The organism is Bizionia hallyeonensis (assembly GCF_042657385.1).
In the GTDB taxonomy this organism is placed as follows: domain Bacteria; phylum Bacteroidota; class Bacteroidia; order Flavobacteriales; family Flavobacteriaceae; genus Algorimicrobium; species Algorimicrobium hallyeonense.
Genome location: NZ_JBHSLA010000003.1, coordinates 57672 through 173014, shown reverse-complemented (window position 1 = coordinate 173014; position 115343 = coordinate 57672). Strand labels below are relative to the sequence as shown.

General features: G+C 34.9%; 109 protein-coding genes and 6 tRNA genes (1 of these 115 only partly in view). 56 read left to right on the top strand and 59 right to left on the bottom strand.

The window, feature by feature from the left end:
- Nucleotides 1-24: 24 nt before the first annotated feature.
- From ACFPH8_RS08880 to ACFPH8_RS08865, 4 genes are all read left to right on the top strand, one after another.
- A complete protein-coding gene (locus ACFPH8_RS08880) occupies nt 25-246 on the top strand; it encodes a DUF2795 domain-containing protein (protein ID WP_008637498.1) in 222 nt (73 codons plus the stop codon).
- 152 nt (nt 247-398) lie between these two features.
- Nucleotides 399-3755 carry a preprotein translocase subunit SecA gene (secA, locus tag ACFPH8_RS08875; RefSeq protein ID WP_376860256.1) on the top strand — a complete coding sequence of 1119 codons (3357 nt, stop codon included), beginning with the start codon at nt 399-401 and terminating at the stop codon, nt 3753-3755.
- Nucleotides 3756-3958: 203 nt separating this feature from the next.
- Nucleotides 3959-8839, top strand: coding sequence for a malectin domain-containing carbohydrate-binding protein (locus tag ACFPH8_RS08870; RefSeq protein ID WP_376860254.1), 4881 nt, complete (start codon nt 3959-3961; stop codon nt 8837-8839).
- A 16-nt stretch (nt 8840-8855) separates the two neighbouring features.
- A complete protein-coding gene (locus ACFPH8_RS08865; protein WP_376860252.1) occupies nt 8856-9635 on the top strand; it encodes a T9SS type A sorting domain-containing protein in 780 nt (259 codons plus the stop codon).
- Here the strand turns inward: ACFPH8_RS08865 and ACFPH8_RS08860 are convergent, their stop codons facing one another.
- The 4 genes from ACFPH8_RS08860 to ACFPH8_RS08845 all read right to left on the bottom strand — a co-directional run bounded on the left by ACFPH8_RS08860 (nt 9636) and on the right by ACFPH8_RS08845 (nt 12941).
- Nucleotides 9636-10250 (bottom strand): peptidoglycan DD-metalloendopeptidase family protein, encoded by a 615-nt coding sequence (locus ACFPH8_RS08860; protein WP_376860250.1) that lies wholly within the window; start codon nt 10248-10250, stop codon nt 9636-9638.
- Between the two features lie 104 nt (nt 10251-10354).
- Nucleotides 10355-11821, bottom strand: coding sequence for a DUF4097 family beta strand repeat-containing protein (locus ACFPH8_RS08855; RefSeq protein ID WP_376860248.1), 1467 nt, complete (start codon nt 11819-11821; stop codon nt 10355-10357).
- A 12-nt stretch (nt 11822-11833) separates the two neighbouring features.
- A complete protein-coding gene (locus ACFPH8_RS08850) occupies nt 11834-12409 on the bottom strand; it encodes a hypothetical protein (protein WP_376860246.1) in 576 nt (191 codons plus the stop codon).
- Complete coding sequence (locus ACFPH8_RS08845; RefSeq protein ID WP_376860244.1) at nt 12393-12941, bottom strand: RNA polymerase sigma factor; 549 nt, start codon at nt 12939-12941, stop codon at nt 12393-12395. Before ACFPH8_RS08845 ends, ACFPH8_RS08850 begins: the two co-directional genes overlap by 17 nt.
- A gap of 174 nt (nt 12942-13115) precedes the next feature.
- On the opposite strand from ACFPH8_RS08845, the gene ACFPH8_RS08840 reads away from it, so the two are divergent.
- Nucleotides 13116-13682 (top strand): DUF2911 domain-containing protein, encoded by a 567-nt coding sequence (locus ACFPH8_RS08840; protein WP_376860242.1) that lies wholly within the window; start codon nt 13116-13118, stop codon nt 13680-13682.
- Nucleotides 13675-14763: a methylmalonyl Co-A mutase-associated GTPase MeaB gene (meaB, locus tag ACFPH8_RS08835; RefSeq protein ID WP_376860240.1), complete on the top strand. Its 1089-nt coding sequence runs from the start codon at nt 13675-13677 to the stop codon at nt 14761-14763. The genes ACFPH8_RS08840 and meaB overlap by 8 nt, the downstream gene beginning before the upstream one ends.
- Here the strand turns inward: meaB and ACFPH8_RS08830 are convergent.
- A complete protein-coding gene (locus tag ACFPH8_RS08830) occupies nt 14758-15699 on the bottom strand; it encodes an NAD-dependent epimerase/dehydratase family protein (RefSeq protein WP_376860238.1) in 942 nt (313 codons plus the stop codon). The two genes, meaB and ACFPH8_RS08830, sit on opposite strands and share 6 nt — an antisense overlap.
- A 90-nt stretch (nt 15700-15789) precedes the next feature.
- Between ACFPH8_RS08830 and ACFPH8_RS08825 the strand changes: the two genes are divergently transcribed.
- From ACFPH8_RS08825 to ACFPH8_RS08815, 3 genes are read left to right on the top strand one after another with little or no spacing between them, the layout of a single operon-like run.
- Entirely contained in the window at nt 15790-16503 is a 714-nt protein-coding gene (locus tag ACFPH8_RS08825; RefSeq protein ID WP_376860236.1) for a glycosyltransferase family 2 protein, read from the top strand.
- Nucleotides 16503-17132, top strand: a complete 630-nt coding sequence (locus tag ACFPH8_RS08820) for a lipid-A-disaccharide synthase N-terminal domain-containing protein (RefSeq protein WP_248395144.1) — start codon at nt 16503-16505, stop codon at nt 17130-17132. Before ACFPH8_RS08825 ends, ACFPH8_RS08820 begins: the two co-directional genes overlap by 1 nt.
- Nucleotides 17116-18738, top strand: coding sequence for an ArnT family glycosyltransferase (locus ACFPH8_RS08815; protein ID WP_376860234.1), 1623 nt, complete (start codon nt 17116-17118; stop codon nt 18736-18738). Before ACFPH8_RS08820 ends, ACFPH8_RS08815 begins: the two co-directional genes overlap by 17 nt.
- On the opposite strand, the gene ACFPH8_RS08810 is transcribed toward ACFPH8_RS08815, so the two are convergent.
- Genes ACFPH8_RS08810 through ACFPH8_RS08800 form a run of 3 tightly spaced genes read right to left on the bottom strand, consistent with a single transcriptional unit; the run spans nt 18739 to nt 20930 of the window.
- Entirely contained in the window at nt 18739-19314 is a 576-nt protein-coding gene (locus tag ACFPH8_RS08810; RefSeq protein ID WP_376860232.1) for a phosphatase PAP2 family protein, read from the bottom strand. It abuts the gene before it with no gap.
- A gap of 2 nt (nt 19315-19316) precedes the next feature.
- The gene (locus ACFPH8_RS08805) at nt 19317-19544 is read right to left on the bottom strand and encodes a hypothetical protein (protein ID WP_248395147.1); all 228 of its coding nucleotides are present in this window, start codon (nt 19542-19544) and stop codon (nt 19317-19319) included.
- Between the two features lie 9 nt (nt 19545-19553).
- Nucleotides 19554-20930, bottom strand: a complete 1377-nt coding sequence (locus tag ACFPH8_RS08800; RefSeq protein ID WP_248395148.1) for an MATE family efflux transporter — start codon at nt 20928-20930, stop codon at nt 19554-19556.
- 136 nt (nt 20931-21066) lie between these two features.
- Between ACFPH8_RS08800 and ACFPH8_RS08795 the strand changes: the two genes are divergently transcribed.
- Entirely contained in the window at nt 21067-21999 is a 933-nt protein-coding gene (locus ACFPH8_RS08795) for a TolB family protein (protein WP_376860229.1), read from the top strand.
- On the opposite strand, the gene ACFPH8_RS08790 is transcribed toward ACFPH8_RS08795, so the two are convergent.
- Complete coding sequence (locus tag ACFPH8_RS08790) at nt 21996-22937, bottom strand: NAD(P)H-dependent flavin oxidoreductase (protein WP_376860227.1); 942 nt, start codon at nt 22935-22937, stop codon at nt 21996-21998. The genes ACFPH8_RS08795 and ACFPH8_RS08790 overlap by 4 nt on opposite strands.
- Before the next feature lie 73 nt (nt 22938-23010).
- Nucleotides 23011-24207, bottom strand: coding sequence for a tRNA 2-thiouridine(34) synthase MnmA (gene mnmA / locus ACFPH8_RS08785; protein ID WP_376860225.1), 1197 nt, complete (start codon nt 24205-24207; stop codon nt 23011-23013).
- Between the two features lie 171 nt (nt 24208-24378).
- Here mnmA and ACFPH8_RS08780 point away from each other — a divergent pair, with 171 nt between their 5' ends.
- Nucleotides 24379-25809 (top strand): fasciclin domain-containing protein, encoded by a 1431-nt coding sequence (locus ACFPH8_RS08780; protein WP_376860223.1) that lies wholly within the window; start codon nt 24379-24381, stop codon nt 25807-25809.
- Between the two features lie 311 nt (nt 25810-26120).
- On the opposite strand, the gene ACFPH8_RS08775 is transcribed toward ACFPH8_RS08780, so the two are convergent.
- From ACFPH8_RS08775 to bshC, 9 genes are all read right to left on the bottom strand, one after another.
- On the bottom strand, nt 26121-26825 hold the full coding sequence (locus ACFPH8_RS08775) for a toxin-antitoxin system YwqK family antitoxin (RefSeq protein WP_376860221.1): 705 nt from the start codon (nt 26823-26825) through the stop codon (nt 26121-26123).
- A gap of 89 nt (nt 26826-26914) precedes the next feature.
- The gene (gene yidC / locus ACFPH8_RS08770) at nt 26915-28819 is read right to left on the bottom strand and encodes a membrane protein insertase YidC (protein WP_248395154.1); all 1905 of its coding nucleotides are present in this window, start codon (nt 28817-28819) and stop codon (nt 26915-26917) included.
- A gap of 132 nt (nt 28820-28951) precedes the next feature.
- Nucleotides 28952-30592 carry a CTP synthase gene (locus ACFPH8_RS08765; protein WP_376860218.1) on the bottom strand — a complete coding sequence of 547 codons (1641 nt, stop codon included), beginning with the start codon at nt 30590-30592 and terminating at the stop codon, nt 28952-28954.
- A gap of 250 nt (nt 30593-30842) precedes the next feature.
- A complete protein-coding gene (locus ACFPH8_RS08760; RefSeq protein ID WP_248395156.1) occupies nt 30843-31073 on the bottom strand; it encodes a DUF3820 family protein in 231 nt (76 codons plus the stop codon).
- A 12-nt stretch (nt 31074-31085) separates the two neighbouring features.
- Nucleotides 31086-31487, bottom strand: a complete 402-nt coding sequence (locus ACFPH8_RS08755) for an OsmC family protein (RefSeq protein ID WP_376860216.1) — start codon at nt 31485-31487, stop codon at nt 31086-31088.
- Between the two features lie 5 nt (nt 31488-31492).
- On the bottom strand, nt 31493-33412 hold the full coding sequence (locus ACFPH8_RS08750; protein WP_376860214.1) for a PBP1 and LysM peptidoglycan-binding domain-containing protein: 1920 nt from the start codon (nt 33410-33412) through the stop codon (nt 31493-31495).
- A gap of 174 nt (nt 33413-33586) precedes the next feature.
- A complete protein-coding gene (guaA, locus tag ACFPH8_RS08745; protein WP_376860212.1) occupies nt 33587-35122 on the bottom strand; it encodes a glutamine-hydrolyzing GMP synthase in 1536 nt (511 codons plus the stop codon).
- A gap of 59 nt (nt 35123-35181) precedes the next feature.
- Nucleotides 35182-36552, bottom strand: a complete 1371-nt coding sequence (locus tag ACFPH8_RS08740) for a pyridoxal phosphate-dependent decarboxylase family protein (RefSeq protein ID WP_376860210.1) — start codon at nt 36550-36552, stop codon at nt 35182-35184.
- A gap of 3 nt (nt 36553-36555) precedes the next feature.
- Nucleotides 36556-38160, bottom strand: a complete 1605-nt coding sequence (gene bshC, locus ACFPH8_RS08735; RefSeq protein ID WP_376860208.1) for a bacillithiol biosynthesis cysteine-adding enzyme BshC — start codon at nt 38158-38160, stop codon at nt 36556-36558.
- A 116-nt stretch (nt 38161-38276) separates the two neighbouring features.
- Between bshC and ACFPH8_RS08730 the strand changes: the two genes are divergently transcribed.
- The 4 genes from ACFPH8_RS08730 (at nt 38277) to ACFPH8_RS08715 (ending at nt 41684) form a co-directional block, all read left to right on the top strand.
- Nucleotides 38277-38858, top strand: coding sequence for a MiaE family protein (locus ACFPH8_RS08730; RefSeq protein ID WP_066250111.1), 582 nt, complete (start codon nt 38277-38279; stop codon nt 38856-38858).
- Nucleotides 38859-38965: 107 nt separating this feature from the next.
- A complete protein-coding gene (locus ACFPH8_RS08725; RefSeq protein ID WP_376860205.1) occupies nt 38966-40234 on the top strand; it encodes a carboxypeptidase-like regulatory domain-containing protein in 1269 nt (422 codons plus the stop codon).
- Between the two features lie 178 nt (nt 40235-40412).
- Nucleotides 40413-41057, top strand: a complete 645-nt coding sequence (locus tag ACFPH8_RS08720; protein WP_376860203.1) for a magnesium transporter MgtE N-terminal domain-containing protein — start codon at nt 40413-40415, stop codon at nt 41055-41057.
- A gap of 24 nt (nt 41058-41081) precedes the next feature.
- Nucleotides 41082-41684: a magnesium transporter gene (locus ACFPH8_RS08715; protein WP_376860201.1), complete on the top strand. Its 603-nt coding sequence runs from the start codon at nt 41082-41084 to the stop codon at nt 41682-41684.
- Between the two features lie 13 nt (nt 41685-41697).
- Here the strand turns inward: ACFPH8_RS08715 and rimO are convergent, their stop codons facing one another.
- From rimO to ACFPH8_RS08670, 9 genes are all read right to left on the bottom strand, one after another.
- Complete coding sequence (gene rimO, locus ACFPH8_RS08710) at nt 41698-43005, bottom strand: 30S ribosomal protein S12 methylthiotransferase RimO (RefSeq protein ID WP_376860199.1); 1308 nt, start codon at nt 43003-43005, stop codon at nt 41698-41700.
- Between the two features lie 131 nt (nt 43006-43136).
- Complete coding sequence (ftsY, locus tag ACFPH8_RS08705) at nt 43137-44090, bottom strand: signal recognition particle-docking protein FtsY (protein ID WP_248395167.1); 954 nt, start codon at nt 44088-44090, stop codon at nt 43137-43139.
- 145 nt (nt 44091-44235) lie between these two features.
- Nucleotides 44236-44388 carry a DUF4295 domain-containing protein gene (locus ACFPH8_RS08700; RefSeq protein ID WP_248395168.1) on the bottom strand — a complete coding sequence of 51 codons (153 nt, stop codon included), beginning with the start codon at nt 44386-44388 and terminating at the stop codon, nt 44236-44238.
- Nucleotides 44389-44511: 123 nt separating this feature from the next.
- Nucleotides 44512-44694, bottom strand: coding sequence for a 50S ribosomal protein L33 (gene rpmG / locus ACFPH8_RS08695; RefSeq protein ID WP_129016606.1), 183 nt, complete (start codon nt 44692-44694; stop codon nt 44512-44514).
- A 26-nt stretch (nt 44695-44720) separates the two neighbouring features.
- Complete coding sequence (rpmB, locus tag ACFPH8_RS08690; protein WP_066250092.1) at nt 44721-44957, bottom strand: 50S ribosomal protein L28; 237 nt, start codon at nt 44955-44957, stop codon at nt 44721-44723.
- Between the two features lie 101 nt (nt 44958-45058).
- Nucleotides 45059-46306 carry a competence/damage-inducible protein A gene (locus tag ACFPH8_RS08685; RefSeq protein ID WP_376860195.1) on the bottom strand — a complete coding sequence of 416 codons (1248 nt, stop codon included), beginning with the start codon at nt 46304-46306 and terminating at the stop codon, nt 45059-45061.
- Entirely contained in the window at nt 46306-46647 is a 342-nt protein-coding gene (locus ACFPH8_RS08680; protein ID WP_248395170.1) for an Hpt domain-containing protein, read from the bottom strand. The genes ACFPH8_RS08685 and ACFPH8_RS08680 overlap by 1 nt, the downstream gene beginning before the upstream one ends.
- Entirely contained in the window at nt 46648-47259 is a 612-nt protein-coding gene (locus ACFPH8_RS08675) for a fumarylacetoacetate hydrolase family protein (protein WP_376860193.1), read from the bottom strand.
- Nucleotides 47260-47303: 44 nt separating this feature from the next.
- A complete protein-coding gene (locus tag ACFPH8_RS08670) occupies nt 47304-48080 on the bottom strand; it encodes an exonuclease domain-containing protein (RefSeq protein ID WP_376860191.1) in 777 nt (258 codons plus the stop codon).
- Nucleotides 48081-48289: 209 nt separating this feature from the next.
- On the opposite strand from ACFPH8_RS08670, the gene ACFPH8_RS08665 reads away from it, so the two are divergent.
- From ACFPH8_RS08665 to ACFPH8_RS08655, 3 genes are all read left to right on the top strand, one after another.
- Nucleotides 48290-48949, top strand: a complete 660-nt coding sequence (locus ACFPH8_RS08665) for a hypothetical protein (RefSeq protein ID WP_376860188.1) — start codon at nt 48290-48292, stop codon at nt 48947-48949.
- A gap of 100 nt (nt 48950-49049) precedes the next feature.
- Nucleotides 49050-49580, top strand: coding sequence for a DUF421 domain-containing protein (locus ACFPH8_RS08660; RefSeq protein ID WP_376860186.1), 531 nt, complete (start codon nt 49050-49052; stop codon nt 49578-49580).
- Nucleotides 49581-49835: 255 nt separating this feature from the next.
- A complete protein-coding gene (locus tag ACFPH8_RS08655) occupies nt 49836-50447 on the top strand; it encodes an alpha/beta hydrolase (protein WP_376860184.1) in 612 nt (203 codons plus the stop codon).
- A gap of 96 nt (nt 50448-50543) precedes the next feature.
- On the opposite strand, the gene ACFPH8_RS08650 is transcribed toward ACFPH8_RS08655, so the two are convergent.
- From ACFPH8_RS08650 to recR, 3 genes are all read right to left on the bottom strand, one after another.
- Nucleotides 50544-51842, bottom strand: coding sequence for a dihydrolipoamide acetyltransferase family protein (locus ACFPH8_RS08650; RefSeq protein ID WP_376860182.1), 1299 nt, complete (start codon nt 51840-51842; stop codon nt 50544-50546).
- Between the two features lie 80 nt (nt 51843-51922).
- On the bottom strand, nt 51923-53029 hold the full coding sequence (locus ACFPH8_RS08645; protein ID WP_376860180.1) for a glycosyltransferase family 2 protein: 1107 nt from the start codon (nt 53027-53029) through the stop codon (nt 51923-51925).
- 4 nt (nt 53030-53033) lie between these two features.
- Entirely contained in the window at nt 53034-53651 is a 618-nt protein-coding gene (recR, locus tag ACFPH8_RS08640) for a recombination mediator RecR (RefSeq protein WP_376860178.1), read from the bottom strand.
- Nucleotides 53652-53731: 80 nt separating this feature from the next.
- Here recR and ACFPH8_RS08635 point away from each other — a divergent pair, with 80 nt between their 5' ends.
- Nucleotides 53732-55174, top strand: a complete 1443-nt coding sequence (locus ACFPH8_RS08635; protein WP_248395179.1) for a sodium:solute symporter — start codon at nt 53732-53734, stop codon at nt 55172-55174.
- On the opposite strand, the gene ACFPH8_RS08630 is transcribed toward ACFPH8_RS08635, so the two are convergent.
- Nucleotides 55151-55513, bottom strand: coding sequence for a CoA-binding protein (locus tag ACFPH8_RS08630; RefSeq protein ID WP_376860176.1), 363 nt, complete (start codon nt 55511-55513; stop codon nt 55151-55153). The genes ACFPH8_RS08635 and ACFPH8_RS08630 overlap by 24 nt on opposite strands.
- 464 nt (nt 55514-55977) lie before the next feature.
- Nucleotides 55978-56988 (bottom strand): 3-oxoacyl-ACP synthase III family protein, encoded by a 1011-nt coding sequence (locus tag ACFPH8_RS08625; RefSeq protein ID WP_248395181.1) that lies wholly within the window; start codon nt 56986-56988, stop codon nt 55978-55980.
- Nucleotides 56989-57203: 215 nt separating this feature from the next.
- Here ACFPH8_RS08625 and ACFPH8_RS08620 point away from each other — a divergent pair, with 215 nt between their 5' ends.
- From ACFPH8_RS08620 to ACFPH8_RS08515, 22 genes are all read left to right on the top strand, one after another.
- Nucleotides 57204-59648 carry an alpha/beta hydrolase family protein gene (locus tag ACFPH8_RS08620; protein ID WP_376860173.1) on the top strand — a complete coding sequence of 815 codons (2445 nt, stop codon included), beginning with the start codon at nt 57204-57206 and terminating at the stop codon, nt 59646-59648.
- Nucleotides 59649-59910: 262 nt separating this feature from the next.
- Nucleotides 59911-60405 (top strand): hypothetical protein, encoded by a 495-nt coding sequence (locus ACFPH8_RS08615; protein ID WP_376860171.1) that lies wholly within the window; start codon nt 59911-59913, stop codon nt 60403-60405.
- Nucleotides 60406-60567: 162 nt separating this feature from the next.
- A complete protein-coding gene (gene htpG, locus ACFPH8_RS08610) occupies nt 60568-62478 on the top strand; it encodes a molecular chaperone HtpG (RefSeq protein ID WP_376860169.1) in 1911 nt (636 codons plus the stop codon).
- Between the two features lie 320 nt (nt 62479-62798).
- Nucleotides 62799-63443 carry a hypothetical protein gene (locus ACFPH8_RS08605; RefSeq protein WP_376860167.1) on the top strand — a complete coding sequence of 215 codons (645 nt, stop codon included), beginning with the start codon at nt 62799-62801 and terminating at the stop codon, nt 63441-63443.
- Nucleotides 63433-64158 carry a hypothetical protein gene (locus ACFPH8_RS08600; protein WP_376860165.1) on the top strand — a complete coding sequence of 242 codons (726 nt, stop codon included), beginning with the start codon at nt 63433-63435 and terminating at the stop codon, nt 64156-64158. Before ACFPH8_RS08605 ends, ACFPH8_RS08600 begins: the two co-directional genes overlap by 11 nt.
- Nucleotides 64159-64169: 11 nt before the next feature.
- Entirely contained in the window at nt 64170-64385 is a 216-nt protein-coding gene (locus tag ACFPH8_RS08595) for a hypothetical protein (RefSeq protein ID WP_376860163.1), read from the top strand.
- A 181-nt stretch (nt 64386-64566) separates the two neighbouring features.
- Nucleotides 64567-65244: a carboxypeptidase-like regulatory domain-containing protein gene (locus ACFPH8_RS08590; protein ID WP_376860161.1), complete on the top strand. Its 678-nt coding sequence runs from the start codon at nt 64567-64569 to the stop codon at nt 65242-65244.
- A gap of 2 nt (nt 65245-65246) precedes the next feature.
- Nucleotides 65247-66245, top strand: a complete 999-nt coding sequence (locus tag ACFPH8_RS08585; RefSeq protein WP_376860159.1) for a transglutaminase domain-containing protein — start codon at nt 65247-65249, stop codon at nt 66243-66245.
- Between the two features lie 200 nt (nt 66246-66445).
- Complete coding sequence (locus ACFPH8_RS08580; protein WP_376860157.1) at nt 66446-67366, top strand: GTP pyrophosphokinase; 921 nt, start codon at nt 66446-66448, stop codon at nt 67364-67366.
- A 367-nt stretch (nt 67367-67733) separates the two neighbouring features.
- Nucleotides 67734-68720 carry a hypothetical protein gene (locus tag ACFPH8_RS08575; RefSeq protein WP_376860155.1) on the top strand — a complete coding sequence of 329 codons (987 nt, stop codon included), beginning with the start codon at nt 67734-67736 and terminating at the stop codon, nt 68718-68720.
- Between the two features lie 381 nt (nt 68721-69101).
- On the top strand, nt 69102-69800 hold the full coding sequence (locus ACFPH8_RS08570) for an amidohydrolase family protein (protein WP_376860153.1): 699 nt from the start codon (nt 69102-69104) through the stop codon (nt 69798-69800).
- Nucleotides 69727-70848 carry an amidohydrolase family protein gene (locus ACFPH8_RS08565; protein WP_376860151.1) on the top strand — a complete coding sequence of 374 codons (1122 nt, stop codon included), beginning with the start codon at nt 69727-69729 and terminating at the stop codon, nt 70846-70848. The genes ACFPH8_RS08570 and ACFPH8_RS08565 overlap by 74 nt, the downstream gene beginning before the upstream one ends.
- Nucleotides 70849-70881: 33 nt before the next feature.
- Entirely contained in the window at nt 70882-71757 is an 876-nt protein-coding gene (locus ACFPH8_RS08560) for an AraC family transcriptional regulator (RefSeq protein ID WP_376860149.1), read from the top strand.
- A 288-nt stretch (nt 71758-72045) separates the two neighbouring features.
- A complete protein-coding gene (locus tag ACFPH8_RS08555; RefSeq protein WP_109308133.1) occupies nt 72046-72759 on the top strand; it encodes a pirin family protein in 714 nt (237 codons plus the stop codon).
- Between the two features lie 42 nt (nt 72760-72801).
- Nucleotides 72802-73086: a GNAT family N-acetyltransferase gene (locus tag ACFPH8_RS08550; protein WP_376860147.1), complete on the top strand. Its 285-nt coding sequence runs from the start codon at nt 72802-72804 to the stop codon at nt 73084-73086.
- Between the two features lie 25 nt (nt 73087-73111).
- The gene (locus ACFPH8_RS08545; RefSeq protein WP_376860145.1) at nt 73112-73633 is read left to right on the top strand and encodes a YceI family protein; all 522 of its coding nucleotides are present in this window, start codon (nt 73112-73114) and stop codon (nt 73631-73633) included.
- A 267-nt stretch (nt 73634-73900) separates the two neighbouring features.
- A complete protein-coding gene (locus tag ACFPH8_RS08540) occupies nt 73901-75016 on the top strand; it encodes a serine hydrolase domain-containing protein (RefSeq protein WP_376860143.1) in 1116 nt (371 codons plus the stop codon).
- Nucleotides 75017-75058: 42 nt separating this feature from the next.
- Nucleotides 75059-76207 carry a serine hydrolase domain-containing protein gene (locus ACFPH8_RS08535; protein ID WP_376860141.1) on the top strand — a complete coding sequence of 383 codons (1149 nt, stop codon included), beginning with the start codon at nt 75059-75061 and terminating at the stop codon, nt 76205-76207.
- A gap of 183 nt (nt 76208-76390) precedes the next feature.
- Nucleotides 76391-77023 (top strand): outer membrane beta-barrel protein, encoded by a 633-nt coding sequence (locus tag ACFPH8_RS08530; RefSeq protein ID WP_376860139.1) that lies wholly within the window; start codon nt 76391-76393, stop codon nt 77021-77023.
- Between the two features lie 243 nt (nt 77024-77266).
- A complete protein-coding gene (locus ACFPH8_RS08525; protein WP_248395198.1) occupies nt 77267-77668 on the top strand; it encodes a hypothetical protein in 402 nt (133 codons plus the stop codon).
- Between the two features lie 200 nt (nt 77669-77868).
- Nucleotides 77869-78228 carry a c-type cytochrome gene (locus ACFPH8_RS08520; RefSeq protein ID WP_376860137.1) on the top strand — a complete coding sequence of 120 codons (360 nt, stop codon included), beginning with the start codon at nt 77869-77871 and terminating at the stop codon, nt 78226-78228.
- A gap of 123 nt (nt 78229-78351) precedes the next feature.
- Nucleotides 78352-78723, top strand: coding sequence for a DUF2200 domain-containing protein (locus ACFPH8_RS08515; protein ID WP_376860135.1), 372 nt, complete (start codon nt 78352-78354; stop codon nt 78721-78723).
- A 118-nt stretch (nt 78724-78841) separates the two neighbouring features.
- Here the strand turns inward: ACFPH8_RS08515 and ACFPH8_RS08510 are convergent, their stop codons facing one another.
- Nucleotides 78842-83089 (bottom strand): beta strand repeat-containing protein, encoded by a 4248-nt coding sequence (locus ACFPH8_RS08510; protein ID WP_376860133.1) that lies wholly within the window; start codon nt 83087-83089, stop codon nt 78842-78844.
- 252 nt (nt 83090-83341) lie between these two features.
- Here ACFPH8_RS08510 and ACFPH8_RS08505 point away from each other — a divergent pair, with 252 nt between their 5' ends.
- The 3 genes from ACFPH8_RS08505 to ACFPH8_RS08495 all read left to right on the top strand — a co-directional run bounded on the left by ACFPH8_RS08505 (nt 83342) and on the right by ACFPH8_RS08495 (nt 85993).
- Nucleotides 83342-84583 (top strand): DEAD/DEAH box helicase, encoded by a 1242-nt coding sequence (locus ACFPH8_RS08505; protein ID WP_376860131.1) that lies wholly within the window; start codon nt 83342-83344, stop codon nt 84581-84583.
- A 140-nt stretch (nt 84584-84723) separates the two neighbouring features.
- Nucleotides 84724-85647, top strand: coding sequence for a hypothetical protein (locus tag ACFPH8_RS08500; RefSeq protein WP_376860129.1), 924 nt, complete (start codon nt 84724-84726; stop codon nt 85645-85647).
- Nucleotides 85640-85993, top strand: coding sequence for a DoxX family protein (locus tag ACFPH8_RS08495; protein WP_376860127.1), 354 nt, complete (start codon nt 85640-85642; stop codon nt 85991-85993). The genes ACFPH8_RS08500 and ACFPH8_RS08495 overlap by 8 nt, the downstream gene beginning before the upstream one ends.
- Before the next feature lie 24 nt (nt 85994-86017).
- Here the strand turns inward: ACFPH8_RS08495 and ACFPH8_RS08490 are convergent, their stop codons facing one another.
- A complete protein-coding gene (locus ACFPH8_RS08490) occupies nt 86018-86692 on the bottom strand; it encodes a M15 family metallopeptidase (protein WP_376860125.1) in 675 nt (224 codons plus the stop codon).
- 32 nt (nt 86693-86724) lie between these two features.
- Here ACFPH8_RS08490 and ACFPH8_RS08485 point away from each other — a divergent pair, with 32 nt between their 5' ends.
- The 10 genes from ACFPH8_RS08485 to ACFPH8_RS08440 all read left to right on the top strand — a co-directional run bounded on the left by ACFPH8_RS08485 (nt 86725) and on the right by ACFPH8_RS08440 (nt 94440).
- Nucleotides 86725-87324, top strand: a complete 600-nt coding sequence (locus ACFPH8_RS08485) for an alpha-ketoglutarate-dependent dioxygenase AlkB family protein (RefSeq protein ID WP_376860123.1) — start codon at nt 86725-86727, stop codon at nt 87322-87324.
- Between the two features lie 373 nt (nt 87325-87697).
- The gene (locus ACFPH8_RS08480; protein WP_376860121.1) at nt 87698-88621 is read left to right on the top strand and encodes an alpha/beta hydrolase; all 924 of its coding nucleotides are present in this window, start codon (nt 87698-87700) and stop codon (nt 88619-88621) included.
- A 235-nt stretch (nt 88622-88856) separates the two neighbouring features.
- Nucleotides 88857-89717, top strand: a complete 861-nt coding sequence (locus ACFPH8_RS08475; RefSeq protein WP_248395208.1) for an SPFH domain-containing protein — start codon at nt 88857-88859, stop codon at nt 89715-89717.
- 67 nt (nt 89718-89784) lie between these two features.
- The gene (locus ACFPH8_RS08470) at nt 89785-89943 is read left to right on the top strand and encodes a DUF4177 domain-containing protein (RefSeq protein WP_148367401.1); all 159 of its coding nucleotides are present in this window, start codon (nt 89785-89787) and stop codon (nt 89941-89943) included.
- Between the two features lie 2 nt (nt 89944-89945).
- Entirely contained in the window at nt 89946-90878 is a 933-nt protein-coding gene (locus ACFPH8_RS08465) for an alpha/beta hydrolase family protein (protein ID WP_376860118.1), read from the top strand.
- Between the two features lies 1 nt (nt 90879).
- Nucleotides 90880-91065: a type II toxin-antitoxin system antitoxin gene (locus ACFPH8_RS08460; protein WP_376860116.1), complete on the top strand. Its 186-nt coding sequence runs from the start codon at nt 90880-90882 to the stop codon at nt 91063-91065.
- Between the two features lie 58 nt (nt 91066-91123).
- Nucleotides 91124-92431, top strand: coding sequence for a DUF819 family protein (locus ACFPH8_RS08455; RefSeq protein ID WP_376860114.1), 1308 nt, complete (start codon nt 91124-91126; stop codon nt 92429-92431).
- 51 nt (nt 92432-92482) lie between these two features.
- Nucleotides 92483-93178 (top strand): DUF4369 domain-containing protein, encoded by a 696-nt coding sequence (locus tag ACFPH8_RS08450; RefSeq protein WP_376860112.1) that lies wholly within the window; start codon nt 92483-92485, stop codon nt 93176-93178.
- Between the two features lie 35 nt (nt 93179-93213).
- On the top strand, nt 93214-93783 hold the full coding sequence (locus tag ACFPH8_RS08445) for an outer membrane beta-barrel protein (RefSeq protein WP_376860110.1): 570 nt from the start codon (nt 93214-93216) through the stop codon (nt 93781-93783).
- A gap of 15 nt (nt 93784-93798) precedes the next feature.
- Nucleotides 93799-94440, top strand: a complete 642-nt coding sequence (locus tag ACFPH8_RS08440) for a porin family protein (RefSeq protein ID WP_376860108.1) — start codon at nt 93799-93801, stop codon at nt 94438-94440.
- 224 nt (nt 94441-94664) lie between these two features.
- Here the strand turns inward: ACFPH8_RS08440 and ACFPH8_RS08435 are convergent.
- From ACFPH8_RS08435 to idi, 5 genes are all read right to left on the bottom strand, one after another.
- A tRNA-Thr gene (locus ACFPH8_RS08435) sits at nt 94665-94738 on the bottom strand.
- Nucleotides 94739-94797: 59 nt separating this feature from the next.
- Complete coding sequence (locus tag ACFPH8_RS08430) at nt 94798-95067, bottom strand: hypothetical protein (RefSeq protein WP_376860106.1); 270 nt, start codon at nt 95065-95067, stop codon at nt 94798-94800.
- Between the two features lie 94 nt (nt 95068-95161).
- Nucleotides 95162-96133 carry a type I phosphomannose isomerase catalytic subunit gene (locus tag ACFPH8_RS08425; RefSeq protein ID WP_376860104.1) on the bottom strand — a complete coding sequence of 324 codons (972 nt, stop codon included), beginning with the start codon at nt 96131-96133 and terminating at the stop codon, nt 95162-95164.
- Nucleotides 96133-96543, bottom strand: a complete 411-nt coding sequence (locus ACFPH8_RS08420) for a 6-pyruvoyl trahydropterin synthase family protein (protein WP_376860102.1) — start codon at nt 96541-96543, stop codon at nt 96133-96135. The genes ACFPH8_RS08425 and ACFPH8_RS08420 overlap by 1 nt, the downstream gene beginning before the upstream one ends.
- Nucleotides 96540-97067, bottom strand: a complete 528-nt coding sequence (idi, locus tag ACFPH8_RS08415) for an isopentenyl-diphosphate Delta-isomerase (RefSeq protein ID WP_248395216.1) — start codon at nt 97065-97067, stop codon at nt 96540-96542. The genes ACFPH8_RS08420 and idi overlap by 4 nt, the downstream gene beginning before the upstream one ends.
- Nucleotides 97068-97192: 125 nt before the next feature.
- On the opposite strand from idi, the gene ACFPH8_RS08410 reads away from it, so the two are divergent.
- A complete protein-coding gene (locus ACFPH8_RS08410) occupies nt 97193-98779 on the top strand; it encodes a peptide chain release factor 3 (protein ID WP_376860098.1) in 1587 nt (528 codons plus the stop codon).
- Nucleotides 98780-98926: 147 nt separating this feature from the next.
- Nucleotides 98927-99157, top strand: coding sequence for a (4Fe-4S)-binding protein (locus ACFPH8_RS08405; protein WP_248395218.1), 231 nt, complete (start codon nt 98927-98929; stop codon nt 99155-99157).
- A gap of 50 nt (nt 99158-99207) precedes the next feature.
- Here the strand turns inward: ACFPH8_RS08405 and ACFPH8_RS08400 are convergent, their stop codons facing one another.
- The 19 genes from ACFPH8_RS08400 to ACFPH8_RS08310 all read right to left on the bottom strand — a co-directional run.
- A complete protein-coding gene (locus ACFPH8_RS08400) occupies nt 99208-99525 on the bottom strand; it encodes a DUF3467 domain-containing protein (RefSeq protein ID WP_248395219.1) in 318 nt (105 codons plus the stop codon).
- A 57-nt stretch (nt 99526-99582) separates the two neighbouring features.
- Nucleotides 99583-103884 carry a DNA-directed RNA polymerase subunit beta' gene (rpoC, locus tag ACFPH8_RS08395; protein ID WP_248395220.1) on the bottom strand — a complete coding sequence of 1434 codons (4302 nt, stop codon included), beginning with the start codon at nt 103882-103884 and terminating at the stop codon, nt 99583-99585.
- Nucleotides 103885-103975: 91 nt separating this feature from the next.
- Nucleotides 103976-107788: a DNA-directed RNA polymerase subunit beta gene (gene rpoB, locus ACFPH8_RS08390; RefSeq protein ID WP_248395221.1), complete on the bottom strand. Its 3813-nt coding sequence runs from the start codon at nt 107786-107788 to the stop codon at nt 103976-103978.
- A 122-nt stretch (nt 107789-107910) separates the two neighbouring features.
- Nucleotides 107911-108285 (bottom strand): 50S ribosomal protein L7/L12, encoded by a 375-nt coding sequence (rplL, locus tag ACFPH8_RS08385; protein WP_248395222.1) that lies wholly within the window; start codon nt 108283-108285, stop codon nt 107911-107913.
- Between the two features lie 64 nt (nt 108286-108349).
- Complete coding sequence (rplJ, locus tag ACFPH8_RS08380) at nt 108350-108871, bottom strand: 50S ribosomal protein L10 (RefSeq protein WP_248395223.1); 522 nt, start codon at nt 108869-108871, stop codon at nt 108350-108352.
- Between the two features lie 19 nt (nt 108872-108890).
- Entirely contained in the window at nt 108891-109580 is a 690-nt protein-coding gene (gene rplA, locus ACFPH8_RS08375) for a 50S ribosomal protein L1 (RefSeq protein ID WP_248395224.1), read from the bottom strand.
- A gap of 17 nt (nt 109581-109597) precedes the next feature.
- A complete protein-coding gene (rplK, locus tag ACFPH8_RS08370) occupies nt 109598-110038 on the bottom strand; it encodes a 50S ribosomal protein L11 (protein ID WP_248395225.1) in 441 nt (146 codons plus the stop codon).
- Nucleotides 110039-110110: 72 nt separating this feature from the next.
- Complete coding sequence (gene nusG, locus ACFPH8_RS08365) at nt 110111-110665, bottom strand: transcription termination/antitermination protein NusG (protein ID WP_092209600.1); 555 nt, start codon at nt 110663-110665, stop codon at nt 110111-110113.
- Nucleotides 110666-110676: 11 nt separating this feature from the next.
- The gene (gene secE / locus ACFPH8_RS08360; protein ID WP_248395226.1) at nt 110677-110874 is read right to left on the bottom strand and encodes a preprotein translocase subunit SecE; all 198 of its coding nucleotides are present in this window, start codon (nt 110872-110874) and stop codon (nt 110677-110679) included.
- A gap of 58 nt (nt 110875-110932) precedes the next feature.
- Nucleotides 110933-111005, bottom strand: a tRNA-Trp gene (locus ACFPH8_RS08355).
- Nucleotides 111006-111066: 61 nt separating this feature from the next.
- Nucleotides 111067-112254 (bottom strand): elongation factor Tu, encoded by a 1188-nt coding sequence (gene tuf / locus ACFPH8_RS08350; protein ID WP_248395227.1) that lies wholly within the window; start codon nt 112252-112254, stop codon nt 111067-111069.
- 55 nt (nt 112255-112309) lie between these two features.
- Nucleotides 112310-112381 (bottom strand) — tRNA-Thr (locus tag ACFPH8_RS08345).
- An 81-nt stretch (nt 112382-112462) separates the two neighbouring features.
- A tRNA-Gly gene (locus tag ACFPH8_RS08340) sits at nt 112463-112535 on the bottom strand.
- 310 nt (nt 112536-112845) lie between these two features.
- A tRNA-Tyr gene (locus tag ACFPH8_RS08335) sits at nt 112846-112927 on the bottom strand.
- Between the two features lie 40 nt (nt 112928-112967).
- Nucleotides 112968-113041: transfer RNA gene (locus tag ACFPH8_RS08330), tRNA-Thr, on the bottom strand.
- A 103-nt stretch (nt 113042-113144) separates the two neighbouring features.
- Nucleotides 113145-113447 (bottom strand): ribosome hibernation-promoting factor, HPF/YfiA family, encoded by a 303-nt coding sequence (gene hpf / locus ACFPH8_RS08325; RefSeq protein ID WP_248395228.1) that lies wholly within the window; start codon nt 113445-113447, stop codon nt 113145-113147.
- A gap of 39 nt (nt 113448-113486) precedes the next feature.
- On the bottom strand, nt 113487-114380 hold the full coding sequence (locus ACFPH8_RS08320) for a tyrosine-type recombinase/integrase (RefSeq protein ID WP_376860092.1): 894 nt from the start codon (nt 114378-114380) through the stop codon (nt 113487-113489).
- 134 nt (nt 114381-114514) lie between these two features.
- Nucleotides 114515-114709: a 30S ribosomal protein S21 gene (rpsU, locus tag ACFPH8_RS08315; RefSeq protein WP_376860090.1), complete on the bottom strand. Its 195-nt coding sequence runs from the start codon at nt 114707-114709 to the stop codon at nt 114515-114517.
- A gap of 212 nt (nt 114710-114921) precedes the next feature.
- Nucleotides 114922-115343, bottom strand: partial view of a carboxypeptidase-like regulatory domain-containing protein gene (locus tag ACFPH8_RS08310; RefSeq protein WP_376860088.1) — the end only. Its footprint extends 1006 nt past the window's final position; only the last 422 of its 1428 coding nucleotides appear in the window; its start codon lies beyond the right edge, outside the window; its stop codon occupies nt 114922-114924.

The window sequence follows — 115343 nt, the reverse complement described above, 5'->3', positions numbered from 1 at the left end:
TGCAAAAATTAAAACACATTACAAATGTATTGGACATTAGAATTAGCATCCTATTTAAGTGATGCGCCTTGGCCAGCGACGAAAGACGAACTTATTGACTATTCAATTAGAACGGGAGCGCCATTAGAAGTTGTTGAAAACTTACAATCTATTGAAGATGAAGGGGACTCCTATGAGTCTATTCAAGAAATCTGGCCGGATTATCCAACAGACGAAGATTACCTCTGGAATGAGGATGAATATTAATACTATTAAAATTTAAAAAGTCTCGCCTAGAGGCTTTTTTTATGTTTTAATACGTAAATAACCGAACAAAAAAACGTTTTTTTGTATTTCAAAAAAGCAAACACATATTTAATATTAGTATGCAGTACTAATACAACCTAAACACCTAACAAATGAGTTTTTTAGATTCAGTCCTTAAGGTATTTGTTGGCGATAAGTCGAAACAAGACGTTAAAGCCATCATGCCTATAGTTGAAAAAATTAAAACATACGAAGCGGCTCTAGAGCAATTATCTCACGATGATTTACGGGCTAAAACAGCTTACTTTAAAGAAAAAATAGCCGAAGCTAGAAAGCCGCTGAATTCAGAAATTGAAGACCTTCTTAAAAAAGCCAACGAAACAGAGGATATTGATCAACGGGAAGATATCTATTTAGAAATTGACAAAATTAAAGACACCATTTATACGGTTACGGAAGATGTATTAAACGAGATCCTTCCAGAAGCCTTTGCTGTAGTTAAAGAAACAGCAAAACGTTTTGTTCATAATACAACCATTCCGGTTACTGCCAATACCTTCGATCGTGAAATTTCCGGTGAAAAGGATTATGTAACACTAGAAGATAATCAAGCCGTTTGGGCAAATTCTTGGGATGCTGCCGGGAAACCAATTACTTGGGACATGATTCATTATGATGTCCAATTAATAGGTGGTATTGCTATGCACCAAGGAAAAATTGCCGAAATGCATACAGGTGAAGGTAAAACATTAGTAGCTACACTGCCGGTGTATTTAAATGCACTTGCTGGCAGAGGTGTGCATTTAGTAACAGTAAATGATTACCTAGCCAAACGTGATAGCGCGTGGATGGCACCAATATTTGAATTCCACGGCATGCGTGTGGACTGTATTGATTACCACCAACCCAATTCTGCGGCTCGTAAAAAAGCCTATTTAGCAGATATTACCTACGGAACAAATAACGAATTTGGTTTCGATTATTTACGGGATAATATGGCGCACGCACCAGACGATTTAGTGCAACGCCCACACCATTACGCCATTGTAGATGAGGTGGATTCAGTTTTAATTGACGATGCTAGAACACCATTAATTATTTCAGGACCTATTCCACAAGGTGATCGTCATGAATTTACAGAATTAAAGCCAAAAGTAGATAGCATCGTTTCGGTACAACGTAAGTACCTAGTTGGTGTTTTAGCAGAAGCTAAAAAATTAATTGCAGAAGGTGATACCAAAGAAGGTGGTTTTCAATTGTTACGTGCCTACAGAGGTATTCCTAAAAACAAAGCATTAATTAAGTTTTTAAGTGAAGAAGGGATCAAACAATTACTTCAAAAAACAGAAAACTATTACATGCAAGACAATAACCGCGAAATGCCAAAAATTGACGCGGAATTGTACTACGTTATTGAAGAAAAAAACAATCAAATTGAATTAACCGACAAGGGAATTGAATTCCTATCGGGTGAAGATGACCCGAATTTCTTCGTCATGCCGGAAATAGGTATTGAAATTTCTAAAATTGAAAATCAAAACTTATCATCGGAAGAGGAAGCCAATTTAAAAGAAGATTTATTTAGAGATTACGGCATTAAGTCAGAACGTATTCACACCTTAAACCAATTACTAAAAGCATATGCCTTGTTTGAAAAAGACAACCAATATGTGGTAATGGACAATAAGGTGATGATTGTAGATGAGCAAACGGGTCGTATCATGGATGGGCGTCGTTATTCTGACGGTTTACACCAAGCCATTGAAGCTAAAGAAAATGTAAAAATTGAAGATGCTACCCAAACATTTGCAACAGTAACCCTTCAAAATTATTTCAGAATGTATCGTAAACTGTCCGGTATGACGGGTACCGCTGTTACCGAAGCAGGTGAATTCTGGGAAATATATAAATTAGATGTGGTTGAAATTCCAACCAACAGACCAATTGCTCGTGATGACCGTGAGGATTTAGTGTATAAAACCAAACGTGAAAAATACAACGCGGTTATTGATGAAGTTACCAAGCTCTCGCAAGCGGGTCGTCCAGTGCTTATTGGTACAACCAATGTAGAAATTAGTGAGTTGTTAGGTAAAATGCTTTCTATTAGAAAAGTACCTCACAATGTATTAAACGCGAAACTTCATAAAAAAGAAGCCGATATTGTTGCCGAAGCTGGTCAACCAGGTCAAGTTACAATTGCAACCAACATGGCTGGTCGTGGTACGGATATTAAATTGTCTGATGCGGTTAAAAAAGCAGGTGGTTTAGCCATTGTAGGTACGGAACGTCACGATTCACGTCGTGTGGACCGCCAGTTACGTGGTCGTGCAGGTCGTCAAGGAGATCCAGGAAGCTCGCAATTTTATGTGTCATTAGAAGATAACTTAATGCGTCTTTTTGGTAGTGAACGTATTGCTAAAATGATGGATAGAATGGGATTGGAAGAAGGCGAAGTGATTCAGCACTCTATGATTTCAAAATCCATTGAGCGTGCACAGAAAAAAGTAGAGGAAAATAACTTCGGTGTTCGTAAGCGTTTATTAGAATATGATGATGTGATGAACTCTCAACGTGAAGTAGTTTACAAACGTCGTCACCACGCCTTACATGGTGAGCGTTTGCGCGTGGATTTAGCCAACATGATTTATGATACCTCTGAAAGTATTGCAGAAACGAATAAAGCAGCTAACGACTATAAGAATCTGGAGTTTGAACTGATTAGGTACTTCTCCATGAGTTCGCCTGTTACGGAAGCAGAATTTGGAAAATTAAGCGTCCAAGATTTAGCGGGTAAAATTTATAAAGCGGCTTTTGAACATTACCGTTCTAAAATGGAACGCAATGCTGAATTAGCATTCCCGGTTATTAAAAATGTATACGAAACACAACGCGATAAATTTAAGCGCATTGTGGTGCCATTTACCGATGGTGTTAAAACGATTCAAGTAGTTACCGATCTTGAAAAAGCATACGAAACCAATGGTAAGCAATTAATCAATGACTTTGAGAAAAACATCACATTAGCCATTGTTGACGATTCGTGGAAAACGCATTTACGTAAAATGGATGAGTTAAAACAATCCGTTCAATTAGCGGTACATGAGCAAAAAGATCCGTTGCTAATTTACAAGTTTGAAGCATTTGAGTTATTCAAAGGCATGATTGACAAAGTAAATAAAGATGTTATTTCATTTTTATTTAAAGGTGAATTACCACAAGAAACTACCGATGCTATTCAAGAAGCACGTCAATCTGCTAAAAAAGAAAATCTTCAAACTCAAAAAGAAGAAATTCAAAATTTAGATGAACGTTCTGCTCAAAATAGATCGGCAGGAAACACACAGCGTCAACCGGAAGTGGTAGAAACAATTGTTCGCGATAGTCCAAAAATTGGACGTAATGACAAGGTCACTATCAAACACGTAATGAGTGGTGAAAATAAAACAGTAAAATTCAAACAAGCTGAACCACTTATTGCCAAAGGCGATTGGGTATTAGTGAATGATTAAGAACTGATTACATCATATTTATAAGAAAAATCCGAAGGAACCCTTCGGATTTTTTTGTTTCAGGTACTTATAACGAAGATTTAAATAGGTTCAACGAAAAATAAAGCATTATAGCTAAAAACTAAAGCCTTATAACTATTTTTACAGTGGTATCTCCTGATTAATTTTTTTTCGATTAATAGCACGTAAACGAAAAAAATATTATGATGTCTCTTATTTATTTAAACAAAACAGTTCGATTTGTTGCACTAACAATCGTAGTTAGCATAACGTTTTGCTGTTTTAATGGCTATTCTCAAACTATCAGTTTCGGCTCCACGGGCTTAATCAATGAAGGTGTTTTAAACCCAACTTCATTAGATTTTGGCCCGGATAATCGCTTATATGTCTCCCAACAAAACGGACTTATCTGGGCTTATACCATAGAGCGCGATAATGCCAGCGCAGGAAATGGACAATACACTGTAATTGCTAGCGAAGAAATTACTAAAATCCGTACAGGCATCCCAAACCATAACGATTTAGGTGTTTTTAATCCAAGTCAACAACGTTTAGTCACTGGTATTCTTGCTTCGGGGACAGCTCAAAATCCAATCTTATATGTAACCTCATCAGATTATTTATTAGGTGGTGGTTCAGGTGGAAATGATAGCAATTTAGATACCAATTCTAGTATGATTTCCAAGCTTGAGAAAATTAATGGTGTTTGGGAAAAAACCGATTTGGTAAGAGGTTTACCGCGCTGTGAAGAAAATCATGCTATAAATGGTTTAGACATGTTTGAAAAAGATGGCGAGACCTTCTTATTAGTGGCTCAAGGTGGTCAGACCAATAAAGGTGCACCTAGTAATAATTTTGCAGGAACCCCAGAGTTTTTCTTATCAGCTTCTATCCTTATCGTAAATCTAACACAATTGGAAGGCATGACGGTTTATACAGACCCAAGAACCAATACCGAATACGTGTATGATTTACCAACCTTAAACGATCCCACCCGAATAGATATAGACAACACGCATCCGGATTTCCCCTATCCCGCTGGACACCCCATGCATGATGCTTTTATTGATTTAGGTGATCCATTTGGAGGCAACAACAGTTTAAATCAGGCCTTCCCAGAAGTGGGAGGCCCGGTTCAAATATTCTCACCTGGCTATAGAAATGCATACGATATTCTCGTTACAGAAAATAATAGAATTTACACCTCAGACAATGGGCCTAATGCCCTTTGGGGAGGCGTTCCAAGAATTTATGATATAGCTACAGATACCTATTTAGGTGATGAAAGTACCATTACCTATGACTCCAACATTCATTATATAACAAACGAAATGAATGAGAGTGGTAGTGAGTTTTCAAAAGACCCCCTACATTTTATTGGAACTATAAATGATCCGAATGGCACATATTACGGGGGACACCCAAATCCTATTCGCGCATTTCCATCCCGTGCGAATGTAATTGCCTATGAAAAAATAAGTGGCTCATGGGTAGCAACCAACACCTATTTGGTTGGCGATTTATTAGTGGGTGCAGAAGGCTATTTTAACTCGTCCTTTTCAATTGCAAATTTCCCAGATTACCCCGAACAGGGCGAATACCTCATGGATGAACCCGTAAGCAGCCCTAAAAATAATATTTTAGATTTTAAAGCGGCTTCCACCAATGGAATTGTAGAATATACAGCTTCTAATTTTGGCGGTGCCATGCAAGGAAATATTTTAACAGCCTCCTTTAATGGCGATATTAATCGGTATATATTAAACGCGGCTGGCGATATGGTTTTAGAACAAGAAGTGCCTTTTAATGGTTTTGGAAGTATTCCTTTAGATGTTATTGCTTTAGGTGATAATTCCATTTTCCCGGGTACGGTTTGGGCCGTAACCTATGGTGCCAACAGCATAACCGTTTTTGAACCTTCTGATTTAATTTGCCTGCAACCTGGCGATGTAGGTTATGATCCCTTAGCGGATAATGATGGTGATGGTTATACCAATCAAGATGAAATAGATAATGGCACTAATATTTGTTCGCAAAGTAGTAAGCCGAAAGATAATGACAACGATAGTATTTCCGATTTAAATGATCCAGATGATGATAATGATGGCATTCTAGATGTCAATGACGCCTTTGCTTTAGATGCCAATAATGGAACCACCACAAACCTACCTGTAGATTATCCCTTTTGGAATAACGATCCGGGAACAGGTTTATTTGGCTTGGGTTTTACAGGTCTCATGTTAGACCCTTCTGGCACGACAGACTATCTCGATCAATTTAATGAACAAGAAATGTCCTTTGGTGGTGCTGCCGGAAAAGCAACTGTTGATGCCGTTACTGGAGGGGATGCGTTGGAAGGTGTAAACAATCAAGATTACGGCTTTCAGTTTGGAATAAACGTGGATAGTAATTCCAACCCCTTTACGGTTCACGCCAAAGTAGAATCGCCTTATTTTGGTTCCAATGGGAGCCAGAATGACCCTGTTGACTTTCAATCCTACGGTATGCAAATAGGTACAGGTGATCAAGATAACTATCTGAAATTTGTGTTTATGAATGGATCGCTAAATAATGATGCGCTTCATGGGTTACAACTCCTGATAGAATCCAATGGGGTAGTTACATTAAATACGACTTATGATATACCTGATATTATAAATTCAGGATCAGTAGATTTATATATTTCTGTAGATCCTGCAACGGGATTAGCACAGCCCTTCTACTCCACTAATAATGGGGAAACTTTAAGTTTATTAGGATCAGCTATTTTGTTACCAAGTGATTTTTTAGACCCGTTAGATGCTAAAGGAATGGCGGTTGGTATTATTTCTACCTCCCGATCGACTACAACCCCAAACCCATTTACAGCAACTTGGGATTTTATTGAAGCTTACGAAAACCAAAATGGGGTCGTGTCTATAAACCCAACGAATTTAGATTTTGGATTAACACCGGTTAACAACTCCCAACGCAGCAAATACATTGTTTTAAATAATGAAGGTGGACCAACCGATGATGTGATTAGCGTAACAGCTCTAAATTTTGTTGGAACCAATGCAGCTTCGTTTTCTTCAGATATAGCCCTACCTTTTAATATCAATCCTGGTTCTTCCGTAAAAATTCCAATCGATTTTATTTCCGATAATATCGTGGGGGTTAAAACCGCCAATATGGAAGTGATTCATTCCGGTGTTAACACGGCTGTTTCTATGACTTTAACAGGAGAATTAACAGACATTTACACGCCTTTAGTACGTATTAATGCTGGCGGCCCGCTGGTTTTAGCAACTGATGGCGGTCCAGATTGGGAGGATAATACGACTTCAACTGGCGATTCGTATACGGTTTCTTCTGGCTCCCCTTATTCTTCAACCGAAGTATTTTACGAAAATCGTGACGCATCCATTCCGAGTTATATAGACGCTAGTACCTATTACGATGTTATGCATATTCAACGAAGTATTAGCGATCCGGCCTATCCTATGATTTTTTCCATTGCCGTACCTAATGGGGATTATATAGTAAACCTGTATTTTGCAAACCTATACAATGGTACTTCCAATCCTGGCGAACGTGTTTTTAGTGTGAATATAGAAGATGAACGGCTTTTAGATGATTTCGATATTTCTGCGGAATTTGGTCATCGCCAAGCTGGACTTGTTCAAAATAATATAACGGTCACCGATGGCGTTTTAGAAATTCGTTTTTTCGAAAATATAGAAAACCCCCTAATTAATGGAATAGAAATTTTAGGTATTGCCTATCCGGAATTAGAATTGCAACCCATAGCAGATAGAACCAGCTGTGAACTAGAAATATCTGATTTTCAAGCCGAAGGTTCCGGCGGGAATCCATTAGACAACTTAACATATGCCATCTCCGGACATCCTGCAGGCACGGACATTGAACCTACCAACGGTTTAATTTTTGGTGTCATTGATGAAACCGCTGTATCCGGTGGACCCAACAATGATGGTGTGTATAACGTAACGGTTACCTTAAGTAAACCCGGTAGTCTAGATGTTGAGCAAAATTTTACTTGGACTATTTTAGATGATACAGAACCCCCAATCATTATATGCCCAGATAATCTTGTAGAAATTCTAGCTAGTGGTATAACCGAAGCTACCGTATTGATTGCAGAACCTACCGCAACTGATAATTGTGCCAATACCATCACCTACACCGGTGTTCGGTCTGATGCGCTGTTATTAACCGATCCGTATCCTTTAGGAGATACCGTTATTTCGTGGACAGCAACGGATGCGTCTAATAATGTATCCTTAAGTTGTGACCAAACAATATCCATTTTGGAACCTATTTTAATTTCTGCAAAAGCCTATTTACAAGGTGCTGCATTAACGCCTAATTTTGGTGAAGAAACCCTCATGCGTGACGATTTGAGAGTTGCTAATCTCATTCCAACAACGAGTCCGTATGCTGATGGATTAGTTTGTGAACCTTCCGTATTTTTAATAACAGGTAATAATGCTATTGTTGATTGGATGTGGATTGAAATTCGAGATGCTAATACAAACACTTTAATTGTTGATGCCAAATCTGGACTCCTACAACGTGATGGGGATATTGTAGATGTTGATGGTATTTCACCCATAAATTTCCAACAAATATCAGCTGATTATTTTATTTCTGTAAACCATAGGAATCATTTAGGGATTATGAGTGCAACCGCAATAACGCTTTCCAATGTAACCTCTGTCGTCAATTTTACCGATGGCAGCATTACTACTTTTGGAGTAGAAGCTCAAACAAGTTTCGGAATGCCTACAGGTATTTTAGGCATGTATGGAGGCGATATTAATGGAAATAATCAAACGCGTTATTTAGGCCCTAGTAATGATTCGGCTAGTTTAAAAACAATTGTTTCAAATGCCGCTGGCAACGCGACCAATAGCAACTATTTCCCGTATACAGCATATAACACAGGTGATATTAACTTGGATGGTATTGTACGCTATTCAGGACCTGGGAATGATAAAGGTCTATTAAAAAATATTATTACAAATCACATAAATAATCCGGCATCAAATTATTATCCAATTTTAGAACAAATGCCAAATTAATTAAATACAAAACGTCATGAAAAAACTATATATAACGGCATTCCTATTAGTAATAAGTATTGCTATCCATGCACAAGCAACCTATGAGTTTAGTCTGTCATTTGTTGGAATTAATGCAAATACAGGTAATTACCAAATGGCCTTACTAGCCACACCTAGTGAACCAGTTACCAACCATAGTACCGACGATATGGGCGCAGGTTTTTATGTCCCCACAGGTTTAACCATCGGGAATTTTGTAACAGGCAACTCCAATCTTCCAGCCTCCGAATGGGCATCTATGTCCATGGGACCGGGCGTATTTGGTGATGCCTATTTTTTAGGCCGTGATGAAGCGGGTCAGTACTCCGTCATACTAAATGGTGCAGGCCCTTTTGAACTGTTATTATTTGATGTCATTGCCAATCCAAATCCATCAAGTGGTGAAATTCGTTTTGTGGAAAATGGTGACCCTGTCTTTGATACTATCTATATAGAAAATTACATCAATATTGCGACTCAAAATCTGTATTCTCAAAATAATCCTTTGGCCAACGCTATTAGCTTTCAAACATTAGATTTAGATGCCGTTAATTTGAAGGAAACTATCAACATTTATCCCAATCCCGTATCTGAAATTTTATTTATCAAAACAACAAATTCTATTAATAATATAGAAATATTTACACTATTAGGAAGTCAAGTACTTAAAACAACGAGTGCTGAAATTGATGTAACTAATTTCCAATCCGGAACCTACATCCTTAAAGTACAAACCGATTTAGGCCAAACAATAAAAAAATTGATAATTAACTAATTAATATAGTTTTAATAGGAGATTAGGATCTGGGCAATTTTGTAAAAAATGGTCCAGATTTTTTTTGTTGCAAACACCAGGATAATCTCCTTCAAACCCTTGCAAATCACGAATTATCTGAAAATGTAAATGTGGCGCATAATCACCATTTACTTCAGCGGTACCAAGGGTTGCTATTTGTTCGCCTTGTTTAACGGCAGCTCCCACTTTTTTGTCGGTTAATGAATCCAAACTTAAATGACCATACAAGGTGTAAAAAACAAAACCATTAATTTGATGTTCCAAAATTAGTGTCGGACCATAATCACCATAGTTAGCATTATTGGCAAAGCTGTGAATAACACCTTCAAGTGGCGATAAAACAGCTGATCCTGCTGCAATCCACAAATCTAATCCTAAATGAATATTACGTTCGGTATCGGCATTTTGCTGATTGAAATAAGTACTGCGTTTATAAATATTTCGTTTTTCATTATAACCGCCATAAGCAACTTCTGCCCGTTTTTGATGGCAATAATCGTTTATAAAAACAGCCCAAGCTTGAGAGGAGGACACATCAAAAGTGTGTAGTGATAAATTCTGCTCCGATAAATCTATGGATATATATTTGGACAAGGGTATGTTTTTATCTAAAACAAAAAGAGGCATGGAGTTAATGCCATGTATAAAAGAAGAAAAGGGAGTTGAGTTCATAGTATGTAAAATTCAAAAATAGGAAACTAATCCATAACTATATGACTATATTTTGCATTAACAACAATCGTTTTGTTGTTGGAAATACTACCAGAATTAAAAGAAGAAACAGCTTGCCCCTTTGTGTTTTTAGGATGCTTGAATTGCGAATACTTACCGTGATACTGTAATTTATAATCGGCTTGAGGCAGTTTTAAATTTGCATTGCTATTATCTAATGTAATATTAATAGTCTTAAAGTCATCCGTTATTTCACTAATGGCTAGGTCTCCAAAGCTACCATTAAGAATAGCATTACCAGACAGTTTATCAATATGGATATTGGACGAATTAGAATTTAATACAAGCCCATTTACATTTTGTATGGTTGCCGCTTCCACAAAGTTCAATTCTAAATTACCGTTCTGCCAATCCTTTATTAAAAGGGATGAATAAGATGCATTGATGGCGGTTTGTTCGCCATCAATGCGTGATGCTAAAAATTTAGTGTGATTTAAATCCGCCTGGAGATTATGAATAATAGAAGTGAATTTCATTTCACCATGTCTGACATTCAGTTTTAATCTGGCGTCTTTGGGAATTTTTATTTTAAGTGTTTTTTTAACTTTCATATTTTTCCCCATGTCTGAATCAAACATGGCTCGATATTTAGCATCTTGCTTTTGTCGTATAGCTTCATGCTTATCATGTTCTTTTTCCATGAGCTTTGCACGTTCTTCCATTTCTTTTCCAATTTGTTCACCCCAAGTTTCCATTTCTTTGCCAAACTGTTCGCCCCATTTTTCCATGCTTTCACCAAAGGATTTTCCAAATTGCTCACCGAATTTTTCACCCCAAGCTTCCATGTCCTTTTCATATTTTTTAAAAGCCTCTGTGTCCACTTTTTTTGCCCAAGCCTCCATTTTTCTAGCATACGCATCGCCATATTTGGCACTGTATTCACGACTCCACCTATCCATATATGCTTCGCCTTCATTTTTATAGCGCTCAAAATCAAAATTGGTAGTATTCATGCCTTCTGGCAAATCCGGTAGTTTCGGCATATTAGGCATTTTAGGCATATTGGCCACGTCAAGGGATGCCATTAAACCATCAACCAATGGCATAATAAGCATGTCTGCTAATTCAATTTCCAAATTCTGTAAAGCATCTACTGATTGAACATCAAAAAGACTCATACTATCGGACCAACTATCACCTTCCGAATTAGATTTTATTGTGATATAATCTTTGGAACCTTCCACCTGGACCTTCCAAGCATCCACATGTTTTTTTAGTGCTTCTTTTGATAGCGCGTCACTTTCAATATAGGCTTCAACTTCAATAATATCTTTATTCCATGTATCGATGATTATGTTGGTATAACTCGCATGTATATCGAGGGTTACATCATCATTAACCTGTAAGGATTGCGATATTTTATCTACACGCTGTTGGGCATTTATACTACCTGCAAAAAGTAAGCAGAGAAGCAAAAATTTTATGCTTTTCATAATACTAATGTTTTATACGTTATTTTTCTTCTGATGTGAATCAGAGTTTTTTAAACTGTGCAATTGGTCTTTAAGGCGATACATGAGATTTAATCTAAATTTCAAATTTGTTATCAATGCACTTACCGTTAATTCATTGGGACCTTGCTCGGTTAACTCAACAGACAATCGTTTATACTCCGCATTTAAAGCATCTAAACGCGATATATAGCCATCAATGAGATCTTTATTTTCTGAAGTTAAGGTCACTTTGGACAACTCCAAATTAATATTTGCCAAATAATAATCCTCTACTTTTTTAAAGTCTGGAGAAATATCGCCTAGTGTTTTTAAAGGTGATTTTTCAGGAGCAACTTCAACAACCTGATTCGTTTTAATGGGTTCATTGAAAACAGCATACACACCAAAACCCAATCCCAAAACAATTACAACACTTGCTGCAATTTGCATCCATAAAAAACTATGCTTTTTCTTTTGTGGAAAGCTTTTGTTCAATTTCTGCTGAAAACGAGCTTCATGTCCTGAAGGCATGACAGTTTTGGTTTCCGCATTATTCTGTTTGAGTAAATCTCTAATATCGCGTGCCATTTTTTTTCTGTTTTAATAATTCTTGTAATTGTAACTTACCTCGGTAAAGTTGTGTTCTGGAAGAAACTTCGGTAATATTTAAAATATCTGAAATTTCTTGATGATCATAACCTTCCAGTAAATACAGCGTGAGAACCAATCGATATTTATCTGCTAAACTTGAAATAGCGTCTTTAACATCCACAACTTCCACGGTATCGTCTACTAACCAATTGTCATTACCCCAGTCCACCACATTTAAATGCGCAGCTTCAAGTTCCACCTGTTGGTGTTTTTGTGCTTTTAACATGTCTATACTCGTATTAATAACAATGCGCTTTAACCAGGCTCCAAAAGTAACTTCTGCTTGATACTGATCCAGTTTAGAGAACGCTTTAATAAAGGCATCCTGAACAATATCTTCAGCTTCGGCATCATGCTTTACAAATCGTCTTGCAACAATATACATACCTTGGCAGTACTGGTTGTATAACTGCATTTGTGCTTGACGGTTGTTTGCTTTGCATTTTTCAATAATTTCAAGTTGAAACATGCTTTACTTTTTGGTTTTAATGGTTTGGTTCATCTTAATGACGATGAAAAAAGTGATGTGTTGCAAAAATCCGCATCTTTTTTTCAAGATTAAAAATAAGTCTTAAAAAAATGTGATAGCCCTTCATTAAAAATAACATTTGAAGTATCTTTATATCATTAATTAAAATACCCTATGAATAGATTTTTTAAATGGTTTTTGGGATGCTTATTTCTAATTGCCATCAGTTTGTTTTTATATTCCTTTTTTGTGGATGGCAGTTTACTTGCACCACGAAAAAGTCCAATTGATACTGTATCCTTTTCTAAAAATGATTTACAGCTAGATATAGTTTATAACAGACCCTCTAAACGCGGTCGCGAAGTTTTTGGTGGTTTGGTTCCTTATAAGCAAGTTTGGCGAACAGGTGCCAACGAAGCCACAACCTTTAAAACGAGTAAAGCCTTAAAAATAAACAATGATTCGCTTCCTGCGGGAAAATATACCCTATGGACCATTCCAAACGATTCTACATGGCAAGTTATGTTTAATTCCAAACAATATGCTTGGGGAGTTGATACAGAAATGAAACCCATGCGTGAACCCGAATTTGATGTCATTACCGTTACCGTTCCCGTGGAAGACACAGGAGTTACGGTGGAACAATTTACAATTGGGTTTGACAATGCATTAGATCAATTATCACTAACTATGGCTTGGGATGAAACCAAAATAGCCGTACCAATAGAAACTTTTGACTAAAAAAACGTCACATAAAAAAGCACTACAAGAACAGGCTGGTGTTTCGCAACCCGAAACCATCAATCAGGCTATTATTGATGCTATACGTAGTCGAAGAGATGTAAAACCAACAACTCCACAAATTATTGAACGTATTTTAAAAGGTGATATAACAGCTTTAAGTCGCGCAATAACCTTAATTGAAAGCAAAAACAAAAATCATGCTGATCAGGCCCATGCTATTATAAAAGGCTGCCTTCCTTATGCTAATAAATCGGTTAGAATTGGGATTACAGGTGTTCCTGGTGTTGGAAAAAGTACATTTATTGAATCCTTCGGAACATATTTATCCAAAGCAGGAAAAAAAATTGCCGTTCTAGCTATTGACCCAAGTAGTTCTATTACAAAAGGAAGCATTCTAGGCGATAAAACCCGAATGGAGGATTTAGTAAAGGACACGAATGTCTACATCAGGCCATCGCCATCAGGGGAATCTTTAGGTGGTGTGGCGCGAAAAACTCGGGAAACTATTATCTTGTGTGAAGCTGCTGGTTTTGACACCATATTAATTGAAACCGTTGGCGTTGGTCAGAGTGAAACGGCAGTTCATAGTATGGTAGATTTTTTCCTGCTCCTTAAATTAGCAGGTGCTGGCGATGAGCTACAAGGCATTAAACGCGGTATTATTGAAATGGCTGATTCTATAGCCATTAATAAGGCCGATGGCGAAAACATGAAAGCCGCTAAAATTGCTAAAGTAGAATTTAATCGCGCATTACATCTATATCCAGCCAAAGATTCTGAATGGCAACCCAAAGTATTATTATGTAGCGCCTTGCATGATGAAGGAATAGATACCGTTTGGGAAACTATAATTAAATATGTGACGCAAACGCAAAGCAATGGATACTTTGAGCAGCGACGTCATGAGCAAAATAAGTTCTGGTTAATTGAAACCATTAAAGACCAACTGCATGCGGACTTCTTTAATAATGAGATCATTAAAAAAGCATTAAACGTACAGATAGCATTAATTGAGGCGCAGAAAACAACACCTTTTGCTGCTGCGGATTATTTATTGCAGTTAAAACCGGAATTATAGAAAATTGGTTTTATACCAAGCTACCTGCTTTTCCACACCTTCTAATAAGGTAGTTTGCGGATTATAATTTAGTAAGCTTCTCGCTTTATCAATAATAGCTTTGGTTCGTAATTGATCACCAGCTCTAGCAGACACATGTTGAATAGCAATATTCAGATCCATAACATGAGAAACCGCATCAATACCTTCTTGTGTAGTATGTTCTACTTCAGTTCCAAGATTAATAATTTCACCATCAACAGCATCAATAGCATTCATTACACTAACAACACCATCTACAATATCATCTACATAGGTAAAACTGCGTAAATGGGAAGAACTGCCTTGGTATAACGGAAAAGCTTCTTTATTAAATCCGCAGGCAATTAATTTGGTATACATTTTTTCAGGGCGTTCCCGAGGTCCAAAAACAGAATATAAACGCAATGAACAAGTCTTCAATTGTTTTTCTCGTGATTTTTGAAGTACCAATTGCTCGGCAGCTAATTTGGTTACACCATAATGAGAGGCCGGTTTGGGCGCTACTGTTTCAGGAAACGTTGCCTCTAGCCCGTAAATTGACGATGTACCAATATTTACAAACAACTTTAAATCCTTTAATTGCAAGGCAAAATCTATTATGTTTTTTGTAGCAATAATATTATTAGTGAAATAGTCTTCAAAAGTTGAAGTAGTAGAAATACCTGGTTGTGCCGCAAAATGAAAAATAAAATCGATATCGGTTGGTAAGTTGTCAATCAAATTATTTGAACGCAAATCCAATTTTAAAACAGGAATACCTTTATTATTTAGAGCTTTTTCATTTAATTTCTTTAAAGATTCGCTGTAATACGGCGAAAAATTATCCACACCTATTACATCATGTCCCATGTCTTTTAAACGTTCAGCTGTATGCGAGCCTATAAATCCCACTGCACCAGTAACTAGTATCTTCATAAATCTAATTTCTATTACAAAGAAACATTTTTTTTCTGTAAGATTAGAATTCTATAAAAAAGAATACATTTGTAGTACAACTTTAATTTTATGGATTACCAGTTTACAATTATAGTTCCCGTATATAATGAAGAAGATAATTTACCGCGAGTTGAAAAGGAATTATTAGAATACATGCAGATAGCCAGCAGAAAAACAAAGATTCTGTTTGTAAATGATGGCTCCAAAGACAGCAGTCAACAACATATTGAGGCTATTGCTAAAAGACATCCTGAATTTCAATATATAAGTTTCAAGGAAAATCGTGGCTTAAGCGCGGCTATTAAAGCTGGTTTTGATTATGCGGACACGGAATTGGTTGGTTATATAGATTCGGATTTACAAACCGATCCAAAGGATTTTAACGTGCTTTTAGAACATATTAATGATTATGATTTGGTAACGGGTGTTCGCGCAAACCGTAAAGATAGTTTTGTTAAAAACATGTCTTCTACTATTGCCAATGGAATTCGCCGTACATTTACTAAAGATGGCATGGACGATACAGGTTGTCCGCTTAAAGTTATAAAAACTGATTATGCCAAGCGGATTCCCATGTTTGAAGGTTTGCATCGCTTTCTTCCTGCTATGATTTTATTGCAAAAAGGTAAGATTGTCCAAATCCCGGTTAAACACTTCCCACGGGTTGCCGGAGAAGCCAAATTTGGCGTTTGGAATCGCTTAATTGGACCACTAATGGATTGTTTCGCGTACCTCTGGATGAAGAAAAAGTATATTAATTATACGGTTGAGAAACACAATTAATGAGTAATTGGCTCATATATAGTATAGGATTTTTAGCGCAGATATTGTTCTCTTCTCGACTTATTCTTCAATGGCTATATTCTGAAAAACAAAAACGCGTTATTACACCTACCATTTTTTGGACTTTAAGTTTATTTGCTTCATTCTTGCTATTTATATATGGATATTTACGTGATGATTTTGCTATTATGCTTGGTCAAGGCTTAACCTATTTTATATATATTAGGAATTTGCAACTACAAAACCAATGGCAGAAGTACCCTAAATTCATGCAATGGTTTTTATTATTAATGCCAACATTTATTGCCATTTTCTATTTTAACAATAATACGATAGACGTGGTGAAACTCTTTAAAAACGAAGCTATTCCTGTCTGGTTACTAACATTAGGAATCGTTTCGCAGGTGGTATTTACTTTACGTTTTGTATACCAATGGCTCTATTCGGAGAAACAAAAAGAATCAACCCTACCTTTTGGCTTTTGGTTATTAAGTTTAATAGGCTCTATTCTTATTTTAACTTATGCTATTTTCAGAAGAGATCCTGTGTTATTTACAGGTCATATTCTGGGTGCTATTATCTATATTAGGAATTTAATTTTAATCCGAAAATATGCTTCCGCTTCTTAAAAAATATCCCGTTTTATTTATTTGTTTTGGAATTGCACTGGTGTTGCTTCCAAATTTAAACGTAATGGACGTGACTATCATGGAAGCACGAAATTTTATTACAGCTCGTGAAATGTTAACCGATAATAACTGGCTACTCACAACCATGAATGGCGAAGCCCGTTATGAAAAACCACCTTTACCAACATGGCTTACCGCTATTTCTGCTGCTATTTTTGGTGTACAACGTGTTTTTGCTATGCGTTTGCCTGCGGTTCTATTTATTATGATAATAGCCGTTTTTGTTTTTAAATTATCCAAAAAAATCACAAAAAGTCAATCTTTCGGACTTTTATCTGCAATTATTGTTACCACTTCATTTTATGTTATTGGTATTATGATTGAAGCACCTTGGGATATTTTTACACATGGCTTTATGTGTGTTGCTATTTACTATTTATTTTGCTTTTTCCAAGTGACAAAAACGCAATGGAAATCAGCACTTTTGGCAAGTGTATTTATTGGTTTCTCCATATTGAGTAAAGGACCCGTTAGTTTTTACGCCTTATTATTACCGTTTTTATTGGCTTATGGATTTACATTTAAATATAACCGTTTTAAATCGAAATTTATACCCGTCCTACTTATATTAATTTTAGCGATTACTGTTGGTGGTTGGTGGTATTTATATGTGCGATTAGAAGATCCAGCCACATTTTTAGCAATTGCAGAAAAAGAAACGGGTAATTGGAGTAGCTATAATGTGCGCCCATTTTATTATTATTGGAGTTTCTTTACGCAAAGTGGTTTGTGGACGATTCCAGCATTTGTTAGTTTGTTATATCCATACTTAAAAACCCGAGTTAGAAACCGTAAAGCTTATAAATTTAGTTTTTTATGGACTATTTTTGCCGTTATATTACTGTCTCTAATACCTGAAAAGAAATCACGGTATTTAATGCCTGTTTTAATTCCTTTAGCAATTAATTGCAGTTTTTATCTAGACTATGTAATTCGTGAATTTAAAAATTTGAAAAATAAACGTGAAACCGTTCCGGTTTATTTCAACTTTGGGTTGATTGGTATTGTAGGCATAGCGTTTCCTATTTTAGCCTTTGCCTTTTTAAAAGATAATTTAACAGGTTATTGGTTCTCTTTTATATTAGCGTCAGTTATCGTGTTTGCTATGGGATTTTTCATTTTAAGATTCTTAAAACACATGAATATACGCATGGTTGTCGTTTGCGCTGTAGGACTTTATGCTAGTTTACTCCTTTTTGCTTTACCGCTAAAGGAAGCTTTGAATAGTGAGGACTTCCACCCGATTACTTCTGATATTTCTGGCGATTTAAAACTCTACCAATTCAATTATATAGCACCTGAAATGATTTGGGAATATGGTCAAAAAATTCCACCAATTAAAAATGAGGATGGTACAATGACCTTACCTAAAGAACCTAACTTTGGATTACTAACGATTGGCATAAGCCCGGAAGACTCCAATAAACTTCAGGAAACCTATTCGATAGAAAAAATAAATACGTTTAATTTGAATACCGTTTCTAAAGAATCAAGACAGTATAAAGATAGGCTCCTTGCTAACTATTACATACTGACAAAAAAGTAATTATTTCACATCATAACGTTTTTGTAAAAACAGGTCTAGTTTGTAAAACATGAAGCCTGACATTGCGCCAAATGCCATTCCACAAATAACATCCAATGGAAAGTGTACGCCAATATAAATACGGCTGTAACCCATAGCTACTGACCATATAAGCATTAGAAATATAAAATACTTGTATTTAAAACGGAGTAATAAACCACTGAACACAGCAACTGCCATGGAGTTAGAAGCATGACCAGAAAAGAAACCAAATTGTCCGCCACAATGTGGTTTAACCAAACGAACCAATCCTTCTAAAGTAGGATCATGACAGGGTCTTAAGCGCATAACCAATACTTTTTTAAATACATTGGTCATTTGATCGGTAAACAAAACCATTAGAAATATAACAAAAATGGTTATTAAAAATAGTTTAGGCGTTCGTGTTCTGAAAATTATAAAAAGTAAAACGGCATAAAAAGGAATCCAATAGAATTTAGTGGTATAAAACATCCAAAATCCATCCCAAGTGGTTGTTCCTAAATTATTTAAATAAAGAAAAAGTTCAGTGTCGAGTTGTACTAATTGTTCAAGCATAATTAATCTTCGTAACGTTCAATTTCACGATCGTAAAAATCGGTTGCTTGCTGGATTAACGATTCAGCTTCCATCTCCAATTCTTTTTGATCATGCTGATCAAAATCCTCCAACCATTCTACATCATCATTTTCTAAATTGATAATAAATCTAGGGAAATCGGTATGAATAACGAAAATAGCATCTGGAAAATCGGTATTATCGCCTAATAAAAATTTTGGGAACTCCATATATGGTTGTTAGGTGTTAGATAAAATTAAACGTTTGGTAAGATAGTTAAATCGGATAAATAATAAAATTGCTGCTACGGTTAATCCTGCTAATAAACCCATCCATATTCCAAAACTAGCATAGCGTTCGGCACTCCCAAAGTATATACTTATGGGAAACCCAACGATCCAGTAGGAAATAAAGGTTATAATAGTGGGTATTTTTACATCCTGCAAACCACGCAATGCACCAAGCATAACCACTTGAATACTGTCACTAATTTGAAAAATGGCAGCCGCAATTAATAAATTGGCTGCTATACGTAATACCTCAGCGTTATCCACCGCGTTTAGAACATCTGAATTATCTAAATACAATTTTGGTAATTGCTGATGGAAAATAAAAAATAACAGCCCGAAAGTGACCGCCAAAATCATTCCTAGTAAAAAAATTGAAAAGGCAATTCGGCGCAACTCGAAGTAGTTTTTTAATCCTTTTTGGTTACCAACACGTATCATGGATGCGACACTTAAACCGGTTGCCACCATAAAAGTCATGGATGATAAATTTAAAGCAATTTGATTGGCTGCCTGTGCATTCTTACCTAACAAACCACTCAACCAAATGGCGGCTGTAAAAATGGCAACCTCAAAAAACATTTGCATAGCACTTGGTGAGCCTAAATTAATTACTTTTTTGAGTTCTAATTTATCTAGCGCAAATATTTTGATATTAGTAACGTAATCTCTCGATTTTTTATGTCCTTTAAGAATCCACCAAAGGAAAACAACCATGACCACACGTGAGATTAATGTGCCATAGGCTGCTCCAACAATACCAAATTCAGGAAAACCAAACTTTCCAAAAATAAGGACGTAGTTTAAAACCACGTTAACAACATTGGCTACAATAGTAGCATACATAGGATAACGGGTCATGGATAAGCCATCACTAAACTGCTTAAATGCCTGAAAAACAATTAAAGGCACTAGTGAAAAGGCTACCCAATCCAAATACGGAATAGCTAATTCTACTACCTCCAAAGGCTGCTTCATTAGGTACATTAACGGTTTGGCAAATAAGAGTAGTAAAAATAAAAATAACCCTAAAGATGTACATAAAAACAAGCCATGCTTAAATGCTGATTTACCTTTAGCAAAATTTCCTTCCGCATCGGCTTCCGCAACTAAAGGCGTTATAGCTGTTGAAAAACCAATTCCTAAAGACATGGCAATAAACATAAAACTATTACCTAAAGACACAGCCGCTAATTCAGCGGTTCCTAATTGGCCAACCATGATATTATCTACAAATCCTACAAAAGTGTGTCCCAACATACCCAACATAACAGGAGCTGCCAGTTGCCAGTTGTATTTAAACTCTTTCGTGTAGTCGCTTAAAACCATTTTGCAAAAGTAGTATATTCCAATGGGTTTACATATTATGTAAAGGTTCTTTTATTCTTATTTTGCCGGGATTAACATTGTGTTAAGATTTCCATATTATGTATTATATTAACTTGTCAGCCTAATTTAGTTTTTTATGAAATTTAGTTACCTCTTTACGTTTTTGTTATGTTTAAATTATGGTTTGGCTCAAGACAGTCCTGAACCTTTTTTGCCAGAAATAGCTGGGCAATTTCCAAATGTTAGGGATATAGCCATTGCACCTAATGGCAATGAAATTCTATTTACGGCACAAAGTGTAATGGGTAATCTTTCCGCTATAATTTCGTTAAAAAAAATTAATGGTGTTTGGCAAGAACCTCAAGTTGCTGGCTTTTCTGGCCAACATTTTGATTTAGAACCTTGTTTCTCAACAGATGGATTAAAACTCTACTTTGCTTCCTCAAGACCGCTTAATAATGAATTAAAACCTAAAGATTTTGACATTTGGTATGTGGAAAGGAAAAATGTAAATGAACCCTGGTCTAAACCTAAAAACTTGGGTGAACCTGTTAATTCTATTAATGACGAATTTTACCCATCCATTGCAAATAATGGGAATCTCTATTTTACAAGAGCTGATAACTTGAAGAATACGAAAGATGATATTTATGTAAGCATATTTAAAAATGGTACGTATTTAGAACCAGAAACCCTGCCTAACACCGTAAATTCTGATGGCTATGAATACAATGCTTTCATTGCGCCTGATGAATCCTATATTATATTTGGCGCTTATAATCGGCCTGATGGATTAGGAAGTGGTGATTTATATATTAGCAAGAAATTAAAAACGGGTTGGTCTTCAGCCGAAAATTTAGGCCCCTTTGTAAACTCGGAGAAAATGGATTATTGCCCATTTGTTAAAAATGACACTTTGTACTTTACAAGTAAGCGCGATAACACTATAGTTGAACAAGAGAAACCGTTATCAATAAATAGTTTATTAGCGGAATTCAACAAAACAGCAAACGGGTCGAGTAAACTGTTTGCTGTTCCATTTAAAATTTTCAATCAGAAGGTTGATTAGAATGTGGCTACCTCTTGTTTAGCTAAATCAAATTCTTTCAGCATATCCCTTACAATTTCTGCTACAGGTTTTATATCGTGAATAAGTCCTGCTATTTGACCAATTTCCAATTCGCCATCTTTCAAATCACCTTCAAACATACCGCGTTTAGCACGCGCACGACCTAATAGTTCTTTTAATTGTTTTGGTGATGGAGATGATTTATAAAGCTCCTGAATTTCGTCGTAGAATTTGTTTTTAACCAAGCGTACTGGTGCCAATTCTTTTAAGGTTAATTGGGTATCACCTTCCTTCACATCCACAACAACTTGTTTAAAAGCTTGATGGGCTGAACTTTCTTCACTAGCCACAAAGCGACTTCCCACTTGAACGGCATCGGCACCTAAAATCATAGTAGCTAACATGGCTTTTCCGGTAGCAATACCGCCAGCTGCAATTAATGGAATGGTCAGCTGTTCTCTTACCATGGGAATTAATGTTAGTGTTGTGGTTTCATCGCGACCATTATGTCCACCAGCTTCAAAACCCTCGGCTACAACCGCATCCACACCAGCATCTTGTGCTTTTAAGGCAAATTTTACACTGCTCACCACATGGACAACCGTAATGCCACGCTCTTGCAACCAGCTTGTCCATGTTTTTGGATTTCCTGCCGAGGTAAAAACAATTTTTACACCTTCTTCCACAATAATATTCATGATTTCTTCCACATTTGGATATAACATAGGCACGTTAACACCAAAGGGTTTATCAGTTGCTTTTTTACATTTCTGAATATGCTCACGTAACACATCAGGATACATACTTCCCGCTCCTAACAAGCCTAGAATTCCAGCGTTACTAGATGCTGAAGCTAAACGCCAACCTGAATTCCAAATCATTCCAGCTTGAATAATTGGATATTGAATATTAAAAAGCTTGGTGATTTTATTGGACATAATATAATGTGTTTTTAATTTGAAATATAGTAACTAATAAAGACGATGCGAAATATATAAACGTACCTAATCCCTATGAAATTACGCCTGAACCAATAAGTTCATCATTTAAATACCACGCCGCAAACTGCCCTTCAGCTATGGCTGACTGTGGGTTTGAAAACTCAATATATAAACCAGATTCTACACGATATAACGTGGCTTTTTCTAATGGTTGCCTGTAGCGAATACGCGCTAAGACCGCCATGGTTTCCCCTTTGGATAGTGCTAAATCTTCACGAACCCAATGCAAATCATCATTTGAAATAAATAAAGCTGATTTATATAAACCAGGGTGTGCTTTTCCTTGACCTGTGTAAATCACATTCTCGTTAACATCAGTATCAATGACAAACAAGGGTTCCACGGTTCCTCCAACCGCCAATCCTTTGCGCTGTCCTTTAGTGTAAAAATGAGCACCTTGGTGTTTACCAACTACTTTTCCGTCCGTAACGTTATAATCCGCTTTTCTAGATAAATAGGCTAATTCCAATTCTTTAGAATCAAAAATCGGGTTTGAAATTTCATAATCTGCATAGGTGCTTGGAATTTCAACTATAACACCTTCTCTTGGTTTTAACTGTTGTTGTAGAAAATCTGGCAACCTAACTTTTCCAATAAAGCACAAACCTTGAGAGTCTTTTTTATCAGCTGTCACTAAATCCAATTTTGTTGCTATATCTCGAACTTCAGGCTTTGTTAACTCGCCTATAGGAAATAATGATTTTGCTAATTGCGCTTGCGATAATTGGCATAAAAAGTAGGATTGATCTTTATTGTCATCCACGCCTGCTAATAATTGATGAATAGTTTCACCGTTATTATCAAAAGATGCTTTCCGGCAATAGTGACCGGTTGCTACAAAATCCGCTCCTAAATCTAAAGCGATTTTCATAAACACATCAAACTTGATTTCCCGGTTGCAAAGCACATCAGGATTTGGGGTTCGCCCGCTTTCGTATTCCTTGAACATATAATCAACAATACGCTCTTTGTATTCTTCACTTAAATCGACTGTCTGAAATGGGATTCCTAATTTATCCGCCACTAACATGGCATCATTACTATCATCCAACCAAGGACATTCATCAGATATCGTTACAGAATCATCATGCCAATTTTTCATAAACAAGCCAATAACCTCAAAGCCCTGCTCTTTTAAAAGATAGGCTGCTACACTGGAATCTACACCTCCAGATAATCCGACTATAACACGTTTTTTGTTTTCCATAATTGGGTGCAAAGATACGAAAATCAAGTAATATCTCTTCTTCTTAAGCGGTTCTAATTACAGGCTAAATAATTTATTTTGTTTAAAGTTTTGTTAATTTTAATAAACATATTTAGGATTTTTGTTTAATGTTTTGTTATATTTGTTAAACAAACATAAAAACTTAACAAAATGAAAACATTAACAGCATTAAAAAGATTTTCGGCTACCTTACTAATAGTCTTATTTATCACATCCTGTAGTAGTGATGATGATAACAACATTTACACGCCGCCAGCACAACAAAATAACATTGTAGATCTAGCGTTGGCCACTCCAGAATTAAGTTCGTTAGTAGCTGCCTTACAAGCTGCCGACGGAGATTTAGTTTCAGTATTACAAGGATCAGGACCATTTACCGTTTTAGCGCCTGATAATGACGCGTTTGCAGCATTTTTATCAGCCAATGGATTTGCTTCCTTAAATGATGTACCAACAGATGTATTGTCACAAATACTTTTAAATCATGTAATTTCTGGATCTGTGCCTTCAACCGCGTTGGTAAGTCAAGGCGATGGTTATGCATCTACTAATGCAACAGGTGCAGGTGGTGCAAGCATGAGTTTATATTTCAATACAGCCAACAACGATGTACGTTTTAATAATGTATCATCTGTTTCAACTGCCGATATTGAAGCATCTAACGGCATCATTCACATAGTTGATGGTGTTATTGGCTTACCAGACGTGGTAGATCACGCCCTTGCAAATTCGAGCTTTAGCAATTTAGTAGCCGCTTTAGGTGCTGCGGATGGTGATTTAGTTTCCGTATTACAAGGAGGTGGACCATTTACAGTTTTAGCACCAGTTGATGCAGCTTTCGCTAATTTTTTAGCGGATAACGGATTCTCTGGGTTAGGTGATGTACCAACCGATGTATTATCGCAAGTACTTTTAAACCATGTATTAGCAGGTGCCACCTTTTCTACAGATTTAGTAAATATGGGTGCGGGTTACACCACAACTAGTGCAACTGGTGCTGGAAACAACCCAATGAGTTTATATTTTAATACCGCAGATGGTGTTGAATTTAACGGAATTTCTACGGTAGCCATAGCAGATGTTGTGGGAACAAATGGTGTTATCCACGCTGTGGATACGGTTATTGGATTACCAACTGTAGTCGATTTTGCATTAGCTGATCCTACTTTTGAAACTTTGGTTGCAGCATTAACAAGAGACGATTTAACGTTTGACTACGTAGGAACACTTTCTACACCAAATGGAACAGCTCCAGCGCCTTTTACAGTTTTTGCACCTACTAATGCAGCCTTTGGTGATTTATTAACAGAATTAAATGTAGCAACTTTAGGTGATATTCCAGAACCAACTTTAAAAGCTACGTTAGATATGCATGCGGTTGCAGGTGCAAACGTAAGATCAAGTGCTTTAATGGATAACATGACTGTTGGTACTTTAGGTGGAAACATAACAGCAAATATTACTGGTGGTGCAACCTTAACTGATGCAAACGGCAGAGTAAGCAACATAATTGCTGTTGATGTTCAAGCTTCCAATGGCGTTATTCATGCTATCGACAAGGTTGTTTTACCACCTTTATAATAGTAAGAAATTTATAGTGTACAACATTATTGATTGCTATAAATGTGATTAAATTGCTTTGAAAAAGAGAAGCTGTTCTTTAATTAGAACAGCTTTTTTTTATTAAATAACCATAAAACTAGTAGGTGAAAGTTTACAATTAATATATTAAAATCGATTTTGAATTCATGAATATATTACATAGATTGCAGTCCTTATGTTTAGGTATTCCCCATTTTGATTGATTAATAGCTAAAAATTACAAATGCATACCTAACAAAATAAAGCTCCTTAAATCTTTAAGGAGCTTTTATATTTTATGAGCGCAATTCCTAATTAGACTTCTTATACGGATTATTGCTTTTTGGCGTAAAATCCTTTTCTTCCTTTAAAGTCCCATTTTCATAATACTTCCAAATTCCATGTTTCTGATCATTACGGTAAGTGCCTTCCACTAATAAAACACCCGTTTCGTTATAAAATTTGGCTTCTCCGTGTAAATTGCCCATTTTATAATGGTGCTCCTTAATAACTGTTCCGTTTTCTGCAAAGCCCAAAGTTTTACCATGTAGCTTTCCATTTTCGTAAAGTGCTTTTTCAGCTACTTGCCCACTTAAATAATAAACAAATCGCGCACCTTCTAGCAATCCTTTATTATTATAATGTTCCAAGGTCATGATTTGCGTTCCATTATTATGGTAGTATTTCCAATCGCCAATATATGTTTTGTCTCGCATGAGCCCTTCACTTATTACTTTTCCTGTACTACCAAAAAAGGTCACTTTTGCAGTATCTGTATTAGGATTAAACTCACGTGTAGCAGTCAAAACGGCTTCCCCTTTAATATTTTTATAGAACTTAAACACGCCTATTTCTTTTCCATGTTGAAAAGCGCCTTCATAACGAACAACATTTGTTCCTTCAAAATTCTTTTTCCACTTACCGTCGCGTTTACCGTTGGCATCAAACTGATTAAATGTTTGCGCGAAACTCATAAAACCCATAAATAGTGCTAAAACAAATAGTATCTGCTTCATAATTATAACCTGTGTATTAAATATCTAAACGAAATAATATAGCATTTGTTATATCAAAAAAGCTGCCAATTAAGGCAGCTTGATTTTTTTTATTTCTTACGCTTTTCTTGCGCTTGTTTCTGTAGTTCGGCTTGCTCCATCATATCAGCCATTTTCTTCTGAAACTTACTTTGTTTTTTCGGTTTCTTCTTATTGATCTGAATTTGAGCATGAATTTTATCTTCATCAAGAATGTAATTCTTAATTACCAACATAATTCCAATACTAATAACGTTAGAAATAAAGTAGTACAAACTTAAACCAGATGCATAATTATTAAAGAAGAATAACATCATTAATGGTGATATGTAAATCATGTACTTCATTAGTTTAGCCATATCTGGCATACCCTCTTGAGTTGGTTGCGATGCCATTTGCTGTCCTGTTGTCATTTTCATATAAAAGAAAATAGCAATAGAGGCTAAAATTGGAAATAAACTAACGTGATCACCATACCACGGAATGGTAAATGGTAAATTGGCTACAATATCATAAGATGATAAATCGTCTGCCCATAGGAAACTTTTCTGTCTTAAATCGAAAGCCGATGGGAAAAACTGGAATAAAGCATAGAAAACGGGCAACTGTATTAAAGCTGGTAAACAACCACTCAACGGACTGGCACCTGCCTTATTTTGCAAAGCCATAGTTTCCTGCTGCGCTTTCATTTTATTATTCTTATGCTTCTCACGAATAGCATCTAATTCCGGTTTTAAAACTTTTAATTTTGCCTGCGACAGGAATTGCTTGTACTGAACAAATGATAATAAGAACTTTATTAAAATGGTCATTACAATAATAGCCACACCATATGGTAAAAAGCTTGCTAAAAAGGCAAATAATGGAACAAAAACATAACGGTTTATCCAACCGAAGATTCCCCAACCAAATGGAATACTATCTTCTAGACCAATATCATATTTCTGTAAAACCTTGTTGTCTGTTGGGCCAAAATAAAAGCCTAGTTCTTGATTTAACTCACCAGCATTTGCTTCTAAAGCAAATCTTGTTTGATACGCCTTTGTAAATACGGTATCAACTTCTTCATTTTCCACCAGATCGGTTGAATTGAATTGCACGGATTTTAATGGCACTTTGGACGTTAAAATACTGCTAAAGAAATGCTGTCTGTACGACAACCAACTTACATCAACTTCTGTTTCTTCATCTTCACCCGTTGGGCTTAATTTATCAATTTTACCACCTTCATATTGATACGTTAATCGCGTGTATCGGTTTTCATAACTGATACTTTTATCATGACGATAGGTTTGTAATTGCCAATCTAAATTAATAGGTTGCGAGCTATTTATAACATTACTTAAGCCTTGGGAACGGATTGTAAAATCAACCATATAATCATTTGGCTGAATTTCATAACGATATTCTAAAAACTGATTCGCAGACACTTTAAGTTTCATGGAAACGACCGTGTTTTCACCATTTTTAGTTACCGTAGGTTCAAAATATAAATCTTGGGTATTTAGAATGCGACTATCAGTGGTACCGAAATTAATATTAAAATCCGTATTCCCATCTTTTATAAGATAGATTGGAATGGAATCAAAATCGACAAACTTCTTTAATTTAACTTCAGATAAATATCCCCCTTTATTGCTAAATTTTAAATCTAAAACCTCCGTTTTCACTTCTGTTTCATTGGATTTTGCAGATGGCAGGCTTGCTGAATAGGCAAAAGCACCTAATTTATTTTGTAAGGCTACAAATTGGGTAGAATCTTGGGCGTTAGCTACTGAATAATCTTCCGCCGTTGTAACAGCAGTTTCTTTCTGATTTTGAGCTTGCTTTTCAGCTTCAACTTGCTCTTGTTTAGCGCGTTCTTGTTCTGCTAATTCCTCTGGAGTTGGCTGGTTGGCGTACATCATGTACACTAATATTCCAAAAATTAGGACAAACCCTATTATCGAATTCAGGTCAAATTTCTTTTCTTCCATATATTAAATTGGTTGTCGTTTTAAAACTACCGATGGCAAACCAATGCGTTAAATCGATATATTTCAAATAGGACACGTATAAAAAATTATCAAATAAATAGTTTTATGCTGTTTACAAAAAACTATCCAAAATTATTTTTGTGCCATAGTGGCACTTTTATTCTTGTTTTTATGTTTTAAAGCTGCTTTAACAAAAGCCACAAAAAGTGGATGCGGATTAGCAACCGTACTTTTATATTCTGGGTGATATTGCACACCAACAAACCAAGGGTGTTCTGGAATTTCTACAATTTCAACCAAGTTGGTTTCCGGGTTTATTCCTGTAGCCACCATTCCTGCAGCCTCAATCTGTTCTTTATATGTGTTGTTAAATTCATAACGATGTCTATGGCGTTCCTCTATAGAATTAGATTTATACACCTTATGCGCAATACTATTGGCTTTCAAATTACAAGTCCAAGCACCTAAACGCATGGTACCACCCTTTTCCGTGACATCCTTTTGCGACTCCATTAATCCAATTACGGGATTTGTAGTTTTAGGATCCATTTCTGTTGAATTGGCATCTTTTAAATTCATCACATTTCTACCAAATTCAATGACAGCCATTTGCATTCCTAAACAAATTCCAAAAAATGGCATGTTGTTTTCACGCACATACTTTACAGCATCAATTTTTCCTTCAATACCACGTTCACCAAAACCAGGCGCTACTAAAACACCATTCAAATGTGATAGTTTTGCGTGGATATTATCTGCATTTAAATATTCTGAATGAATAGGTTCTACATGAACTTTAACTTCATTTTCGGCACCTGCATGAATAAAGGCTTCTAATATGGATTTATACGAATCTTGTAACTCAACATATTTCCCAATTAAACCGATAGTAACTTCGGTTTTAGGGTTTTTTAGTCGTGTTAAAAATTCATTCCAACGGGTTAAATCTGGCGCGTGACTTTCCAACCCTAATTTTTTCAAAACAACGGTATCTAAACCTTGCTTCAGCATTAAATTAGGCACATCATAAATAGTAGAGGCATCAATAGATTGGATAACTGCTTCTTCACGAACATTACAAAACAACGCTAATTTTCTCCGTAAATCCATTGGGAGTTCATGCTCTGTACGGCAAACAAGAATATCTGCCATTACACCACTTTCCATTAACGTTTTAACACTGTGTTGGGTTGGTTTTGTTTTCAGCTCGCCAGCAGCCGATAAATACGGCACCAAGGTTAAATGAATAACTAAACCATTCTTTTCCCCTAAATCCCAACGTAACTGTCTCACGGCTTCAATGTATGGTAAGGATTCAATATCACCTACTGTTCCACCTATTTCCGTAATCACAATATCAAAATTACCAGAATTACCCAGCTTTTGAACGCGTTCCTTAATTTCGTCGGTAATATGAGGAATAACTTGAACCGTTTTTCCTAAAAATTCCCCACGACGTTCTTTATCTATAACGCTTTGATAAATGCGTCCTGTTGTAACGTTATTTGCTTGGCTAGTTGGTACGTTTAAAAAACGCTCGTAATGACCTAAATCCAAATCGGTTTCTGCACCATCATCCGTTACATAACATTCGCCATGCTCGTACGGGTTTAATGTTCCTGGATCTATATTAATATACGGGTCTAATTTCTGAATGGTTGTGCGGTATCCTTGAGCTTGCAAGAGTTTCGCCAATGAGGCTGCTATAATGCCTTTACCGAGAGAAGATGTTACACCTCCTGTTACAAATATGTATTTTGTTGTAGTTGTCATGTTGCGCTGTTAAACGCCTGCAAATTTACAATATTAAGTTTAATAGTTTGGGTGTTTCGGAGTTTATTTTGAAATGAAATTGAAGGGGAAATAAGTTGCGGAGATGTTTGGTGCCTAGCTATCGTTAGGAAGGTGGATAATGGAGTTGTACATGTCGTATTTAGATTAAGAAATCTCGCAAAGGCACAAAGCTGCAAAGGTGGAAAGGCGCAAAGTTTTGACTGATTCCGATAGCTATCGGGACTGAAAACTATCGCTTCGGGAAATTGCGTTTAATGTTATGGATTAATTCTTCCAATCCATTTAATTTTAGTTCGTAAACGGACTGTAGCATCTCGCCTAATTTACCGGTAGGAAATCCTTTATTATGATACCAAACTATATAATATTCGGGTAAATCTATTAAATACCGATCCTTATATTTCCCATAAGGCATTTTAGTATGCGCGAGTTTTATAAGAAACTCTCTATCTGGTTCCATGATTAGTGCGTTCTATTTCCAGTTGAATGATACAACTTTTTCTATATCAGGATGTAAACTGTAAAGCACAGGACAAGTATTAGCCGTATGTTCTAAAGTTTTACGGGTTTTTATGCTCGCTAACTCTGGAAAACTAAAAACAATTTCAATTTTTGAAATACGACGTGGATTGGAAGCCATCGTTTTTGTTACTTCTGCTTGGGTTCCTGCCATTTCATAATTCATATCTCGGGCTTTTATTCCCATAACCGTCATCATGCAATTTGCCAATCCAGTAGCAACTGTATCGGTTGGCGAAAATGCTTCGCCTTTGCCATTATTATCAACGGGCGCATCCGTAACAAAGGTGTTTCCTGATTTTACGTGGGTGTTTTCTGTGCGTAATTCGCCTAAATACATTACGGTTGCTGTCATAATTATTACTGTTTTATCTCTACGATTTTTAAATCTTCATACTTTACCAAATACACCGTATTATTAAAATAACCTCCAAATAATTTCTTTTTATAAGCGAATTTATTTTCAACATATTCCGTTAAAGGGGCCTGATTTACAGACTCATAAAGAGTATCGTAATTTACCAAACGCAAGACCACATCCATTGTTAAATCGAAACCACGTACGGCAATTTTATTAGGTGTTACACCAAACCGCTTGAAATAATTATTAGCAAAACTATTATTATCATCTTCATTATACGTTTTTGCAATGGTTGGAAATGTTAATTGCAAATTAGATAAGTGATAATTTGAAACCTCATCATCTTCAAAGGCACTTCCCATTTCCGTGGTTGCTAATATAATTTTTCGGTCTTTAGAAATCAAAGAATTCAATTTACTCGTTACATTGGATACGAATCCGGGATTAGAGGTTTCTAAAAACACCATATTTTTACCGGATTTAAGCTTTGAAATAATATCGGTATCATAAATATAAAATGCATCCTTTTGTTCTTTATCTTTTCGAGAATAGATTTGAGAAGCTGTTGGGAAATGCGTTTTTAAATCGTTAGAAACTTTTACGCGACTTTGATCGGCAATAATGATAATTTGACTAATTGAAGAATCTTTCTTTACGTAATTTACAATTTTATCTTTTAATAAATCTTCCGAAGGCATGGTTTGAAAAACATGATCTGAAAGTTTTAAATCCTTTAAATTAGGCGAAATTAGCGGGATATTTCGACTTTGTAATTGGGAAGAAACTTTTTCAAACGTTGCAGACATTAATGGCCCTATAACGGCATGAACCTCATCAAAATTATTTTCGTTTAATATGGTTGATACTTCACTAACCATATTTTTAGTATCATAAACATCTACTTTTAAATTAACGCTTATTTTTTTAAGAGAATCTAAAGCTACAACCACACCGGAATAAAAATCTAATGAGGTATTTAAAAATGGGTCTTTTTTAATTTGTGCTTTCGCATCAGCAACGGAATCTACATTGACACGATTTAGTTTAAACGGCAACATGATAGCTATATGTTTCTGTTTGTAACTTGAAATAGAATTTGTTAAATCCGTGCTTTCTAATTTTATGTTTTCATCTTCAATAGTGGCATTGAAAGGGACTTTTAAAATCATCCCTACTTTCAGTCCGCTTTCAATTAATTCTGGATTTAACGTTTCCAATTGACTTTGCTCCAAACCTAATTTCACTTTCAGACGGTAAAAACCTTCTTTAGGCAAAACCTCATAATATGAATATTGATTATCTACGGGCTTCTCTTCTGTATTACCAATATTTGGCACATTAATAACTTCGCCTTCTTGTAAAATAAGACTCATTCCAGGATTTAAAGCCTCCAATTCAGCAACTGTTATTCCAAATTTATAAGCAATACGCCATTTTCCTTCTTTTGGTAAAACGGTATAGGTTTTGGCTGTTTCTTCTGGTTGAGAAACTGTAAACACTTTTTTATAAACAGGTATTTTTATTTCATCGCCTTTACGTAGGTTGTTGGCATATAAAAAGGTGTTGTGTTTTTTTATTTCGTCTTGTTCCACACCATACTCTTTAGATAAGCTGTATAATGTTTCTCTACGCTTTACTTTATGAGTTTTAAATCCTGTTAACTCCTTTTCAATAGCGGCATGTGGTGCTGATTGATTTATTTTTTTATTTGGAATAATTAAAACCGCATTGGTTTTTAATTCCTTTTTGGCATCCGGGTTTAAAGCGTAAATATCAAAAGGCGTTAGCTGATATTGTCTGGCAATAGCCTCTATGGTTTCACCAGGTTTTACCTTATGTGTTTTATAATTTTGTGCTTGCGATGTGGAACCACAGCCAAATAGTATTAGGATGCTTAAAATGCAAAATAATTTCTTCATAATCTATATACGTTCTGCGTTGCGTTAGCGATTGCAACGTTATCCTTTTTATTCTTTTTTATAAATATAAGCGATATAAAAAGATTTAAGTGTAAAGCGCGACCCTTGTGGTAACGCCCAACTTCACGATATCATTTTTTAGTTCCTTAAAAATAACGCGATAGCACATTTCGTTTATTCCCACTCAATGGTTGCTGGTGGTTTAGAACTAATATCATACACTACTCTATTAACGCCTTTTACTTTATTTATTATCTCGTTTGATGTTTTTTGTAAAAACTCATAAGGTAAATTTACCCAATCGGCTGTCATACCATCGGTACTTTCTACGGCTCTTAAGGCGACACATTTTTCGTATGTACGCTCATCACCCATTACACCAACGCTATTGACAGGCAACAGAATAGCACCGGCTTGCCAAACGCTATCATAGAGATTCCACTTTTTAAGGTTACCAATAAAAACCGCATCAACCTCTTGTAATATACGTACTTTTTCAGCTGTAATATCTCCTAGAATACGAATAGCCAATCCAGGCCCTGGAAACGGATGACGCCCCAATAAATTTTTATCCATATCCATGGAAGCACCTACACGACGGACTTCATCTTTAAATAAAGCTTTCAAAGGTTCCACAATTTTAAGTTTCATAAAATCGGGCAATCCACCAACATTGTGGTGACTTTTAATCGTGGCACTTGGGCCTCCTGTTGCCGAAACACTTTCAATAACATCTGGATAAATAGTGCCTTGAGCTAACCATTTTACATCAGAAATTTCATGAGCTTCATCATCAAAAACTTCAATGAACACACGACCAATGGCTTTACGTTTTTCTTCGGGATCGCTTTTTCCTGCTAGTGCATCCAAAAAACGTGCCGAAGCATCTACGCCTTTTACGTTAAGCCCCATGTCCTTGTATTGATCCAACACATCTTTAAACTCATTTTTACGTAAAAGTCCATTATTTACGAAAATACAGTAGAGGTTTTTTCCAATAGCTTTATGCAATAACATAGCGGCAACCGATGAATCTACCCCTCCTGATAACCCTAGAACAACCCGATCATTTCCTAATTTGTTTTGAAGATCTTCAACGGTTTCTTCTACAAACGACTGTGGCGTCCAATCTTGTTCTACTTGCGCTATATGAACTAAAAAGTTTTCTAGTAATTGTTTTCCGTCCTTGGAATGGTATACTTCTGGGTGAAATTGAATGGCATAGGTTTGTTCGCCTTCAATTTTGTAAGCTGCATTTTCAACATCTTCCGTGCTGGCTAATAAAATGCCATTTTTTGGAAGTGTTTTAATGGTATCGCTATGACTCATCCAAACTTGACTACCTTGGTAAATATTGTGAAAGAAATCTTCCTTTTCCTTTATAAACGATAGATGAGCACGACCATATTCACGTGTGTTGGAAGGTGCGACTTCGCCTCCTGAAAAATGCGCTAGATATTGCGCACCATAACAAACGGCTAATAAAGGTTTTTCACCACGAATATGTTTTAAATCGGGATGTAAAACCGCCTCACCTCTTACAGAATTTGGACTTCCTGAAAGAATAACCGCTTTATAGGTTTCTAAATTGTTTGGAATTTTGTTATACGGATGAATCTCACAGTAAATGTTGAGTTCTCTAACGCGACGCGCAATTAGTTGTGTGTATTGCGAACCGAAATCTAATATTAATACGTTGTTGTGTTGCATGTGCAAAAATAACAATTGATTTATGAATAGCTATTTATGAGTTGTACTTTTTTGAATAATTAATTCATGGATTCTAAAATAAGCTGAATATCTTTTTCGGTTGTATCCGGATTGATAAAGCAAAAACGGGAAACTGTTTCATATTCATCTCCATTTTTCCATTTCGTGGGCGTTACTAATGCAAAGCCTTTTTCATGATTATCATAGGTCCAATTCGTATAATCTTCCGGTTTCCAACCAATACGTCTGTATAATACACATGACAAACTTGGCGCTCTTACCAATTCTACATTTGGGTTTTCCTCAATCATTTTCCCTGCAAGCTGGGCCAATTCCAAACCACGTTCAACAGATTTCTTATAACGATCTGTTCCATGTGTAGCCAAGGAAAACCATAAAGGCAAACCACGGACGCGTCGTGTTAATTGAATTTGATAATCCGTTGGGTTAAACCCATGCGCGCCTTCATCTTTAAAAATATCTAAATAAGATCCTTGTTGGGAATGTGCTTCTTTGGCCAGTTCTGGTTCTTTATAAATAACAGCACCACAATCATAAGGTGAAAACATCCATTTATGCGGATCTATTGTAATACTATCTGCACGTTCAATACCATTAAACAAATGTCTTACCGAATCGGCTGCTAAGGCACCACCGCCATAAGCGGCATCTACATGAAACCATAAGTTTTCTTGCTCACAAACATGGGCAATACCGTCCAAATCATCAATAATTCCAGCATTGGTTGTTCCCCCAGTTGCCACAACCGCAAATAACCGTTTGCGTTGGTGAAAGTTTAAACCATCAATAGTTTTTCGTAAATCATCACCGGTTAATCGTTCTTCTGTATCCACCAATAAAATATCCACATCAGCTACTTTTGCCATGGCCTTAATAGACGAATGTGCTCCAATAGATGTAATGATTAAACCTTTTTCACGCTTGTAGGTGTCATCGCGTCGCCAAAATTCGCGTGCTGTAACAATTGCCGATAAGTTAGCTGCAGTACCGCCACTTGTAAATACTCCAAATGCTCCTTCTGGCAAACCAGTTAAAGAAACAATCCAAGACATAGCTTCATTTTCGCAGAAAATACCACCAGCACCTTCCATCCAATACGCACCGTGAATACTAGAAGCTGACGTTACCAAATCGAACATAATGGCTGCTCGTGTTGGTGAGGCTGGAACAAAAGCTAAATTTCTTGGATGATCTACTGGTACATTAGCTTTGGACAAATGCTCTTTCCATAAATTGAAAGCGTACTCACCACCAACACCTTTTTCTGTTACGGTTTCGCCAACAATAGCTTTTAATTCTTCGTATTTTTTAGGCTTCCCTATTGGGTGTTCGGTAGATGAAATTCTACCAATAGCATATTTCATGACATCTAATGTCATTTCAATAAGCTCCATATCAATTTTATGCATGAATTACTCTAAATTTAATATTATAAACTCGTTTTTCAACGGTTGCAAATTTACCATTAACTGTTGAATTAATTGGTCTCCAAACTCTAAATAAAAGGTAGAAAAATTGGTTTGACGCTCTTGCAAACTTTGGTTTGGAAATAATTCATTTTGCATACTCTTAACACGCTGTAAAACATCCGATTGCTTTCGTTTTTGTGCTTTTAGCAGGCGTTTTTCTAAATGTTCTAATCCATTTATTTGTTTTGTTTCTTGAGCCGAAACAGCACCTTTAAAGGATTTATCGGTTTGTTCGGCCAACTGATATAAATCTTCAAACTGTTTTTTAAGATGGTCTTTTTGTTCCGAGAAATCGATTTTGATTTTTGAAATGTCTTTGGTTACTTTCGTTAATAAATCCGACTGCTTTAAAAACAGATCTTTATTTTCTAGCCCTAGTTTTTCTAATTTTTCTTGCTGTTTGTTAGTCGTTAATAACACCGAATTCCGCAATAATAACATGGGAAACGGAATATTCTGAGCTTCAAAGTTTGACTTCAATTGAAACCAATAGGCCAATTCACCTCCTCCTCCAATATAGCAGAGATTTGGCAACACCACTTCTTGAAATACGGGTCTTAAAATAACATTTGGACTAAAGCGCTCCGGATGATTTTCAACCTCTTCTAGTAGTTGCTTTTTATTCCATGAAATTTCTGTTTCTAAAACCTGATAAATACCATCAATTTCTACAATGCGTTCACGCAAACCAAATTTAATATAGAACAGATTAATCTCACGTGGATTAACTTGAATTTTATAGTTTTCTGATAGTGAGTTTAGCTTTTCATTAGTTTTCGAAACGTTTTCAAAAGAAGACTGATTAATAAGTTCTTCTTTTATATATGGAATGAACGCATTCTTTAAACTTTTATCATTTCCGTCTATAATAACCAATCCAAATTCTGCAAATAAGTGGTTTACCAAGTAACGTGTGGCTTCAGTAAGGTTATTATTTTCCAAATAGCTATTCTGAAAAAGCTCGATTAATTTATCACTATTTTTACTTTTAGGAAGTTGCTTGGAAAACACTTCGAAAACGGATTTAATACCTTCTAAATCTAATTCGCCAACTGGACCAGAAGCCTTTCGGTTCCAGGATACTTTTTTGCCATCAAAATTGAAGTAATTAATTTCTTCAAAATCATGATCTTCCGTTGCCATCCAATAAATAGGCACAAAATGATAATTAGGATTTGCTGCTTTTAATTCTTTACATAAATTAATAGTCGAAATAATTTTATAGAAGAAATAAAGTGGCCCCGTAAAAATATTTAACTGATGTCCTGTTGTAACCGTAAAAGTGTTTTCGTTTTGTAAAGCATCAATATTTTTAAGCGTTTGCGGAGATGTTTTTGTGTTTTTATATTGTTTATTTAAACTAGCTACCAAAACCGATCGTGAGGTTTTACTAAAAGACGCTTTTTTTTCGGCAATCTGATCTTGAAAATTTTCTAGTTTTGGAAACCTATTATAGAAAGGTTTTAAAGTAGATTTTTCATCTAAATAATCACATATTAATGGCGAAAAATAGTTGGTGTCTCTAAACGGAATACAGTGGGTTGGCATAGTTAGGTGTTGCTATTTTTAAAAAAGTAAAGATACGTTTTCTAGTCTTAAAAATAACTTAAAATATATACAGACAAGCACTAGAAAGATTGCTTATATTTACCAAAAATGAATTTATGTTAGGATTAAAATTAGCTACAGACCCACGTTGGGTGGATATTGCAGAATCAAATTTGGAAGAAATATTAACCGATCATGCGTGGTGTGAACAAAAAGCAGCTACAAATGCTATTACCATTATTACGCTTAATTCGGAATATACGGATTTGGTAACGGAATTATTAGCTTTAGCAAAAGAGGAGTTGGAACATTTTGAAATGGTTCATGACATTATAAAAAAGCGTGGTTACAAATTGGGTCGTGAGCGTAAAGACAGTTACGTAAACGAGCTTTATAAATTTATGAATAAAGGCGGTAGTCGCATTCAAGCAATGGTAGACAGACTTTTGTTTTCTGCAATGATTGAGGCTAGAAGTTGCGAGCGTTTTAAAGTGTTATCTCAAAACATTAATGATCCTGAATTGGCTAAATTTTACCATGAATTAATGATTAGTGAAGCAGGACATTACACCTTATTTATAGGTTTTGCTAGAAAATACGGCCAAGATGTGGATGTGGATAAGCGCTGGAAAGAACTTATTGACTTTGAAGCAGAAGTGATTCAGAACTACGGAAAATCGGAAACCATTCATGGATAATTGTGGATTATATTTGGAATGGATTATACGAAATTAAAATATATCAACCCCCAAAACTAGTCGGTTTCATGATTTTTCAGTAACTTTTATCTCATAATTTTTAAGCTATGAAAAGATTAGTATTTCTCAAGTATTATTTCAGTTTTCTTCTGATGTTTGGAATGTTTGTTTCAGGATTTTCACAGATAGCAAACGATTCTATAGTAGAAATAACCGGAAAAATTATTGATAGCAAAACGAATGACCCTCTGGTGTTTGCAGATTTATTAGTTTCCAATTCTAATATGGCAACTATTTCCAATACAGAAGGTAATTACCTGTTAAAGTTACCTTCAGATTACATAAATCGTTCCATCTCCATTACCTATTTAGGCTATGCCGAAAAGAAAATTCCAATTTCTACAATTATAAGCAATAGCACCATTTCTCTAGACCCAACATTTACACCTTTGGATGAAGTTAATATTTCCAGACCAAAAAGTGCAGAAATATTAGTGCGCTTAATGTTAGAGCGAAAAGAAGAAAATTATATAGAATCTGGTTTAGAAATGACAGGTTTTTACAGAGAAACCATAAAAAAAAGACGTCAAAACGCGTCCTTATCCGAAGCCGTTGTTTCCATTTATAAGCAACCAAACAGCACGAATAGACAGGATGCTGTTGAAGTTATAAAAGTTAGGAAAACAACTAATTACTCCAAACTTGACACCCTGGCTTTCAAACTTCAAGGTGGTCCTTTTAACAATTTGTATGTGGATATTATGAAGTACCCACAATATATCTTTAATAAAGATAATTTAATTCATTATGATTTTTCTTTTGATAGCTCAACTATAATAAACGACCAGCTGGTTTATGTTGTTAATTTTAAACAAAAGCCCGAATTACAAATTCCGCTTTATTATGGTAAACTTTATATAGAATCTAATAACTATGCGCTGACGAGCGCTATTTATAGTTTGAATGTAGAAAACCAAGATATGGCTAGCGAATTATTTGTGAAACGGAAACCTAGACGTGTTAAAGTGTATCCAGTAGAAGCCAATTATCGTGTAAACTACCGTAGTAGCAATGGAAAATGGTATTACAGCTACAGTAATATTTTACTAACTTTTAAGGTAAATTGGAAAGGACGATTATTTAATAACCAGTATACTTTAAATAGTGAAATGGCCATTACCAATTGGAACTATGCCGATGAACGGTATTCCAGACCTGAAAACAAATCTGGTATTTTAAAACCTTCAAGCATTTTAATTGATGAAGCTTCAGGTTTTCTGGATACGGAATTTTGGGGACAGTATAATATTATAGAACCTGAAAAATCTATTGAATCTGCCATTAAGAAAATTCAAAAGCAATTGGACAAATCGTAAATTCGTGTTCTTTCTATTAAAATTATTTCTTAAAAATGACTAAATTCAACTAAAGTCGTTCAAAAGGAAATCAGGATTGATGGCATAAACCCATTGCAACAAATAGCTATGCGCGCGACTAAAACAGAACTTTTACAACTTATTAAAGACAAAAAAATGGCGCTCATTAAAGCGTTCTATGAAAAATTTCGACGCGCTAGAAGCTGCTAACTTGGTAGAAGAAACTCATAAAGCTAATAAAATAATTTTATTCCGATTACTTTCTAGGCAACAGGCGAAAGGTGTTTTTAAAATTCTTCCGCATTCCGAACAGGAAATAATTATTCAGGGTTTAGCAGAAAACTCCCAAAAACTAACGCGACTTTTAACGGATATAAATCCCGATGATAGAACAGCGTTTTTTGAAGAATTACCCGGTGATATTGCGCAGCGACTTATTGAAAAACTGTCGCCGGAAGAACAGAAAATTACAAATCAACTTTTAAGTTATCCCAAAGATAGTATTGGCCGAATGATGACCCCGGAATTTGTTGCCATTAAAGATTACTTTACTGTGGAAGAAGCTTTTGCTCATATAAGACAACATGGTAAAGATTCTGAAACGCTTAATGTTATTTATATAATTGACTCGCATTGGAAACTGATTGATGATATAACCATTAAAGAATTAATTCTAGCAAATCCAGATGACCTTGTAAAGAATCTAATCAATGAACGGTTTGCATCCTTAAACGCGCTAGATGACCAAGAAACGGCCATTTCTGTTTTTAAAAATTACGACCGGGTTGCTTTGCCAGTATTGAGTGAGGAGGGTGTGCTTTAGGGCATTGTAACCTTTGACGATATTATGGATGTAATTGAAGAAGAATCTACAGAAGATTTTCATAAGTTCGGATCCATACAAAACGTGAGTAAAAACCCTTTGAAGGAACGCATATTCACTTTATATAAAAACAGAATTGTCTGGTTGGTGCTTCTGGTATTTATGAATATATTTTCAGGCGCGGCTTTAGAAAATTTTGAAGACGTTATTCAGTCCTTTGTTGCACTAGTTTTCTTTTTACCATTGTTAATAGATAGCGGCGGAAATGCTGGGTCGCAATCGGCCACACTCATGATTCGCTATTTAGCTTTAGGTCAAATTCAAATTTCTGATTGGTACAAATTAATTGGCAGAGAACTATTAGTATCCTTTATGTTAGGTATAACTATGGCTATTAGTATTGCTGCTGTGGCAAGTTTTAGAGCACCAGATGTTATTGTTGTGGTCTGTATAGCCATGGTTTTAAATGTTATGCTTGGCAGTATCATTGGATTGCTGCTTCCTTTTTTATTTACAAAACTAAAAATAGATGCGGCTACGGCAAGTTCGCCTTTAGTAACGTCACTTGCAGATATATGTGGTGTTTTAATTTATTTTTCATTAGCCTCTAATTTTTTAGAGTTCTAATAAAAATAGTTCGTTAAGATCCTGCAACTTCAGCATACAAATCAAAATCGGCTGCTTCTGTAATTGTCACGGTTGCAAACTCACCTGTTTTTAGGTATGTTTTTGAAGCGTTGATTAAAACTTCGTTATCCACGTCTGGCGAATCATACTCTGTTCGACCTACAAAATATTCACCTTCTTTTCTATCAATAACAACCTTAAAGGTTTCACCAATTTTAGACTGATTTAATTCCCAAGAAATTTGCGATTGAATTTCCATAATCTCATTGGCACGCTCTTGTTTTACATCTTCCGGCACATCATCCACTAAATTAAAAGCATGTGTGTTTTCCTCATGACTATAGGTAAAACAACCCAAACGCTCAAAACGCATGGCTTTAACCCACTCTTTTAATTCTTGAAAATGCGCTTCTGTTTCACCAGGGTAACCAACAATTAAAGTTGTTCTAATGGTCATTTCTGGAACGGCTTTTCTAAATTCATTTAGTAATTTAGTCGTTTTTTCATTGGTTGTACCACGACGCATACTTTTTAAAATTTCATCTGAAATATGTTGAAGTGGTATATCTAAATAATTACATACTTTAGGTTCCCGCTTCATTACATCTAACACATCCATTGGGAAACCCGTTGGGAAAGCATAATGCAGACGAATCCATTCAATACCATCTACCTTCACTAAAGCTTCTAATAATTCAGCTAAATTTCGTTTTTTATATAAATCCAGTCCGTAATAGGTTAAATCCTGTGCAATAAGTATTAATTCTTTAACGCCATTAGCTGCTAATTTTTCGGCTTCGGTCACTAAATCTTCAATAGGCGTACTTTTATGTTTTCCACGCATAAGCGGAATAGCACAAAAACTACATGGACGATCACAGCCTTCAGCAATTTTTAAATAGGCGTAGTTTTTTGGTGTGGTTGTTAAACGTTCACCAATTAATTCATGTTTATAATCAGCACCTAGTGCTTTTAGCAAACCTGGTAATTCTGTTGTTCCAAAATATTGATCAACATTCGGAATTTCATTCATTAAGTCTGGCTTGTAGCGTTCACTTAAACAACCGGTAACAAAAACTTTATCCACTTCACCTGCTTCTTTTTTCTGCATGAATTCTAAAATAGTATTCACACTTTCTTCTTTGGCATTATTAATAAAACCGCAAGTATTAATTACAACGACATTTCCCTCCTCTTCATGAACCACGTCTTTTCCACTAGCTTTAAGCTGGCCCATTAAAACTTCACTGTCGTAAACATTTTTACTACAGCCAAGTGTTACTACGTTGATTTTATTCTTTTTAAGTGTTTTTGTTCTCATAACCCTTTTCCGCTAAAACGAAAATACCTTTAATTAATACCTATTTTTTACAGGCTGCAAAGATACAACATGTTTATAAACAAAAAGACCTCAATTAAATTGAAGTCTTTATTACTTTAGTTATAATCCATTTATTTAAAAAACGAATCTACAAACTCATATTTATTAAATACTTGTAAATCTTCAATGCCTTCACCTACACCAATATACTTAACGGGAATTTTAAATTGATCGGAGATACCAATAACCACACCACCTTTGGCGGTTCCATCTAGTTTGGTAACGGCTAATGATGTGACTTCCGTGGCGGCTGTAAATTGTTTGGCTTGCTCAAACGCATTTTGACCCGTTGAGCCATCTAGAACCAACAACACATCATGCGGTGCATCGCCAACAACCTTTTGCATGACGCGTTTAACTTTGGTCAACTCGTTCATTAAATTGACTTTATTATGTAAACGACCGGCTGTATCAATTATAATGACATCAGCATTTTGTTTTACACCAGATTCTAATGCATCAAAGGCCACAGAAGCGGGGTCCGAACCCATGTCTTGCCTTACCATTGGCACATCTACACGATCTGCCCAAACCTGAAGTTGCTCTATGGCAGCAGCTCTAAACGTATCTGCAGCACCTAAAACAACATTATGACCTTGCTTTTTAAATTGATAAGCTAGTTTTCCAATAGTCGTTGTTTTTCCAACACCATTTACACCAACAACCATTAAAACATACGGTTTTTTGTTTGCTGGAATGGTAAATTCAATGTCATCACCTGAATTCGTTTCACTTAAAAGTCCAGCAATTTCTTCGCGAAGAATGGTATTTAATTCCGCGGTTCCTAAATATTTATCTTTAGCAACACGCGCTTCAATACGCTCTATAACTTTCAAAGTCGTATTAACACCAACATCACTACTAACGAGGATTTCTTCTAGATTATCGAGAACTTCATCGTCCACTTTCGATTTTCCAGCTACGGCTTTACTCAACTTTCCTAAAAACGAGGATTTAGATTTTTCTAAACCTTTGTCTAGGGTTTCTTTTTTTTCTGAAGAAAATATTTTTTTAAAAAAACTCATGGTTGTAAATTTCTATATAAATTGATTACCAAAAGTCTTGCCCAAAATTAATAGACTGCACTTTTGTCATTCGCATATAAAGATAAAACAAAAAGCTGCTTTCGATATACGAAAGCAGCTTGAATATTTTAAAGCGTTAGTAAACTTATTGTTTCCCTAACCAATCATTTACAAATTCTGGAGCCATAACAGATTCTACAAACATGTAAGATCCCGTTTTAGGAGATTTTACCATTTTGATAGCTTTTGTTAATCTTTTAGATCCTGTTTGTAATGATGCTACTGATTTCTTTGCCATGTTTAAATGCTTTTAAAACATTTTTTACTTCCGTGAAAAATGCATAATTTGTACTACTTGAAATATTACTTCCGTAAAATTTCTAATTTGAATTATTTGAAATTTTGTTCAAAAAATTTCTAATTACTTAATTTCTTTATGAACTGTCATACGCTTAAGAATTGGATTAAATTTCTTAATCTCCATTCTGTCTGGTGTATTCTTTTTGTTCTTCGTTGTAATATACCTAGAAGTTCCCGCTTGTCCAGACTCCTTGTGCTCTGTGCACTCTAATATTACCTGTATTCTGTTACCTTTTTTTGCCATTGTACTCTTTTTTTATAATAAGCCTATTACTTAATAAATCCTTTTGCCTTTGCTTCTTTTAAAGCAGCAGTAATTCCGATTTTGTTAATAGTCTTTAATGTTGATGTAGCAACTTTTAAGGTTACCCACTTATCTTCTTCTGGAAGGTAAAAACGTTTTTTAATTAGATTTGCATCAAATCTACGCTTTGTTTTGTTCATTGCGTGAGACACGTTGTTTCCAACCATCGCCTTCTTTCCTGTAAGTTCACAAACTCTTGACATTGTTCTATCTTTAAAAGTGTTATTTCGACTATTTCAAAACAGACGTTTCAAAACAGGCTGCAAATTTAGTAAATCTTTATATTATCAACAAACTAAAATCGTTACTTTTTTAAAATTTCTTTCTGTAACATTTCAAATGCCTTATTTACAGCTTTCATGATGACTTTAGTTCGGTGGTTTCCTAACTCAAATTTTTCGGAATACACCTCGTCCTTTGTCGCAATAGCTATAAAAACTGTTCCTACTTCGGCATCTGAATCACCCTTGTCCGGTCCTGCATTTCCGGTTGTAGCAATAGCATAATCGGTTTTAAATAATTCCCGAGCGTGTTTTGCCATGGCTTCAACAACTGGAGCACTCACCACAGAATACGCATTAATTAAGGCTTCTGGCACTTGCAATACATCCATTTTAGCTTCGGTAGCATAACTCACTACGCTGCCTTTAAAATACCTGGAAGCACCTGCGTTTTTGGTGAACAGCTGTGATATTTTACCACCTGTACAACTTTCGGCTGTACTAACGGTTTTATTTAATGCGGTTAATTGCTTCCCGATGATGGCTTCAATAGAATCATCGGTTTCAAAACCTACAAAAATATCGTCTATCTGTGGAAGCAACGCTTTTATTTGAGCTTCCATTTCGGTTTCTACCAAATGCTTATCGAATGCCTTTGCTGACAAACGTAAACGAACACGACCTAATCCTGGTAAATAGGCCAATTTTATAAAACTAGGTAGATTATCTTCCCAAGCTTCAATGCGTTCGGCCAAATTACTTTCACCTAAACCATAGGTTAGCAAGGTAACATGCTTGATATAAGGAAATTTATAAGTTTTTCGCAGCTTTGGAATAACTTCATCTTCCAAGAGTGCTTTCATTTCATAAGGCACACCTGGAAGCGAAATAAACACTTTGCCGTTACGTTCCATCCACATACCTGGAGCACTACCATACTTGTTCATCAACACTTTGGCTTTGGATGGCACTAAAGCTTGATCTATATTAACTTGAGCTAAAGGCTTTTTAATATAGGTTTTCCAAATGTGTTTAATATTATCTAAAACGGCTTCGCTTGGAACCAACGTATCTTGAAAATATTCACAAATAGTACGCTTGGTAATATCATCTTTTGTTGGCCCTAATCCGCCAGTAATAATAATGATATCGGCATTTTCTTCTGCTTCTTTTAAAGATTTGGTAATATGCGCTAAATCGTCTTGAACAGATGTGATTTGATAGACAGAAACACCTATTTTATTGAGTGCCTTACTAATAAAGGCAGAATTCGTATCAACAATTTGGCCAATGAGAATCTCATCACCAATGGTAATTATTTCTGCTTGCATTATAGATTAAAATCTGCTTTCATTTCGGCAACCGTATTTTCTACAGCTCCAACTACAATAGCCAATTTAACCGAAACATCTGTATCTGCTTTTTCAAATTTACCCCAATCCTGAACCTCAATTAGGTCTTCTAAAATACCTAATTCAAATAAATCTACTGTAGGTTTCATTTTGTGGGCTGCTTGATATGCCGAATAGAAATCGTTATTGGCAACAGCTGCTTTTAGGTTCTCTAAATCTTCTGGCACCTCTTCTAAAAATGCAGCAGCTAGCGTTGCTACAAAGTCCTCATCACCATCAGCTAATTCGCGCACTCGAAATAATTTATAATGTTGTTCCATTTATTTTACTGTTATTGAAAACATCTGTTGATTTTCTATGTATCCTGTTAATTGATCATTAGGCTCTACCCTTCCAACGCCCGCTGGCGTTCCTGTAAATATAATATCTCCAATCTTTAAAGTGAAATATTTTGAGACATATTCTATTAACGCATCAATTTTCCAGAGCATGTGACTAGTATTTCCGTTTTGAACCAATTGGTCATTCTTTTTTAAACTGAAGTTTAAGTTATTAATATCGTTAAACTCTGTTTTTGGCAACCAATTTCCAATTACTGCTGCACCATCAAAAGCTTTGGCTTTTTCCCAAGGCAAGCCTTTTTCTTTAAGTTGGGCTTGCAAATCGCGTGCTGTAAAATCGATTCCTAAACCTATTTCGTTGTAATATTTATGAGCAAATTTTTCACTTATATGCTTTCCTACTTTATTAATTTTTACCAAAATTTCCACCTCATGATGCACATCATTAGAGAAATCAGGAATAAAAAAAGGCTGTTTTTTTAATAAAATAGCGGTATCGGGTTTTAAAAACACCACAGGATCTGTGGGTCTTTCGTTTTCCAATTCTTTAATATGCTCGGTGTAGTTCCGACCAATACAAATGAGTTTCATTGATGTTGTATGTTGTTAAGCTTTAAATCATTTAAGCTAAATGACTAATCCAATTTATTATTAAAGGCTCTTAATTTAATAGCTGTCAATACTTTTTTAGTATATAATGGAAAATCAGCATTTAGCAACCAACCGAAATAGCCTGGTTCCTTTTCTAAAATTTCATTTACTAATTTGCCTTTATGTTTTCCAAAAGAAAAACACTCTTCACCTTGCTTATTATATGCAATAAAACCAGCAAAATCTGCAAACTTTTTGCGCGAGCTAAATTCTGCTAAAAACTGTGTATCGTTTTCTAGCGTGTCATACTTTGCTATTTGCGCTTTAAGAACTTCGTATGTGGCATTGGTATCTGCTTCAGCACTATGCGCTCCTTCTAAAGTTTCATTACAGTAGAATTTGTAAGCCGCACTTAATGTACGTTGCTCCATTTTATGAAATATGGTTTGCACATCCACAGATACGCGATTTTTCATGTCAAAATCCACATCAGCGCGTAACATTTCTTCGGCTAAAAGTGGAATATCAAATCGGTTAGAATTAAAACCACCTAAATCTGAATCTTTAATCATCTGATTCACCTCCTTGGCTAATTCTTTGAAGGTTGGGGCATTGGCAACATCAGCATCTGAAATACCGTGAATAGCAGTAACTTCTGCCGGAATAGGCATTTCCGGATTTACCAACCAACGTGTAGATTCTTCTTTTCCATTTGGGTGAACTTTTAAGATAGCTATTTCTACAATCCTATCAGAAGTGATGCTGATTCCGGTTGTTTCTAAATCGAAAAAACAAATAGGTTTGGTAAGATTAAGTTTCATATTATAAATTTTGCACAAAGGTAAATAGAATAAATAAAAAAGCCCTTTTGGAATTGATAAACCTTAGTTAAACATTTTAGTAATTTTAAAAAAGGCTAACATAACCATTTATTACAACTCGTCCATTAAAGGAAACAGTTGAGATCCTTAAAATTCGAGAACCATTTTATTTAGATGATTTTTGACTTGCAAATCAACAAACCAACCACATGGAAGATATCATTAAAATAGCCATTTATATTCATGCCTTTTTTGGAGGCGTGGGACTTATAACTGGAATGGGTAGTATTATAGTTAAAAAAGGAAGTCCACATCACAAACAAATGGGGAAATTGTTTTCCATTAGCATGCTTGCAAGTTCGCTAATTTCTATTCCCATTTCATGGACGCCAAATCATGAAAACGTATTTCTATTTGTAATAAGTGTCTTTACCATTTATTTAGTATTAGCTGGAAACAGCGCACTAAAATTCAAAAACAATACACAAGCCAATTGGTTTGACATAACCATTTCGGGCACCATGCTCCTATTCTCTATATTCATGATTGCTTTTGGAATCTATTTAAGCATTAATAGTAATACTATGAGTATTTTATTTTTGTTTTTTGGTGGATTTGGCATGCTATTAACTATCAAAGATTTTCTCTTTTATAACAATAAAAGCAAACCCAAAAATGCTTGGCTTATTGCACATCTTGGCAAAATGAACGGCGCTTTAATAGCATCTATAACCGCATTTTTTATTGCTGGAATTGGCGTAAATAATCTCATTGCATGGTTATCACCTACAGTAATAGGCACTATTTATATTATTTATTGGAAACGAAAAATGACTATTAAAACAAAAGAAAAAAGGACTGTGAGTTAAAAGAAATCGTGTTTCGTAATACAGCACATATATTTTTTATTATGATTAGTTTACCAATAAGGAAACCTGTAAATTTTGGTTCTAATAGAAATAATATATTATGGACTGGATTTACAAAATAAACGACCCTATTTTAATCACCTTTTTAGCAAGTGTTTTAGTGTTTATAGTTGTTATATTGCTTACGCGACTTATTGGTTTACGATCTTTTGCTAAATTCACCGCTTACGACTTTGCCTTTACCATTGCTATTGGCAGTATTATATCGGCAACGTTGACATCCAGCACAACAGTTGCCCATGGCTCCACGGCTATTGCTAGTTTATTGGTGCTGACTTTTATATTTTCATTCTTACAACGGCGTTTTCCTGTTCTAAACTCCTTAATCTCCAACAAACCATTATTATTAATGAAAGGAAACAGCATTTTGGAATCCAACTTAAAACATGCGCGAATTCATAAATCGCAGCTCATAGCTAAATTGCGCGAAGCAAATGTGACAAATTTCGACCAAGTTCTCGCGGTCGTATTAGAATCTACAGGTGATATTTCAGTTTTACATAAAGCATCAAGTTCTGATTCTGTTGAATTGCAATCCGATATTTTAAAAGATGTAAGAGAAACCCCATAATTTCCATCTGAATTAGATAAAATATTTATCTTTAAAATTCTAATTCAAATAAAATTGAAAAATGACTAAATTATTTTCGGCAATTAGTTTGCTTATTTTCTGCGTGAGTTGCAATAACAGTCCGCAACCTAATGACCCGATTCCTACGCATGATAATTTTACTTTAGAATCCACTGCCGTTAATGAAACACGCGTAATTAAGTTTGGACACCGTCAACTTACGAAACTTCAGAACAATCATTTCCGGTACTTTATATGCCTGATGGCGGTATAAAAGAAGATTTCCCGCACATGGCAAATACCCTTGCCAAACTTATTGCCGAAAAGCAAATTCCACCTTTTATTTTGGTTGGGATTGAAAACACGGAAAGAGGTCGCGATTTAACGGGTTTTTCTGAAGTAGAAGCCGATGCCGAATATTGCCCATTAACAGATGGCGCCAAAAATTTTCGCGCGTTTATAACCGAAGAATTAGTTCCAGATATTAGTACTAAGTATAGAACAACCAATAAAAAAGGAATTATTGGCGAATCGTTAGCAGGACTTTTTGTTATGGAAACGTTTATGTTACAACCACAAGCTTTTGATATTTTCATTGCGATGGATCCATCACTTTGGTGGAACAATTTCAATTTAGTCAAAGAAGCCAAAAATCATTTAAGTCAGTTTCTTAAGGAAGATAAAAAACTATGGTTTGCCGGTTCTGGAGCAGAAGATATTTCCAAACATACTAGAAGTCTTGAAACGATTTTTAAAGAAGCAGCACCTGAAAATTTAACGTGGACCTATTCTGATGAACCGAATGAAAAACACAACACTATTTTTAGAGCAACGAAGGAGAAGGCTTTGGTTTGGAGTTTGAATTAAAATATTGTAGAATTAACTAATCAAAAAAAAGCACAATCCTCCGATTGTGCTTTTTGCCTATTATATTTTAAGATCCCTTTTTTCAAAGGGATTTAATTATATCTCGCGATTAGAATCCCAAGCCTCTAAATAATCTTTAACGGCTTTTACAAACTGACCTCCTAATGCACCATTTACAACGCGATGATCATAAGAATGCGATAAGAACATTTTGTAACGGATACCAATAAAATCGCCTTCAGGTGTTTCCACAACTGCTGGTACTTTTCTGATAGCGCCTAATGCTAAAATACCTACTTGTGGCTGATTGATAATTGGTGTTCCCATAATACTACCAAAGGTTCCAACATTCGTAACGGTGTATGTTCCACCTTGGATATCGTCTGGTTTCAGTTGGTTTAATCTAGCTCTGTTGGCTAAATCATTTACCTTTTTGGTCATTCCAACTAAATTCAACTGGTCTGCATCTTTAATTACGGGTACTATTAAGTTACCATCGCCTAAAGCCGCTGCCATACCTAAATTAATATGTTTCTTTTTAATAATGGTGTCTCCTTGAAGGGAAATATTCATCATTGGGAAATCACGTAACGCTTTTGCAATGGCTTCCATGAAAATTGGTGTAAAGGTTAAGTTTTCACCTTCACGCTTCATGAAACCATCTTTTACTTTTTTACGCCAATTCCATATTTTGGTAACATCAGCTTCAATAAAACTCTGAACATGAGCAGATGTTTGCACCGATTCTACCATGTGATGTGCAATCAATTTGCCCATTCGGGACATCTCAATTATTTCATCATCACCTGAAGCAATTACTGGGGTTGCTTTTGGTTTTTCTGCTTGTTTTGGAGCTGCTTGTTGCGCTGGCTGAGCTTTTGGAGCTGCCGAACGGTTTTCTAAATACCCAAGCATATCGTTTTTTGTAACACGACCATCTTTACCTGTACCAGAAATAGCGTCTAATTCCGATTGTGAAACGCCTTCTTCTTTCGCCATGTTTTTCACCAATGGTGAGTAAAAACGATCATCTGACGATGCAACAGGAGCTGCAGTTTCTTGAGCTGCTGTTACTGTTTTAGAAACTTCTGCTACTGGTGCTGATTCTTTAACAGATTCTGATTTTGGAGCCGATTCAACTTCGTCAGAACCACCTTCTGTTTCTATGATAGCAATGGTTTGACCAACTTGAACCACATCGTCCACGTTAAACAAGACCTCAACTAAAACACCATCAACCTCACTAGGGACTTCACTATCCACTTTATCCGTTGCAATTTCAAGAACTGCTTCGTCTGCTTCAATAGCATCACCTACTTCTTTTAACCAAGATGTAATGGTTGCTTCTGCTACACTCTCTCCCATTTTCGGGAGTTTTAATTCAAATTTTGCCATATCTGTAACTAAACCGTATGTTTTTTAATTTCGACTGCAAAATTAATGAAAAATCATCAAATTCATTGCCGTTTTATTATTTAATTCTTTTTTAATAGTTGAATTTCTCCGCGATTTTTAGAACTATTACTACCAATTATAAAATCGGAATTGCTTGGTAGAATTTTAAATGAAATACCTTCATATGCCTTTAAATCGGTAATATGCTGAAAAATTGATTTGTATGTGAAGGTATTGGCATCAAAAATAACCTCCGTAAATGGATCTACATAAGTCACTTCTTGGACTAAAGCCACGGGTTTTTCTAAAGTCGTTTCTAGAAGATGTGTCGCTTCTTTTGTTAAAAAAACATAAGATTGGCGCTTACTTTTAACCACTTCCGGCTCTGAACGCATGAAATATGCGGCGCGAATACCAAACCAAACCATGCTATCAAATAACACATTGCTCTTAAAGTGTTTCTTATAGAAGATCTGCATAGCGCCATAAAAACGTTTGGCGTAATTGGCATCTTTCAACGTACTTTCACCTTTATAATGAATAATCGTTGTGCTACCATTGTAAAAATTGTTATATCCTGCTTTTAAAACTTTGTAAGACAAATCAATATCTTCACCATACATAAAATAGTCTTCATCAAAACCTCCAACTTTTAAATACACGTTTTTTTTAAGCAACATAAAGGCACCAACAAAAATAGGAACTTCCCCAGTTTCATACTCATCCAATTGGTTGGCATAATATGAATTTGGATTGCCTAATAATTTTTTAAGAGCTACAGCTGGTTTTGGAACATTACGCTTGCTTTCTGGCAGAAAACTTCCCGTGCCATCCATAAGTCGGCAGCCAACAATTCCTAAATTAGTTTGTTTATCGGCAAATTCTAAAAGTATTTTAAAAGTATCCTCGGCAACAATGGTATCCGGATTTAGAATACACAAATATTCTCCTTTGGCTTGTTTTACGCCTAAATTATTACCTTTTGAAAAACCATCATTCGACGGATTTTCAATTAATGTTACATTTGGAAACAGGGCTTTTACCATCTCGCAACTGGTGTCTGGCGATTGATTATCCACAACAATAATTTCGGCATCAAGTCCTTCAATGGCTTTTTCAACACTTTTTAAACAAAGCTCCAAAAAATAGCGAACGTTATAATTTAATATAATTATGGATAGTTTCAAATACTTACGATTTTAGGGATGCTTCAAAAGGAATGCGGTTTACAATACTTCGTCCAAGGGTGATTTCATCAGTATATTCCAATTCGTTTCCTACTGAAATACCTCTAGCAATGGTGGATGTTACCACATTATAATCTTGAATTTGTCGGTAAATATAAAAGTTGGTCGTATCGCCTTCCATGGTGGAACCCAATGCGAAAATTAACTCTTTTACATCACCTAATTTTACTTTTTCTACTAAAGTTTGAATATTCAAATCCTGCGGACCAATACCATCCATAGGCGAAATTTTACCACCCAAAACGTGATACAACCCTTTAAAAGAACTGGTGTTTTCAATAGCCATAACGTCGCGAATATCTTCCACTACGCAAATTACATCACTAATCCGGTTGGGGTTTGCGCAAATTTCACATAATTCTACATCACTAATGTTGTGACAACTTTTACAAAACTTAATATCCGAACGCATAGTTTTTAAAGCATCCGCCAACTGAACCGTTTGATTTTCAGGCTGATTTAACAAATGCAAAACCAAACGCAATGCCGTACGTTTACCAATTCCTGGTAATTGGGACATTTCGTTAACCGCTTTCTCTAAAAGTTTCGATGAAAATTCCATAGCCGCGAATTTACGATTTTCCATTTAAGAATTGCATATACAATGGTAATTTGTATTTTGGCGCTACATTTTATAGCTATATGAGCCCAACGCAAATTATTTTTCTAATTGCCGCATATTTTATTGTTTTGATTCTGATCTCCTATTTTACGGGGCAGGAAGATTCCAACGATGCTTTTTTTAAAGCGAATAAATCGGCACCTTGGTATTTAGTAGCTTTTGGAATGATTGGTGCATCCTTGTCTGGTGTCACTTTTATTTCGGTTCCAGGTGCGGTGGAAACCAAACAGTTTGGGTATTTGCAAGTGGTATTTGGTTACTTTTTTGGCTACCTCGTAATTGCTTATGTGCTTTTACCTTTGTATTACCGGATGAATCTAACCTCCATTTACACCTATTTACGGGATCGGTTTGGAAACACGAGTTATAAAACAGGTTCGGTAGCTTTTTTAATTTCCCGTACGGTTGGCGCGGCCTTCAGGCTCTTTTTAGTAGCCAAAGTATTACAGCTTTTGGTGTTTGATAATTTAGGTATGCCGTTTCCTGTAACCGTAATTATTACTATTGCGCTTATTTGGTTATACACCTTTAAAGGTGGAATTAAAACCATTATTTTTACCGATACCTTGCAGACACTGTTTATGTTAATTTCGGTAGTCGTTACCATTTCATTTTTAGCCACGGCTTTAGATTTAAATGGTATGTCTGAAATCTATACGAATGTGAAAGATAGTGCCATGAGTAAAGTTTTCTTTTTAGACGATTCTAACGACGCACAATTCTTCATAAAAAGCTTTTTAGCTGGTATGTTCATAACGATTACCATGACAGGATTGGATCAGGATATGATGCAGAAAAACTTAACCTGTCGAAATTTAAAAGATGCCCAGAAAAACATGGTTGTTTTCAGTATTGTACTCATTTTCGTGAATATACTATTTTTAGCTTTAGGCTTAATGCTAACCCAATATGCGCAACAAAATGGGATTACGGCAACCAAGGATGATTTATTTCCAACTATTGCCATGATGCCTGAAATAGGCGTGCTCACATCGGCATTTTTTATTCTTGGATTAATTGCAGCAGCCTATTCTAGTGCAGATTCGGCATTAACCTCTTTAACCACCTCATTTTGTATTGACATTATTGAACTCGATAAAAAACCTGAAGATCAACAAAAAGGCATAAGAAAACGCGTTCATATTATGGTGAGCATTGTTTTAGTGGCTGTCATTATTCTTTTTGACTCGCTTTTTAAAGATGTATCCGTCATTTGGGAATTGTTTAAAGCAGCCGGTTATACCTATGGTCCATTATTAGGGTTATTTGCATTTGGAATTTTAACCAAAGCCGAATTAAAAGACAAGTACGTGTGGATTATTGCTGTAATAGCACCAATCCTATCTTATTTTATAAATATGTATTCAGCGGAATTGTTTAACGGTTATAAAATTGGTTTTGAAATTTTAATTGTAAACGGACTCCTCACCTACTTGGGTTTAATATTGATTCGTAGAAAGTAAAACGAGTGTGCACGCTACTTCACTTTCAATATTTGCCGTGTCCAAACGCTTATAAAATTCCGGGTTTTCAGTTCCAGGATTGAAAATAACACGCTTCGGATTTAAGGAAATAATATAATCGTAGTATTCCACTTGACGTTGCGGATTTAAATAAAGGGTAACGGTATCAATGTCTGAATACGACTTTAATTCGGTATTTATTTCAACACCTGCAACCGTGCCTCCACGTAATCCGAAAGCCACCACCTCATGCTGATTGTTTACTAAACGATTAATGGCAATATTGGAATACCGATTTGGTTTTAAGGATGCACCTACTACTAATGTTTTTTTACTCATAGCTGTTAATTTAGCGTTAAACTCGAAAATAAGCGTAACGTTTTTCAAATGTACTCGTCTATATTGATATATACCAATTTAGGTATTTAAAATAAATATTTAATAGTCTACTTAATAGTTGATGGTTAGTGTTAGTGTTTGACTATTAAATACAGAAAACCCAAGGTGTAAAAGCCTTGGGTTTTTGCTTTTTGTGTTAAATGAACGTTAAAAGTAAAAAGCTATGAAATAAAAACAAACTTTTTACGTCTATATAGGTAAGTGATAAGTTTTAAGTAATCATTCAAACTATTTAATTTATAGTTTAGTGTTAGTTAAATTGGTTAATAGGAGAAAACCCGAAGCAGTAATGTTTCGGGTTTTTTTATACTTATGAATAGAGGTTTAAAAATAAAGAAAAACCTCGAAGCAATTAAGTTCCGAGGTTCTTTAATTATGAGATTCCTTTCTCCGAAGGAATTGGATTACCACTTAATAATGACACTTCCCCAAGTAAAACCACTACCAAAAGCGGCTAAAACAACGGTATCGCCTTCTTTAATCTTACCTTCTTCCCATGCTTCTGTTAATGCAATTGGAATAGAAGCCGCTGTGGTATTTCCGTACTTCTGGATATTATTAAAGACTTGATCGTCATTTAATTTAAACTTCTTTTGAATGAATTGAGAGATTCGTAAATTCGCCTGATGTGGAATTAACATATCTATGGCATCTACAGGAAGCTTATTTTTTTCTAAACCTTCCATAATCACTTCGCTAAAACGCACAACGGCATTTTTGAAAACAAATTGACCATTCATGTGTGGATAATAACTTTCATCATTAGGATCGTTATCCTCTAAAATATCATTCACCCAACGTTTCCCCATCCCTGGTGCCACTAGGACTAATTCTTCAGCATGTTCACCTTCTGAATGTAAATGGGTGGATAAAATTCCTTTATTTGGATCCTCTTCACGGGTTAAAATAGCAGCACCTGCTCCATCACCAAAAATAACGGAAACACCACGACCACGCGTTGTTAAATCTAATCCATGTGAATGCAACTCACTACCAATAACAAGAATGTTTTTATACATGCCCGTTTTAATAAAATTATCTGCTACAGAAATCGCATAAACAAAACCTGAACATTGGTTCCTTATATCTAAAGCACCAACAGTTTTAATACCCAAAGCATGCTGTACTTGCACACCAGGTCCTGGAAAATACATATCTGGACTTAAAGTAGCAAATACAATAAAATCAATATCATCTTTATCAATTCCCGCACGTTCAATAGCTACTTTTGCGGCTTTTACACCCATGGTGGCTGTAGTATCATCAGATCCTTTTACAGCCCAACGACGTTCTTTAATACCGGTTCGTTCTTGAATCCAAGCATCATTAGTATCCATCAATTTAGACAAATCGTCATTTGTAACCACATTATCAGGCACATAATGACCTAAACCGATTATTTTAGAATTATACATTGAAAGTTGTTTGTTATTCATTTCCGGATTCACTAAAACCTGTCGGAAATTGCATGATTAATCTGTGCGCAATTTAACTATTTACTTTGTAAGAGTTTTCAAAAGCGAATCGTATTCGTTATGCACGCATAATAAATAGGCGTTCCTATGCCAAGTCTCCTTGGTTTCAAAAATGTTTTTGATATCTTTAGGCTTCATTAAAACACCCTCTAAATATGAAATCATTGCTGACATGTTGCCTGTTTTTATTTGTAATTTCAGGTTATGCACAAGAAAATCTCACCTATCAAAAACCCCATCAAAACATTTTAGAATTAGCGGAAGCGCCACTTGCGCCAAGTATTCGCATGGATAGTAAAGGCGAAAATATTGTATTCCTATACCGAAGTGCTTATAAAACGATTGAGGAACTCTCGGAAACCGAAATGCGTTTGGGTGGTTTACGGATTAATCCAGTCACCAATATTGGAAGTCGAACACGTTATTACACCAATATAGAAGTTCGAAATAATCAAAAAGGAAATCCGAAAACGGTTGCAGGATTACCTGAAAATGGTAGATATGCTAACTTCTCCTGGTCGCCAAATCAAAAATACATGACCTTTACTAATACCGTAACATCTGGTGCTGAACTTTGGGTTTTAGATATTTTAAAGGCTTCCGCTAAAAAACTAACAGACGCTAAATTAAATGCCAATATGGGCAATCCAGCCGTTTGGTTGAAAAACAGCGAAGCCCTTTTAGTTAAAATGCTTCCCGAAAATAGAAAAGCGTTAATTAACACCAAAGAAGCGGTTCCAACAGGTCCAACAATTTCTGTTAGTGAAGCTGGTGTAAAAGCCCAAAATAGAACCTATCAGGATTTACTTAAAAACCCTAATGACGAGCATAATTTTGAACAATTAGCACAATCAGAGTTGTACAAAGTGACATTGGATGGCAACTCAAGCCTTTGGAAATCGACTGCCATGTATCGTGGGTTATCGTTTTCACCAGATGGAAATTATGTGATGATTACCACTATTGACAAACCATTTTCTTACTTGGTACCTTATTATAGATTTCCGTCCGAAACGAGCGTTTACAAAGCTAATGGCGATTTAGTAAAATCCATGCTCCAAGTGCCATTAATTGAAGATTTACCACAAGGTTTTATGGCGGAACGCACAGGAATGCGCGACCTTAACTGGCGAAATGACAAACCGGCAACCCTGTATTGGGCTGAAGTTTTAGATGGAGGTGATCCGGAAAACAAGGTGCCATTCCGAGATGAAGTGTTTCAGCAAGATGCACCATTTACGGGGAAAGTCTCTTCACTTTTAAAAACGAAAGATCGTTTTAGTGGTATTACTTGGGGAACCGATAACGTTGCCATTGCAAATGATTATTGGTGGAACACCCGAAATACCAGAACCTACCTGTTTAATCCATCTAACGCCAACCAAGAGCCAACGGTTTTATTCGACAGAAATTACCAAGATGTGTATAGCAATCCAGGAAGTTTTGTGTACACTAAAAACGATTTTAATGAATATGTTTTAGATGTAGATTCTAACAAAGCCTATTTAATTGGTGATGGGTATAGCGATGCTGGAAAACTCCCATTTATAGACGAAATGAATTTGGAAACCCAAAAAACCACACGTTTATACCAATCCACCTTAACCGACAAAGTAGAAAGTATTAGTTCGGCAATTAGCGCAAAAGACGGTACATTTTTAGTGCGAATAGAATCGAAAAATGAATTTCCAAATTACTACATCCGACATATTAAAAAACGGAAGAGCCTAACCCCATTAACTACATTTGAAAACCCATTTAAAAGCATACAAAATGTTAAAAAAGAAGTTATTAATTACAAACGTGATGATGGGTTAGATTTATCGGGCACCTTATACTTACCTACCGATTACGAAAAAGGCAAAAAATACCCAATGATTTTATGGGCCTATCCACGTGAGTTTAAAGATAAAAGTAGCGCAAGTCAAAATACATCCAGTTCTAATGAATTTACCTATCCATATTACGGCTCCCCTATTTATTGGGTAACCAGAGGTTATGTGGTTTTAGATGATGCTGCTTTCCCAATTATTGGTGAAGGTGATGAACAACCAAACGATACCTTTATCAAGCAATTAGTTGGAAACGGAAAAGCAGCCATTGATGCGGTTGACGCTTTGGGTTATATTGATAGAGATCGCGTTGCTGTTGGTGGTCACAGTTATGGCGCCTTTATGACGGCGAATTTATTAGCACATTCCAATTTATTTGCAGCCGGAATTGCCAGAAGTGGCGCCTATAATAGAACGTTAACACCTTTTGGTTTTCAAAGTGAAGAACGCAATTATTGGGAGGCGCCAGAAATATATTATAACATGTCGCCTTTTATGCATGCAGATACCATGAAAACCCCTTTATTATTAATTCATGGTGAAGCCGATAATAATTCAGGAACCTATCCGCTTCAAAGTGAGCGCTATTTTAATGCGTTAAAGGGATTAGGCGCACCCGTTCGTTTGGTTATGTTGCCGAGAGAAAGTCATGGTTATGCAGCAAAAGAATCTATTTTACACATGCTTTGGGAACAGGATGAATGGCTAGAGAGGTATGTGAAAAATAAGGCTGATGTGACGACATCAGAAGATACGATGAAAGAGTAAATAGAAATAAAAGATGAGATCGCCCCGATTTTTATCGGGACTTTTAGAGGTTAGATTATAGAGGAAATTCATCATTATTTATGACTGTTCTGTTTATGTCTCACTTCTGGTACTTTTTATCTTTTTATGAATTTATTCTATTAATTTTACACACCTTTGGTGATACAAAATCCTGGAGGGATAACCCATTACTAGATATATAGTTTATTATAAAAACAAGCCACAGCCTAGCGACATATTAGAATTAAATAAAAAAAATGACATGTTAAAAACAGTATTCCCAACAATCCTGCTAATCGTTTGTTCGCTTTCTTATGGACAAAACAATCTTGAAAACACAGATTTAAAATACGATTTCGCCGGAAAATTAAGTACCGATGAACTTAAATTTACGAAACTACAATTTGATTGGGATTCAGAGGACATATTAATTGTTAATTATACACAACTAAGAACGGATTGTCATTTTGATAATCACACCCATAAAATAAACAGCGGAAAATGGTGGAGAAAATTTTATTCAGAAACAGATATAAGCAATTCTTTGGTTGTTTTTTTATGTTCCGAAAAGCACGAAGGGATTAAAGGCTTATATGTTGACAGAACAAACTTTTTTTTGAAACATTTCTTCAGTCGAAAAAAAAGCTGTTTTGCTGTTTTAATTATAAATAAAAATGGTGATTACTTACAGTTTAATGGTCATTATAGCGAGGAGCAAGTTTCTAATTATACTCAATATTTGAAATCCCTTTTATAAAACATCTTCAAATGCCATTCCTTTAAGAATGGCATTTTTTTATCCTGCAAATGTCAGTTTGTCACGTTTTAACACTTGGTACTTTTTTTGACTGTAACAAAACCGAAGAATGACGTTTAACAGTTTTCCACATTTGTGGGAATAATTTAATAAATTAAATTTATGGCAAAAGGAAACATTAATGTATCGGTAGAAAATATCTTCCCACTCATTAAAAAGTTTTTATACAGTGATCACGAAATCTTTTTACGTGAGCTAATTAGTAATGCAACCGATGCAACATTAAAATTAAAGCATTTAACAAGTATTGGCGAAGCTTCTGTTGAATACGGAAATCCACAAATTGAAGTTAAAATTGATAAAGATGGCAAGAAATTGCACATTATAGATCAAGGTTTAGGGATGACTGCAGATGAAGTTGAAAAGTATATTAACCAAGTGGCATTTTCAGGTGCAGAAGAGTTTTTAGATAAGTATAAAGACTCGGCTAAAGACTCTGGAATTATCGGTCATTTTGGTTTAGGTTTCTATTCGGCATTTATGGTTGCTGAAAAAGTAGAAATCATTACCAAATCTTACAAAGATGAACCAGCAGCACATTGGACTTGCGATGGCAGTCCAGAATTCACATTAGAAACAGCGGACAAAACAGCACGTGGAACCGAAATTATTTTGCATATCGCAGACGATTCTACCGAGTTTTTAGAAGAAGCACGTATTAGTGAATTATTATTAAAGTATAACAAGTTTATGCCTATTCCAATTAAATTTGGAACCAAGGAAGTAAACGATCCAGATTTTACACCAAAAACTACAACCGATAAGGATGGTAAGGAAACTACCGAGCCACATAAACAAATTACGGTTGATAATATTATAAACAACCCAAATCCAGCATGGACTAAATTGCCAACAGATTTGGAAGCAACGGATTATAATAACTTTTACCGCGAGTTATACCCTATGCAGTTTGAGGAGCCGTTATTTCACATTCATTTAAATGTGGATTACCCATTTAACTTAACGGGAATTTTGTATTTCCCAAAAATGACCAACGACCTCAACATTCAAAAAGATAAGATTCAATTGTACCAAAATCAGGTATATGTTACCGATAATGTGGAAGGCATTGTTCCCGAATTTTTAACCATGTTACGTGGTGTCATTGATTCGCCAGACATTCCATTAAACGTATCGCGTAGTTATTTGCAAGCGGATGGTGCTGTTAAGAAAATATCATCTTACATCACGCGTAAAGTGGCAGATAAATTGAAATCTCTTTTCAATAATAATCGTGAAGATTTTGAAAAGAAATGGGACGATATTAAGATTGTGATTGAATACGGAATGCTTTCAGAAGATAAATTTTTTGATAAAGCTGATGCGTTTGCATTGTACCCAACCGTAGACGGTAAATATTTTACATACGACGAATTATTCAACGCTATAAAAGCCAAGCAAACCGATAAAGATGGTAAGTTGGTTATTTTGTACGCATCCAATCAAGATGCACAACACAGTTATATTGAAGCGGCTAAAGCTAAAGGTTATGAGGTGTTGTTATTAGATTCGCCAATTGTATCGCATTTAATGCAGAAGCTAGAATCTAGCAAGGAGAATATAACCTTTGCTCGTGTGGATGCCGATCACGTGGATAATTTAATTAAAACCGATGATGCCAAGATTTCTAAATTATCAGAGGACCAAAAAGGGGCGCTTGAGGATTTACTGAAAGAAGTAATTCCACAGGAGAAATTCTCGGTACAGTTAGAAGCCATGGATAGTGATGCGTCACCATTTATGATTACGCAGCCCGAGTTTATGCGCCGTATGAAAGAAATGCAGCAAACTGGCGGCGGCGGTATGAACATGTTTGGTAATATGCCAGAAATGTACAATTTGGTAGTGAATACAAATTCCGCTTTAGTTGGCGAAATTTTAGAAACCAAAACCAAGAAAAAGCAAGAACGTTTAATTACACAGAGTTTGGATTTAGCGCGACTTTCACAAGGTTTACTGAAAGGTGAAGAGTTAACCAACTTTATTAAACGTAGCTATGAGATGATTAAATAAGACGATTATTGTTCTGTGTTTTAGAAAAACGCAGCCAACAATAATGCACTTATAAGATTAGTCAGCGAAGCTAAATAATAAAATAGATATTAGACCGCTTTGTTGTTAGATTATAGAATCAAAACGAAACCACTTCTTTACGGAAGTGGTTTTTTTGTGGGTTGGAATTACGTAGAAATTTGCGTTTAACTCATGATTATAAATTACTGTTACTGATAGGTGTCTCAACACCAAACAATTATAAAAAATTACGCAAAATGTCGTCTTTCAACTTCGGTAATCTATTTGTAATTTTTAGGTTTGTTGGAAACGAATAGATCATGACTTTAAAAATAGGAAAGGGTAATCCTGACGGTAATATTTTAATTATAGAAAGTATTGAGGTTGCATATGAAAAAAGCACTTATGATACGTACCAAATTTTTCACGATAGGGTACATTATTTGGTAACAAATAAATCTTTGAATTTTGAAACAAACTTTTATTTAGTCAAGCAAATTGATTTGAAACAAGAAAAAGAATTAATACTTAAGTTATCTAGAAAATTTAATGTAATAGTTTTAAATTGTGGAGATAATATTTTAAAGAATGAGATAGAATATTATTTCAATGTAAATTCACGAGAACAAGAGAAATGGAAAAGTGATGAATATTCGGTCTATGATAATTCTGATGAATCTAAAATAATTATTAACGTAAAAGATTTTAAAACTTTATCAGAGGATACATTCAATGATTTGGCATTTGAATTAACTGGATATATTAAAAGACCAGAAACAGTATATTATCAGTTTAGTTGCATAAAATGCGAAGAATTCAACCTTACAATTCTTCATAGATCAGAACCTATGCCAAGCAGCTGCAAATATTGTCAGGTTTCAATATTTGATTCTGAAGGAAATATAAATAATGATATGTCGATATTAGATAAGGAAAAACTAAAAAAATTACATAATGAACTATAAATTAGAATTTGAGGAGTTATTAGAAAAATGCATTAATCATAATCAATATGTTGGATTAGGCAATCCTAATGCAAAAATATTGTTTATCGGAAAGGAAGCAGGAGAACCATTTAAATCAAAAATCACTCAGGGTAGCGTAAAATCTTGGAAAGATGGTGAAATTGATTATTCAAAGAGCTTTGTACCAATTAAACCCGAGATGCAAAATCACAGACATACTTGGCAAAAGTATCAAAAATTATATGATAAAATATGCCAAAAGAATGAAACAAATCAATCCAATAAAAAGAATTATAAAATAACATTTGTAGAAAATGTTTTCACTACTGAATTAAGCAACTTACCAGCAAAAACGACAAATGAAGCAAAACAATTAGAAGGTTTTAAAACGGAATTAAAAAAAAGAAAAAATATTTTTTGGAAAAGTAAATTTATTCAAGATTTTCCTATTGTAGTGATTACTGCATCGGATAATAATTACATAGAAACTTATCCAGGAGAAGTATGTGAAATATTTGATGTCGATTTCGATAAACAAGTAGTTTGTACGGAGTTAAATAAAATGTGGATTCATTATTCTAAAAACCAAAATCCAAAATTAGTTATTCATACAAGACAACTAACAAATGGCGCATCAAATGAATTGATTGACAAAATTGCTGATATAATTATTGATTTTAAAATGAAGAATAACATTTCAATATGCAATAAATAATTTATTAACCCATGAAGTCAATAGAAAAAACCTGCCAAAACTGTATTCACTTTTTTATTTCAGGTATGTTACAAAGTTGGGGCGAAGGAGCTGGTTATTGCTTACTAATCCAAAATAATAAAAGTAAACAAATTTTAAAAAACGTAATCCGTCAAGCCAATAAAGATGCTTTAATGGGATTAAAGGACACCTGTAATAAATTTGAATCAGCTGAAAACTTGAAATAAAGCAGTTTAATCATCACAGCTAAATAATTTATATTTTAAATCCACTTCCCAACCGAAGTGGTTTTTTATACCCTAACCAAAACGTAAGTTTCACGCACCCAAAAACACGTTTGTCTCATTAGTTATTTCTAGATACCTGATAAACCGCTAGGTTTGAATCATAATTATAAAAATAACCATCATGAAAAACAATCTAAACGTAAGTATTAAAACACCATGTTCTGAAAATTACAAGCACTTTTCGCCTACAAAAGCAGGTGGATTTTGTAATTCCTGTGAAAAAGAAGTCATTGATTTTACCAACATGAAACCTGAAGCAATTATCAATTATTTCAAATTGAAAAGCAGCCAAAATACATGCGGCAGATTTAAAACCGCTCAATTAAAATCATTTAATCAATTACCTAAAACCAATAAAAGGCGCAATCTCATTGGTGGTTTTGGTTTAGCAATGCTGTCTTTTTTTAGTTTCAATGCTACTCACGCACAAGACAAGAAAACCGATACAACGAATACCAATTCCGAGGCAAAAGATATCCATCAAGAAAAAAACATTAGCGTAAAAGGAACTGTTTTAGATGAAAATGGTTTACCACTACCTGGCACCAACATTATTCTTAAAGACACAGCCATTGGGACACAAACGAATTTTGATGGTGAATTTGAATTCCCTGAAAAATTACAAAAAGGAGATGTTCTTATTTTTAGCTTTATAGGTTATAGCTCTAGAACCATTGTTATTAATAATGAAACCGCCTCGCCCACCGTTGAAATGGAAGTTAATATGGATGCTGTTACATGTATCGTTATGGGAAAAGTAGCCGTAAAAAAAGTTTACAAATCCAAGAAAAACAAATAGGCATGTCCATCCGGTATTTCTTAATTATCGTTTTTATCAGTACTATTTCACAGGCGCAAATATCAGATTTCAATGCTGTTAATTTTAAACAAGCCGATTATATAGCTAAAATGAATAAAGGTGCTAGTTTGGATAATTTACCGCTTTTAGCGCATAAGCTGACATCCAAACTATCAACCGATGTTGAAAAATTCAGAGCTATTTATACGTGGGTTTGTCAAAATATAACAGCCGATATGAATCAACAAAATAAAATTTTTAAAAAACGAAAAAAGTATAAAAACGATAGTCTAGGATATATTGCATGGAATAACACCTATTTAAAAACCACGTTTAAAAGGCTGCTAAAAGATAAAAAAACCATGTGTACCGGTTATGCTTACTTAATTAAAGAATTATCATTTTTAGCCAATATAGAATGTGAAATAGTAAATGGATATGGCCGTTCTGTGGCATCCAATATTGAAGCACTGGACATGGCTAATCATTCATGGAATGCCGTTAAATTAAATAACAAATGGTATTTATCCGATGCCACTTGGTCTAGTGGATATATAATTAACAATACCTTTATAGAAGATTATAATGACGGTTATTTTTTAACAGATCCTATATTATTTTCTAAAAGTCACTATCCCTTTGAAAAAAAGTGGTTACTAAATGGTTCAACCTCAACACAAACATTTGTAGCAGCGCCATTAATTTATGGTGAAACCTATGCGCATAAAATAATCCCGATCAGCCCCAAAGAAATGAATATTGAAATAGGCAAGAACCATGAAATACATTTTAGTTTTAAATCCCTTAAAACCATTTCTACAGATTCTATTTCGCTTATTAAATACGTTGGAATTACAGAACAACCATTAGAAATTTATAACATACATCATGACGATGACCTAATTTCCTTCACCTATAAATTTAAACACAAAGGTCATTATGATATACATGTAAAAATTAACAAAGATGTGGTTGCTACCTATGTGATCAACGTATCTTGATATGGATTAATAGATTTTTTTTATATAATGTATTCTAAAACCGCTTCTAAACCGAAGTGGTTTTTTTGTGTGTTGGAGTTACGTAGAACTACGTAGTAAGGTTGTTGTATATATTTATTAAATTGGGTTTGTATATTTAATCGGTATATACACCATTACACATACACATAGGTTGGCAGTAATTAAAAACAGCATCCTGAATGAATTATGTAGAAAAATATAAAGAATTAAAGCCTATATATGAAGGTTTCTCACTAAGTCTCATTATACTTCTTAAATCTATTCTTGATGCTAATGACATTAAGTATCATTTGATTGAAGGTAGGTCGAAAGAAATAGAAAGTTTTAAAAACAAAATTGAATCAAAAAAAGGAAAATATGGAAATCCATTAAAAGAAGTAATGGATTTATGTGGAGTTCGAATTATTGTATATTATCGAACAGATATAGATAAAACTGATTCTTTAGTTCGGGAGAACTTTCACGTTGACTTAAACAATTCTGTAGATAAAAGTACAATTTTAAAAAGTAATGAATTTGGCTACTTATCCAATCATTATATAGTTAAGATTAATTCAATTCGTTCGCACTTACCAGAATGGATTAAGTTTAATGATTTATTTGCAGAAATTCAATTAAGAACTGTTCTTCAACATTCTTGGGTAGCTATTTCTCACGAACTTGAATATAAAAGCAAATTCGATGTTCCTGATTTACTCAAAAGAAAATTATTTAGACTTGCAGGATTGTTTGAATTAGCTGACGAACAATTTGTTCAAGTGAAACAAAAACAATTTGAGTTATCCCAAGCAATTGAAAACAAAACAGATATTGAAAATATACCAGTATACAATGAGTTAAATCTTGACACTGTCAAACACTATTTTAATGAAAATGAATTACTATTAAAAGAGTATTGGGAATTTGCTAACAAAGCTGGTTTTGACTATGCTGAAGATGACAAAAATTTAAATGTATATTTTTCACTTATTGTAAATATTGCGAAACAATTAGGATTAAATACTATTGAAGACCTGAATCAGAATTTAGAAAAGTCAAAAGAGTTTGCTAATGAATATATTGAACTTCAATTTTTAGGCCAAGACCCTGACGATTCTTGAGGAAGATATTGGATTGCTGATGAAATGTTTATAGTCTATTTGGTTTTAATGAGTCAACTCAACGAAAAAGAATTAAAAGATTATAATCCTAGAAACTGGTCAGAAGAGGTTCTAGATAGAGTTAAAAATGTTATAAGTAATTGGAAAAAGAAATAACTACTGCCAACAAAGTACTGTGCTACAAAACAAGCAATTAAGCTCTCACAAACTGAAAAGGGAATCTGAAAAGACCTTCTTTTTTTATGAAATAAAAATTACAGGAAATTTGTAGTTCAAAACCTGTATCATTTTTAAATTATTTTAAATTCATGGGTAACAAAATTTAGACAATCTGTATATAAGTTTAAATAACTTAAATTATCAGATTATGAGAACTAAAATTTTATTACTCACAATATGCATTATAACGATAACAAATTGTGATTCTTCCTCCGATTCCATCACGCCTACCGTTGTTCCAAATACGTTTAATCATTTATATATTGAAACGCAAAACACAGGGTCCTTTGCATGTAACGAATGGGCCTTTCATGAGAATTTCGGAACATCGCCAACTGGTCTAAAACGAGACGACACACTTTTGCCGGCAACTTTTGGCACCAGTTTAAGAATGACTCAATCTTCAGCTTATTCTAAAATTGATATTCAAGGAGCCAAGCGTTATGTTGTTTCTTCAGGAGACCGAGTGCTTGTATATGATGCGTCTTCAGCTAATACACCAGCGCCTTTAGAGTTTCCCATTGCTCATATAAATGCCATGGAATTTATAAATAATCGTTTTTTTATGGTTGTAAATTATGAATTAAAAGAATATGATGTCATGACTATGACACCAATAAACACCTTTAATCCTATCCAACTGTTGCCAACAGCTAGATGTTCTAATATGACTTCTAAAGGTGATTTTCTATATGTGATTGCCAGTCATAATTTTTATAAAATTGATACGTCTGGATCAGGCGCATTAGTTGCCAACTATCCAAAACAACTTTCGCCATTAAATCGAGATGGTTTAGAATATGTAAATAATCCCAATCCTGCGTCACCTTGCCATGATGCCTTTTATTTAGTGAGAGAAGGCGCCGCATCAAAAGAACTGGTTACCATAGATGAAGCAACTGGTAATGAAACGGTGATTACAGATTTAACATACACCTTTACCTCTAATGGCAGTCGAATTTCAGCAGTATTAGATTATACAACCGAATATTATTATGTGTATAGTTTAAACTCGCACGTCCTTAATGAGTCAACCGTTACGGCTATAGATTTAACCCCTAATTCTGGCGTTGTGGCACCTGTATCAATTGAAACAATTCCAGGATATTATTTTGGTGTGCAATTAAAAGATTAAATTAATCTTCCAATAATCTTGAAAACATGCCGCGTCTTTATTGATAGGCATGTTTTAATTTTTGTCGTAGATATAAACACCTGTTCCTTTTTGTGACAGATACTTTTATATACTACATGTACACGCAACCTTTAAAGCTTTTTCCCATCTACACAATAAATAACGCATCATGAAAAAGTTACTGGTTTTAATTATTTTGAGTACCACACTATTACATTGTTCAAATGATGATGATGAATGTGGCGATCTTTCCATTTCTATCCCTTAATATTTCTCATATAAAATTGTTAGCTTTGAAGTAACTTCAACTGATGATTGGACTTTAAGCTCTTTCATCGCTGTTGAAAATCAAATACAATTACAACTACGTCCTCAATTACTATGAAAAATCGAACACTCATTAAAAACGGCTTATTGTTCTCTGGGTGTCAAGATGAAAAAGCGAAAATTCAAGATATTTTAATTCTTGAAAATGGTGAAATCGTTAACATAGGAATCATTGAAGCAGATGAAGAAGTGCACATAATTGATGCCAAAGGAAAATGGATGGTTCCTGGTTTTGTAGATTCGCATACACATTATGATACAGAATTAATTGCTTCTCCAGGACTTAAAGAATCGGCTAGACATGGTGTTACGTCCATTATTTTGGGGAGTTGCTCGGTGAGTGCTATTTACAATTCACCTGAAGATATTTCGGACTCGTTTACTAGAGTTGAAGCCATTCCAAGAGATATTATGTTGCCCTTACTTCAAAAAGAAAAAACGTGGACCAATGCCAAGGAGTGGAAAGCCTATATTTCCAAATTACCCTTAGGCATTAATGTGGCTTCCTTTGTAGGGCATTCAGATTTACGCATGCATGCCATGGGTATTGAACGTTCTTTACAAGATAATGAAACCGCTACAAAAGAGGAACAAGACCACATGCTCCACATGCTAAATGAGGCTTTGGATGCAGGTTTTATAGGGTTGTCCACTATGGATAATCCATGGGATAAAATGGATGGCAATCGGTATTGGTCGCATAAAACACCATCATTTTACTCGTCATGGAAAGAACGAAAAAAACCTGATTGAATTACTGCGAAAACGCGATGCCATTTTACAAGGCGCGCCAAATCTAGTCACCAGAATTAATGCCATTAATTATATGTTGGCCAGTTCAGGAGTCTTTAGAAAAACACTTAAAACAACCATGATTGCCATGATGGATTTAATTGGCGACCGCTATATTTATCCATTAATTTCAACAGCAAGTAAAGCTATTAATACCATAGCCAATGCAAGCTTTAGAATGCAATCGCCGCCTTGCCCATTTACGGTTTATTACGATGGCGTAGACTCAGTGATGTTTGAAGAATTTCCTAGTGGTGAAGCCATGAGGCACCTAGCCAAAAATTTAGACGAAAGAAACGACTTGATTAGAGATCCTGAATTTAGAGAGGCCTTTAAAAAGGAAATAAAGAAAAAATTTGCGCCCAAAGTTTGGCATAAAGATTTAAGCAAAACCTTGATTATTGATTGTCCAGATTCGAGCATGATTGATAAAAACTTTTATGATCTTGCTGAAGAACACCAGCAGCATCCCGTAGATTTCTTTTTGGACACTATAATTCAATATGATAAAAAGATTAGATGGACAACCACCATTGCCAATGATCGCGTTGAAAAATATGATAACTTGTATAATCATAAACATAATTTAATTAGCTTCTCGGATGCTGGAGCCCACTTAAACAATATGGCCTTCTATAATTTTCCGTTGAAAATGATAAAAGTCGTCCAAGAATCTATAGATGCTGGCAAGCCAATTATGCCCATGGAAAAATGTATCTGGCGATTAACAAAAGAGCAAGCCGATTGGTTTGGTTTAGATTGTGGACACCTAAAACCAGGTAAAATAGCCGATTTGGTAATTATTGATCCTAATAAATTTGATGCCATTACAGAAACTGTAGAAACGGGACAGATTGAAGAATTTAATAATTACGACCGACTTGTGAATAGAAATCACGGAACCGTTTCCCGAGTTATGGTTGGCGGAAAAACTATTTTTGAAAATGAAAATTTTGTATCGGATTATGCCACCACTAAAAAGTATGGTAGATTTCTAGAGAAACAATAAAACGGATAACAACAGAGATATAAGTTATTATACATGAGCACAGTCAAAATTTATCAAGATGTTAATAGAGAAAAGGAAAGCGCCAGTTTTGGGATTTCCAAAATGGAAGCTATTTACACCAAACGAAATGGAGAAGTTGACGAGCCCCACAGACATAATTATTACACGGTTTTAATAATCAATAAGGCAAAGGGACAACATAAAATTGATTTTAATACTAACAATTTAGCAAACCAACAAATTTTCTTTGTAGCTCCCGGACAAGTACATCAAGTTATAGAAACAGAACAATCGTTTGGGTATGCCATGACATTTTCCAATCAGTTTTTAGTAGAAAACTCTATTCCCCTATCCTTTATTGAAAGTTTGAATCTCTTTCACAATTACGGACAAAGCCCTCCATTAGAGCCAAATAATGATCAATTTAAAAATATAGAACATTTTGCGCATCAAATTTTCAATTTATTCAATAGTAATGCAAAAATGAAATTCTTATCTATTGGTTCATTTTTAAAACTCTTACTGATAGAGTGTAATAATATTTGTTCCATTAACCCCATTGAATCTGATGTTGACACCTCTGGAGATAACCTGATTAGGACCTTTAAAAATGCGGTAAACAATCACTACAAAAAAGAGCATTCTACCACTTTTTACGCCAATGCGCTTCATATAACACCAGATCATTTAAACCGAACTTTTAAAGCTAGAATTGGTAAAACTGCCAAAGATTATATTCAAGCCCGAATTATAACTGAAGCTAAAAGGTTACTCTATTTCACCGATTTAAACACGAAGGAAATAGCCTATGAATTAGGTTTCAATGAGCCTGCCAATTTTAGTGCCTTCTTCAAAAAGCATACACAGGTATCGCCTTCAAGCTTCAAGAAAAACGAGATTACATCATAATTTAGAGCCGTATATCGGATTTTCATAAGCTTATCCCCTTTTTTCATATTCCACAGGTTTCCAATTGGTTATATATTTGTATCATACTTTTAAAGCAACGATATGAACCGTAAGAAATTTATAAAAAATGTCCTTTTAACTGGTGTTTTTGGTGCTATTGCTCCGCAAACCTTTAATGCAAGCACGAGCAAAACCACAAAATCCACTTACAACACATTAATGCAACAAGTAGGATTTAATCATCTGCCTGCCGATCAGGTAGGTTTAACAAACAAAAACATACATACTATGAATACAATAATTCACAGAGCAGAAACACGAGGCGCAGCGAATCACGGTTGGTTAAACTCACACCATACTTTTAGCTTCGCAAATTATCACAATCCAGAAAGAATGAATTTTGGCGTACTACGCGTATTAAATGATGATACGGTAGCTGCAGGAATGGGCTTTGGAACACATCCTCACGACAATATGGAAATTATCTCCATTCCTTTGGCAGGCGATTTGGAACATAAAGACAGTATGGGAAATGTGGCTGTCATTAAAGAAGGTGATGTACAAGTATTAAGTGCTGGAACTGGTGTTACGCATTCCGAATACAATAAAAACAAAGACAAGGAAGTGAAATTTCTACAGATTTGGGTATTTCCTAAAACCAAAAATGTAACGCCACGATACGATCAAGTTTCTATTAGAGATATTTCTAAAGAAAATGAATTTTACCAAGTGCTTTCGCCTAATAAAGATGATCAAGGCGTTTGGATTAATCAAGACGCGTGGTTTCATTTAGGAAATTTCACCAAAGGAAGCACCGATGAATACAAAATCAAGAAAACAGGTAATGGCGTGTATGCATTTATTCTGGAAGGTGCTGTAGAAATTAACGGCGAAAAGCTTTCCAAACGAGATGGTATGGGAATTTGGGACACAGATAGCATTACTGTAAAAGCATCAGAAAATGCCCGTGTTCTTTTAATGGAAGTACCCATGACCATGTAAGCGCAACCCTTTAAACATTTTTTATAACCTTAAAAAAACACCATGGAATTAATAATTAAAGAACAAGAGAACAAAGGCTTTGCAATGGCTAGGGAAAATAATAAAAGAGCAGGATTAATGACCTATTCCATTGCAGGTGAACAGCATATAATTATTGATCACACAGAAGTTGATCCTGAATTTCAAGGCAAAAATATTGGAAAACAATTGCTCTACAAAATTGTAGAAATGGCAAGAGAAAAAAATATTAAAATTACACCTCTTTGCCCTTATACCAATGCACAGTTTAAAAAGCTTGCAGACATTCAAGACGTATTAAAAAAATAATAAATAACAATTAAAAACGATAACAATGAAAAATAACACAAATTGGTCTATTGACACCGCACATTCAGAGATTGCTTTTAAAGTAAAGCACATGATGATTTCAACAGTAACTGGTCATTTCGAAGATTTCCAGGCAACTGCAAAAACAAATGGCGATGATTTTAACAATGCTATTTTAGAATTTAGTGCCAAAACAGCATCTATTAACACTAAAAATAAAGATAGAGACACACATTTAAAATCGGATGATTTTTTCAACTCTGAAAAATTCCCTGAAATGACTTTTGTTTCAAAATCTTTTAATGGTGATACATTGGTGGGCGATTTAACAATAAGAGACGTAACCAAAGAAATTACGTTGGACGCCGAACTTAATGGTATTGCAGTAGATCCTTACGGACAAACAAAAGCTGGATTTGACATGACAGGAAACATTAACAGAAAAGATTTCAATTTAACGTGGAGTGCTGTAACGGAAGCAGGAAGCATTGTTGTTTCCGATAAGGTGAAATTGGTACTTGATGTACAATTCATCAAGCAATCATAAGCTAAATTCCATAGAGTTATAGATAGTAGAATGGGGTGGTTCTAAAAATAAACACCCATAAATTTATCAAAAACCACTTCAAAACTGAAGTGGTTTTTTTGTACGAAAAAACAAAATCAACTATCTAAAAAAACATGTTTAAACGAAGGAACATTTAAACAATACACATGTTAAAACCCCATATTTATTCACGTTTACACGTGGTGCTGTAACAAAAATGGAAAGGAGACGTCCAATAGGCTCATCATCAATCAAAAAACAAATCACATGTATAAATTAGCTGCCTTTATTTTGCTGTTGACAATAAGCCTCACTATTCAAGCTCAAAATAATCCAGTTCAACCGGTTCAAAAAAACGATGGTTGGAAAACAAAAAGCTCATTGTTGGGCAATTTGCCAATAAAGGAAATGGATAGCCTTATTTCCTCTAATGAATTTAAAGAAATTTCAAGTGTTGTAATTGCTCATAATGGAAACCTTATTTTCGAGAACTATTATAACAATCATAATTCAGATACCAAACACAATACGCGCTCGGCTACCAAAACTATTACAGGAACGCTCATTGGAACTTTAATTCAAGACGGAAAATTAAAATCGGTACGCGAGGTAGCTTCAAAATATTCTAAAGTTACCAGTTTACAAAATCCCGACACGCGAAAAAATGATACTACTATTAAAGATTTACTAACCATGTCGTCAATTTTGGAATGCGATGATTGGAACCCAAATTCTCGTGGACAAGAAGAGCGCATGTATATTATTGAAGATTGGGTCAAATTCTATTGGAATTTACCCATAAAAGGATTTCCAGAATGGGTAACCAAACCAATAAATTCCAAATATGGCCGGAGTTTTAGTTATTGTACGGCTGGCGTTGTTGTTTTAGGGGATATAATTAACACTGTTTCGGGATCACTGGAGCGTTATGCAGACAAAGCTCTTTTTTCAAAATTAGGGATTACAAATTATCATTGGCAAGTAACGCCAACAGGACTGCCCATGGCAGGTGGTGGACTTGGTCTTAAAAGTCGCGATTTACTGAAAATTGGTCAATTATATTTAAACCAAGGCAGCTGGAATAATGAGCAAATTATTTCAAAAGAATTTATTGCCGAATCAACAACACCTCATGCAGAGGTGGGAATGTTTAATTATGAATATGGTTATTTGTGGTGGCTGTCAAATTTTGGAAAAGAGAGCAAAGAAAAAGCCTACTTTATGTCTGGTATCGGAGGGAACAAAATAGCTGTTTTTCCTGATTTAGATTTGGTAGTCGTTTTAACGAGCACCTATTTTAACGGTGGCTTGGATTCTCATCACCAAACAACCAAATTATTAAACGATTATATTGTCCCTGAAATACATAACCTTAAAAATTAAGACCCTATTTTTTAAGTTATACTTTTTAAAGCTACCCACATCATGACAAAATATATTTTACTCACTTTTTTATTAATAGTTTTAAATTGCAGTGATAAACCAAAACAGGCTATTGAAACCCAAAAGAATACGGGTAATATTACACAGATTATTGACAGTCTTGCAACTAAAATGGTTCAAGACTCTTTAATAAATGCCACGTCTATCGCCATTTTTTTCAACGGAAAAGAATACATTCAACATTATGGCGAATTAGAAAAAGGCAAGGGTAACACACCCACTAATAACACTATTTATGAAATTGGCTCCTTAAGTAAAGTTCTAACAGGAACGTTGATGGCACAAGCTGTTTTGGAGAATAAGATAAGTTTGGAGGATAATATTACAAAATACCTCAACGACGGTTATAGCAATCTAAGTTTTGAGAACCATCCCGTAAAAATAAAACATGTTTTAACACATACCGCCGGATTACCGAATATGCTGCCTCCGGAAATGAATACAATTATGGGTGATTTTTTAAACTATGAAACACCAGCAAAAATAAATACCGTTTTAGAGTATTATAATCAAACAAAGTTCTTAAAGGATCTTCACAGCATAAAAATTGATACCATTCCCGGTTATAAATATGCGTATTCTAGCACAGGAACTGAATTGTCAGCACACATATTAGAAATTGTTTACAAAACGAATTTTGAAGATTTGTTGAAAAAATTCTATTCTGAAAAAGTCGGCATGGCACACACAAAAATTAAATTAAATGACACTGAATTATCTCAATTAGCAGTTGGATATCATGTGGATAATCCAATTATAACATCGCCTATGGGGAAACTACCTTGGGGCGCAGGTGGAAATATTAAAACAACGGTTTCTGATATGATGAAATTTGTTCAATATCAGCTTGAAAATAATGCCATTGTTCAGGAATCTCATAAATCCGTGTTTCAATATAACGATGAATTTGGTCTTGGGTATTTTTGGAATATTGATAAATCCAACGATACGTTAGGCACACAATATACACATCATGGCGGTGTACCTAGATCACAGTGTTTTATGTATATAATTCCCGAACACAATATGGGCGCTTTTATTATTACCAACCAAAGCGGCATGAATACGGCTTCAAAAATGCTAGCCATTTTAAATCCTGTTTTTGATGAACTAATTCAACAATCCAAATGAAAAAAGATATATTTTATTCGGGTAAAATTGAAATAAAGCCCAATTTTTGCACACTTTTTTTTAGTAAAAAGTATAATTACACCATAAATATTTTCAATAGCATTATAAAATAATAGCTAAAAATTTCTGCTCCTAACCTGTAGAAATTAAGTATCTTCATATCAATTAAAAAAAAGAAAAATTATGAAAAAATTAAATGTAATGATGTTTGCGCTATCACTTTTGGCAACGATTGGCATGCAGGCGCAAGAACAAATTGAAACTAAAGATTCTAAATTTAACATTTTAGCTTCTGGTGGTATTGGTTATGGTATTATGGACAATGATAATGCTCCAAATTACAACATGAATAGTAATACGGGAGATTTATTATTGAATTATCGTGTTCATTCAAAATTTGGAATAGCAACAGGGGTTGGATTTAATCAATTAAGCGGAAATGGCTTTAATGCCATTGGTAATTTTTACCACGAGCGTTATTTAATAAGAATTCCTTTATTACTAACATTTGACAAACAAGTTGCAGATAAATTCAGCATAATAGGACATTTGGGACCTTATGCTCAAAACGTTTTTAAGGATGAATATTCGTTTAATGCAGCGAAAATTGAAGATGTTTATGACGGTTGGAACTTCGGATTTCAATTAGGTCTTGGTTTTGTATATCAAATAGAACCGCATTTTGGTATTGGTATAAATTATACGGGACAATCAGACTTCACTAAGTTGGAAACTCGAAACAGCGCTGTTTTTAATGACGAACAAAAGCTAAAAAACTTAAATACCTTCGGTTTAGTTTTGCAATTTAATTTGTAAAGTTTCAAACCACATGTTAATGTGCATATAACAAAAAAACCACTTCAAAACTGAAGTGGTTTTTTTGTTATATGAAATTAGAGTGAGCTTCATACCAAAATTTAATCTCAAATTAGTTAGATTTGGAATGCGTGCCATTCAATTTTAGTAATTATGACACAACTTTTTATGCTCTAATGAATCCATTTTTTTCAAAAAACCCAACTTAAAAACCTAATAACTTAACCTTAAAAACGTATACACATGGAAAATGAAAACGCCAACCTAAACACGCCAAAACAAAGACATGGATGCGTAACAGCATGGTTAATTTTAATGATAGTAGTTAATGCTATAACGGCGCTATCTTACCTTATAGCAGGCGATTCCGTCTCCGAAAGCTTTCCAGGCAGCGTGTCTAATTTCACGTTAATAATTCTTGCTCTTTTAGGCATAGCCAATGTAATTTTTGCCGTTTTATTATTTCAATGGAATAAACTTGGATTTTGGGGGTTTCTTTCTACAAGTTTAGTAGCATTGCTTATAAATTTAAGTATTGGTATTCCCATTGGTCAATCTTTATTAGGTTTATTAGGTATTGTTATTTTATACGCGGTTTTACAAATTAAAAGAGAGCATGTTCCTGCCTGGGATTATTTAGAATAATCCTTCTAAAAGTGAAATGTTATTTTGTTTTAAAGAATTTCGCTACCCTAGAGATATCACAATTCAATATATAAAACCAATTCCTAATTAAACCATTTAAGTATTTGTACATTTATAATGACTTCTGAAAAAAAGAGGATTAAAAAATTATATTTATAGTAAAAAACTGGCGCCAATAAAAGCTTATTAAATTAAAAAACATGTGTCACAAATTCCAAAAACACGTTACGGAGCATTTTGAAAAAGCATCAGTCCGTTTAGTTGTATTAAGCTTACTTGTTTTCAGTCAGTTGTCGTGTAACCAACATAAAGATGACTATGATAGCGCCATGAATAATCAAGATTCCCTAGTGAACCGAGGTCAAGTCGTTTTTCAAAATAACTGTGGTATGTGTCATAAAATTGATAAGCAAGCAGCTGGGGTAACAATGCATTCTTTTTCTGAAACCATGAAAAAAAATGATTTATACAAATTTTTAATTGAAGGTAAGCAGCACCCACAAGTAAAAATTTCTCTTAAAGAAACAGAGGCTCTTACCGCGTTTATAAATAATAAATAACCATACTATGACAAAAGCGCACTTATAGTCTAGTAACCGATTATCTTAATAAAATATTTTGATACAGTACGCGGCAATAAAGCGCCAATATCTTATTTTTATTAAAAAGCAATTTAGAATTTTATGAAAACAACACCAAAACATAATGAACGCGTAGCCAACATGACATTCGCGTCCGTATTTCCACATTATGTTACAAAAGTGGAAAAGAAAGGCCGAACAAAAGAAGAATTATATGAAGTTATTGAGTGGCTAACAGGTTTTAATAAAACCAACCTACATAAGCTTATTGATGAGAAAGTTACGTTTGAAACATTCTTTAATAAAGCAACTTTAAATCCACATGCAGACCTTATTACAGGTGTAATTTGTGGTTACCGCATTGAAGAAATTGATAACCCATTAACAAAACAAGTCCGTTATTTAGATAAATTAATAGATGAGTTAGCAAAAGGTAGAAAAATGGATAAAATATTACGTAAAACAAACGTTTAATTTAGTTAAAAGTAGACGGACATCAAGAAAGAATTAGATGTCTTTTTTCAATCAAAAAAAGAAAAAGCCAAAACATGATGTTTTGGCCTTTTAATATAGAATTTGACTAATTCAAATCTTATTGCAGAATCAATTTATGGGTCACGGTATTATTTGTTGTTCTAATGTTCAACATGTACATTCCCGAAGCCATTCCTGTCATATCAATCGTATTTAGTCCTGAATTTAAAGTTGCTTTCTTAACAACCTGTCCTGTTATAGATACAATCATCAGGGAGATATTTCGGTCTGAAATAGCTCCTAAATTAATTTTAAAGTTTCCATCTGTAGGATTAGGATAAACACGGAAGGTTGCTGTTTGATTAAAGTCATCTATAGAAAGTGATGTTTGAGATTCTAAAGCACCCAGATCTCGTGAAGAACCAAAAACAGGTTGTCCAATCTGATCCACAAAAACATCGGTTCCATCACCTGCATCAAATGCCGGAGAATTATCTAATAATTGATGCGTTAACGTGGTACCACCATTATCTTGTAGCGGACCAACTAATGGGTTTACACCTTCTAAATCATTAGCTTGTGGTGTAAAAGCATTTAAATCATCTAATCCAATCAAGTTATAATCGTTAGATATTATTGTTCCAGATACATCCATTCCCGAAGAAGCTGTATTTAAAGCAACAATGGTATTTTTTAAAGACACATTATTTACTGCATCAATTCCACCGCCTAAAGCAGCTGTATTCATAACAACCGTTACCGCATTTAAATCTAAACTAGCACCATTATTAGAAAGTCCACCACCAGATACAGTTGCCGAATTTCCAGAAATAGTAGTGGTCATCACGGACGTTATACTTCCCGTGTTGTTGTAAATTCCACCGCCTTCGTCAGCCGTATTATTATCAATAGTAGACATGGAAACACTCATCGTTGTTCCGTTTTGGTTCCATAATCCGCCACCTTCATTAGCAGCAGCATTATTGCTTATAGTACTTGTTGAAATGGTTACCACTCCAGACATTCCAGTAACATGAAGTCCACCACCATTTCCTGGTGCTGCAGTTCCTGCTAAACCATTTACATCGTTACCACTCATAATTGAGTTGGTAAATGTTAAAGTTCCGTCTATAATTTCTATCGCGCCACCTGCTCTATTAGCAGCATTGGTTTCAAAAGAAGAATCTGATACTGTTACGTTTCCAGCAGTGCTTAAAAGTCCACCTCCGGATGCGGAAGTACCACTTGATATATTATTTGAAATAAGGGATCCATTCGTTATGTTTAAAGTTCCTCCATTATTAAAAACGCCTGCACCACCATCATCAGCGGCATCACCTTGTGCTATATTTGAATCGATTGTTACAGCATCTAAAGTCATAACACCTGAACCGTTCCATAAACCACCACCTTCACGAGTAGCCATATTTCCATTAACAGTTCCGCCTGTAATTGTAGAATTACCTGGACCTGTATTATGCAAACCACCACCATTTCCTGGTGCTGATCCGGTTGAATTATTATTTAAAATTACATTTGTTAATGTTAATGTTCCAACAGCGTTAGTTGAATTATCTTCAATACCACCACCTGCTCTATTGGATGTGTTTCCTGAAATTTCAGAATCTATAATTGTTAAAATACCGCCATCTACATTTTGAATTCCGCCTCCTGAACCAGAAGCTCCAGTAGCCATATTATTGGTAATTATTGCGCCATTTTGAACGATAAGTGTTCCTCCGTTGTTAAAAAGGGCACCGCCACCATTATCGGCATTGGCACCTAAAGCCATATTGCTATCTAAAGTTGTACCAGCTACCGTCATTATTCCTGAACCATTCCATAAACCACCGCCTTCTGAAGCTGCCGTGTTCATATTTACGGTTCCACCTGTAACATCAACCGTACTGTTTCCACTAACGTGCAGTGCGCCTCCATTTCCTGGTGCACCAGCTCCGGTTACAACCCCTGTGTCATTCGAATTTAAATTGACATTGGTTAACATAACAGCACCTCCACCATTTGTTTCAATTCCGCCACCAGCTCTGTTTGATTGGTTATCCATTATGGTAATCCCATTAGCAGTCAATGTTCCAGCAGCATTTAAAATTCCACCACCAGTTGATTGAGCGCCATCAGCACTATTATTTATAATTATTGTTGAACCTGATAAATCTAATGTTCCACCTTCATTATAAATTCCACCACCTCCAGCTGCTCCAGCTGTCATGGCATCGTTTCCTGATGCTGTATTACCATCAATTGTATGATTTACAACCGTCATAACACCCGAACCATTCCAAAGTCCGCCACCTTCGTTAGCAGCTATGTTGCCGTTTGTTGTTCCGCCTGTAATATTTGTTGTGGCAGGTCCACTTACGTGCAATCCACCACCAGAACCTGGTGCTGCAATTGCGGGCGAAACGCCTGCATTATTCATATCTAAAATTGCATTAATCAGGTTTAAAGTTCCACCAGCTAACTCAATTCCACCACCTGCGCGATTGGCTTGATTGCTTGTTATGGCAGATTCATTTATGGTTACATTTCCTCCTATTGTTAGAATTCCTCCACCAGATCCAGCTGCACCATCTGCAATATTACTACTAATGGTTGTGCTATTGTGAACTAAAAGGGTTCCGCCATTGTTAAAGATTCCACCACCACCATCATCGGCAGCTGGTCCATTTGCTATATTTCCGGTAATCAATGTTCCATTCACAGTCATTATTCCAGAACCGTTCCATAAACCACCACCTTCTCTAGTCGCTGTATTTTCTGTAACCGTTCCGCCAGATATATTGGTATCGGCCATTCCTGTTATATGTAATCCACCACCATTCCCCGGCGCTGAACCTGTTGTATTAAAATCTAATGTTACATTACTTAAATCAACAATTCCATCAATGGCTTCAATTCCCCCACCGGCTCTATTAGAGGTGTTATATGCTACCCACGAATCGTTAACGGTTACAACACCATCAGTACTAAATATACCGCCTCCAGAACCTGAAATTCCAATAGCTTGATTATTTAATACTTGAGACGATGAATTAATAGTTAAAGTTCCACCGTTATTAAAGATTCCACCGCCACCATCATCTGCAGCATCACCATAAGCTATATTATTATCAACAGATGTCATCGTTAATGTCATGGTTCCTAAATTATTCCATAATCCGCCGCCTTCACGTGCTGCCAAATTATTTTCTATCATAGAAAGGTTTGAAATAGTTGCATTGGTTGTTCCTGACAAGTGCAGTGCACCACCATTTCCTGGATTAGGCATGATTGTATTTCCCAAACCAATATCAACACCAGCGGCATTTCCAATTAGCGTAACACCGTCAAGTATCAGCAATCCATTAGAAGCATCTTCAATAGCACCGCCTGCTCTACTAGCATAATTTCCTGAAATTGTTAATCCATTTGCTAAATTTAAAGTTCCACCTAAATTATTAAACATGGCTCCACCTCGACCACCAGGTGTGTCTCCCATTGCTATATTGCGCGTTAATGTTGTCATGGCATCAACTGTTAGTGTTCCGCCATTGTTAAAAAGACCACCACCACCTGTAGCGTTCCCAACAGCTAGGTTTTCAGAAACATCCACAGTACTAACCATCATGGTTCCACTGCCATTCCATAATCCGCCACCTTCTTTAGCCGCTATATTCCCCATTACAGTTCCACCAGTAATATTGCTATCACCAGCGCCTGTTATATGTAAACCACCACCATTTCCGGGTGCGGCTGTAGCGGGAGACGTTCCTGCATTGTTATTATCAAGGTTTACATTAATTAAGGTAATACCTAGTCCGGCACCCGAATTATCTTCAATACCACCACCTGCTCGGTTGGCTATGTTGGCTGTAATTCCTGAATTATTTACGACCAACACGCCGCCAACATCATTAAAAATAGCACCACCGGAACCAGAAGCTCCATTAGCCGTATTAGATGTTAAAAAAGAATTATTAATAGTAACTGAGGCATTGGACATATAAATAGCACCACCATCATTGGCAACACCATTTGTAAGTGTTAAATTTTCCAGAATAATTGCTCCAGATGTTATATTAAATACTCTACTAGTACTATTGGCATCAATTGTAGAGGTCGTTCCAGAAACCCCCGATATTGTTAAATCTTTATCAATAAGAATTTCTCCTAATAACAAGGTAATATTTGTTATAGAAGGATCAAATGTAAGTGTACTTCCTGGTGTAGCATTAGCGATTTCTACTCGTAATGTTCCGGGTGTCGTTCCATCGTCAGCCGAACTTGTAATAGTCTGGCTCCATGATTTGTTGGTTGTAAAAACGGCAATAGAAATTGCAATTAATAGCGTAATTTTTTTTATCATAATTCGTGTTATTGGTTATACAATATGTCCGACTAGGGAAAGACAAAAACACTTACGAGGTTTTGTAAAAGCAGGTTTTGCAAAAACACCTATTTAACAAAATATTAACATTTTTGATAAAATAATTTGTATCTCGAATTACCGATAATCCTTTTAAAAAAAGCTTTTAATAACAACTCATAGTAGGATATCTTTTTTGAATATAGAATCAACATAAAAATTTGAAGTATCTTTGTCCTAAATACACCATTCATGTCGTTTACAGACCTAAAACTTATTGACCCACTTTTAAAAGCCATTGAAGAACAAGGTTATACGCAACCCACGGCTGTGCAATTACAGACTATTCCGCAGGTTCTAGCCGGAAAAGATGTTATAACATCTGCGCAAACTGGCACAGGAAAAACAGCGGCTTTTGCTTTACCTATTTTGCAATTACTATCTGAAAAACAAGACGCACCGCGTGGTAACAGAACCATTAAAGCGCTCATTGTTAGTCCTACACGTGAATTAGCCTTGCAAATTGGCAATAATTTTAAAGCGTATGGCCGTCATACAAATTTACGAACAACAGTTATTTTTGGAGGTATTTCAGAAAAACCTCAAGTGGATGTTTTAACCAAAGGTGTTGATATTTTAATTGCTACTCCTGGTCGTTTAATTGATTTGGAAAAACAAGGGATTATTAATTTAGACGATGTAGAAGTCTTGGTATTAGATGAAGCCGATTTAATGTTAGATATGGGATTTATTGATGATGTGAAACATATTGATAACCTTTGTCCCAAGGAAAAACAAATTCTTCTGTTCTCGGCAACTATGCCTTACAAAGTAGAACAATTAGCACATACTATTTTAAAATGGCCTGAACGTATTGAAGTCACCACCACGTCTTCAGCCGCAAAAAACATTGGACAAGTACTATATTATGTACCAAAACGCAATAAAATAGAATTGTGTTTGCATTTACTTCGCAACGAAATAGAAGGCAGCATTTTAATTTTTAGACGTACAAAATTTGGTGTGGATAAGTTAGAAGGTGCCTTAACTAAAAACGGCTATAAAGTAGAAACGATTCATGGTGATAAATCGCAAACCGACAGACAAGAAGCTCTTAAAAAGTTTAAAAATGGCCTGGTAAACATTCTAATTGCAACAGATGTAGCAGCTCGTGGTATTGATATTAGTGAATTGGATGCCGTAATTAATTTCGATTTACCAAACATTCCAGAAACTTATATTCACCGTATTGGTAGAACAGGTCGTGCAGGAAGTTCAGGTATGGCCTATTCGTTTTGTGGCGCTGATGAAAAAAACTATGTAACAACAATTCAGCAGCTGCTTCAAATAGCAATTCCTGTTGAAGAAAGCCATCCATATCCATTAGATCCTAAAGCGAAACCTATAACTCACAAGTCTAAAGATTCGGGTAGTAAACATAAGAAAGGACGAAAAAGTGTGGCTTCCAAAAAGAAGAAGAAACGCTGGTATTAATCTCAAATTTAAAAACATTGTAGGTAGTTTTGGTTCTACATTCATTTTTATAAATTGTATCTTTAATTTTTAATACCTGATAATTAGAGATGTTCAAATACTATTCAATCCTATTTTTTCTTGGTTTCACCACTTTAGGAATGGCCCAAATTAGCATTAAAGACAGTAAGTCTGAAACGCCTATTTCCTATGCCACTATCTCTTTTGGCGATGGTCAAGGCTTATTTGCGGACGATGAAGGTCTATTTATTTTCACCGAAAAACTGTACGCTGATATTGACACCTTATATATTTCCGCTTTAGGGTATACAAACAAAACGGTTGCAACTTCTGGTCTAGGTAAAATTATTCTATTGGATGAAGAAGTCAGCGAATTGGATGAAGTGATTCTAATTGCCGAAGGTAGAAGGTTTAAAGAAGAAACCTTAAAACCCTATTTGGATGATGATTATTATAACTGTTGGTTACCAACTATTGAATCGGAAATTGCCGTATTTTTCAACAATCCGGATCCCGCACTAACAAAAATAAGCACCATTCATTTTCCAATAACGCTAGAATCTAAAGATTGGGATAAACGAAACCGTAAAAACGCTGATAAAAAACCTTTCTCTACCCTATTTAAGGTGAAGTTTTATAAAAATGATAAAGGAACACCTGGTCAAGTATTAACCTATGAAAACATTGTTTTTCGGGCTACAGAAAAAGGAGGCGATGTTTATAATTTAGACGTCAGTGCTTATAATATAACCATTCCGAAGGACGGTTTTTTTGTATCACTTCAAGTTTTAGGATACACAGATAAATCCGGAAAATTACTGCCAAACAAAAAATACAAGGAATTAAAAGGACCTGAAGGAACCGTAAAAATACCGACGAACTTCAGACCATTATTGCCATTTACAGACGAAATAAGCTTGCATCACACCTATATAAAACGCGTTTTTATTGGTGGCAATAATTGGATCCAGTTTAAACAAGGCAATATAGAATCCGGCTTACTTAAAAAAGGACTGAATAATTACGGAATTGGATTCACATATAAAGTGTATAAAGATGAATAATCCTTGGCATGTATACCTCATGGCTGGCATGTATATCCTTGCTGGTGTTATGCATTTTGTAAAACCTAATATCTACATGCGTATCATGCCGCGCTATTTACCAAACCATAAAATGCTGGTTTATATTAGTGGTTTAGCAGAAATAATTTTGGGTTTGGCTCTGTGTTTACCAGGAACAAGATCATTCGCCATTTACGGTATTATTGCTATGTTAATCGTATTTTTATTGGTGCATTTCTATATGCTTTCTAGCCAAAAAGCATCTGCAGGTATTCCCAAATGGATTTTAGTTTTACGAATTCCGCTACAATTTGGATTGATGTATTGGGCCTGGTGGTATTTATAAATATTCAAAATAATGGTTGAATATCTATTCAACGACAAAATCAAAATACCGATTTGGAAATGGTTCATTTCTTAAGGTAAAATGCCACCATTCTTTTGGATAATTCCGGAAGCCATGCTTTTGCATAACGCGTTGCAATAGTTGGCGATTTTCCTTTTGAATTTCTGATAAATTCTGATAAGCAACCCAAGATGGTTCCCCAAAAAAATCATACGGACTTCCCATGTCCAAAGGTTCTAAGGTATTTGCGTCAATAATAGTTAAATCCACTGTGCTACCCCGACTATGCCCTGACCGTGACGCGATATAACCATCACGAAACAAATGCTGTTTTTCTACTTGAGGATAAAAAGATGCTTTCATACGAACATCCTCTAAATCTTTAGCCCAACTTATAAAATAATTTACAGCACGCTGTGGTCTATAGGCATCATAAACACGTAAACATAAATTTTGTTCCGCCAATTCATCTTGAACTTTTTTCAAAGCATCTGCTGTTGGTTTAGTTACAATTAAAGTATTAGTTTTATAACCTGTAATGGTATCACCAACAAAATTATTACTGGAATAATAGCGCAATTCCACATCAATATCAGGAATTACAGATTCAGCATATACAAACCCTTTTGGCAATGTTTGCTTTTGCGTAAACGCCAAGCTAACTACAACGACGAGAAATAATAGTATTTTGTTTTTCATAATCACTCTACTAATTTATAAAAAAATACGCGATGGACTTATTTTCTTCTAATAAAACTGTTTTTAAATTACCCCAAGCCGAACTGATTTATGTACCTCATTTTTATAGCCCACAAAAAGCCAGCGATTTATTTATCGCTCTTAAAGATAACTGTACTTGGCAGCAAGATGAAATTACAATTTTTGGCAAAACCCATCCGCAACCACGGCTTACAGCTTTATATGCAGACAATAAGCAAAGCTACTCCTATTCTAATATAACCATGCATCCAGAAATATTTACCGATGAATTATTGGATATTAAAACCGATATTGAAAACGAAGCCAATGCCAAATTTACTACAGTTTTACTAAACAGGTATCGAAATGGTTCTGATAGCAATGGTTGGCATGCGGATAATGAAAACGAACTAGGCATAAATCCTATAATTGCATCGTTAAGTTTAGGTGCTTCCAGGTATTTTCATTATAAACATCGAACTATAAAAACAGAACGTCATAAGCTACTATTAGAATCCGGAAGTTTACTTATTATGGCCGGAGAAATGCAGCAGTATTGGCTTCATCAAATTCCGAAAACTAAAAAAAATGTTGGCGAACGAATTAATTTAACGTTTCGAAAAATAGTGTAACAAAAAAAACCGAGGTCCCTCAACCTCGGTTTCGTTTTTATTTGCTTTATTATTATGCTGTTAGATTTAGGGTCTCTAGTATCAACGACATAATGCAAATATTAATTAATTAATCCATTGAACTAAAAAGTATGTCTTTTAGTACACTTCAAATATAAAATTACTTTTTAATCGCGACGTTTAAAAGCTTATATTTTCGATGAAATACATCTTTTTTTAACATTTATCGACTAAATATCATTTTTACCCGACGAAACGCACATTTTTTCATTCGTAATATTAGATTAAATTTTAAAAGAGACATATCTAAAAATTGTAATTTTACGTTGTATGTGATAAACGTAATATTATTCAATTTCAATATCCTTATACTATGAAATTATTTATTTCCATTTTAACACTTTTATTTGCACTACCAGTATTTACACAAGAACCTACTACCATTCAAACAGAAATTGAAATATCACCTTTTGTTGATGGTTCTCTATTAGAACCAAAAGATGCTAGTAAAAATATTTTAGCGATTATCATTGGAGATTATGGTCCAACGGATAGAAATGGAAATCAGAATTTTCAAAAAAATAACAACCTTAAAAAAATAGCTTATAGTTTAGCTGCAAATGGCATCAGTTCCTTTAGATATGATAAACGCATTGTGAAACAAATTTTAAAAGGTCGTGTAAATGCACGATTGACTTTTGATGATTATATTAAGGATGCCAAAGATGTAGTAAACTATTTTGTTAAAAAAGATAATTACGCATCTATTTATATAATAGGTCACGGTCAAGGTAGTTTAATAGGTATGTTGGCTACTGACGAAAATATTGCAGGACTTATTTCGTTAGGTGGTTCTGCTAAAAGCATTGACCAAGTTATATTAGAACAAATTGAACAAACGGCTCCTGGATTAAAACCAGATGCGGAACGTGTTTTTAGTGTGTTGAAGTCTGGAAAAACAACAACGGATTTTCCACAAGCACTCTCCAATATCTTTAGTTTAGACACCCAAGACTTTATGGGTAATTGGATGCAATACCATCCTGTAGAAATTATTAAAACTCTAAATAGTCCTGTATTAATTATTAATGGCACTAAAGATTTACAAGTTTCTTTAGCGGAAGCGCAAGAACTTCAAGATGCTGCCAAACAAGGAACTTTAAAAAATATCACCAATATGAATCATGTGTTATTCATTATTGAAGGTGGCGATCTAGAAAACTCAAAATCTTACAATGAATCCTTCAGACCATTAGCTCCAGAACTTATTGAAACACTTACGGCGTTCATAAAATAACACACATTACTTCCTGTTAAAAAAAAGAAAGCACTCTAAAAAGAGTGCTTTCCTTACTAACCAACCAAAAATATGAAATGTTATTGTTTTTAATTGGAGTAACCACACTCCAATTAAAGTTAAGTTACAATAACACTAATTGTATTTCAATAGTCGTGCCAAAAGTGAGTTGCGTGCTAATAAATTTATACATATCTTTATGATATCAATTTAATATCATAATAAATAACTAATCATGAAAGAAGAGAAAATTATATCACCTGCAAACGGCTACTTAATGCTATTTGTATTCCTTGCATTATTTTTTGGAAGCATTGCCACCGCTATTACCACTGAAAACCCAGCCTACATTGCCGTTGTTGTGTTGGCATTATTTATTGCGCCTGGCTTTATTATGGTACAGCCTAATGGTTCTCGCGTTTTACTATTGTTTGGAAAATATGTTGGCACCATTAAGGACAATGGATTTTATTGGACGAATCCATTTTATACCAAGAAAAAAATATCATTACGTGCGAGTAATTTTGACAGTGAAAGGCTGAAAGTCAACGATAAACTCGGAAACCCTGTCATGATTAGCACCATTTTAGTGTGGCGTGTTCAAAATACCTACAAAGCTGCCTTTGATGTGGATAATTATGAAAATTTTGTCCGTGTACAAACCGATGCAGCGGTAAGAAAACTAGCCAGTATGTATCCGTATGACAATTTTGCGGACGAAGGTTTGGACGAAGATATTACCTTGCGCTCTAGTTTAAATGAAGTCAGCGTAGCTTTAGAAAAAGAAATAGACGAGCGTTTGTCTATTGCAGGTATTGAAGTATTGGAAGCAAGAATTGGTTATTTAGCCTACGCCCAAGAAATTGCTAATGCCATGTTAAAACGTCAGCAAGCAACGGCTATTGTTGCAGCAAGACATAAAATTGTGGAAGGCGCTGTAAGCATGGTTGAAATGGCTTTAGATGAATTAAGCAAGAAAGACATTGTCCATTTAGATGATGAACGTAAAGCGGCTATGGTTAGTAATTTAATGGTTGTTTTATGTGGTGATAAAGATGCTTCTCCAATTGTAAACGCTGGCACATTAAACATGTAAAGCCTACTTCAATTAAAAAAGAGCATTTTCAATCATTACAAATTAATTTCAAGAACTCTAATTCCTTATGAAAGAATATAAAGTTGAAGTACCACAGTTAGGTTGGCGCAACCGCATGCAAAGTTTTGAAGATCTAATTAATCAATATGGTCGTGAAGGCTGGCGTGTAATCCACATAGCTCAAAATTATACGAGTGTTGTTTTTGAACGTGATAAAAACAGATAATTATGAAAAAAATAAATTTATTGCTACTTCTTCTTTGCGCAAGCCAATTAATCATAGCGCAAGGAACAATTGCTTCAGAAGACATCATGCTAAAAAACGATAGTATTATTCTTCCCGGCACCTTAACCTATAATAAGGAATTAAAAAAGCAGCCTTTGGTTATTTTTATTCATGGCTCGGGAAACGTAGACCGAAATGGAAACCAATTAGGTTTGGCAAATGCCAACTATATCAAACAATTAGCTGACAGCTTAAACCAACGTAATATTGCTTTTTATAGATATGATAAACGTTCGGCCAATTGGTTGAATTTACGATTCATGATGAAAGATCTAGATTTTGTTCGCTTTGCCGATGATGCTAAAATAGCCATCAATAATTTTAAAGATGATAAGCGGTTTTCTAGCATCACACTTATTGGGCACAGTCAAGGCTCATTAGTAGCTATGTTAGCAACTGATTATGTAGACAAATACGTATCATTAGCTGGTCCAGCAGACCCTATCGATGTCATTATGACCAAACAATTCAAAATTCAAAATGACACATTAGGTCTTAAAACCGAAGCGCATTTTAAGGAATTACGAGAAACGGGAAGTATAGAAAACGTAGACTCAGAATTAGCAGCTATTTTTGTAAAACCAAATCAAGGTTTTTTTAAGACATGGATGATTTATAATCCTTCCGAAGAATTAAAAAAACTATCTATACCTATTTTAATTTTAAATGGGGATAAAGATTTACAGGTTTTTGAAAGCGATGCTGAAGCCTTACATCAAGCAAATCCAAAGTCGGAATTAGTCATTATTCCCAATATGAATCATGTGTTAAAACACATTGAAAAGGATGAAGACAATGAGAAATCCTATAAATCACCAGATTATCCACTATCGGAAACATTAATAAACACCCTTGAAACATTTATAAAAAAATAGCATGTCCAAGAAAAAAGCTTTTGCATTACGAATGAATGAAGAGATGCTCAAAGCCGTTGAGAAATGGGCTTCCGACGAGTTTAGGAGCACCAATGGCCAAATTGAGTGGATGCTTATGCAATACTTAAAAGAAAATAATAGATTGCCAAAATCGAAAAAAAATACTTCAAATAAAAGCGACTCCTAAAGTCGCTTTTTTTAACCCGTTTATTTTGGTATTTTGCAGCACAAAATAATAAGCAACCATGCAAGAACCACTTTTTACGAATGACACAATTGTCTTTGGACTTTTAATGCTCACACTCGGATTCATTTTTTACACGGAATCTATAAAAACAGGTTTTTGGCCTAAATTCTACAAAATAGTACCAGGTTTATTTATGGCATACATGCTACCTGCTGTATTAACAACTTCTGGACTTATTGCCCCGGAATGGGAAACCGTCAACGAAGCCGGCGAAATAACAAAAGAAAGTACCAGTTTATACTATATGGCGAGTCGGTATTTACTACCTGCAGCCTTGGTATTAATGACATTAAGCATTGATTTAAAAGCCGTATTTAATTTAGGTTGGAAGGCATTAGTTATGTTTTTATCTGGAACATTAGGTATTGTAATTGGCGGTCCAATTGCAATCCTACTAATATCTTTGGTCTCGCCTGAAACCGTAGGAGGAGCTGGACCAGATGCAGTTTGGAGAGGTTTATCAACACTGGCAGGAAGCTGGATTGGTGGTGGTGCCAACCAAACGGCCATGTTAGAAATATACCAATACAACCAATCAGAATATGGAAAAATGGTATTTGTGGATATTGTGGTTGCCAATATATGGATGGCCATTATTTTAATTGGTATTGGGCGTTCTAAAGCTATAGACAAATGGTTACGTGCAGACAATTCAGCTATAGAGGCTTTAAAAGAAAAAGTTACATCATTTTCTAAAAGTGTTAATCGTAATCCATCATTAACGGATATAATGATTATTGTAGCTATTGCATTTGGAACTGTAAGTATTGCTCATATTGGCGCAAACTTTCTTGCACCATTTTTCAGTGATGTGGTTAGCGGTATTGAGTCTAATACTTTGAGAAATACGTTTACATTTTTAGATTCACAATTTTTCTGGATGATTAGTATTGCCACTTTAATAGCCATTTTGTTGTCTTTTACAAAAGCAAAAAACTACGAAGGTGCTGGAGCCAGCAAATTTGGTTCTGTATTTATTTATATTCTAGTGGCTTCCATAGGTATGAAAATAGATTTAGCATCAATTTTTGATAATCCAGGACTAATTGCTGTTGGTTTAATTTGGATGAGTATCCATGCCATATTATTGATTATCGTGGCCAAAATTATTAGAGCACCTTACTTCTTTTTAGCCGTAGGAAGTCAAGCCAATGTTGGTGGTGCAGCTTCTGCTCCTATTGTAGCTTCGGCTTTTCACCCATCTTTAGCTACAGTTGGCGTTTTGCTAGCTGTGTTTGGGTATGCTATTGGAACTATTGCGGCAATTGGTTGTACAATTTTAATGCGATTAGCAGCCGTTGGTTAGTATTTAAACAATAATTATAAGATATTTGCGCCCTAAAATTCAAAATAACCAATGAAGCATTCATTTATAGTATTAGGACTTTTATTGTTAGTTTCTTGTGGAAAAGACCAACATGATTTAATCGTAAAAGGAAACATTAAAGATTTAAAAAAAGGCACTTTATACCTACAGAAAATTCAAGATTCAACTTTAATTTCAGTAGACTCTTTAACCATTAATGGCGAATCTACTTTTGAACTTCATGCGGATTTAGAATCTCCTGAAGTATTCTTTCTGCATTTAAATAAAACGAATGAAGATGCTTATGGCAAAATCCCTTTTTTTGCTGATAAAGGTATGACAGAAATTAACACCACATTAAAAAACTTCGAATTAAATCCGGAAATTAAAGGTTCCAAGCAGCAAGTCATTTTTGAAACTTATTTAAAAATGATGGATCGTTATAACGATAAAAATCTGGAATTAATTAAAGCTGAAATAGATGCTAAAACTCAAAATGATTCTACTTTAATGGCTACCAATATGAAAGCTTATGAGAATCTCCTTAAAAGTAAGTATTTATATACCGTTAATTTTGCTATTCAAAACAAAGACAGTGATGTAGCACCTTACGTAGCTTTAACTGAAATTTATGATGCGCAAATAAAATGGTTAGACACGATTAATAACGCGTTAACACCAGAAATTAAGGCGTCTAAATATGGTAAGGAATTGGATGCTTATATTAGGGAGCGTAAGGCTAACTAAGCTCTCGAATACCCCAAGTTAACATTGTAAAATTTATGATCCCCAGATCTATTACAACATTCGGTCTTTTATTCTTTGTGCTTTTTACATTGCATTCTATTAAAGCCCAACCAAAAAAAGGCCCATATATTAAAGCCTCTTTAGGTTTGGGAGCCAGCCTACCTTTTGATGATGCAGATGTGTCATCTAACGGGTTTTATGCTCAAGGAGAATATGTATTAGGAATTACAAGATGGTTTGGCTTAAGACCGTATGTTGGTGTCATGTTAGCTTCTTCTCATAACGACTACTCGTCTCAACCACAATTAGGTTACCAAGTATCAACAAGCGCCTTATTATTGGGTGGCAAAGTACGACTTGCAATACCAATCCCTTGGATTGCACCTTATGTGGAAACAGGCATTGGTACCTCAATTGGGTCCTTTACAACCATAACGCCTTATACAAATGCAGAAAAAAATGGATTTGTAGTTCATATACCTGTCACTTATGGATTAGCCATAGGTAGAAATCATAATTTTGAAATTGAACTCACTTTTTATTATCATCCTTCAATAGAACAATTTGCAGGAGCTGCAGCAATTGGATTTTCATTTCCCATTTAATTAAACCCTAATTTTATGAAAAAAATTTCACTACTACTTATCGTTATTATAGGTTCACTTACAATTCAGGCGCAATCAAATTTTAAAATTGGCTTAAACGCTGGTATTAATTACCCATCTGTTTACGGATTTGATAACGCGAAATACCATAACTTCAAAGCGGGCTTTTTAATAGGTGCTTCATTTGATTATTATTTAAGCGAAAAGTTATCATTAAAGACAAATATTAATTATGAACAAAAAACTCAAGAGTACAGAATAACCTTTTTTAGTTATTATGGTGGAACAGAAAGTAGTAATCAGGATTTTAATCGTAAAATTGGTCTAATAAACATTCCAATTTTACTGAAATACGAATTTTGGAACTCTAATTTCTTTATGAATGCAGGTCCATTTATAAACTTTGTAATCAGCGATAAAACAGACTCCGAATATTTAGAATATGGTAACGGACCAGCTCCCGAAAGCAATAAAATTGACACAGGCATTTCAGCTGGTATAGGAGCCAACATTGCCCTTTCAGATAAACACACTATAACTATTGAAATTCGTGATGATTTTGGTCTGATAAATACTAGTAGTGTTCCTGAGTATTACGACGCTAGTTTAAAAACCAACATGATTAAATTGATTGTTGGCTGGAATTTAGGGATATAATTATTTTCCATGCTCTGATTTTATACTCACGCCTTATTTTCAATTAACATCAAAGTAATAAGTACTTAAAAACTATAAAAACTCCATACAGCATTATTTTTGTTTTGGAGCTTTATATTAAGCTATTTATATTTATTTCCTGTCCCTGAAAAGCAGGCTTTTTATATCCTTTATATAAACAAAAAAACTCCAACCTATTTCTAGTATTGGAGTTTAAACTTTAGAGCCGATGGAGGGACTCGAACCCACGACCTGCTGATTACAAATCAGCTGCTCTAGCCAGCTGAGCTACATCGGCAAAATAAGCTGCAAATATAATCCCGAAAATTACATGTGCAACTATTTTTCTCTATTTTTTTAACCTAGTTTATTAATTTTTTCGATTAACGCACGTCCTTTTTGTTCAAGTTCCGCATTAATAGCTTTAAAGTGTGCTTTTTTATCTTCAACACTTCTATCGTTTACTTTAACAATTAAGGTATCAAACGTTGCGATTGCTTCGTCAATAATTGCTTCACTCTTTTTTGTATCCTTGTCTGTGTTTGAGTATTCCCAAACATAAACTGCTTCAATAATATCACCTAATACATAATTGATGTCTTTTTTTAGGTCTCTTTTATTTGCCATAATAGTAATTTTAAAATTTTTACAAAAGTAGTTAATTTAATTGTATTCCCACCGTTTAGATGTGCTATTTAAATACAAAGAAATTATTTTTTATTTACACGTAAACTTCTAGCAATGTGGCGTTATCAGTTACTAATTCAAAATCCTTTAAGGCGGCTGGGAGTAATACAGTTTCGCCAGTTTGCAAAGCCGTGCTAAAACCATTTGCTTTTACCAAGAGCTGTCCAGCCACACACATGTAAATAATGAATGAATCCTTCGTATTTCTTTTTATAAGTGGCTCGGATAATTTCAAATAATTAACGGTAAAATATGGACAGGTTACCATAGCATTAGCCTTATTTTCAACTTTTGAATAACTAACTCTGAAATTTTCAGGCATATTAAAGTCGAAAGCTTCCAAAGCTAAATCAATATGAAGTTCACGCTCGTTTCCTGCATCATCTACCCGATCCCAATCGTAAACTCGATACGTAATATCACTTGTTTGTTGTATTTCTGCTAGCAATACGCCTGATCCAATAGCATGAACTCTACCAACATCAATGAAATAAGCGTCGCCTGTTTTAACCGTATCAAAATTTAAAATTTCTGGGAGCGTTTTGTTTTCTAAATGCTTCAGATAGGTTTCTGAGTCCATTGGTTGATTAAACCCAACAATTAAATTCGCATCTTGATCCGCTTGCATTACATACCACATTTCGGTTTTACCAAAGGAATTGTGGCGTTTGGCGGCTAATGTATTATTAGGATGCAACTGAATGGATAAATCCTCCTTGGCATCAATAAATTTAATAAGCAAAGGAAAGGTGTTTCCAAATTCCGCATAATTTTGTTTGCCTATCAAATCATCTTTATAAGTACTTAATAAATGCTTTAAGGATTGACCTTTTAAACTCCCATTAGCAACCATAGAAACATCCCCTTCCACATCACTTATCTCCCAACTTTCACCCACATTTTTTACCGTTGACGGCTTATTGAGAATGCTTTTCAACTTCTCGCCTCCCCAGATTTTATCTTTTAAAATAGGATTGAATTTTATAGGATAGAATTGATTTTTCATTATTTATCTGAATAGGTTACAAAATTCCGAGGTGTCTCATAAAGGGTAACCTCAAGGTCTAAATTAGCATCTAAATGCGGTCGTAACTTATTAAAAATGACAACCACAATATTTTCAGCTGTAGGGTTTAAATCTTGAAATTCAGGAACATCAAGATTTAGGTTTTTATGATCGAAAGCATCTTCAATTTCAGACTTTATTAAATCCTTTAAAATTTTCACATCAACAACATATCCTGTTTCTTGATCAATTTCACCAGTAACACTCACAATCATATCGTAATTATGACCATGAAAACTAGGGTTATTACATTTGCCAAAAACAGCATCATTCTTTTGATCTGACCAGTCTTTACGGTACAAACGATGAGCTGCATTAAAATGTGCTTTTCTACTTACGGTTACTCTCATTGTTCTGCAATATTAATGTGTTCATAAAATTTTTGAAAAATAATTTTGAACCAAGCTGTATATAAATCTGGCTGACGCTTCATATCTTCTTTTATAGAGTCTAGAGCCATCCATTTCCAAGCTGCTACTTCTTCAGGGTTTATTTCAGGAGCATCGTTAAAATAGCCTATCATAATATGATCAAATTCATGTTCAGTTAAGCCATTGTCAAAAGGCGCTTTGTAAATAAATGAAATAGACTCTTCCAAATCCGTTACAAACCCCATTTCTTCTTGAAGCCGACGTTTTCCGGCATCTATATTACTTTCACCATCACGTTGATGGCTGCAACAGGTATTTGCCCATAACCCAGGAGAATGGTATTTGTGCATAGCACGTTGCTGAATCATTAACTCCTTTTTATCATTAAAAACGAATACTGAAAATGCACGATGCAATAATGCTTTTTCATGAGCTTCCATTTTGCCCATAAGCCCAATTTGCTCATCATTTTCATTAACTAAAATTACTTGTTCTTCAATCATACCGTAAAAATACCATTCATAAAATTAAAAATACAACAAACTTATCACAAAAATAAAAAGCCCATAAAGCATAACATTTTTTGCATAGATAAAATGTATCTTTGCTACCCATTTTAAAACAGAATATGAGTTTTACATCAGAGATAAACAGACGACGTACTTTTGGTATTATTTCGCATCCAGATGCCGGAAAAACCACCTTAACCGAAAAATTATTATTATTTGGTGGTGCTATTCAAGAAGCAGGTGCTGTAAAAAGCAACAAGATTAAAAAAGGTGCAACTAGTGATTTTATGGAAATTGAACGCCAACGTGGAATATCTGTTGCAACTTCCGTTTTGGCTTTTGAATATGATGGTATTAAAATTAATATTTTAGATACACCTGGACACAAGGATTTTGCGGAAGATACCTTTAGAACTTTAACCGCTGTGGATAGTGTAATTGTGGTGATTGATGTGGCCAAAGGTGTGGAGGAACAGACGGAAAAATTAGTTGAAGTTTGCCGAATGCGTAATATTCCTATGATTGTTTTCATCAACAAAATGGATCGTGAAGGTAAAGATGCCTTCGATTTATTAGATGAAGTTGAACAGAAGTTAGGCTTAAGTGTGGTGCCTTTAAGTTTTCCTATAGGAATGGGTTATGACTTTAAGGGTATTTACAATTTATGGGAAAAGAATATCAACCTATTTAGCGGTGATAGTCGAAAAGATATTGAAGAAACAATTGAAATTTCTGATTTACAATCTAGTGAAATAGATAAACTAATTGGTGAAAAAGCTGCCAACACTCTTCGAGAAGAAGTGGAATTAGTGGAGGGTATTTATCCAACTTTTGATAGAGACAGTTATTTAAGCGGGCAGCAACAACCTGTATTTTTTGGTTCTGCTTTAAATAATTTTGGTGTAAGAGAATTGTTGGATTGCTTCGTAGAAATTGCACCAAAACCAAGACCAAAACAAAGCGAAGAACGCCTAGTTAAACCTGACGAAAAGAATTTTACCGGTTTCGTATTTAAAATTCATGCCAATATGGATCCGAATCATCGAGACCGTTTAGCATTTATTAAAATTGTTTCTGGAAAATTTGAGCGTAATAAGCCCTATTTACATGTTAGAAATAACAAGAAATTAAAATTTTCAAGTCCAAATGCTTTTTTTGCCGAAAAGAAAGAAATTGTAGATACCTCTTATCCTGGAGATATTGTAGGATTGCATGATACTGGTAATTTTAAAATTGGTGATACCTTGACTGAAGGTGAAATTATAAACTACAAAGGTGTGCCAAGTTTTAGTCCAGAACATTTTAGATATATTAATAATGCCGACCCATTAAAATCTAAACAATTATACAAAGGAATTGATCAATTAATGGATGAAGGCGTTGCGCAATTATTTACGTTAGAACTTAACGGCCGAAAAGTAATTGGAACTGTTGGTGCTTTACAGTATGAGGTTATTCAATACCGTTTAGAGCATGAATATGGTGCTAAATGTACCTATGAAAACCTGAACGTTCATAAGGCCTGTTGGGTTGAGGCCAAGGATAAAAAAAGTGATGAATACAAAGAATTCATTCGTGTGAAACAACGTTTTCTAGCCAAAGACAAACAAGATCAGTTAGTATTTTTAGCGGATTCGCCATTCTCTTTACAGATGACCCAGCAGAAATATCCGAACATTAAATTCCACTTTACATCTGAATATTAATTAAGTATAAACAGCTGTTAATCGAAAAAACTTTGTGAAAATTTGTATTTAATCGAATTTTTAATACATTTAATCGGTAGGTGCATGTGTAAAATGCCACCTGTTTATTTATTTTTAGTCTAGAATAACCCCAAATTATTAATTACTATGAGAACTAAAGACCAGTTTTTCAGTAATAAGAATATTACTGTAACCTACAGTCCAACTAGATGCATAAATGCGGAGCGTTGTGCACAAGAGCTTTCTAGTGTATTTAGGCAGAGCGTAATACCTTGGATAGACTTGGAAGGGGACAGTGATGAGAATATTATTAGCCAAGTAAAAAAGTGCCCTTCCGGTGCTTTACAATTTTCCCTAAACAAAAAGCAGGCATCTTAATAGAAATGTTTTAAACTAAAAAAACCTTTAATTAAAAGGTTTTTTTTAGTTTAAGCTTGACCCGTAGGACCAAAATTAAGAGGAATTGGAGGTTGCTCGTAATCTTTGATTTCACCATGCGCATTTTCAAAACGCGTAACGTTTTCGCCTAAAGCTTTCAATAAGCGCTTGGCATGTTGTGGTGTTAAAATAATACGAGATTTCACCTTACTTTTAGGTGTGCCTGGCATAACGCTAACAAAATCTACTACAAATTCCGAAACGGAATGATTAATTATAGCTAGATTGGAATAAGTCCCTTCTGCTACTTTCTCATCAATTTCAATATTTATCTGTCCTTGTTTTTTCTGATTTGGATTATCACTCATAATAGTATATTATAAAAAAATAGCGTGAATTTCTTCACGCTATTTTTAGTTTATTAATTAGTTATAATTAACCTCTTGTTTAGCTTGCATCATTTCATCAAACTCTTCCTTGGATCCAACGATAATGTTTTCATAAGATCTCATACCAGTACCAGCTGGAATTCTGTGACCTACAATTACATTCTCCTTAAGACCTTCAAGTGTATCTACCTTACCATTTACGGCTGCTTCGTTAAGAACTTTTGTAGTTTCCTGGAACGATGCTGCTGATATAAACGACTTGGTTTGTAGCGATGCTCTTGTAATACCTTGTAAAATTGGTGTAGCCGTAGCTGGTTGTGCATCACGTGCTTCAACTAACTTCTTATCTTCCCGACGTAATAAAGAATTTTCATCTCTTAAATCACGAGGCGAAATAATCTGACCTGGCTTAATATTTACAGAATCACCTGAATCCTCGACAACTTTCATTCCGAAGATATCATCATTTTCTACAATGAAATCTGCTTTATGTACCAATTGGTTTTCAAGGAATGTGGTATCACCAGAATCCATGATTCTAACTTTACGCATCATTTGTCTTACAACAACCTCAAAGTGCTTATCATTAATTTTTACACCTTGTAAACGATATACTTCTTGTACTTCGTTCACTAAATATTGCTGAACCGCTGAAGGGCCTTTAATATTTAAAATATCATTTGGCGTAACAGAACCATCAGATAAAGGCATACCTGCTTTTACAAAGTCATTTTCTTGAACAAGAATTTGATTTGACAATTTAACCAAGTACTTCTTAATTTCACCTAATTTCGATTCTACAATAATTTCACGGTTACCACGCTTAATTTTACCGAATGATACCACACCATCAATAGCACTAACTACGGCTGGGTTAGATGGGTTACGCGCTTCGAATAATTCCGTTACACGCGGTAAACCACCGGTAATATCACCAGACTTGGCAGATTTACGAGGGATTTTAACTAAAATTTTACCAACTTTAATTTTATCGCCATCGTCAATCATTAAGTGAGCTCCTACTGGTAAGTTGTAAGAACGCATGGTGTTTCCTTTAGCATCTTCAATATGAAGTGTTGGAATAAGCTTTTTATTTCTAGATTCAGAAATTACTTTTTCTTGGAATCCAGTTTGCTCATCAATTTCAACTTGATATGTGACACCTTGCTCGATGTTTTCATAACGTACTTTACCAGCAAATTCTGAAATAATTACACCGTTATATGGATCCCATGAACAAACAACATCACCTTTCTTAAGTGCATCACCATTCTTAATAAGAATAGTAGAACCATATGGAATGTTATTGGTACTTAATGTGATACCTGTTTTCTTATCAATTAATTTTAATTCAGAAGTACGTGAGATAACCATGTTAGCTGGATTTCCATCAGAGTCTTCACCCTTAATAGTTTTAAGCTCATCAATTTCTGCAATACCATCGAATTTAACTATCAATTTGTTGTCTTCCGAAATGTTACCTGCAATACCACCTACGTGGAATGTACGTAAGGTTAACTGCGTACCTGGTTCTCCAATAGATTGTGCGGCTACAACACCAACAGCTTCTCCACTCTGTACCATTTTTCCGGTTGCTAAATTACGACCGTAACACTTGGCGCAAATACCTTGTTTAGCTTCACATGTTAATGCGGAACGTACTTCAACAGCATCTACTGGTGAGTTTTGAATTGTTTTAGCAATAACTTCATCAATCATCTCATTGGCTCCAACCAATAACTCATCTGTTAATGGGTTGTAAACATCGTTTAATGAAATACGACCTAAAATACGCTCTGCTAAAGTTTCAACCACTTCATCATTTTTCTTTAATGGTGAAACTTCTACACCACGTAACGTACCACAATCAACACTATTTACAATAACATCTTGTGATACATCTACCAAACGACGTGTTAAGTAACCTGCATCGGCCGTTTTAAGAGCCGTATCGGCAAGACCTTTACGTGCACCGTGTGTTGAGATAAAGTATTCTAAAATTGAAAGACCTTCCTTAAAGTTAGAAAGAATTGGATTTTCAATAATTTCTCCACCACCTGCAGTCGATTTCTTCGGTTTCGCCATTAATCCACGCATACCTGTAAGCTGACGAATCTGTTCTTTAGATCCACGAGCACCAGAATCAAGCATCATATACACCGAGTTGAAACCTTGTTGATCTTCACGAATACGCTTCATAGACAGTTCAGTCAATTCGGCATTTGTAGATGTCCAAATATCAATAACTTGATTATAACGTTCGTTGTTGGTAATAAGACCCATGTTATAATTGGCCATAATACCGTCAACCTTAAGGTTTGCACCATCAATCATAGATTGTTTTTCTGGTGGGATAATAATATCACCTAAACTAAATGATAGTCCACCTTGGAATGCAAAGTTGTAACCTAATGTTTTAATTTCATCTAGGAAAGCAGCCGTTTCTGGCACACTTGTTACTTTTAAAATATCACCAATAATATTACGTAGTGATTTTTTAGTCAATACTTCATTAATATAACCAGCAGCATGAGGTACTTTATCATTAAATAATACACGACCTACTGTAGTGTTTATTACTTGTAATGTTAGTTCTTCCGCTTCGTTAAAAGCATAAGTTCTTACTCTGATGGACGCATTTAGGTCTACACGACCTTCATTATAAGCAATTACTACTTCTTCAGGCGAATAGAATGTTAAGCCTTCACCTTTAATTTTAACTTCGTCTGTTGATATACGTTCTTTAGTCATATAATATAAACCAAGTACCATATCTTGAGAAGGTACTGCTACTGGCGAACCATTAGCTGGGTTTAAAATATTATGCGAGGCTAACATTAATAACTGACATTCTAAAATAGCTTCAGGACCTAATGGTAAATGCACAGCCATTTGATCACCATCAAAATCGGCGTTAAATGCCGTGGTAACTAATGGGTGTAACTGAATAGCTTTTCCTTCAATTAATTTTGGTTGGAAAGCTTGAATACCTAATCGGTGAAGCGTAGGCGCACGGTTAAGTAATACTGGATGTCCTTTAAGTACATTTTCCAAGATATCCCAAACCACAGGCTCTCTTTTATCTATAATTTTCTTCGCAGATTTTACAGTTTTAACAATACCTCTTTCAATTAGTTTTCTAATTACAAACGGTTTGTATAATTCGGCTGCCATATCCTTAGGAATACCACATTCGAATAATTTTAATTCCGGTCCAACAACAATTACAGAACGTGCTGAATAATCTACACGCTTACCAAGTAAGTTTTGACGGAAACGTCCTTGCTTACCTTTTAATGAATCTGATAAGGATTTTAATGGTCTGTTAGAATCTGTTTTAACAGCAGATGATTTACGTGTATTATCCAATAACGAATCTACAGATTCCTGTAACATACGTTTTTCGTTACGTAAAATAACTTCTGGTGCTTTAATTTCAACCAAACGCTTTAATCGGTTATTACGAATAATAACACGACGATATAAATCATTTAAATCAGATGTTGCAAAACGACCACCATCTAACGGCACTAACGGACGCAATTCTGGTGGAATAATTGGAATAACTTTTAAAATCATCCATTCCGCACGATTCTCACGATTTTCGTTAGACTCGCGCAAAGCTTCAACAACTTGTAAACGCTTTAAAGCTTCTGTTTTACGTTGTTTTGATGTTTCTGTATTTGCTTTATGACGTAATTCAAATGATAATTCATCTAAATTAATACGTGATAAAAGCTCAATTAAACATTCCGCACCCATTTTAGCCAAGAATTTATTTGGATCTGTATCGTCCAAATATTGATTCTCTTTTGGTAGGGTTTCTAATATGTTTAAGTATTCTTCTTCAGTAAGGAAGTCCATTTTCTGAACTGGTTCTCCTTCTGCATTTTTAGCAATACCTGGTTGAATTACTACATAACGTTCGTAGTAAATAATCATATCTAATTTCTTAGAAGGTAAACCAAGTAGGTAACCAATTTTATTTGGTAATGAACGGAAGTACCAAATGTGCGCCACTGGAACCACTAAATTAATGTGTCCAACACGATCACGACGTACTTTCTTTTCAGTTACTTCTACACCACAACGGTCACATACGATACCTTTATATCTAATGCGTTTATATTTACCACAGGCACATTCATAATCCTTTACAGGACCAAAAATACGCTCACAGAATAAACCATCACGTTCTGGTTTATGAGTTCGATAATTGATAGTTTCTGGCTTTAGAACTTCACCGCGAGATTCTGCTAAAATAGACTCTGGTGATGCTAAACCAATGGAGATTTTATTAAATCTCTGTACTGTATTCTTATCTTGTTTTCTTGCCATGTTTTATGTTTTTAGTATGGACAGCCCGAAGACTGCCCTTACATACAACGGTTTTTTTTATTTGGGCCAGTTGCGAATTGTCCCGTAAATATTACTCTTCTAATCTGATATCCAGTGCTAAACCTTTCAATTCATGCATAAGCACGTTGAAAGATTCTGGCAATCCTGGTTCTGGCATTGGCTCACCTTTAACTATACTTTCGTATGTTTTAGCTCTACCAATTACATCATCAGATTTAACGGTCAATATTTCTCTTAATGTTGCAGATGCTCCATAAGCTTCTAATGCCCAAACTTCCATTTCTCCAAAACGCTGACCACCAAATTGTGCTTTACCACCTAATGGCTGTTGCGTAATTAATGAGTACGGTCCAATAGAACGTGCGTGCATTTTATCGTCCACCATGTGACCCAATTTCAGCATGTAGATAACACCTACGGTTGCTGGCTGATCAAAACGGTTTCCTGTTCCACCATCATAAAGATAGGTATGTCCAAATCTTGGAATTCCAGCCTCATCTGTAAATTCATTAATTTGGTCTAGGGTTGCACCATCAAAAATAGGCGTCGCATACGTACGGTTTAATTTCTGACCTGCCCAACCAAGAACAGTTTCATAAATCTGCCCAATGTTCATACGAGATGGTACACCAAGTGGATTTAAAACAATATCAACAGGTGTTCCGTCTTCAAGGAATGGCATATCTTCTTGACGAACAATACGCGCTACAATACCTTTGTTACCATGACGACCTGCCATTTTATCACCAACTTTAAGTTTACGTTTTTTAGCAATGTAAACTTTAGCTAATTTGATAATACCAGCTGGTAATTCATCACCTACAGAAATCGTAAACTTCTCACGACGTAAAGAACCTTGTAAGTCGTTTTCTTTAATTTTGTAGTTATGAATTAAATCGGCTACTAATTTATTTGTATAATCATCAGTAGTCCAAGATCCAGCAGTTAAGTGGGTATAATCATCTACAGCATTTAACATTTTAAGTGTATATTTCTTACCTTTTGGTAGTACTTCTTCACCTAAATCATTAAAAACACCTTGCGCTGTTTTACCAGATACAATAGTGAATAGTTTTTCAACTAAAATATCTTGTAAATCATCAAACTTTTTGAAGTATAACGCTTCTAATGCAGCAATATCTTCTTTATCTTGAGCTCTCTTGCGCTTATCTTTAACGGCACGAGCAAATAATTTTTTATCAATTACTACACCATGTAATGATGGCGACGCTTTTAATGATGCATCTTTCACATCACCAGCTTTATCACCAAAAATAGCACGTAATAATTTTTCTTCAGGAGTTGGATCTGATTCCCCTTTTGGTGTAATTTTACCAATAAGAATATCACCAGGCTTCACTTCTGCTCCAACACGAATCATACCGTGTTCATCTAAATCTTTAGTTGCTTCTTCTGAAACGTTAGGGATATCATTCGTTAATTCTTCGTTACCTAATTTAGTATCACGAACTTCCAATGAATACTCATCAATATGAATTGATGTAAATACATCATTTCTAACAACTTCTTCAGAAATTACAATAGCATCCTCAAAGTTATACCCTTTCCAAGGCATAAAGGCTACTTTCATATTTCTACCTAAAGCTAATTCTCCCTTTTGTGTTGCATAACCTTCACAAAGAACTTGACCTTTCTTAATTTTATCACCCTTTTGAACAATTGGCTTTAAATTAATGGAAGTTCCTTGGTTGGTTTTTCTGAACTTAACAAGTGGATATGTTTTTGTATCGCTTTCAAAGCTTACTTTCGCTTCATCTTCAGTTCTATCGTACTTGATAGTAATTTCGTTAGCGTCAACATATTCTACAACACCACTTCCTTCGGCGTTTATTAATACACGCGAATCTGATGCTACTTGTCTTTCTAATCCTGTTCCAACAATTGGTGCTTGCGGACGTAATAATGGAACGGCCTGACGCATCATGTTAGATCCCATTAATGCACGGTTGGCATCATCATGTTCCAAGAATGGAATTAATGAAGCTGAAATAGATGCAATTTGATTTGGCGCTACATCAGTATAGTCAATTTCACTTGGGTCAATTACTGGGAAGTCACCTTCCATACGCGCAATTACCTTATCATGTAAAATTTTACCATTGTCATCAACCTTAACAGTTGCTTGTGCAATTAATTTATCTTCTTCCTCTTCAGCACTTAAGTACGTAGGGGTGCTCTTAATATCTACAACACCATCTGTAACTTTACGGTAAGGCGTTTCAATGAATCCCATAGAATTCACTTTAGCAAATACAGAAAGTGACGAAATTAAACCAATGTTTGGTCCTTCTGGTGTTTCAATAGGACATAAACGTCCGTAGTGTGTGTAGTGAACGTCACGCACCTCAAACCCTGCTCTTTCACGAGATAAACCACCAGGTCCAAGAGCTGATAAACGACGCTTGTGCGTAATTTCAGCAAGTGGATTGGTTTGATCCATGAATTGCGATAATTGGTTAGTACCAAAGAACGAATTAATAACAGACGATAAAGTCTTGGCATTAATTAAATCGATAGGTGTAAATACTTCGTTGTCACGTACATTCATACGCTCACGAATAGTTCGCGCCATACGTGCTAAACCAACACCAAATTGTTGTGACAATTGCTCACCAACTGTACGTACACGACGGTTAGATAAGTGATCAATATCATCAATCTCTGCTTTAGAGTTGATAAGTTCAATTAAGTATTTAATGATAGTAATGATATCTTCTTTGGTAAGCACTTGCTTATCCATACCAATATCAAGACCTAATTTTTTATTCATTCTATAACGACCTACTTCTCCTAAAGAGTAGCGTTGGTCTGAAAAGAATAATTTGTCAATAATACCACGTGCAGTTTCCTCATCTGGTGGCTCTGCATTACGTAATTGACGGTATATATGTTCAACAGCTTCTTTTTCAGAGTTTGTTGGATCTTTTTGTAAGGTATTATGAATAATTGCGTAATCTCCTTGTTGTGCGCTTTCTTTATGTAAAAGAACAGTTTTCACACTTGTTTCAAGAATTTCTTCAATATTATCTTTATCAAGAACGGTATCTCTATCTAATACAATCTCGTTACGCTCAATTGAAACTACTTCTCCAGTATCTTCATCAACAAAATCCTCATGCCATGTGTTAAGAACACGCGCTGCAAGCTTACGTCCTAATACTTTTTTAAGTCCTGCTTTAGAAACTTTAATTTCTTCAGCAAGATCAAATATTTCTAAAATATCTTTATCACGTTCAAAACCAATGGCTCTGAATAACGTTGTTACAGGTAATTTTTTCTTACGGTCGATATACGCATACATCACTTGGTTGATGTCTGTTGCGAATTCAATCCATGATCCTTTAAATGGAATAACTCTGGCTGAATATAATTTTGTTCCATTGGCATGGAATGATTGACCAAAGAATACACCTGGTGATCTGTGTAACTGCGATACAACTACACGCTCTGCACCATTGATACAGAAAGTACCAGAAGGTGTCATATAAGGAATTGTTCCTAAGTACACATCTTGAACAATGGTCTCGAAATCCTCATGTTCAGGATCTGTACAGTACAGTTTAAGTCTTGCCTTGAGCGGTACGCTATATGTAAGTCCACGTTCTATACATTCTTCAATTGTATAACGTGGTGGATCAATAAAGTAATCTAAAAATTCTAAAACAAATTGATTACGTGTGTCTGTAATTGGGAAATTTTCCAGAAAGGTGTTATATAAACCTTCGTCTCCTCTTTCTTCAGATTTAGTTTCTAGCTGGAAAAAATCCTGGAAGGATTTTATCTGAATATCCATAAAGTCAGGATATTCTGTTCTATTTATAATAGACGAGAAATTTAATCTTTCAGCTTGTTTTGTTAACATCAATGGGCGGAATTTTGATTAAAAAAAATAAAATAGCGTATGTAACGATTATATACGCAAAATGGTCTAGGCCTAAAAGTGTTCACTTTAGACCTAAACCGTAATGTTTTAGAGTGCTTAAATTACTTAAGCTCAACCTCTGCTCCTGCTTCCTCTAATTGAGATTTTAGAGCTTCTGCTTCGTCTTTAGAAACACCTTCTTTGATAGGGCTTGGAGCACCATCAACTAATTCTTTAGCTTCTTTTAATCCTAATCCAGTTAATTCTTTAACTAGTTTTACAACTGCTAATTTAGAACCACCAGCGGCTTTAAGGATTACATCAAATTCTGTTTGCTCTTCAGCAGCGTCTCCACCACCAGCAGCAGGACCAGCCATAGCTACAGCAGCTGCTGCAGGCTCGATACCATACTCATCTTTTAATATAGTTGCTAATTCGTTAACTTCTTTTACTGTTAAGTTTACTAATTGTTCTGCGAAATCTTTTAAATCTGCCATTTTTCTATCGTTTTAATAAATTTTAATAATAATATAATTGTAATTAAGTGCGTACTATTTGTGACTATCCTTCTTTTTCAGATAGTGTTTTTAAAATACCTGCTAATTTACCACCACTTGATTTAAGTGCTGAAATAACGTTTTTAGCTGGTGATTGTAATAAGCCAATAATATCACCGATAACTTCTTCTTTAGATTTAATATTTACTAAAGCGTCTAAGTTTTCGTCGCCAAGGTATATAGCTTCCTCAATAAATGCTCCTTTTAAAAGTGGCATTTTTGATTTTTTACGGAAGTTCTGAATAACTTTAGCTGGTGCATTACCAACTTCAGAATACATGATTGACGTATTTCCCTTTAATGTTGAAGGAAGGTTGCCAAAATCTTTATCTGATGCTTCCATTGCTTTTTCAAGCAAGGTATTTTTAACTACGGCCAATTTTATATTTGCCTTAAAACAAGCACGACGTAAATCTGATGTCGATCCTGCGTTTAATCCGGAAATATCTGCTAAATAAATAATATTATTATCGGCTAATTGCGCAGTTAATTCTTTAATTACTTGTGATTTTTCTTCTCTAGTCATAATAAAAGTTTTAAACTACTTAACCAATTTTATTATCTACAGCTATACTTGGACTCATGGTACTAGACATAAAAATGCTCTTCACATAAACTCCTTTAGCAGCAGTTGGTTTAAGTTTCATTATTGTTTGTAATAATTCGTTTGCATTACCTGCAATTTTATCAGCACTGAAAGATGCTTTACCTATTGATGCGTGTACAATACCAGTTTTATCAACTTTAAAATCAATTTTACCAGCTTTTACATCGCTAACAGCTTTAGCAATATCCATTGTTACTGTACCTGTCTTTGGGTTAGGCATTAAACCACGAGGACCTAATACACGTCCTAAAGGACCTAATTTACCCATAACACTTGGCATAGTTACAATAACATCTACGTTTGTCCAACCACCTTTAATTTTATCAAGGTATTCATCTAAACCAACGTAATCTGCACCAGCTTCTTTAGCTTCTGCTTCTTTATCTGGTGTTACTAATGCTAAAACTTTTACGTCTTTACCAGTACCGTGAGGAAGCGTTACAACGCCTCTTACCATTTGATTTGCTTTTCTTGGATCTACGCCTAAACGTATTGCCAAATCAACAGATGCATCAAACTTAGTATTGGTTATTTCTTTTACTAATGCTGAAGCTTCACCGACAGAGTATACTCTACCTTTCTCGATTTTTGCTACAGCTTCTTTTTGTTTCTTTGTTAATCTTGCCATTTTACAATTTTTTTAGATTAATTAGGGGCAGTACCGCCTTTAACAGTTATACCCATTGATCTAGCAGTACCCGCAACCATTGTCATGGCTTTTTCGATTGTAAATGCATTTAGATCTTGCATTTTATCTTCAGCGATGGTTCTAACCTGATCCCAAGAAACTTTTGCTACTTTTTTAATGTGTGGTTCACCTGAACCCTTTTTCACTTTGGCCGCTTCTAATAATTGTACAGCTGCAGGAGGCGTTTTGATAACAAAGTCAAATGATTTGTCTTTGTATACCATAATAACCACTGGTAAAACTTTACCAGGCTTATCTTGTGTTCTAGCATTAAACTGCTTACAGAACTCCATGATATTAACTCCAGCGGCACCTAAAGCGGGTCCAACCGGTGGCGACGGATTCGCTGCACCTCCCCTTACTTGTAGTTTAACTACTTTACTTAACTCTTTTGCCATTTTTAATAATTTAGTTTTTTTGTAATCTCTTTTTTTGAAGCTAAAGATTACACTTTATGATTGTAACAATTATTATACTTTTTCTACTTGCATATAGCTTAATTCCAATGGTGTTTTTCTTCCGAAAATTTTCACCATTACTTCAAGCTTACGCTTTTCTTCGTTAATTTTCTCAATTGTCCCATCAAATCCATTGAATGGTCCATCAATAACTTTAACGGTTTCACCAATATTAAATGGAATAGCCACATTTGTATCAGCTTCTAATGATAACTCATCAACTTTACCTAACATTCTGTTTACTTCAGATTGTCTTAATGGCACTGGATCTCCTCCTTTTGTTTCTCCTAAAAAGCCAATAACGTTTGTTACTGATTTTATAATGTGAGGAATTTCTCCAGTTAAATTTGCTTTTATCATGATGTAACCTGGGAAATAAACCTTTTCTTTGTTTGTTTTCTTACCGTTACGTATTTGGATTACTGTTTCCGTTGGAACTAAAACCTGCTCAACAAAATCTTCATATCCTAAACGTGCTATTTCCGTTTCTATATAAGCTTTAATTTTATTTTCTTGACCGCTTACAGCTCTAACGACATACCACTTTTTCTCATTTCCTTCAGACATAAAATTTTATTTTAACCGTTAATCCAATGAAAGTAAAATCCTATTGCTTTGCTAAATACCGTGTCAACACCCCAAATAGCTAGTGAAAAAATGATAGAGAACACTGCTACCAAAACTGTTAACTTCTGTCCTTCTGCCCATGTTGGCCAAGTCACATTGTTTTTTAGTTCTCCAAATGATTCTTTTATATAGTTTGCAATTCCAGCCATTGTTTAATATGTTTTTAATTTTCAGGAAGTAATTATAAAATATTTACTTCATAAATTGCACGGGTTGAGAGACTCGAACTCCCGACACCTGGTTTTGGAGACCAGTGCTCTACCAACTGAGCTAAACCCGTAAATACAAGTCAAGGTATTCCGAAAAACGGAATACCTTAACTCTATATTTATTAGATAATATTAATCTAAAATTTCAGTTACCTGACCAGCACCAACTGTTCTTCCTCCTTCACGGATAGCGAAACGAAGACCAACATTCATTGCGATTGGCTGAATTAACTCAACGTGAATTGTTAAGTTATCTCCTGGCATAACCATCTCAACACCTTCTGGTAAAGCAATGTTACCTGTTACATCCGTTGTACGAACGTAAAATTGTGGACGGTAGTTATTATGGAATGGCGTATGACGACCACCTTCTTCTTTTTTCAAGATATAAACCTCAGCTTTAAATTTAGCGTGTGGTGTTACAGAACCTGGCTTACAGATTACCATACCTCTTGAAATTTGACTTTTCTCAATACCTCTTAATAAGATACCTGCATTATCACCAGCCTCACCTCTATCAAGGATTTGACGGAACATTTCAATACCAGTAATTGTAGAAGTAATCTTTTCAGCACCCATACCGATGATCTCAACTGGATCTCCTGTATTAGCAATACCAGTTTCGATACGACCTGTAGCAACAGTTCCACGACCAGTAATAGAGAAAACATCTTCAATAGGCATTAAGAAAGGCTTATCAACCTCACGTTGTGGCTCTTCAATCCAGTTATCAACAGCTTCCATTAATTCTAAAACTGTATCAACCCATTTTTGCTCACCATTTAAAGCACCTAATGCAGAACCAGCAATTACAGGTCCATTATCACCATCGTACTCATAGAAAGAAAGTAAATCTCTAACTTCCATATCAACCAATTCGATTAACTCTTCGTCATCAACCATATCCACTTTATTCATGAATACAACGATACGAGGAATACCTACTTGGCGACCTAATAAGATATGTTCTCTTGTTTGTGGCATAGGACCATCAGTAGCCGCAACCACTAAAATAGCACCATCCATTTGTGCTGCACCAGTTACCATGTTTTTTACGTAATCCGCGTGACCTGGACAGTCAACGTGTGCATAGTGACGATTTTGCGTCGCATATTCTACGTGTGAAGTATTAATTGTAATACCTCTTTCTTTTTCTTCTGGAGCGTTATCAATTTGATCAAATGATCTTGCTTCTGAAAAACCTGCATCAGCTAATACTTTAGTAATAGCAGCAGTTAAAGTTGTTTTACCGTGATCTACGTGTCCAATAGTACCTATGTTAAGGTGTGGTTTTGAACGATCGAAAGTTGCCTTTGCCATGTTTAATTTATTTTAATCTTATTTATATTAGTACTTAATTATTCAATTTTAAAAGAGCCAATGACGGGAATTGAACCCGTGGCCTCTTCCTTACCAAGGAAACGCTCTACCCCTGAGCTACACCGGCGTAAAGTTTTTATTTCTTTTACATGCCTAAACAAAGACAAACCTTAAAAGAAGAGATTCCTCCTTTGTAAGGAATTTTTTGAGCGAGAGACCGGGTTCGAACCGGCGACATTCAGCTTGGAAGGCTGACGCTCTACCAACTGAGCTACTCTCGCATTTCTTTGAATATTTCTCAATATCCAAAAGGTGTTTTATTATTTCAATTCTAGATTACTTTCATAATCCTGTAAAAGCGAACTTTTACGAAATTTCAAAAAACGTGTTTTGAAATTTTTTTAGCTTTTAAACACTGCTTTACAAAAGCGAGCATTTAAGCTCAATTATATAAAACAGTTTTTCAAAACTTCATGTTTTAGCGGATTACCAACTCCGTTGGTGATCCGTAAGGGTGACCCCTTACTTACGCTTTTAAAACACTGCTTTACAAAAGCAAACTTTTGATCAGCAGCTTATTTAAAAGCTTTGTGGGGAGAGCAGGATTCGAACCTGCGAAGACGTAGTCAGCAGATTTACAGTCTGCCCTCGTTGGCCGCTTGAGTATCTCCCCAATCACTTTAATTCAATATTTCAAAAAAAACTTTTTTTTGAGCCGATGGAGGGACTCGAACCCACGACCTGCTGATTACAAATCAGCTGCTCTAGCCAGCTGAGCTACATCGGCTTTTTAGCATCTTTTTGGAGCTAAAAAAAAAGCCCGCTATTTCTAACGGACTGCAAATGTATAGAATTATTTTTTTATTCAAAACATTTTTTCAAAAATTTTATCATAAATGTGATCTTAATTTTTCTTTTCGTTTCTTTAATTGACGTTCAAGCGAGGCTACAGCCGTATCTACACCTTCTTCAAAAGTTTTACATTGTTTCTTTACTACAAAACTATCTCCTGGTACATTTACACGTGCTTCAAAGATTTTATTCGCCTTATCACTGGTGTTCTCTACTTTCAAATAAACATCTGATTGGATAACTTTATCATAATACAAATCTAATTTGTCCATGCGCTTCTGAATAAAGTCTAACAGTTTCTGATCTGCATTAAAATTAACGGACTGGGTGTTTACTTTCATACGGTTCTATTTTTAATATTAAACAAATGTGTTTTGCTGCTAATTTTTCTGACCTCGTGGATGCGCTTTTAAATACACTTTCTTTAATTCGGATATACTATTATGCGTATAAACTTGTGTAGCGGCTAAACTGGAATGACCAAGTAATTCTTTAACAGCATTTAAATCGGCACCTTGATTTAGTAAATGAGTAGCAAATGAATGCCTTAAAATATGTGGACTCTTTTTTACCTTGGTAGATGCTAAACTAAAATAATCATTTATTATGCGGTAGACAAGTGTTTCATAAATTTTAACGCCTTTTTGTGTTAAAAAGAAATGATTTTTGTCGGTAATGTTTTCTAATGTAATTCTAGCTTTTAAATACTGTTGTATGGTTTCCATAACAGAATCTAATAAGGGAATAATTCGTTCTTTGTTTCGTTTTCCTAAAACTTTCAAGGTTTGGTTGGATGTATCGATTTGGTTTAACTGAATCTCTACCAATTCAATCCGACGAATTCCTGTAGAATAAAAAAGTTCAATAATTAACTTATTCCTAATACCTTCAAAGCTGGAATCAAAATTCAATTCATCTAAAACTGATGCTATTTCAGCTTCCGAAAATGGAATTTGAATTTTCTTACTCGTTTTTAACGCTTTATGTTTTGAAAGTGGATTTCCTGTAATATCTCCCACTTTTAATTGAAATTTATAATACGAATTTAATGCTGAAATTTTTCGGTTTATAGACCGATTACTTATTTTTTGATCCACTAAATTTACAATCCAATTCCTAATTTCTGGATAATTAACAGACAACATATCCTGTGTCTGATAGGTTGCCGATAAAAAGGTAAGAAAATCATTTAAATCCTTTTCATAGGCTTTCACAGTGAGCTTGGAATAGTGTTTTTCCAAAAGTAAATAATCTATAAAAGGTTGAAATGGCATGAGAGTTCGTGTATAATTTAGATTATTATTTGATCTGCTTACTTGTAAAATTACGAAGATTAATTGGTCTTTAAATTCAAAGCAAAAAAAAATCCCACATTTCTGTAGGATTCATTTTTTAATAGGTTGAGAGATTAGATATTCTCCTGATCTCTTAAACGCTGTATGTACTGTGCTTTCTGAATTTGAGCTCTGTGCTCTACTGAAGGCTTTGTAAACTGCTTACGTGAATTTAAAGCACGTTTTGTTCCCGTTTTATCAAACTTTCGTTTGTAACGTTTTAGCGCTCTATCTATATTTTCTCCTTCTTTAATTGGTATAATTAACATAGTCCTTAACCTCCTCTCTTTTAGAATTTTCAAGATGCAAAAATAGTAACAAATTTAAATTCTGCAATGAAAAAATAAAAAAATATTTGCTCTATTCGAGAACTTCATTAACCATAAAAAAAGTGAGGTTTATATTTCAAAATATAATAACAAAACAGAAACAACTTAAGGTTAAGCTATTTCTGTTTTCTAGAATATGGATACTCTAAATGCTAATCTTTAAACAACGCGTAACGCTTGGTTAAATCTTGAATGAGTTTTTCTTCTTCTTTACTTTCCAATAAGGTATTGTAGCTTTTCCAAAAATCTTTATCATAAGGTTTCGGCGAAAATAAATCGGAATCCCATGGTTTGGCTAATGCTTCCTTTACTTGCGCATCATCTGTAATAATTTCTGTGAACAAAATTTCTTGAACGGTATAGTAATAACGTTCGTCTTTATTAATGGCCGATTCATCAATTTCCGTTTTAGGATCATCTATTGCAACACCTACATTTACGAGTTTTGGTGTTTCATAATACACATAATTCAAGTACATTTTATCTTGATACTCTTTATAACTCAACACCAATTTATGAGTGATATCTGTATCATATAATGTTTTACTTCTGCTGCGTTGTGCTTTGGAAGCGG

What these genes read in the sequence shown, in the direction of transcription:
- ACFPH8_RS08790 (WP_376860227.1), bottom strand. Translation starts at nt 22,937, where the DNA reads ATGTCCAATAAAATCACCAAGCTTTTTAATATTCAATATCCAATTATT.
- ACFPH8_RS08510 (WP_376860133.1), bottom strand. Translation starts at nt 83,089, where the DNA reads ATGATAAAAAAAATTACGCTATTAATTGCAATTTCTATTGCCGTTTTT.
- ACFPH8_RS08775 (WP_376860221.1), bottom strand. Translation starts at nt 26,825, where the DNA reads ATGAAGCAGATACTATTTGTTTTAGCACTATTTATGGGTTTTATGAGT.
- mnmA (WP_376860225.1), bottom strand. Translation starts at nt 24,207, where the DNA reads ATGGAAAACAAAAAACGTGTTATAGTCGGATTATCTGGAGGTGTAGAT.
- secA (WP_376860256.1), top strand. Translation starts at nt 399, where the DNA reads ATGAGTTTTTTAGATTCAGTCCTTAAGGTATTTGTTGGCGATAAGTCG.
- ACFPH8_RS08845 (WP_376860244.1), bottom strand. Translation starts at nt 12,941, where the DNA reads ATGTTTCAACTTGAAATTATTGAAAAATGCAAAGCAAACAACCGTCAA.
- ACFPH8_RS08545 (WP_376860145.1), top strand. Translation starts at nt 73,112, where the DNA reads ATGAAAAATAACACAAATTGGTCTATTGACACCGCACATTCAGAGATT.
- nusG (WP_092209600.1), bottom strand. Translation starts at nt 110,665, where the DNA reads ATGTCTGAAGGAAATGAGAAAAAGTGGTATGTCGTTAGAGCTGTAAGC.
- ACFPH8_RS08440 (WP_376860108.1), top strand. Translation starts at nt 93,799, where the DNA reads ATGAAAAAAATTTCACTACTACTTATCGTTATTATAGGTTCACTTACA.
- ACFPH8_RS08450 (WP_376860112.1), top strand. Translation starts at nt 92,483, where the DNA reads ATGAAGCATTCATTTATAGTATTAGGACTTTTATTGTTAGTTTCTTGT.
- ACFPH8_RS08655 (WP_376860184.1), top strand. Translation starts at nt 49,836, where the DNA reads ATGCCTGATGGCGGTATAAAAGAAGATTTCCCGCACATGGCAAATACC.
- ACFPH8_RS08425 (WP_376860104.1), bottom strand. Translation starts at nt 96,133, where the DNA reads ATGAAAAATCAATTCTATCCTATAAAATTCAATCCTATTTTAAAAGAT.
- ACFPH8_RS08670 (WP_376860191.1), bottom strand. Translation starts at nt 48,080, where the DNA reads ATGAAACTTAATCTTACCAAACCTATTTGTTTTTTCGATTTAGAAACA.
- ACFPH8_RS08675 (WP_376860193.1), bottom strand. Translation starts at nt 47,259, where the DNA reads ATGAAACTCATTTGTATTGGTCGGAACTACACCGAGCATATTAAAGAA.
- ACFPH8_RS08800 (WP_248395148.1), bottom strand. Translation starts at nt 20,930, where the DNA reads ATGGTTTTAAGCGACTACACGAAAGAGTTTAAATACAACTGGCAACTG.
- ACFPH8_RS08810 (WP_376860232.1), bottom strand. Translation starts at nt 19,314, where the DNA reads ATGCTTGAACAATTAGTACAACTCGACACTGAACTTTTTCTTTATTTA.
- ACFPH8_RS08765 (WP_376860218.1), bottom strand. Translation starts at nt 30,592, where the DNA reads ATGACAACTACAACAAAATACATATTTGTAACAGGAGGTGTAACATCT.
- rimO (WP_376860199.1), bottom strand. Translation starts at nt 43,005, where the DNA reads ATGAGAACAAAAACACTTAAAAAGAATAAAATCAACGTAGTAACACTT.
- tuf (WP_248395227.1), bottom strand. Translation starts at nt 112,254, where the DNA reads ATGGCAAAGGCAACTTTCGATCGTTCAAAACCACACCTTAACATAGGT.
- ACFPH8_RS08460 (WP_376860116.1), top strand. Translation starts at nt 90,880, where the DNA reads ATGTCCAAGAAAAAAGCTTTTGCATTACGAATGAATGAAGAGATGCTC.
- ACFPH8_RS08700 (WP_248395168.1), bottom strand. Translation starts at nt 44,388, where the DNA reads ATGGCAAAGAAATCAGTAGCATCATTACAAACAGGATCTAAAAGATTA.
- ACFPH8_RS08850 (WP_376860246.1), bottom strand. Translation starts at nt 12,409, where the DNA reads ATGGCACGCGATATTAGAGATTTACTCAAACAGAATAATGCGGAAACC.
- ACFPH8_RS08760 (WP_248395156.1), bottom strand. Translation starts at nt 31,073, where the DNA reads ATGGAACCAGATAGAGAGTTTCTTATAAAACTCGCGCATACTAAAATG.
- rplK (WP_248395225.1), bottom strand. Translation starts at nt 110,038, where the DNA reads ATGGCAAAAGAGTTAAGTAAAGTAGTTAAACTACAAGTAAGGGGAGGT.
- ACFPH8_RS08780 (WP_376860223.1), top strand. Translation starts at nt 24,379, where the DNA reads ATGAAAACATTAACAGCATTAAAAAGATTTTCGGCTACCTTACTAATA.
- ACFPH8_RS08410 (WP_376860098.1), top strand. Translation starts at nt 97,193, where the DNA reads ATGAGTTTTACATCAGAGATAAACAGACGACGTACTTTTGGTATTATT.
- ACFPH8_RS08795 (WP_376860229.1), top strand. Translation starts at nt 21,067, where the DNA reads ATGAAATTTAGTTACCTCTTTACGTTTTTGTTATGTTTAAATTATGGT.
- ACFPH8_RS08865 (WP_376860252.1), top strand. Translation starts at nt 8,856, where the DNA reads ATGAAAAAACTATATATAACGGCATTCCTATTAGTAATAAGTATTGCT.
- ACFPH8_RS08820 (WP_248395144.1), top strand. Translation starts at nt 16,503, where the DNA reads ATGAGTAATTGGCTCATATATAGTATAGGATTTTTAGCGCAGATATTG.
- hpf (WP_248395228.1), bottom strand. Translation starts at nt 113,447, where the DNA reads ATGAAAGTAAACACCCAGTCCGTTAATTTTAATGCAGATCAGAAACTG.
- ACFPH8_RS08825 (WP_376860236.1), top strand. Translation starts at nt 15,790, where the DNA reads ATGGATTACCAGTTTACAATTATAGTTCCCGTATATAATGAAGAAGAT.
- ACFPH8_RS08525 (WP_248395198.1), top strand. Translation starts at nt 77,267, where the DNA reads ATGGAAAATGAAAACGCCAACCTAAACACGCCAAAACAAAGACATGGA.
- ACFPH8_RS08880 (WP_008637498.1), top strand. Translation starts at nt 25, where the DNA reads ATGTATTGGACATTAGAATTAGCATCCTATTTAAGTGATGCGCCTTGG.
- ACFPH8_RS08660 (WP_376860186.1), top strand. Translation starts at nt 49,050, where the DNA reads ATGGACTGGATTTACAAAATAAACGACCCTATTTTAATCACCTTTTTA.
- ACFPH8_RS08680 (WP_248395170.1), bottom strand. Translation starts at nt 46,647, where the DNA reads ATGGAACAACATTATAAATTATTTCGAGTGCGCGAATTAGCTGATGGT.
- ACFPH8_RS08840 (WP_376860242.1), top strand. Translation starts at nt 13,116, where the DNA reads ATGAATAGATTTTTTAAATGGTTTTTGGGATGCTTATTTCTAATTGCC.
- bshC (WP_376860208.1), bottom strand. Translation starts at nt 38,160, where the DNA reads ATGCCAACCCACTGTATTCCGTTTAGAGACACCAACTATTTTTCGCCA.
- ACFPH8_RS08635 (WP_248395179.1), top strand. Translation starts at nt 53,732, where the DNA reads ATGAGCCCAACGCAAATTATTTTTCTAATTGCCGCATATTTTATTGTT.
- ACFPH8_RS08575 (WP_376860155.1), top strand. Translation starts at nt 67,734, where the DNA reads ATGAGAACTAAAATTTTATTACTCACAATATGCATTATAACGATAACA.
- ACFPH8_RS08320 (WP_376860092.1), bottom strand. Translation starts at nt 114,380, where the DNA reads ATGCCATTTCAACCTTTTATAGATTATTTACTTTTGGAAAAACACTAT.
- ACFPH8_RS08430 (WP_376860106.1), bottom strand. Translation starts at nt 95,067, where the DNA reads ATGGCAAATAAAAGAGACCTAAAAAAAGACATCAATTATGTATTAGGT.
- ACFPH8_RS08605 (WP_376860167.1), top strand. Translation starts at nt 62,799, where the DNA reads ATGACTTTAAAAATAGGAAAGGGTAATCCTGACGGTAATATTTTAATT.
- ACFPH8_RS08570 (WP_376860153.1), top strand. Translation starts at nt 69,102, where the DNA reads ATGAAAAATCGAACACTCATTAAAAACGGCTTATTGTTCTCTGGGTGT.
- ACFPH8_RS08755 (WP_376860216.1), bottom strand. Translation starts at nt 31,487, where the DNA reads ATGACAGCAACCGTAATGTATTTAGGCGAATTACGCACAGAAAACACC.
- ACFPH8_RS08535 (WP_376860141.1), top strand. Translation starts at nt 75,059, where the DNA reads ATGACAAAATATATTTTACTCACTTTTTTATTAATAGTTTTAAATTGC.
- ACFPH8_RS08490 (WP_376860125.1), bottom strand. Translation starts at nt 86,692, where the DNA reads ATGAAAAACAAAATACTATTATTTCTCGTCGTTGTAGTTAGCTTGGCG.
- ACFPH8_RS08750 (WP_376860214.1), bottom strand. Translation starts at nt 33,412, where the DNA reads ATGAAGAAATTATTTTGCATTTTAAGCATCCTAATACTATTTGGCTGT.
- ACFPH8_RS08665 (WP_376860188.1), top strand. Translation starts at nt 48,290, where the DNA reads ATGGAAGATATCATTAAAATAGCCATTTATATTCATGCCTTTTTTGGA.
- ACFPH8_RS08530 (WP_376860139.1), top strand. Translation starts at nt 76,391, where the DNA reads ATGAAAAAATTAAATGTAATGATGTTTGCGCTATCACTTTTGGCAACG.
- ACFPH8_RS08685 (WP_376860195.1), bottom strand. Translation starts at nt 46,306, where the DNA reads ATGCAAGCAGAAATAATTACCATTGGTGATGAGATTCTCATTGGCCAA.
- ACFPH8_RS08405 (WP_248395218.1), top strand. Translation starts at nt 98,927, where the DNA reads ATGAGAACTAAAGACCAGTTTTTCAGTAATAAGAATATTACTGTAACC.
- yidC (WP_248395154.1), bottom strand. Translation starts at nt 28,819, where the DNA reads ATGGAAGAAAAGAAATTTGACCTGAATTCGATAATAGGGTTTGTCCTA.
- ACFPH8_RS08550 (WP_376860147.1), top strand. Translation starts at nt 72,802, where the DNA reads ATGGAATTAATAATTAAAGAACAAGAGAACAAAGGCTTTGCAATGGCT.
- ACFPH8_RS08470 (WP_148367401.1), top strand. Translation starts at nt 89,785, where the DNA reads ATGAAAGAATATAAAGTTGAAGTACCACAGTTAGGTTGGCGCAACCGC.
- rplL (WP_248395222.1), bottom strand. Translation starts at nt 108,285, where the DNA reads ATGGCAGATTTAAAAGATTTCGCAGAACAATTAGTAAACTTAACAGTA.
- ACFPH8_RS08720 (WP_376860203.1), top strand. Translation starts at nt 40,413, where the DNA reads ATGAAAAATTTCGACGCGCTAGAAGCTGCTAACTTGGTAGAAGAAACT.
- ACFPH8_RS08505 (WP_376860131.1), top strand. Translation starts at nt 83,342, where the DNA reads ATGTCGTTTACAGACCTAAAACTTATTGACCCACTTTTAAAAGCCATT.
- ACFPH8_RS08520 (WP_376860137.1), top strand. Translation starts at nt 77,869, where the DNA reads ATGTGTCACAAATTCCAAAAACACGTTACGGAGCATTTTGAAAAAGCA.
- recR (WP_376860178.1), bottom strand. Translation starts at nt 53,651, where the DNA reads ATGGAATTTTCATCGAAACTTTTAGAGAAAGCGGTTAACGAAATGTCC.
- idi (WP_248395216.1), bottom strand. Translation starts at nt 97,067, where the DNA reads ATGATTGAAGAACAAGTAATTTTAGTTAATGAAAATGATGAGCAAATT.
- ACFPH8_RS08620 (WP_376860173.1), top strand. Translation starts at nt 57,204, where the DNA reads ATGAAATCATTGCTGACATGTTGCCTGTTTTTATTTGTAATTTCAGGT.
- ACFPH8_RS08500 (WP_376860129.1), top strand. Translation starts at nt 84,724, where the DNA reads ATGGCCCAAATTAGCATTAAAGACAGTAAGTCTGAAACGCCTATTTCC.
- rpoB (WP_248395221.1), bottom strand. Translation starts at nt 107,788, where the DNA reads ATGTTAACAAAACAAGCTGAAAGATTAAATTTCTCGTCTATTATAAAT.
- ACFPH8_RS08830 (WP_376860238.1), bottom strand. Translation starts at nt 15,699, where the DNA reads ATGAAGATACTAGTTACTGGTGCAGTGGGATTTATAGGCTCGCATACA.
- ACFPH8_RS08725 (WP_376860205.1), top strand. Translation starts at nt 38,966, where the DNA reads ATGAAAAGATTAGTATTTCTCAAGTATTATTTCAGTTTTCTTCTGATG.
- ACFPH8_RS08495 (WP_376860127.1), top strand. Translation starts at nt 85,640, where the DNA reads ATGAATAATCCTTGGCATGTATACCTCATGGCTGGCATGTATATCCTT.
- ACFPH8_RS08400 (WP_248395219.1), bottom strand. Translation starts at nt 99,525, where the DNA reads ATGAGTGATAATCCAAATCAGAAAAAACAAGGACAGATAAATATTGAA.
- ACFPH8_RS08420 (WP_376860102.1), bottom strand. Translation starts at nt 96,543, where the DNA reads ATGAGAGTAACCGTAAGTAGAAAAGCACATTTTAATGCAGCTCATCGT.
- ACFPH8_RS08740 (WP_376860210.1), bottom strand. Translation starts at nt 36,552, where the DNA reads ATGCATAAAATTGATATGGAGCTTATTGAAATGACATTAGATGTCATG.
- ACFPH8_RS08730 (WP_066250111.1), top strand. Translation starts at nt 38,277, where the DNA reads ATGTTAGGATTAAAATTAGCTACAGACCCACGTTGGGTGGATATTGCA.
- ACFPH8_RS08565 (WP_376860151.1), top strand. Translation starts at nt 69,727, where the DNA reads ATGGCAATCGGTATTGGTCGCATAAAACACCATCATTTTACTCGTCAT.
- ACFPH8_RS08555 (WP_109308133.1), top strand. Translation starts at nt 72,046, where the DNA reads ATGAATACAATAATTCACAGAGCAGAAACACGAGGCGCAGCGAATCAC.
- ACFPH8_RS08485 (WP_376860123.1), top strand. Translation starts at nt 86,725, where the DNA reads ATGGACTTATTTTCTTCTAATAAAACTGTTTTTAAATTACCCCAAGCC.
- ACFPH8_RS08540 (WP_376860143.1), top strand. Translation starts at nt 73,901, where the DNA reads ATGTATAAATTAGCTGCCTTTATTTTGCTGTTGACAATAAGCCTCACT.
- ACFPH8_RS08870 (WP_376860254.1), top strand. Translation starts at nt 3,959, where the DNA reads ATGATGTCTCTTATTTATTTAAACAAAACAGTTCGATTTGTTGCACTA.
- ACFPH8_RS08650 (WP_376860182.1), bottom strand. Translation starts at nt 51,842, where the DNA reads ATGGCAAAATTTGAATTAAAACTCCCGAAAATGGGAGAGAGTGTAGCA.
- ACFPH8_RS08615 (WP_376860171.1), top strand. Translation starts at nt 59,911, where the DNA reads ATGTTAAAAACAGTATTCCCAACAATCCTGCTAATCGTTTGTTCGCTT.
- ACFPH8_RS08445 (WP_376860110.1), top strand. Translation starts at nt 93,214, where the DNA reads ATGATCCCCAGATCTATTACAACATTCGGTCTTTTATTCTTTGTGCTT.
- ACFPH8_RS08515 (WP_376860135.1), top strand. Translation starts at nt 78,352, where the DNA reads ATGAAAACAACACCAAAACATAATGAACGCGTAGCCAACATGACATTC.
- ACFPH8_RS08855 (WP_376860248.1), bottom strand. Translation starts at nt 11,821, where the DNA reads ATGAAAAGCATAAAATTTTTGCTTCTCTGCTTACTTTTTGCAGGTAGT.
- ACFPH8_RS08455 (WP_376860114.1), top strand. Translation starts at nt 91,124, where the DNA reads ATGCAAGAACCACTTTTTACGAATGACACAATTGTCTTTGGACTTTTA.
- htpG (WP_376860169.1), top strand. Translation starts at nt 60,568, where the DNA reads ATGGCAAAAGGAAACATTAATGTATCGGTAGAAAATATCTTCCCACTC.
- ACFPH8_RS08585 (WP_376860159.1), top strand. Translation starts at nt 65,247, where the DNA reads ATGTCCATCCGGTATTTCTTAATTATCGTTTTTATCAGTACTATTTCA.
- rpmG (WP_129016606.1), bottom strand. Translation starts at nt 44,694, where the DNA reads ATGGCAAAAAAAGGTAACAGAATACAGGTAATATTAGAGTGCACAGAG.
- ACFPH8_RS08815 (WP_376860234.1), top strand. Translation starts at nt 17,116, where the DNA reads ATGCTTCCGCTTCTTAAAAAATATCCCGTTTTATTTATTTGTTTTGGA.
- ACFPH8_RS08580 (WP_376860157.1), top strand. Translation starts at nt 66,446, where the DNA reads ATGAATTATGTAGAAAAATATAAAGAATTAAAGCCTATATATGAAGGT.
- ACFPH8_RS08600 (WP_376860165.1), top strand. Translation starts at nt 63,433, where the DNA reads ATGAACTATAAATTAGAATTTGAGGAGTTATTAGAAAAATGCATTAAT.
- ACFPH8_RS08590 (WP_376860161.1), top strand. Translation starts at nt 64,567, where the DNA reads ATGAAAAACAATCTAAACGTAAGTATTAAAACACCATGTTCTGAAAAT.
- ACFPH8_RS08715 (WP_376860201.1), top strand. Translation starts at nt 41,082, where the DNA reads ATGGATGTAATTGAAGAAGAATCTACAGAAGATTTTCATAAGTTCGGA.
- ACFPH8_RS08465 (WP_376860118.1), top strand. Translation starts at nt 89,946, where the DNA reads ATGAAAAAAATAAATTTATTGCTACTTCTTCTTTGCGCAAGCCAATTA.
- ACFPH8_RS08805 (WP_248395147.1), bottom strand. Translation starts at nt 19,544, where the DNA reads ATGGAGTTCCCAAAATTTTTATTAGGCGATAATACCGATTTTCCAGAT.
- ACFPH8_RS08630 (WP_376860176.1), bottom strand. Translation starts at nt 55,513, where the DNA reads ATGAGTAAAAAAACATTAGTAGTAGGTGCATCCTTAAAACCAAATCGG.
- rplA (WP_248395224.1), bottom strand. Translation starts at nt 109,580, where the DNA reads ATGGCAAGATTAACAAAGAAACAAAAAGAAGCTGTAGCAAAAATCGAG.
- ACFPH8_RS08625 (WP_248395181.1), bottom strand. Translation starts at nt 56,988, where the DNA reads ATGTATAATTCTAAAATAATCGGTTTAGGTCATTATGTGCCTGATAAT.
- rpsU (WP_376860090.1), bottom strand. Translation starts at nt 114,709, where the DNA reads ATGTTAATTATACCAATTAAAGAAGGAGAAAATATAGATAGAGCGCTA.
- rpmB (WP_066250092.1), bottom strand. Translation starts at nt 44,957, where the DNA reads ATGTCAAGAGTTTGTGAACTTACAGGAAAGAAGGCGATGGTTGGAAAC.
- ACFPH8_RS08480 (WP_376860121.1), top strand. Translation starts at nt 87,698, where the DNA reads ATGAAATTATTTATTTCCATTTTAACACTTTTATTTGCACTACCAGTA.
- guaA (WP_376860212.1), bottom strand. Translation starts at nt 35,122, where the DNA reads ATGCAACACAACAACGTATTAATATTAGATTTCGGTTCGCAATACACA.
- rpoC (WP_248395220.1), bottom strand. Translation starts at nt 103,884, where the DNA reads ATGGCAAGAAAACAAGATAAGAATACAGTACAGAGATTTAATAAAATC.
- ACFPH8_RS08560 (WP_376860149.1), top strand. Translation starts at nt 70,882, where the DNA reads ATGAGCACAGTCAAAATTTATCAAGATGTTAATAGAGAAAAGGAAAGC.
- ftsY (WP_248395167.1), bottom strand. Translation starts at nt 44,090, where the DNA reads ATGAGTTTTTTTAAAAAAATATTTTCTTCAGAAAAAAAAGAAACCCTA.
- ACFPH8_RS08595 (WP_376860163.1), top strand. Translation starts at nt 64,170, where the DNA reads ATGAAGTCAATAGAAAAAACCTGCCAAAACTGTATTCACTTTTTTATT.
- ACFPH8_RS08475 (WP_248395208.1), top strand. Translation starts at nt 88,857, where the DNA reads ATGAAAGAAGAGAAAATTATATCACCTGCAAACGGCTACTTAATGCTA.
- secE (WP_248395226.1), bottom strand. Translation starts at nt 110,874, where the DNA reads ATGGCTGGAATTGCAAACTATATAAAAGAATCATTTGGAGAACTAAAA.
- rplJ (WP_248395223.1), bottom strand. Translation starts at nt 108,871, where the DNA reads ATGACTAGAGAAGAAAAATCACAAGTAATTAAAGAATTAACTGCGCAA.